This is a genomic window from Kribbella sp. NPDC026596, from assembly GCF_040638415.1.
Classification (GTDB): Bacteria; Actinomycetota; Actinomycetes; order Propionibacteriales; family Kribbellaceae; genus Kribbella.
Genome location: NZ_JBEZYF010000031.1, coordinates 1 through 98,071, shown reverse-complemented (window position 1 = coordinate 98,071; position 98,071 = coordinate 1). Strand labels below are relative to the sequence as shown.

At 68.0% G+C, this 98,071-nt stretch carries 102 protein-coding genes and 3 tRNA genes; 37 read left to right on the top strand and 68 right to left on the bottom strand.

Translation table 11 applies throughout. The features are described from left to right. Positions 1 to 192: 192 nt before the first annotated feature. From rodA to AB0E63_RS25125, 8 genes are all read right to left on the bottom strand, one after another. Positions 193 to 1,359 carry a rod shape-determining protein RodA gene (gene rodA, locus AB0E63_RS25160; protein WP_360370873.1) on the bottom strand — a complete coding sequence of 389 codons (1,167 nt, stop codon included), beginning with the start codon at positions 1,357 to 1,359 and terminating at the stop codon, positions 193 to 195. Between the two features lie 10 nt (positions 1,360 to 1,369). Further along, positions 1,370 to 3,424: a penicillin-binding protein 2 gene (gene mrdA, locus AB0E63_RS25155; protein WP_360370870.1), complete on the bottom strand. Its 2,055-nt coding sequence runs from the start codon at positions 3,422 to 3,424 to the stop codon at positions 1,370 to 1,372. Positions 3,425 to 3,500: 76 nt separating this feature from the next. After that, complete coding sequence (gene mreD / locus AB0E63_RS25150) at positions 3,501 to 4,034, bottom strand: rod shape-determining protein MreD (protein ID WP_360370867.1); 534 nt, start codon at positions 4,032 to 4,034, stop codon at positions 3,501 to 3,503. A 1-nt stretch (position 4,035) separates the two neighbouring features. Further along, positions 4,036 to 4,911, bottom strand: a complete 876-nt coding sequence (mreC, locus tag AB0E63_RS25145; protein WP_360370864.1) for a rod shape-determining protein MreC — start codon at positions 4,909 to 4,911, stop codon at positions 4,036 to 4,038. An 82-nt stretch (positions 4,912 to 4,993) separates the two neighbouring features. Then, positions 4,994 to 6,010, bottom strand: coding sequence for a rod shape-determining protein (locus tag AB0E63_RS25140; protein WP_131352455.1), 1,017 nt, complete (start codon positions 6,008 to 6,010; stop codon positions 4,994 to 4,996). A 159-nt stretch (positions 6,011 to 6,169) separates the two neighbouring features. After that, a complete protein-coding gene (gene ndk, locus AB0E63_RS25135; protein WP_360370861.1) occupies positions 6,170 to 6,580 on the bottom strand; it encodes a nucleoside-diphosphate kinase in 411 nt (136 codons plus the stop codon). 37 nt (positions 6,581 to 6,617) lie between these two features. Continuing rightward, on the bottom strand, positions 6,618 to 6,944 hold the full coding sequence (locus AB0E63_RS25130; RefSeq protein WP_360370858.1) for a DUF4233 domain-containing protein: 327 nt from the start codon (positions 6,942 to 6,944) through the stop codon (positions 6,618 to 6,620). Then, on the bottom strand, positions 6,941 to 8,302 hold the full coding sequence (locus tag AB0E63_RS25125; RefSeq protein WP_360370855.1) for a folylpolyglutamate synthase/dihydrofolate synthase family protein: 1,362 nt from the start codon (positions 8,300 to 8,302) through the stop codon (positions 6,941 to 6,943). The genes AB0E63_RS25130 and AB0E63_RS25125 overlap by 4 nt, the downstream gene beginning before the upstream one ends. Before the next feature lie 74 nt (positions 8,303 to 8,376). Between AB0E63_RS25125 and valS the strand changes: the two genes are divergently transcribed. Continuing rightward, positions 8,377 to 10,917, top strand: coding sequence for a valine--tRNA ligase (valS, locus tag AB0E63_RS25120; protein WP_360370852.1), 2,541 nt, complete (start codon positions 8,377 to 8,379; stop codon positions 10,915 to 10,917). Between the two features lie 106 nt (positions 10,918 to 11,023). Then, positions 11,024 to 11,800 (top strand): hypothetical protein, encoded by a 777-nt coding sequence (locus AB0E63_RS25115; RefSeq protein ID WP_360370849.1) that lies wholly within the window; start codon positions 11,024 to 11,026, stop codon positions 11,798 to 11,800. Between the two features lie 2 nt (positions 11,801 to 11,802). Here the strand turns inward: AB0E63_RS25115 and AB0E63_RS25110 are convergent, their stop codons facing one another. Continuing rightward, entirely contained in the window at positions 11,803 to 12,726 is a 924-nt protein-coding gene (locus tag AB0E63_RS25110; RefSeq protein WP_360370846.1) for an AEC family transporter, read from the bottom strand. An 84-nt stretch (positions 12,727 to 12,810) separates the two neighbouring features. Continuing rightward, positions 12,811 to 13,278 (bottom strand): MarR family transcriptional regulator, encoded by a 468-nt coding sequence (locus AB0E63_RS25105; protein ID WP_360370843.1) that lies wholly within the window; start codon positions 13,276 to 13,278, stop codon positions 12,811 to 12,813. 57 nt (positions 13,279 to 13,335) lie between these two features. Here AB0E63_RS25105 and AB0E63_RS25100 point away from each other — a divergent pair, with 57 nt between their 5' ends. From AB0E63_RS25100 to AB0E63_RS25085, 4 genes are all read left to right on the top strand, one after another. Further along, positions 13,336 to 13,764 carry a PPOX class F420-dependent oxidoreductase gene (locus AB0E63_RS25100; RefSeq protein WP_360370840.1) on the top strand — a complete coding sequence of 143 codons (429 nt, stop codon included), beginning with the start codon at positions 13,336 to 13,338 and terminating at the stop codon, positions 13,762 to 13,764. Then, positions 13,761 to 14,222 (top strand): nitroreductase/quinone reductase family protein, encoded by a 462-nt coding sequence (locus tag AB0E63_RS25095; protein WP_360370837.1) that lies wholly within the window; start codon positions 13,761 to 13,763, stop codon positions 14,220 to 14,222. The genes AB0E63_RS25100 and AB0E63_RS25095 overlap by 4 nt, the downstream gene beginning before the upstream one ends. A 76-nt stretch (positions 14,223 to 14,298) precedes the next feature. Next, on the top strand, positions 14,299 to 15,609 hold the full coding sequence (locus AB0E63_RS25090; RefSeq protein ID WP_360370834.1) for a phosphodiester glycosidase family protein: 1,311 nt from the start codon (positions 14,299 to 14,301) through the stop codon (positions 15,607 to 15,609). A gap of 17 nt (positions 15,610 to 15,626) precedes the next feature. Continuing rightward, a complete protein-coding gene (locus AB0E63_RS25085; protein ID WP_360370831.1) occupies positions 15,627 to 16,157 on the top strand; it encodes a YbhB/YbcL family Raf kinase inhibitor-like protein in 531 nt (176 codons plus the stop codon). Here the strand turns inward: AB0E63_RS25085 and AB0E63_RS25080 are convergent. Continuing rightward, on the bottom strand, positions 16,151 to 16,672 hold the full coding sequence (locus AB0E63_RS25080) for a hypothetical protein (protein ID WP_360370828.1): 522 nt from the start codon (positions 16,670 to 16,672) through the stop codon (positions 16,151 to 16,153). The genes AB0E63_RS25085 and AB0E63_RS25080 overlap by 7 nt on opposite strands. Positions 16,673 to 16,762: 90 nt before the next feature. Between AB0E63_RS25080 and AB0E63_RS25075 the strand changes: the two genes are divergently transcribed. Together AB0E63_RS25075 and AB0E63_RS25070 are read left to right on the top strand one after the other, a co-directional pair. Beyond that, positions 16,763 to 17,266 carry a sigma-70 family RNA polymerase sigma factor gene (locus tag AB0E63_RS25075; protein WP_360370825.1) on the top strand — a complete coding sequence of 168 codons (504 nt, stop codon included), beginning with the start codon at positions 16,763 to 16,765 and terminating at the stop codon, positions 17,264 to 17,266. Further along, positions 17,263 to 17,919, top strand: coding sequence for a zf-HC2 domain-containing protein (locus AB0E63_RS25070; RefSeq protein WP_360370822.1), 657 nt, complete (start codon positions 17,263 to 17,265; stop codon positions 17,917 to 17,919). The genes AB0E63_RS25075 and AB0E63_RS25070 overlap by 4 nt, the downstream gene beginning before the upstream one ends. Before the next feature lies 1 nt (position 17,920). Here AB0E63_RS25070 and AB0E63_RS25065 read toward each other — a convergent pair whose 3' ends face one another. From AB0E63_RS25065 to AB0E63_RS25050, 4 genes are all read right to left on the bottom strand, one after another. Beyond that, complete coding sequence (locus AB0E63_RS25065; protein WP_360370819.1) at positions 17,921 to 19,186, bottom strand: hypothetical protein; 1,266 nt, start codon at positions 19,184 to 19,186, stop codon at positions 17,921 to 17,923. 7 nt (positions 19,187 to 19,193) lie between these two features. After that, positions 19,194 to 20,732 carry an alkaline phosphatase D family protein gene (locus AB0E63_RS25060; protein WP_360370816.1) on the bottom strand — a complete coding sequence of 513 codons (1,539 nt, stop codon included), beginning with the start codon at positions 20,730 to 20,732 and terminating at the stop codon, positions 19,194 to 19,196. Between the two features lie 134 nt (positions 20,733 to 20,866). Further along, positions 20,867 to 21,241 (bottom strand): DUF1304 family protein, encoded by a 375-nt coding sequence (locus tag AB0E63_RS25055; RefSeq protein WP_360370813.1) that lies wholly within the window; start codon positions 21,239 to 21,241, stop codon positions 20,867 to 20,869. Continuing rightward, positions 21,238 to 21,669, bottom strand: coding sequence for a cupin domain-containing protein (locus AB0E63_RS25050; RefSeq protein WP_360370810.1), 432 nt, complete (start codon positions 21,667 to 21,669; stop codon positions 21,238 to 21,240). Before AB0E63_RS25050 ends, AB0E63_RS25055 begins: the two co-directional genes overlap by 4 nt. A gap of 134 nt (positions 21,670 to 21,803) precedes the next feature. On the opposite strand from AB0E63_RS25050, the gene AB0E63_RS25045 reads away from it, so the two are divergent. Further along, a complete protein-coding gene (locus tag AB0E63_RS25045) occupies positions 21,804 to 22,838 on the top strand; it encodes a LuxR C-terminal-related transcriptional regulator (protein WP_360370807.1) in 1,035 nt (344 codons plus the stop codon). Positions 22,839 to 22,841: 3 nt separating this feature from the next. Here the strand turns inward: AB0E63_RS25045 and AB0E63_RS25040 are convergent, their stop codons facing one another. Then, positions 22,842 to 23,747: an AraC family transcriptional regulator gene (locus AB0E63_RS25040; RefSeq protein ID WP_360370804.1), complete on the bottom strand. Its 906-nt coding sequence runs from the start codon at positions 23,745 to 23,747 to the stop codon at positions 22,842 to 22,844. Between the two features lie 122 nt (positions 23,748 to 23,869). Between AB0E63_RS25040 and AB0E63_RS25035 the strand changes: the two genes are divergently transcribed. Further along, positions 23,870 to 24,721 (top strand): SDR family oxidoreductase, encoded by an 852-nt coding sequence (locus AB0E63_RS25035; RefSeq protein ID WP_360370801.1) that lies wholly within the window; start codon positions 23,870 to 23,872, stop codon positions 24,719 to 24,721. Between the two features lie 63 nt (positions 24,722 to 24,784). On the opposite strand, the gene AB0E63_RS25030 is transcribed toward AB0E63_RS25035, so the two are convergent. The 10 genes from AB0E63_RS25030 to AB0E63_RS24985 all read right to left on the bottom strand — a co-directional run bounded on the left by AB0E63_RS25030 (position 24,785) and on the right by AB0E63_RS24985 (position 33,261). Beyond that, entirely contained in the window at positions 24,785 to 25,906 is a 1,122-nt protein-coding gene (locus AB0E63_RS25030) for an amidohydrolase family protein (RefSeq protein ID WP_360370798.1), read from the bottom strand. Next, positions 25,897 to 26,640, bottom strand: coding sequence for a sugar isomerase domain-containing protein (locus AB0E63_RS25025; RefSeq protein ID WP_360370795.1), 744 nt, complete (start codon positions 26,638 to 26,640; stop codon positions 25,897 to 25,899). The genes AB0E63_RS25030 and AB0E63_RS25025 overlap by 10 nt, the downstream gene beginning before the upstream one ends. Continuing rightward, the gene (locus tag AB0E63_RS25020) at positions 26,633 to 27,373 is read right to left on the bottom strand and encodes a 6-phosphogluconolactonase (protein ID WP_360370792.1); all 741 of its coding nucleotides are present in this window, start codon (positions 27,371 to 27,373) and stop codon (positions 26,633 to 26,635) included. The genes AB0E63_RS25025 and AB0E63_RS25020 overlap by 8 nt, the downstream gene beginning before the upstream one ends. Then, on the bottom strand, positions 27,373 to 28,194 hold the full coding sequence (locus tag AB0E63_RS25015; RefSeq protein ID WP_360370789.1) for a fumarylacetoacetate hydrolase family protein: 822 nt from the start codon (positions 28,192 to 28,194) through the stop codon (positions 27,373 to 27,375). The genes AB0E63_RS25020 and AB0E63_RS25015 overlap by 1 nt, the downstream gene beginning before the upstream one ends. Next, on the bottom strand, positions 28,191 to 28,457 hold the full coding sequence (locus tag AB0E63_RS25010; protein ID WP_360370786.1) for a hypothetical protein: 267 nt from the start codon (positions 28,455 to 28,457) through the stop codon (positions 28,191 to 28,193). The genes AB0E63_RS25015 and AB0E63_RS25010 overlap by 4 nt, the downstream gene beginning before the upstream one ends. 176 nt (positions 28,458 to 28,633) lie before the next feature. Beyond that, complete coding sequence (gene clpX, locus AB0E63_RS25005) at positions 28,634 to 29,929, bottom strand: ATP-dependent Clp protease ATP-binding subunit ClpX (RefSeq protein WP_360370783.1); 1,296 nt, start codon at positions 29,927 to 29,929, stop codon at positions 28,634 to 28,636. A 274-nt stretch (positions 29,930 to 30,203) separates the two neighbouring features. Continuing rightward, positions 30,204 to 30,815 carry an ATP-dependent Clp protease proteolytic subunit gene (locus AB0E63_RS25000; protein ID WP_360370780.1) on the bottom strand — a complete coding sequence of 204 codons (612 nt, stop codon included), beginning with the start codon at positions 30,813 to 30,815 and terminating at the stop codon, positions 30,204 to 30,206. 29 nt (positions 30,816 to 30,844) lie between these two features. After that, positions 30,845 to 31,468: an ATP-dependent Clp protease proteolytic subunit gene (locus tag AB0E63_RS24995; RefSeq protein WP_360370777.1), complete on the bottom strand. Its 624-nt coding sequence runs from the start codon at positions 31,466 to 31,468 to the stop codon at positions 30,845 to 30,847. Between the two features lie 242 nt (positions 31,469 to 31,710). After that, complete coding sequence (gene tig / locus AB0E63_RS24990; protein ID WP_360370774.1) at positions 31,711 to 33,111, bottom strand: trigger factor; 1,401 nt, start codon at positions 33,109 to 33,111, stop codon at positions 31,711 to 31,713. Positions 33,112 to 33,188: 77 nt separating this feature from the next. Further along, positions 33,189 to 33,261, bottom strand: a tRNA-Pro gene (locus tag AB0E63_RS24985). A gap of 123 nt (positions 33,262 to 33,384) precedes the next feature. Here AB0E63_RS24985 and AB0E63_RS24980 point away from each other — a divergent pair. Further along, positions 33,385 to 33,458 (top strand) — tRNA-Gly (locus AB0E63_RS24980). Between the two features lie 85 nt (positions 33,459 to 33,543). Here AB0E63_RS24980 and AB0E63_RS24975 read toward each other — a convergent pair. The 3 genes from AB0E63_RS24975 to AB0E63_RS24965 form a co-directional block, all read right to left on the bottom strand. Then, positions 33,544 to 33,915 (bottom strand): YciI family protein, encoded by a 372-nt coding sequence (locus AB0E63_RS24975; RefSeq protein ID WP_360370771.1) that lies wholly within the window; start codon positions 33,913 to 33,915, stop codon positions 33,544 to 33,546. Positions 33,916 to 34,239: 324 nt separating this feature from the next. Continuing rightward, positions 34,240 to 35,001: an aminoglycoside 3'-phosphotransferase gene (locus tag AB0E63_RS24970; RefSeq protein WP_360370768.1), complete on the bottom strand. Its 762-nt coding sequence runs from the start codon at positions 34,999 to 35,001 to the stop codon at positions 34,240 to 34,242. Positions 35,002 to 35,030: 29 nt separating this feature from the next. Beyond that, positions 35,031 to 36,908 (bottom strand): hypothetical protein, encoded by a 1,878-nt coding sequence (locus AB0E63_RS24965; protein WP_360370765.1) that lies wholly within the window; start codon positions 36,906 to 36,908, stop codon positions 35,031 to 35,033. 142 nt (positions 36,909 to 37,050) lie between these two features. Here AB0E63_RS24965 and AB0E63_RS24960 point away from each other — a divergent pair, with 142 nt between their 5' ends. The 6 genes from AB0E63_RS24960 (at position 37,051) to AB0E63_RS24935 (ending at position 46,878) form a co-directional block, all read left to right on the top strand. Continuing rightward, positions 37,051 to 38,112, top strand: coding sequence for a MoxR family ATPase (locus AB0E63_RS24960; RefSeq protein ID WP_360370762.1), 1,062 nt, complete (start codon positions 37,051 to 37,053; stop codon positions 38,110 to 38,112). Then, positions 38,105 to 39,889: a hypothetical protein gene (locus tag AB0E63_RS24955; protein ID WP_360370759.1), complete on the top strand. Its 1,785-nt coding sequence runs from the start codon at positions 38,105 to 38,107 to the stop codon at positions 39,887 to 39,889. Before AB0E63_RS24960 ends, AB0E63_RS24955 begins: the two co-directional genes overlap by 8 nt. 64 nt (positions 39,890 to 39,953) lie before the next feature. Continuing rightward, positions 39,954 to 41,168, top strand: coding sequence for an MFS transporter (locus tag AB0E63_RS24950; protein ID WP_360370756.1), 1,215 nt, complete (start codon positions 39,954 to 39,956; stop codon positions 41,166 to 41,168). 344 nt (positions 41,169 to 41,512) lie between these two features. Beyond that, positions 41,513 to 43,177: an ABC transporter ATP-binding protein gene (locus AB0E63_RS24945; protein WP_360370753.1), complete on the top strand. Its 1,665-nt coding sequence runs from the start codon at positions 41,513 to 41,515 to the stop codon at positions 43,175 to 43,177. Continuing rightward, on the top strand, positions 43,174 to 45,051 hold the full coding sequence (locus AB0E63_RS24940) for an ABC transporter ATP-binding protein (protein WP_360370750.1): 1,878 nt from the start codon (positions 43,174 to 43,176) through the stop codon (positions 45,049 to 45,051). The genes AB0E63_RS24945 and AB0E63_RS24940 overlap by 4 nt, the downstream gene beginning before the upstream one ends. A gap of 144 nt (positions 45,052 to 45,195) precedes the next feature. Beyond that, complete coding sequence (locus AB0E63_RS24935; RefSeq protein ID WP_360370747.1) at positions 45,196 to 46,878, top strand: exo-alpha-sialidase; 1,683 nt, start codon at positions 45,196 to 45,198, stop codon at positions 46,876 to 46,878. A gap of 411 nt (positions 46,879 to 47,289) precedes the next feature. Here AB0E63_RS24935 and AB0E63_RS24930 read toward each other — a convergent pair whose 3' ends face one another. From AB0E63_RS24930 to AB0E63_RS24890, 9 genes are all read right to left on the bottom strand, one after another. Then, on the bottom strand, positions 47,290 to 48,459 hold the full coding sequence (locus AB0E63_RS24930) for an AAA family ATPase (RefSeq protein WP_360370744.1): 1,170 nt from the start codon (positions 48,457 to 48,459) through the stop codon (positions 47,290 to 47,292). Positions 48,460 to 48,539: 80 nt separating this feature from the next. Next, positions 48,540 to 49,376 (bottom strand): hypothetical protein, encoded by an 837-nt coding sequence (locus AB0E63_RS24925; RefSeq protein ID WP_360370741.1) that lies wholly within the window; start codon positions 49,374 to 49,376, stop codon positions 48,540 to 48,542. Next, the gene (locus AB0E63_RS24920) at positions 49,377 to 50,105 is read right to left on the bottom strand and encodes a CDP-alcohol phosphatidyltransferase family protein (protein WP_360370738.1); all 729 of its coding nucleotides are present in this window, start codon (positions 50,103 to 50,105) and stop codon (positions 49,377 to 49,379) included. Between the two features lie 180 nt (positions 50,106 to 50,285). Next, on the bottom strand, positions 50,286 to 50,726 hold the full coding sequence (locus AB0E63_RS24915) for a nitroreductase family deazaflavin-dependent oxidoreductase (RefSeq protein WP_360370735.1): 441 nt from the start codon (positions 50,724 to 50,726) through the stop codon (positions 50,286 to 50,288). Between the two features lie 37 nt (positions 50,727 to 50,763). Next, complete coding sequence (locus tag AB0E63_RS24910; RefSeq protein ID WP_360370732.1) at positions 50,764 to 51,138, bottom strand: metalloregulator ArsR/SmtB family transcription factor; 375 nt, start codon at positions 51,136 to 51,138, stop codon at positions 50,764 to 50,766. After that, on the bottom strand, positions 51,135 to 51,569 hold the full coding sequence (locus AB0E63_RS24905; protein ID WP_360370729.1) for an SRPBCC domain-containing protein: 435 nt from the start codon (positions 51,567 to 51,569) through the stop codon (positions 51,135 to 51,137). Before AB0E63_RS24905 ends, AB0E63_RS24910 begins: the two co-directional genes overlap by 4 nt. 51 nt (positions 51,570 to 51,620) lie before the next feature. Beyond that, complete coding sequence (locus tag AB0E63_RS24900; RefSeq protein WP_360370726.1) at positions 51,621 to 52,082, bottom strand: hypothetical protein; 462 nt, start codon at positions 52,080 to 52,082, stop codon at positions 51,621 to 51,623. A gap of 36 nt (positions 52,083 to 52,118) precedes the next feature. Then, positions 52,119 to 53,213 (bottom strand): PP2C family protein-serine/threonine phosphatase, encoded by a 1,095-nt coding sequence (locus AB0E63_RS24895; RefSeq protein WP_360370723.1) that lies wholly within the window; start codon positions 53,211 to 53,213, stop codon positions 52,119 to 52,121. 63 nt (positions 53,214 to 53,276) lie between these two features. After that, complete coding sequence (locus AB0E63_RS24890) at positions 53,277 to 54,104, bottom strand: DNA-formamidopyrimidine glycosylase family protein (protein ID WP_360370720.1); 828 nt, start codon at positions 54,102 to 54,104, stop codon at positions 53,277 to 53,279. Between the two features lie 10 nt (positions 54,105 to 54,114). Here AB0E63_RS24890 and AB0E63_RS24885 point away from each other — a divergent pair, with 10 nt between their 5' ends. Further along, the gene (locus AB0E63_RS24885) at positions 54,115 to 54,309 is read left to right on the top strand and encodes a hypothetical protein (protein WP_360370717.1); all 195 of its coding nucleotides are present in this window, start codon (positions 54,115 to 54,117) and stop codon (positions 54,307 to 54,309) included. On the opposite strand, the gene AB0E63_RS24880 is transcribed toward AB0E63_RS24885, so the two are convergent. The 3 genes from AB0E63_RS24880 to AB0E63_RS24870 all read right to left on the bottom strand — a co-directional run bounded on the left by AB0E63_RS24880 (position 54,273) and on the right by AB0E63_RS24870 (position 56,220). Continuing rightward, positions 54,273 to 54,740, bottom strand: coding sequence for a ribose-5-phosphate isomerase (locus AB0E63_RS24880; RefSeq protein WP_360370714.1), 468 nt, complete (start codon positions 54,738 to 54,740; stop codon positions 54,273 to 54,275). The genes AB0E63_RS24885 and AB0E63_RS24880 overlap by 37 nt on opposite strands. Before the next feature lie 20 nt (positions 54,741 to 54,760). After that, positions 54,761 to 55,531 (bottom strand): hypothetical protein, encoded by a 771-nt coding sequence (locus AB0E63_RS24875; protein ID WP_360370711.1) that lies wholly within the window; start codon positions 55,529 to 55,531, stop codon positions 54,761 to 54,763. Between the two features lie 74 nt (positions 55,532 to 55,605). Then, positions 55,606 to 56,220, bottom strand: a complete 615-nt coding sequence (locus tag AB0E63_RS24870) for a DsbA family protein (RefSeq protein WP_360370708.1) — start codon at positions 56,218 to 56,220, stop codon at positions 55,606 to 55,608. Between the two features lie 111 nt (positions 56,221 to 56,331). Here AB0E63_RS24870 and pepN point away from each other — a divergent pair, with 111 nt between their 5' ends. The 3 genes from pepN (at position 56,332) to AB0E63_RS24855 (ending at position 60,468) form a co-directional block, all read left to right on the top strand. Then, positions 56,332 to 58,905 carry an aminopeptidase N gene (gene pepN / locus AB0E63_RS24865; RefSeq protein WP_360370706.1) on the top strand — a complete coding sequence of 858 codons (2,574 nt, stop codon included), beginning with the start codon at positions 56,332 to 56,334 and terminating at the stop codon, positions 58,903 to 58,905. Between the two features lie 83 nt (positions 58,906 to 58,988). Beyond that, complete coding sequence (locus AB0E63_RS24860) at positions 58,989 to 59,519, top strand: hypothetical protein (RefSeq protein WP_360370703.1); 531 nt, start codon at positions 58,989 to 58,991, stop codon at positions 59,517 to 59,519. Between the two features lie 196 nt (positions 59,520 to 59,715). Beyond that, positions 59,716 to 60,468: a hypothetical protein gene (locus AB0E63_RS24855; RefSeq protein WP_360370700.1), complete on the top strand. Its 753-nt coding sequence runs from the start codon at positions 59,716 to 59,718 to the stop codon at positions 60,466 to 60,468. Here the strand turns inward: AB0E63_RS24855 and AB0E63_RS24850 are convergent. The 6 genes from AB0E63_RS24850 to AB0E63_RS24825 all read right to left on the bottom strand — a co-directional run bounded on the left by AB0E63_RS24850 (position 60,438) and on the right by AB0E63_RS24825 (position 65,839). Continuing rightward, positions 60,438 to 61,034, bottom strand: a complete 597-nt coding sequence (locus AB0E63_RS24850; protein WP_360370697.1) for a GNAT family protein — start codon at positions 61,032 to 61,034, stop codon at positions 60,438 to 60,440. The genes AB0E63_RS24855 and AB0E63_RS24850 overlap by 31 nt on opposite strands. Next, positions 61,031 to 61,429, bottom strand: a complete 399-nt coding sequence (locus AB0E63_RS24845) for a DUF5130 family protein (protein ID WP_360370694.1) — start codon at positions 61,427 to 61,429, stop codon at positions 61,031 to 61,033. Before AB0E63_RS24845 ends, AB0E63_RS24850 begins: the two co-directional genes overlap by 4 nt. Continuing rightward, the gene (locus AB0E63_RS24840; RefSeq protein WP_360370692.1) at positions 61,416 to 61,697 is read right to left on the bottom strand and encodes a hypothetical protein; all 282 of its coding nucleotides are present in this window, start codon (positions 61,695 to 61,697) and stop codon (positions 61,416 to 61,418) included. The genes AB0E63_RS24845 and AB0E63_RS24840 overlap by 14 nt, the downstream gene beginning before the upstream one ends. Positions 61,698 to 61,776: 79 nt before the next feature. Then, the gene (locus AB0E63_RS24835; RefSeq protein WP_360370689.1) at positions 61,777 to 62,280 is read right to left on the bottom strand and encodes a hypothetical protein; all 504 of its coding nucleotides are present in this window, start codon (positions 62,278 to 62,280) and stop codon (positions 61,777 to 61,779) included. A gap of 389 nt (positions 62,281 to 62,669) precedes the next feature. Then, on the bottom strand, positions 62,670 to 64,787 hold the full coding sequence (malQ, locus tag AB0E63_RS24830; RefSeq protein WP_360370687.1) for a 4-alpha-glucanotransferase: 2,118 nt from the start codon (positions 64,785 to 64,787) through the stop codon (positions 62,670 to 62,672). Between the two features lie 50 nt (positions 64,788 to 64,837). Beyond that, a complete protein-coding gene (locus AB0E63_RS24825) occupies positions 64,838 to 65,839 on the bottom strand; it encodes a hypothetical protein (protein WP_360370684.1) in 1,002 nt (333 codons plus the stop codon). A 44-nt stretch (positions 65,840 to 65,883) separates the two neighbouring features. Between AB0E63_RS24825 and AB0E63_RS24820 the strand changes: the two genes are divergently transcribed. Beyond that, positions 65,884 to 66,660 carry a mechanosensitive ion channel family protein gene (locus AB0E63_RS24820; protein ID WP_360370681.1) on the top strand — a complete coding sequence of 259 codons (777 nt, stop codon included), beginning with the start codon at positions 65,884 to 65,886 and terminating at the stop codon, positions 66,658 to 66,660. Here the strand turns inward: AB0E63_RS24820 and AB0E63_RS24815 are convergent. The 5 genes from AB0E63_RS24815 to AB0E63_RS24795 form a co-directional block, all read right to left on the bottom strand. Next, the gene (locus AB0E63_RS24815; RefSeq protein ID WP_360370678.1) at positions 66,608 to 67,309 is read right to left on the bottom strand and encodes a GNAT family N-acetyltransferase; all 702 of its coding nucleotides are present in this window, start codon (positions 67,307 to 67,309) and stop codon (positions 66,608 to 66,610) included. The two genes, AB0E63_RS24820 and AB0E63_RS24815, sit on opposite strands and share 53 nt — an antisense overlap. 83 nt (positions 67,310 to 67,392) lie before the next feature. Further along, positions 67,393 to 67,821, bottom strand: coding sequence for an OsmC family protein (locus tag AB0E63_RS24810; protein ID WP_360370675.1), 429 nt, complete (start codon positions 67,819 to 67,821; stop codon positions 67,393 to 67,395). Between the two features lie 27 nt (positions 67,822 to 67,848). Continuing rightward, a complete protein-coding gene (locus AB0E63_RS24805) occupies positions 67,849 to 68,268 on the bottom strand; it encodes a globin (protein WP_360370672.1) in 420 nt (139 codons plus the stop codon). Between the two features lie 15 nt (positions 68,269 to 68,283). Next, positions 68,284 to 68,703 carry an acyl-CoA thioesterase gene (locus AB0E63_RS24800; protein WP_360370669.1) on the bottom strand — a complete coding sequence of 140 codons (420 nt, stop codon included), beginning with the start codon at positions 68,701 to 68,703 and terminating at the stop codon, positions 68,284 to 68,286. After that, the gene (locus AB0E63_RS24795; protein WP_360370666.1) at positions 68,700 to 69,119 is read right to left on the bottom strand and encodes a thioesterase family protein; all 420 of its coding nucleotides are present in this window, start codon (positions 69,117 to 69,119) and stop codon (positions 68,700 to 68,702) included. Before AB0E63_RS24795 ends, AB0E63_RS24800 begins: the two co-directional genes overlap by 4 nt. Positions 69,120 to 69,246: 127 nt before the next feature. Between AB0E63_RS24795 and fabG the strand changes: the two genes are divergently transcribed. After that, entirely contained in the window at positions 69,247 to 69,999 is a 753-nt protein-coding gene (gene fabG, locus AB0E63_RS24790) for a 3-oxoacyl-ACP reductase FabG (RefSeq protein WP_360370663.1), read from the top strand. Between the two features lie 10 nt (positions 70,000 to 70,009). Next, positions 70,010 to 70,465: a MaoC family dehydratase gene (locus AB0E63_RS24785; protein ID WP_360370660.1), complete on the top strand. Its 456-nt coding sequence runs from the start codon at positions 70,010 to 70,012 to the stop codon at positions 70,463 to 70,465. Here AB0E63_RS24785 and AB0E63_RS24780 read toward each other — a convergent pair. From AB0E63_RS24780 to AB0E63_RS24770, 3 genes are all read right to left on the bottom strand, one after another. After that, positions 70,462 to 71,346 (bottom strand): GNAT family N-acetyltransferase, encoded by an 885-nt coding sequence (locus tag AB0E63_RS24780; RefSeq protein WP_360370657.1) that lies wholly within the window; start codon positions 71,344 to 71,346, stop codon positions 70,462 to 70,464. The genes AB0E63_RS24785 and AB0E63_RS24780 overlap by 4 nt on opposite strands. Positions 71,347 to 71,438: 92 nt before the next feature. Next, positions 71,439 to 72,245 carry a retropepsin-like aspartic protease gene (locus AB0E63_RS24775; protein WP_360370654.1) on the bottom strand — a complete coding sequence of 269 codons (807 nt, stop codon included), beginning with the start codon at positions 72,243 to 72,245 and terminating at the stop codon, positions 71,439 to 71,441. Beyond that, positions 72,242 to 73,144 (bottom strand): GNAT family N-acetyltransferase, encoded by a 903-nt coding sequence (locus AB0E63_RS24770; protein WP_360370651.1) that lies wholly within the window; start codon positions 73,142 to 73,144, stop codon positions 72,242 to 72,244. The genes AB0E63_RS24775 and AB0E63_RS24770 overlap by 4 nt, the downstream gene beginning before the upstream one ends. 244 nt (positions 73,145 to 73,388) lie before the next feature. On the opposite strand from AB0E63_RS24770, the gene AB0E63_RS24765 reads away from it, so the two are divergent. Further along, a complete protein-coding gene (locus AB0E63_RS24765) occupies positions 73,389 to 73,919 on the top strand; it encodes a hypothetical protein (RefSeq protein WP_360370648.1) in 531 nt (176 codons plus the stop codon). Here AB0E63_RS24765 and AB0E63_RS24760 read toward each other — a convergent pair. Then, positions 73,910 to 74,881, bottom strand: a complete 972-nt coding sequence (locus AB0E63_RS24760; RefSeq protein WP_360370645.1) for a WYL domain-containing protein — start codon at positions 74,879 to 74,881, stop codon at positions 73,910 to 73,912. The two genes, AB0E63_RS24765 and AB0E63_RS24760, sit on opposite strands and share 10 nt — an antisense overlap. A 54-nt stretch (positions 74,882 to 74,935) precedes the next feature. Between AB0E63_RS24760 and AB0E63_RS24755 the strand changes: the two genes are divergently transcribed. Continuing rightward, a complete protein-coding gene (locus AB0E63_RS24755; RefSeq protein WP_360370642.1) occupies positions 74,936 to 75,508 on the top strand; it encodes a TIGR03086 family metal-binding protein in 573 nt (190 codons plus the stop codon). On the opposite strand, the gene AB0E63_RS24750 is transcribed toward AB0E63_RS24755, so the two are convergent. From AB0E63_RS24750 to AB0E63_RS24740, 3 genes are read right to left on the bottom strand one after another with little or no spacing between them, the layout of a single operon-like run. Beyond that, a complete protein-coding gene (locus tag AB0E63_RS24750; RefSeq protein WP_360370640.1) occupies positions 75,505 to 76,257 on the bottom strand; it encodes an SDR family oxidoreductase in 753 nt (250 codons plus the stop codon). The genes AB0E63_RS24755 and AB0E63_RS24750 overlap by 4 nt on opposite strands. After that, positions 76,257 to 77,477: an acetyl-CoA C-acetyltransferase gene (locus AB0E63_RS24745; RefSeq protein ID WP_360370637.1), complete on the bottom strand. Its 1,221-nt coding sequence runs from the start codon at positions 77,475 to 77,477 to the stop codon at positions 76,257 to 76,259. The genes AB0E63_RS24750 and AB0E63_RS24745 overlap by 1 nt, the downstream gene beginning before the upstream one ends. Before the next feature lie 12 nt (positions 77,478 to 77,489). Further along, the gene (locus AB0E63_RS24740) at positions 77,490 to 78,635 is read right to left on the bottom strand and encodes an acyl-CoA dehydrogenase family protein (protein WP_360370634.1); all 1,146 of its coding nucleotides are present in this window, start codon (positions 78,633 to 78,635) and stop codon (positions 77,490 to 77,492) included. 75 nt (positions 78,636 to 78,710) lie between these two features. Here AB0E63_RS24740 and AB0E63_RS24735 point away from each other — a divergent pair, with 75 nt between their 5' ends. Beyond that, positions 78,711 to 79,310: a TetR/AcrR family transcriptional regulator gene (locus AB0E63_RS24735; RefSeq protein ID WP_360370631.1), complete on the top strand. Its 600-nt coding sequence runs from the start codon at positions 78,711 to 78,713 to the stop codon at positions 79,308 to 79,310. 43 nt (positions 79,311 to 79,353) lie between these two features. Here AB0E63_RS24735 and AB0E63_RS24730 read toward each other — a convergent pair whose 3' ends face one another. After that, complete coding sequence (locus AB0E63_RS24730; RefSeq protein WP_360370628.1) at positions 79,354 to 79,929, bottom strand: YceI family protein; 576 nt, start codon at positions 79,927 to 79,929, stop codon at positions 79,354 to 79,356. 138 nt (positions 79,930 to 80,067) lie between these two features. On the opposite strand from AB0E63_RS24730, the gene AB0E63_RS24725 reads away from it, so the two are divergent. Further along, positions 80,068 to 80,532 carry a MarR family transcriptional regulator gene (locus tag AB0E63_RS24725; RefSeq protein ID WP_360370625.1) on the top strand — a complete coding sequence of 155 codons (465 nt, stop codon included), beginning with the start codon at positions 80,068 to 80,070 and terminating at the stop codon, positions 80,530 to 80,532. A gap of 1 nt (position 80,533) precedes the next feature. Here AB0E63_RS24725 and AB0E63_RS24720 read toward each other — a convergent pair whose 3' ends face one another. Further along, the gene (locus AB0E63_RS24720; RefSeq protein WP_360370622.1) at positions 80,534 to 81,901 is read right to left on the bottom strand and encodes an NAD(P)/FAD-dependent oxidoreductase; all 1,368 of its coding nucleotides are present in this window, start codon (positions 81,899 to 81,901) and stop codon (positions 80,534 to 80,536) included. Positions 81,902 to 81,993: 92 nt separating this feature from the next. Here AB0E63_RS24720 and AB0E63_RS24715 point away from each other — a divergent pair, with 92 nt between their 5' ends. The 5 genes from AB0E63_RS24715 (at position 81,994) to AB0E63_RS24695 (ending at position 84,856) form a co-directional block, all read left to right on the top strand. Then, positions 81,994 to 82,440 (top strand): MarR family transcriptional regulator, encoded by a 447-nt coding sequence (locus AB0E63_RS24715; protein ID WP_360370619.1) that lies wholly within the window; start codon positions 81,994 to 81,996, stop codon positions 82,438 to 82,440. A gap of 41 nt (positions 82,441 to 82,481) precedes the next feature. Continuing rightward, positions 82,482 to 83,351, top strand: coding sequence for an aminoglycoside phosphotransferase family protein (locus AB0E63_RS24710; protein ID WP_360370616.1), 870 nt, complete (start codon positions 82,482 to 82,484; stop codon positions 83,349 to 83,351). An 83-nt stretch (positions 83,352 to 83,434) separates the two neighbouring features. Then, a complete protein-coding gene (locus AB0E63_RS24705; protein WP_360370613.1) occupies positions 83,435 to 83,863 on the top strand; it encodes a DUF6325 family protein in 429 nt (142 codons plus the stop codon). A 36-nt stretch (positions 83,864 to 83,899) separates the two neighbouring features. Then, on the top strand, positions 83,900 to 84,250 hold the full coding sequence (locus AB0E63_RS24700; RefSeq protein ID WP_360370610.1) for an SHOCT domain-containing protein: 351 nt from the start codon (positions 83,900 to 83,902) through the stop codon (positions 84,248 to 84,250). Positions 84,251 to 84,406: 156 nt separating this feature from the next. Beyond that, complete coding sequence (locus AB0E63_RS24695; RefSeq protein ID WP_360370607.1) at positions 84,407 to 84,856, top strand: hypothetical protein; 450 nt, start codon at positions 84,407 to 84,409, stop codon at positions 84,854 to 84,856. 68 nt (positions 84,857 to 84,924) lie between these two features. Here the strand turns inward: AB0E63_RS24695 and AB0E63_RS24690 are convergent, their stop codons facing one another. Further along, positions 84,925 to 85,419, bottom strand: coding sequence for a DUF1269 domain-containing protein (locus AB0E63_RS24690; protein WP_360370604.1), 495 nt, complete (start codon positions 85,417 to 85,419; stop codon positions 84,925 to 84,927). A gap of 146 nt (positions 85,420 to 85,565) precedes the next feature. Then, positions 85,566 to 87,248 (bottom strand): energy-dependent translational throttle protein EttA, encoded by a 1,683-nt coding sequence (ettA, locus tag AB0E63_RS24685; protein ID WP_360370601.1) that lies wholly within the window; start codon positions 87,246 to 87,248, stop codon positions 85,566 to 85,568. 145 nt (positions 87,249 to 87,393) lie between these two features. Here ettA and AB0E63_RS24680 point away from each other — a divergent pair, with 145 nt between their 5' ends. Both AB0E63_RS24680 and AB0E63_RS24675 read left to right on the top strand, forming a co-directional pair. Next, entirely contained in the window at positions 87,394 to 87,915 is a 522-nt protein-coding gene (locus AB0E63_RS24680) for a single-stranded DNA-binding protein (RefSeq protein ID WP_360370598.1), read from the top strand. A gap of 78 nt (positions 87,916 to 87,993) precedes the next feature. Next, on the top strand, positions 87,994 to 88,608 hold the full coding sequence (locus tag AB0E63_RS24675) for an SRPBCC family protein (RefSeq protein WP_360370595.1): 615 nt from the start codon (positions 87,994 to 87,996) through the stop codon (positions 88,606 to 88,608). A 47-nt stretch (positions 88,609 to 88,655) separates the two neighbouring features. On the opposite strand, the gene AB0E63_RS24670 is transcribed toward AB0E63_RS24675, so the two are convergent. The 3 genes from AB0E63_RS24670 to AB0E63_RS24660 form a co-directional block, all read right to left on the bottom strand. Further along, positions 88,656 to 90,335 (bottom strand): ABC transporter, encoded by a 1,680-nt coding sequence (locus AB0E63_RS24670; protein WP_360370592.1) that lies wholly within the window; start codon positions 90,333 to 90,335, stop codon positions 88,656 to 88,658. Then, positions 90,332 to 93,940 (bottom strand): AAA family ATPase, encoded by a 3,609-nt coding sequence (locus tag AB0E63_RS24665; protein WP_360370589.1) that lies wholly within the window; start codon positions 93,938 to 93,940, stop codon positions 90,332 to 90,334. The genes AB0E63_RS24670 and AB0E63_RS24665 overlap by 4 nt, the downstream gene beginning before the upstream one ends. 89 nt (positions 93,941 to 94,029) lie before the next feature. Further along, on the bottom strand, positions 94,030 to 95,559 hold the full coding sequence (locus AB0E63_RS24660; protein WP_360370586.1) for a PrsW family intramembrane metalloprotease: 1,530 nt from the start codon (positions 95,557 to 95,559) through the stop codon (positions 94,030 to 94,032). Between the two features lie 172 nt (positions 95,560 to 95,731). On the opposite strand from AB0E63_RS24660, the gene AB0E63_RS24655 reads away from it, so the two are divergent. After that, positions 95,732 to 95,805 (top strand) — tRNA-Arg (locus AB0E63_RS24655). 269 nt (positions 95,806 to 96,074) lie between these two features. Beyond that, positions 96,075 to 96,596 (top strand): hypothetical protein, encoded by a 522-nt coding sequence (locus tag AB0E63_RS24650; RefSeq protein ID WP_360370583.1) that lies wholly within the window; start codon positions 96,075 to 96,077, stop codon positions 96,594 to 96,596. Positions 96,597 to 97,025: 429 nt separating this feature from the next. On the opposite strand, the gene AB0E63_RS24645 is transcribed toward AB0E63_RS24650, so the two are convergent. Together AB0E63_RS24645 and AB0E63_RS24640 are read right to left on the bottom strand one after the other, a co-directional pair. Next, positions 97,026 to 97,892, bottom strand: a complete 867-nt coding sequence (locus AB0E63_RS24645) for an SDR family oxidoreductase (RefSeq protein ID WP_360370580.1) — start codon at positions 97,890 to 97,892, stop codon at positions 97,026 to 97,028. Continuing rightward, positions 97,889 to 98,071, bottom strand: a 183-nt coding sequence (locus tag AB0E63_RS24640; RefSeq protein WP_360370578.1) for a hypothetical protein, incomplete at its 5' end; no start/stop codon positions are given. The genes AB0E63_RS24640 and AB0E63_RS24645, both read right to left, overlap by 4 nt.

Sequence of the window (98,071 nt, the reverse complement as noted above, 5' to 3'; positions counted from 1 at the left end):
CCCGGCCTGGACTGAGGAGCGCAAGGAGCGGAGCGACTGGAGCGACGAGGGAAGGCCGGGAGCCAAGGCCCCATGACCACGCCGGCGCCGGAGGCCCGGCCATCAGCAGAGTCGAGCAGGCAGCAGCGTACCTGACGTGTCAGTTCCTTTCGGGGAGGCCCGGCCCTGTGCGGCGTGCTTGGCGGTGGCGGGTCAGAAGCGGTGGGAGCGGAGGTGGATGTTCTGCAGGAGGCCGACGGCGAGCAGGCCGGCGAACATCGACGAGCCGCCGTAGGAGACGAACGGCAGCGGCAGGCCGGTGACCGGCATGATCCCGAGCGTCATCCCGATGTTCTCGAATGCCTGGAACGCGAACCAGCAGACGATCCCGGTCGCTACCAGCCGGCCGAACGCGTCCCGCGCGTTCACCGCGATCCGCAGCCCCCGGAACAGGATCACCGCGAACAGCACGATGATCGCGCCCGCGCCGATCAGGCCGAGCTCCTCCCCCGCCACGGTGAAGACGAAGTCGGTGTGCTGCTCGGGGACGAACGCGTTCTGCGTCTGACTGCCGTGGAACAGCCCCTGGCCGAAGACTCCGCCGTTGCCGATCGCGATCCGGGCCTGGTTCACGTTGTACCCGATGCCCTGCGGGTCCGAGGACGGATTCGCGAACGCGATGAACCGGGCCAGCTGGTACTCCTTCAGCACCTGCAGCTTGATCGCGACCGCGGCCACCACCACGCCCGCCGTGAGCAGGCCGAGCATCCACCGCTTCGGCACGCCGGAGACCGCGATGATCCCGAACATGATCGAGCCGAGCACCATCACTGTGCCCAGGTCGGGCTGCAGCATCACCAGGACGACCGGTACGGCGGCGACCGCGATGGCCTGCGCGACGTCGATCGTCCGGGCGTTCTCGTTGCGGTCGGTCTCACTCTTCTCGGCGATCAGCAACGCCATCCCGACGATCACCGCCAGCTTGGCGAACTCGCTCGGCTGGATCGACATCCAGGGCAGCTGGATCCACGACCGCGAGCCGTTGATCACCGCGCCGACCCCGGGCACCAGGACCAGGATCAGTCCGACGATCGAGGCGGCGTACAGGACCGGGGCGAGGATGCGGACGCGGCGATGGTCGGTGATCGCGGCACCGATCGCGAGCACCAGGCCGATGGCGAAGTTCAGCGCGTGCCGCATCAGGAAGGCGTACTGGTTGCCGTCGGTCAGCGACGTCCGCGAGTGGGTGGCGGACCAGATCAGCATCGCGCCGATGAAGGACAGTGCGACCACGCCGAGCACGAGGACCCAGTCCACGTGCCACACGGTCGACCGGCGGTCCATTCGCGAGCGGACCCGGATCGGGTTCAGCAGTGCCATGACCGGGCCTTCACTGCTTCGGCTTGTTCTGCTCAGCCGGCGGCACGGGCTTGATGTTGTACAGCGTCTCGTAGATCTTGCGGACCGCGTCACCACCGGCGCCCGAACCGGTACCGGCCTGGCTGATCATCATCACCACGGCATAGCGATCGGTGTACGACGCCAGCCACGAGGTGGTCTGCTTGCCGTAGACCTCCGCCGTACCGGTCTTGGCCCGGACCGGCACCTGGTCGACCGGGAACCCGTTGAACTTCCAGGCCGCCGTACCGGTCTTGACCGTCTCCTGCAGGGCCTTGTCGATGTACCGCAGCGTGTTCTTGGAGACCGGGAGCTTGGCGTTGACCGTGGGCTTGATCTCGTGCGACTTGCCGTTCGCCCCGATCCACGACTGCACCACGCGTGGCGCGAACAGCGTGCCGCCGTTCGACAGGGCCGAGTAGACCGTTGCCAACTGCAACGGTGTGACCGTGGTGTCGCCCTGGCCGATGGCGAAGTTCACCGCGTCACCGGCGCGGTACTTGTACCCGTCGACGCAGAACTCGCGGGAGAACTGCTTCAGGAACGCCGACGTCCCGGCCGGCGGGTTGCTCGCCAGCTTGCAGTAATAGTCCTTCTGCGCGTCGTAGTAGGTCTTCTTCCACTTGCGATCCGCGATCCGGCCGCTCACCTCACCGGGCAGGTCGATCCCGGTCGGCTTGCCGAGACCGAACTTCTGCGCCATCTCGACCAGCGGGTCGCGGGTCGTCACATCGCTGGAGTTGCCGCCCTCCTTGAGCCAGAGCGCGTAGGCGATCCGGTAGAAGAAGGTGTCGCAGGACAGCGCGAGCGCCTGGTCGAACCCGATCATCCCGTACGACGCGGACTCGTAGTTCTTGAAGCGGCGGTTGCCGACCTCGAAGTATGACGAGCAGTCGAGCCGCGTCTTCGGGCTGTACCCGGCGCCGAGCGCGGCCGAGGTGGTGATCGGCTTGAACGTCGATCCCGGGGCGAGCTGAGCCTGCAGTGCGCGGGAAACCAGCGGCGTGCCCGACTTGGAGGAGTACAGCGCGTCCAGCTCGCGCTGGGTGATGCCGCCGACCCAGACGCCTGGGTCGTAGCTCGGGTAGCTGGCCATCGCGACGATCCGGCCGGTCTTGGTGTCCATCACGACCGCGGCGCCGGAGTCGGCGACGTACTTCTTCTTGGTGATCTTGTCGTACTGCTTCCGCGCGGTCATGATCGCGTTCTTCAGCTGGGTCTCGACCGAGGCTTGGATCCGCGCGTCGATCGTGGTCACCAAGGTGGCACCCGGGACCGGGGCGGTCTGCTTCTGGATGCCGGTGGTGTACCCGACCGCGTCGACGATCACGTTCTTCACACCGGGCGTGCCGCGCAACAGCTTGTCGTACGTACGCTCGACGCCGGCCCGGCCGACCAGGTCCGAACGGTGCGGGACCGAATCCTGCCCGGCCTTGTCCAGGTCCTCGAGCTCTTCGGTCGTGATCGGCGAAAGGTAGCCGAGGATGTGGGCCGCGTTCACGTGGTACGGCGCCGGGTACGCGCGCAGCGCCTGCGACTCGGCGGCGACACCGGGGAAGTCCTCGCGGCGTTCCATCACCTCGATCGCGATCTGCTCGCTGACATCCTTCGCCACCGGGATCGGCTGGTACGGCGTGCCGTTCCAGCAGGCGGGTGGTTTCGACGCGCCGGGCTCACCGCAGAGCATGGTGCGCGCCTTCAGGTCCTTCGGCTTCTGCCCGAGCACCTTCGCGAGGCGCGTCAGTACGACGCTCTGCTGGCTGTCCGGCAGTTTCGCGAGGACCGACCGGTCGACCGTGATGACGAGCGACACCCGGTTGCCGACCAACGTCCGGCCCTGGGAGTCCACGATCGTGCCGCGCGGCGCCGGCACCAGCACCTCTCGCGTGTGGTTCTGCGTCGCGGCCTGGGTGTAGTCGGCGTTGGACATCACCTGCATGTACCAGAGCCGCCCGAACAACGTGCACAGCAAGGAGAAAACCAGCACCCCGATCACAAACAACCGCAGCCGCGCCTTCAACGGCGCCTCAAACCCGTCGAAGCTCATCCACGTCCTCGCTTCGCTCCGGGCGCGGATGAGGCACGAGACGCGCTGCGCTTGATGATGAACTCGCTTCGCTCGTTCATGGCAGCACTCGCCGGCGTTCGCGAGCGGGGGTGACGCGGCCCATGATCCACATGACGAGGGGGATCACCACGATCGCGCCGACCACGTCGTACCCGGCGGCAATGCCGAGGCGGACGCCGAACTCACCCCAGTCGACGGACGGGTCGTGCAGCAGCGAACCGGTGGCGCTGTAGATGAACAGTGAGATCGCCGTGCCGAGCACCACGGTCACGGCAACCAAGAGCGGGCCGACTGGACCGGTGGACGTCTCCCGACGGATCAGACCGGCCACATAGCCTGCGATCGCGAGGGCGAGGGCCCAGCGACCCGCCGTGTGGTCGGCGGGCGGCACGACGTCGAGCAGCAGACCGCCGGCGAATCCGGTGATCGCGCCCCACTCCGCTCCCCGCGACAACCCCAGCGCGATCACCACGATCAGCACCAGATCGCAGGTCACTCCGGCGACCGCGATGTTGGTCAGCACCGAGGTCTGGATGGTCACGGCCAGCAGCAGGAAGAGGGCTGCCAACCCGATGCGTATGGCGATCACGTCAGTTCCCCTTCCTTTCCTCAGGTATGAGCTGGGTGCGCGGTGCCCGGGCGGGTGGTCCGGTCACCACGCCAACGGTGTCGATCCGGGTGGGATCGACGTACGGCTTGATCGTCGCGGTGGAGCCGAGCGAGCCTTCGTTCGGCGTCACGGAGGTGACGACACCGATCGGGACACCCGGCACGTACGGCGCGTTGCCGCTGGAGCCCCAGGTGACGATCTTGTCGCCGACCTTGGGCCGCGCCTTCAGGTCGACCAGCTTGTAGTCGAGAGTGCCCGCCACCTCGCCGCGGCCGGACACGAAGCCGAGCGCCATCGTGGCGTTCAGCCGGCCGCCGACGGTCGAGTTGCGGTCGCCGATGAGCAGCACGGTCGCGGTCCCCTGGGTGGTCCGCACCACCCGGCCGACCAGACCGGTCCCGTTCAGCACGGTCATGTCGACGCGCACGCCGTCCGCCGTCCCGGCGTCGATCGTGACCGTGTGGTTGAAGCTCTGCGCACTGCCGATCCCGATCACCCGGGCCGGCGTCATCGTGAACGCCGGTGCGAGCTTCAGCAGGTTGTCCAGCTCCATGGCCCGGTTGCGGGCGTAGTCGGAGGTGTTCAGGTCGCGGGTGAGCTGGTCGTTGTCACTCTTCAGTTTTTCGTTCTCTGCTTTCAACCTATCCATTTCCGCGAACCGGTCGCGGAGGTTGTCCACAGGCTGCCGGGCCGAGCTCGCGGTCGACTCGAGCGGACCGAAAACGCCCGCCGCGGCCTCGCGCAGCGGCTCCACCGGCGAACCGACCGAGCGCCGGGCGTCCAGCACGATCAAGGTGAGAGAAGCCAGGATCACCAGGACCAGCACGGTCCGGCGACGGCGGATCTCCCGAGGCATTCCGGCTGAGCGGAGCGGCGCACCGGCCGAACGGATTGCGCTTCTGGCAGGGGTACCGAGGTCTTTGAGCATCGGTGGAACCTCAGCGGCGGTTGTCGGTGACCAGGATGCGGTTCAGGGTCTCGATGTTGTCGACGCACTTGCCGGCGCCGAGGACGACGGCGTCCAGCGGGTTCTCCGCGACATGGATCGGGATACCGGTCTCGTGCCGCAGCCGCTCGTCCATGCCCTTCAGCAGCGCACCGCCGCCGGTCAGCACGATGCCGCGGTCGACGATGTCGCCGGCCAGCTCCGGCGGGGTCTTGTCCAGGGTGGCCTTGACCGCGTCGACGATCGCGGTGATCGGCTCCTCGATCGCCTGCCGAATGTTCGACGAGGACACCTTCACCGTCCGCGGCAGGCCGGAGACCATGTCCCGGCCACGGATCTCGGAGTCCGGCCCGTCGGTGGTCGGGAACGCCGAGCCGATCGTCATCTTGATCTGCTCGGAGGTGGCCTCGCCGAGCAGCAGCGAGTACTCCTTCTTGCAGTAGTTCACGACCGCCTTGTCGATGGCGTCGCCGGCCACCCGGATCGACTGGCTGGTGACGATGCCGCCGAACGAGATGACCGCGACCTCCGTCGTACCACCGCCGATGTCGACCACCATGTTGCCGGTGGCGTCGCGGACCTCGAGGTTCGAGCCGAGGGCGGCGGCCATCGGCTCCTCGATGATGTAGACCTTGCGGGCGCCGGCCATGTAGCCGGCGTCGCGGACCGCGCGCTGCTCGACCGCGGTGATCCCGGACGGCACACAGACCACGATCCGCGGCTTGGCGAAGTACCGGCGCCGGTGCACCCGCTGGATGAAGTAGCGCAGCATCTGCTCGGCGGCGTCGAAGTCGGCGATCACGCCGTCCTTCAGCGGGCGGATCGCGGTGATGTTGCCCGGCGTCCGGCCGATCATCTTCTTCGCCTCGTGCCCGAACGCCACCGCTTCGCGCGGCTCGTCGGTCCGGGTGGCCACCACCGACGGCTCGTTCAGCACCACCCCGCGACCACGGACGTAGACCAGAGTGTTCGCTGTCCCGAGATCGACCGCCATGTCGCGGCCGAGCATGCTGTTCGCCACCGCGGCACCTCCCACTCGACCCAAACCAGGCTAAGCGCCGCCCGCGCACAGCCCATGGACCGACACGACCGCGTCCGCCCGGCACGTATCGTATCCGTTCCTGCACAACCAGTCCTCAGCGGCCTCCGCCGCTGTCCGGGCTGTGGATCAGGGCAGGTCGGGGAACCAGATCTTGATTTCGCGGTCGGCGGACTCCGGGGAGTCTGAGCCGTGGACGAGGTTCTCGCGGTTGGAGAGGGAGAGGTCACCGCGGATGGTGCCGGGGGCGGCCTTGCGGCCGTCGGTGGCGCCGTTCAGGGCGCGGACGACCTCGATCGCCTCGTCGCCCTCGAGAACCAGGGCGACCAGCGGGCCGCTGGTGACGAAGTCCCGCAGCGGCGGGTAGAAGTCGCGCTCGACGTGCTCGGCGTAGTGCTGGTCGGCCAGCTCGGCGTCGATCGTGCGCTGGTCCAGCGCGACGATCCGGAGCCCCTTGGCCTCGAACCGGCCCAGCACCTCGCCGACCAGGCCGCGGCGGACCGTGTCGGGCTTCAGCAGGACCAGGGTGCGCTGCGACATCTGAAACTCTCTCTCGACGTAGTTCTGGGCCGTGAGCCTAACCGGTATGGGCGCGCTTGGCTTCTTCGATGCGGCGGCCGAGGACGATCGCGGCCACCCAGAAGCCCGCGAACGCCAGGCCGAGCACGAACATCACGGGTACGACGAAGCCGAGCCCGACCGCACCGAACTGGACCACTGATCCCAGGATGTAACCGACCTGGTTGCCCAGCAGGCCGGTGGCGACAACGGCCAGCAACGCCAGGCCGACGCAGACGGGCACCGCGATCGCGGGCCGGATGTCGGCGACGGAGATCATCACCGGGGTGACCAGCGCGAGCACGAGCGCCTCGAACCCCAGGACGATCGACGCCAGCGATCTCATTCGTCGGCCTGCTTCGGTTTGCGGACCAGCAGGGTGCGGGCCTCGCCTGCGGTGATGACCGAGCCGGTGATCAGTACGCCGCCGGTGCCCAGGGCGATCGCGTTCTCCTCGGCCAGCCGGATCGCGTCGTCGATCGCGTCGATCAGGTGCGGGCGGACCAGCACCCGGTCCTCGCCGAACACCTCGATCGCGAGCTCACCGAGCTCCTCGGCCGGCATCGAGCGTTCGACGAAGCTGTTCCGGGTGCACACGACCGTTTCCATGATCGGTTCGTACGCCTCCAGGACGCCGTACACGTCCTTGTCCTTCATGCAGCCGAGGACGCCGATCAGCGGCTGGAACGCGAACGCCTCCGAGACCGCGGCCGCGGCCGCCTCGGCGCCGTGCGGGTTGTGGGCGGCGTCGACGATGATCGTCGGGCTGTTCCGGACGACCTCCATCCGGCCGGGGCTGGTGACCTGCTCGAAGCCGGTCTGGAGCAGTTCGGTGGTGACGCGGCCCTCGGACTGCGGTCCGGCGCCGAGGAGCGCCTCGACGGCCGCGATCGCGGTGGCCGCGTTGTGCGCCTGGTACTCGCCGTGCAGGGGGACGAAGATGTCGTCGTACTCGCCGCCGAGGCCCTTGACCGAGATCAGCTGACCGCCAACCGCGAGCGAGCGGGCGGTGAGGCCGAACTCGATCCCTTCGCGGGCGACCGGGGAGCCGACCTCGGCGGCCTTGGCCAGCAGCACCTCGAAGACCTCCAGGCTCTGCTGCGACATCACCGTCGTACCGCCGGGCTTGATGATTCCGGACTTGTCCCGGGCGATGGTGACCGGATCCGCGCCGAGGATGTGGGCGTGGTCGACCGCGACCGGGGTGATCACCGAGACGGTCCCGTCGGCGACGTTGGTGGAGTCCCAGGTACCGCCGAGACCGACCTCGATCACGGCGACGTCGACCGGGGCGTCGGCGAACACGGCGAACGCCATCGCGGTCATCACCTCGAAGAACGACAGCGGGTGTTCCTGCTCGGCGTCGACCACGTCCAGGTACGGCGCGATCTCGGCGTACGCGTCGACGAAGCGCTGCTCGCTGATCGGCTCGCCGTTCAGCGTGATCCGCTCCCGAACCGACTCCAGGTGCGGGCTGGTGAACCGGCCGGTGCGCAGCCCCGCCTCGCGCAGCAGGGTGTCGATGATCCGCGCGGTCGAGGTCTTTCCGTTGGTCCCTGTCAGGTGCACCACGGGGTAGGCCTTCTGCGGGTCGCCGAGCAGCTCGACGAGCCGCTGGACCCGGGCCAGCGTGGGCTCGATCTTGTACTCCGGCCAGCGCTGCTGAAGCCGAGCCGACACGTCGGCGTAAGAAAGGTCGCTCATGAGAAGGCCCAGTCTAGGAGGGGCTGTGGATAAACAGGTCGGAGCACCCCTTGACAGCCACTACGATTGTGCGCATGAGCCTGACGTCCCGTGTTCCAGACAAGCCCAGCCTCGAAGGTCTCGAGGAGAAGTGGGCTGCCGTATGGAAGGAGCAGCAGACCTACGCCTTCGACCGCACCGCGGAGCGCGCCGATGTGTATTCCATCGACACGCCTCCCCCGACGGTCTCCGGGTCGCTGCACGTCGGGCACATCTTCAGCTACACCCACACCGATCTGGTCGCCCGGTTCCAGCGGATGCGCGGGAAGAAGGTCTTCTACCCGATCGGCTGGGACGACAACGGCCTGCCCACCGAGCGCCGGGTCCAGAACTACTACGGCGTCCGGTGCGATCCCTCGCTGCCGTACGACCCCGACTTCACCCCGCCGGCGAAGCCGGACCCGAAGCGGCAGCTCCCGATCTCCCGGCAGAACTTCGTCGACCTGTGCGGTGAGCTGACCCACATCGACGAGCAGGCGTTCGAGGCGATGTGGCGGCGGGTCGGCCTGAGCGTCGACTGGTCGTACCTCTACACCACGATCTCCGAGGACTCCCGCCGGACGTCGCAGCGCGCGTTCCTGCGCAACTTCGCCCGCGGCGAGGCGTATCTGTCCGAGGCGCCGACGATGTGGGACGTCACGTTCCAGACCGCGGTCGCCCAGGCCGAGCTGGAGGCCCGCAACTACCCGGGCTTCTTCCACCGCATCGCGTTCCACGCGCCGCACGGGCCGGTCTACATCGAGACCACCCGGCCGGAGCTGATCCCGGCCTGCGTCGCACTCATCGCCCACCCTGACGACGAGCGGTACCAGGGCCTGTTCGGCAAGACGGTCAAGTCTCCGCTCTTCGGCGTCGAGTTGCCGGTTCTCGCGCACGAGGCGGCCGAGCCGGACAAGGGTGCCGGTATCGCGATGTGCTGCACCTTCGGTGACCTCACCGACGTCCAGTGGTGGCGCGAGCTGCAACTGCCGGTCCGGACCGTCATCGGCCGCGACGGACGGCTGCTGCGCGAGACCCCGGAGTGGCTGGAAGGTTCGCAGCTGTACGGCGAGCTCGCCGGCAAGACCGTGTTCAGCGCACGCGAGCTGATCGTCGAGAAGCTGCGCGAGAGCGGTGACCTGGACGGCGAGCCGACGCCGACGCAGCGGATGGCGAACTTCTACGAGAACGGAGACAAGCCGCTCGAGATCGTCTCGACCCGCCAGTGGTACATCACGAACGGCGGTCGCGACGCCCACCTCAAGCAGGAGTTCATCGACCGCGGCAACGAGCTGGCCTGGGTCCCGGAGCACATGCGGCACCGCTACCTGAACTGGGTCGAGGGGCTGAACGGCGACTGGCTGGTCTCCCGCCAGCGCTTCTTCGGCGTCCCGTTCCCGGTCTGGTATCCGCTGGACCACGAGGGCGAGCCGGACTACGACCACCCGCTGCTGCCGAGCGAGGCCGAGCTGCCGATCGACCCGACCTCGCAGGCCCCGCGGGGGTACGACGAGTCCCAGCGCGGCAAGCCCGGTGGCTTCGAGGCCGACCCCGATGTGATGGACACCTGGGCGACCTCGTCGCTCACCCCCCACATCGTCTGCGGCTGGGAGCGCGACAACGACCTGTTCGGCCGGACCTTCCCGATGGATCTGAACACGCACGCGCACGAGATCATCCGGACCTGGTTGTTCTCCCGCGTCGTCCGGGCCCACTTCGAGAACGGGACGCTGCCGTGGGCGCGCTCGATGATCTCGGGCTTCGTCGTCGACCCGGACCGCAAGAAGATGTCCAAGTCCAAGGGCAACGCGATCATTCCGTCCGAGATCCTGGACAAGTTCGGCTCGGACGCGGTCCGGTGGCGGGCCGCGATGACTCGGCCGGGGCTGGACTCGCCGTTCGACGAGTCGCAGATGAAGGTCGGGCGCCGGCTCGCGATCAAGGTTCTGAACGCGTCGAAGTTCGTCCTCGGCTTCGGGGCGACGACGGTGGACACCGCCGCGGTCACCGAGCCGATCGACCTGGCGATGCTGCAGCGGCTGCGGTCGGTCGTCACCGACGCGACGGCCGCGTTCGAGCGGTACGACTACACCGGTGCGCTCGAGGTCAGCGAGCGGTTCTTCTGGACCTTCTGCGACGACTACGTCGAGCTGGTGAAGGAGCGGGCGTACGGCGGTCAGGGTGAGGCGGCCGCTGCTTCGGCGAAGGCCGCGCTGGCGGTTGCGTTGTCGGTCCAGTTGCGGCTGCTCGCGCCGTACCTGCCGTTCGCGACCGAAGAGGTGTGGTCGTGGTGGCAGGAGGGTTCGATCCACGTGTCGTCGTGGCCGACGCCGGACGCCGACCTCGCGGTCGCCGACCAGGAGCCCGAGGTCCTCGACGCGGTGTCCGAGGTGCTCGCGGGCATCCGTGGCGCCAAGTCGGAGGCGCAGGTCTCGATGAAGACCGAGGTCAGCAAGGTCGAGGTCACCGGTCCCGCCGCCCGGCTCACGCTGGCCGAGCGGGCCGAGCCCGACCTGCGCGCCGCCGGCCGCATCACCGGCGAGATCGTCTGGCACGCGGACGACAGCGACACCATCAAGGTCGTCGCCACACTCTGACCACACGCCTGGGTGCGACCGAAGCGACTACGCTGCGGAACCGATTTGTCTCGATGTGGAACCATCGGGTCCGAACCCCGCGACCCCACGTCCGAGGAGCCAACCCATGAGTGACCCCACCACACCGGAGCCGAAGCCGGCGCACGAGACCAGCACGGCCGGGGACGCTGCGTCGGCGACGGAGACCACGACCGAGATCGCGGCTGTGGGTGCCTCCGACAAGCCAGCGGACGAGAACGCACCCGCAGAGAAGTCTGCCGCAGAGAGGTCTGCAGCCGGGAAGCCTGCTGTCGGGAATAAGAAGTTCTGGCAGCGCGGGAAGGCTGCGAAGCCGGCTGATGGGCCGAAGAAGCCGTGGTATCGGCGGATCCGGGGACCGTGGATGACGGTCACCGCGGCGCTCGTGATCCTGATCGCGCTGGCAGTGCTGGGTTATGTGTGGGGCCTCGGCCCGCTCAACCGCCTGAACACGGCCCGCGGAATCACCCCGCCCGCGAAGCTCGCGGGACTCGACCGGATCACCGATCAGGAGATCCGCGGCCAGTTGCAGCTGGATCAGACGCGGGACGCGTTGAGCCGGATCAACGACGGCAAGCAGGCGACCGTCGAGGCGTACGGGACGATCGACGGCAACCGGATGTACGTGGTGATCGCGCTGCGCGGGAAGGTCGACATCGACAAGACCGTCGCGGACTCCGGCGCGACCCCGGACAAGGTCAAGAAGATCGGCAGCTCTACCTGCGTCGAGTCCACCGGCAACCTCCCGACCCAGTGCTACCGCGGCTCCAACACCCTGACCGTGATCGCCCAGTCCGCCAACGAGGGCGTCGCCGTGGACCAGGTCGCCCCGGTCGCCGAAGAGGCCTTCAGCGCGATGAAGTGACGTCAGGCCAGCAGGCCGGCGATCGCGATCATGATCGGGATCGACAGCAGCGTGCTGAGCAGGACCACGCTCCGCGCGAGGGTGCGGCTGCTGCGGTAGTGAACGGCGTACACGTAGACGTTCTGCGCGGTCGGCAACGCGGCCAGCAGGGTCGGCGCCAACAGAGCCGCGCCATGAAGGTCGAGTAGCCAGCGCCCCACGGCGTACGCGGCAATCGGCTGCAGCACGGTCTTCAGAAGCACGGCCAGTACGACGTCCCGCCGCAAAGTGATCGAGTCCTTCGTGCCCGCGCTCAGGCTGAGCCCATAGGCGACCAACGCGACGGGCACCGCCGCGGCCGCGACGAGCTCGATCGGCCGCATCACCAGCTCCGGCACCTGCACGCCGAGCAGGGAAACCACCAGTCCGAGCAGCGACGCAACGGTCAGCGGATTGCGGAACGGCCGCGCCAGCACGGTCCGCAGCGAAACCCGCCGACCGGATCCCTGCTGATCACCATCCAGTACGGCGAACGCGATCGGCGCCATCACGAGCAACTGGAACAGCAGGATCGGCGCAACCAGCGCCCCATCCCCCAGTACGTACGCCGCCACCGGTACGCCGAGATTCCCAGCGTTCACGTACGACGACGCGAGTACGCCGATCGTCGCCTCGGCCCTCGTCCGCCGCCAGATCGCGGCCACCACCAGGAAGACCAGCTGGACCACGAACAGACTGGCCACATTGGTGACCAGGACCACCGAGAAGATCGAGTGCAGGTCCGCCCGCGCGACGGTCGTGAACAGCAACGCCGGCGTCGCCACGAAGAACGCCAGCCGGGACAGCACCAGCTCGTCCTGGGACCGCAGTACGCGGAGCAGACCGACGACGTACCCGAGGACGGCTACCGCGACCAGCGCGACGAAGGCCCCGACGACGGCGGACACTTCAGGCGCTCAGCGGATTGGACACGCCTGGATCGTAGAGGAAATGTCAGTTGGCAGACCGTGTCGGTTTCATCCGTCGGACGCTCAGCACGGACCGTGTCCACTCCGGCAACTGCTGAGGATGCCGGCCATGGCCGCGCGGAAATGCTCGCGGTCCGCGGGACTCAGACCATCGATGAGCTTGTTCAGAGCCTCGCCGACGTCGGTGTGGAAGGCGGTCGCGGCGCGGCGTCCGGCGTCGGTCAGAGTCACCTGCAAGGCCCGCCGATCGCCGGGGACGGCCGAACGCTCGGCCAGCCCACGCTTCTCGGCCCGGTCCATCAGACCGGTGAGCGCGGCCTTCTCGACACCGAAGCACTGCGCCAGCTCAGCCATGCCCTTCGGGCCACCCAGCAGAACGCAGAGCAGCCTGGCCTGGACCGGCGTCAGCTCGTGCCGTTCGGAGATCCGGGCGTAGAGGCCCTGCACGACAGTCGTGAGCTGCAGCAGCCCCGACGCGGCATCCAGTTGATCCGCGTCCACCCCCATCTCCATCACAGCTCTACGGTACATGGCATGTATAGTTAATGTCGCGTACAGTACGCGGCATTAACCACCGGAGGAGGACCGATGTCTTTCAGCGAAGCGGAGCTCGAGTACCTGCGATCACAGCCGCTCGGCCGGCTCGCGACGGTCGCGAGCGACGGCCAGCCGGACGCCGTACCGGTCGGCTTCGAGTACGACGGGACCTACCTGTACGTCGGCGGCATCGACCCGGTCCGGACCCGGAAGTACCGCAACGTCCAGGACGGGAACACCAAGGTCGCGTTCGTCATCGACGACCTGGCATCCGTCCGCCCCTGGATCCCGCGCTACCTGCGCATCTACGGCGAGGCGGACCTGGTCGAACGCGAGGGCCAGTTCGGCCCGGCGCACTACCTGCGCATCACGCCGACCGTGTCGTGGAGCTTCAACCTGGACGGGCATCCCTTCACGCACGACGAGAAGGTCACCACCACCCGCACGGTGCACACATCCGAGGCGGTGAGCAGCCGATGAGCTTCGACACCCGCCCTGGTACGCACGGCGCCCGGCAACCGCGCGGCCGCGTGATGGCGTGGATGAATCACCTGATGGCCCGGCGGATCCGCCGCCAGCCGCAGAGCAAGTTCATGGGGTTCAATGCGCTCGTCCTGACGACCGTCGGCCGCAAGAGCGGTCGCGAGCGGACGACCCCGGTCGGCTGGTTCCCCGGGATCGGCGAAAGCCGGCTGATCGTCGCGTCCGCGGCCGGCGCACCGGGGAACCCGGACTGGTACTACAACCTCGCCGCGCACCCGGACCAGGTTCGCATCGCCGTCGACGGCCGGACGATCGACGTACGCGCGGAGCAGTTGCACGGACCGGAGCGCGCCGAGGCGTGGGAGCAGATCACCACGGCCGCCCCGCGGTTCGCGCAGTACCAGGTGAAGACCGACCGCGAGCTGCCGATCATCCGGCTCACTCCGCGGCACTGAACCGTAACCTGTCAGATACTGGCAGGCCAGGAGCTGGAACGGAAAGATTCCACCATCGACGATGAGGATGGTGGGCATGACTACTTCCGCTCGAGTGTTCCGGACCGCGTTGAGCGCGGCCGCGGTATTGGGTGTCGTGACGGCCGGCGTCGTACCGGCCGCCGGTGCGACGCCAACAGGTGAGGCCGGTCCGGCTCCGACGGTCGTTCCGGCCGGACAGGGATTGCCGATCGGCGACGCGGATCTGGTGGAGACCCGGAGCAGCCAGGTGCTGGCTCGCGGGGTCACGTTGACGCGGATCGTGCGCGGGACCGACCCGGCGCCGGCCGACCAGATCAACACGACGCCGCGCGGTCCGTGGGTGATCAGCGTGCTAACGATCGACCCGAAGAAGGCGAACGGCCACCTGAAGACGACGTATGGTCCCGACCTCGCGCAGGTGGAGAAGACCTCGGACCTGGTCCGGTCGGCCGGCGCGCTCGCCGGGGTGAACGCGTCGTTCTTCACGTTCACAGCCAACCCGCAGTACCCGGGCGACCCGGTCGGCCTCGGGATCTCCGACGGCAAACTGCTCAGCGAGCCCCTCACCGATCCGGCCGAGGCCAACCTGCTGATCGATGCCAAGAGCAACAAGGTCGTGATGGGCCACCTGAGCTGGTCCGGCACGGTTCGGAACCGCCAGACCGGCGCGGAACTCCCGCTCGAGTTCGTCAACCACCCGCCGGTGATCCCGACCACGTGTGCCACCCTGCCCGACCAGACCACGTGCACAGCGCCGGGCGACGTCGTACTGTTCACGCCGGAGTTCGCCGCCACGACCCCGGTCGGCGCCGGTGTCGAGGTCGTGCTGGATCGCCGCGGCTGCGTCGTACGGACGTCGACCACGCGCGGTACGACGTTGACCGCGAGCCAGACCTCGCTGCAGGCGACCGGCCAGGACACCGCCGCGCTCCTCGCCGTCGCGGCCAAGGGCTGCGTCCGCAACGACCTGAAGGTATCGAACGAGGACGGCGAGAACGTCCCGCTGCACAGCGGCCTGTACGGCGTGACCGGTCGCTACCGGTTGACGGCCAACGGCGAGATCGTCGTACCGAGCGGCACCGGCAGCTTCTTCGACCGCAACCCGCGCAGCATCGCCGGCACGACCCGTGACGGCAAGATCGTGCTCGCCGCCCTCGACGGCCGGCAGACCACGAGCGTCGGTACGACGATGGACGAGACGGCCGCGGTCGCGAAGGCACTCGGGATGCGCAACGCGATCAACTTGGACGGCGGCGGCTCCACCGCGATGGCCCTTCAGGACGGAACCCTGGTCAACCACCCCAGCGGCGCCGGTGGCGCCGAACGATCCGTCGGCGACGCCATCATCTTCGTCCCCGGCCGCTAGACACGTACGTTGGAAGAGTGCGACGGCTGGTGCTGTGGACGACCCTCCTGATCGGAGCGGCCGGGTGCGGTGGTGGACAGGCGAAAGAGCCGGCCACCACCGCCCCGGCCGACATCACAGTGACGAGTACGGCGTTCCGCGACGGCGGACCGATCCCCCGCAAGTACACCTGTGACGGAGACGACGTCTCACCGCCGCTCGCCTGGAAGGGCGCGCCGCCGAACACCGGTGCCCTGGCCCTGGTCGTCGACGACCCCGACGCACCGAAGGGCACCTTCACCCATTGGGTCCTGCTCGACCTCGAGCCGACCACGACCTCGATCGCGGAAGGCCACGCCGGCACCACGCAGGCGAAGAACTCGGCAGGCAGGGCCACGTACTTCGGTCCCTGCCCACCCAGCGGCACGCACCACTACCGCTTCACTGTCTATGCGTTGTCCGAGGCGACCGCTCTCCCCAACGGCGCTGACCTCGACGAGGCCCTGAGGGCGATCGACGCCAAGACCATCGCCCGCGGCCGCCTGACCGGATTGTTCACCCGTCAGTAGCCGTAGCCACCGCCGTTCGAGGTCGACGGCGCCTGGGTCGGCGCTGCGGCGGTCGTGGCCGCGGCGTGCCAGGTGAAGGCGATACCGCCGAACGAGTCCTGCGCGTTGTTGCCCTTGTCCTGGCCCGGCGCGGTGTCGAGCTTGAAGGTGTACAGGGGCTTGCCCTGGAAGGCGAGCTGGTCGGCTCCGTTGTCGGAGCGCTTGATCACGCTGAGTCCGGGCACCGCCTTCGCCGCGTCGGCAGTTCCTGCCGCCGGCATCCAGAAGGTCAAGCAGTTCGCGGTGCACTTGATCATGCCGCCGGCTTCCTGGTCGGCGAAATAGAGCGTCTTGCCGGCCGGGTCGACCAGGGCCTGACCGACGCCGTCGACGTTCTGCACGGAGACGGCTCCGCTCGCGGCCGCCGGCTGATTGCCGGTCGCCGCACCTGTATCGCTGCTGCTGGCACCGCAGGCGGTCAAGGTGGCCAACGCTGCCGTTGCTCCAAGCAACAAAGTGAAAGCTCTGTGGTTCATCTGATGTATCTCCTTTCATGGACAAGTACGCGAAACTGCCCCAGGAGGTTCAGTTGAACCTTTTATCGCTTCCGTACGTAGTTCTCTGGTGTGGATGACGACACAGTGATCCGCGCGCTGTACGACAGGTACCGGCGCCCGCTGTTCGGTTATGTCCTGCGTTCGGTGGGTGGAGACCACCAGTACGCGGAGGACATCGTGCAGGAGACGATGACGCGGGCGTGGGCACACTCCAGCGATCTGGACCCGGACCGGGTCGGGCGCTGGCTGTTCACGGTGGCGCGCAACCTGGTCATCTCGGGACGGCGCAAGCGCGCTGCCCGGGTGACCGAAGTACCGATCGACGACCGCGAGTTCGCCGCCCTCGGTGACGATATCGACCGCGTGCTGCAGGCCTGGCAGGTTGCCGAGGTCCTGCACAGTCTCAGCCACGACCACCTGCAGGTGATCATCGAACTATTTTACCTGCGGCGCACCGTCGCCGAGGCGGCCACCGTCCTGGGGATCCCACCCGGGACGGTGAAGTCGAGGAGCTACTACGCGCTACACGCGTTGCGCGCCGCCCTGGAGGAGCGAGGAGTGACCGGCTCATGACGTGCCCGGAGACCACCACGATCGGCGCCTACGTCCTCGGTGCGCTCGATGCGTCGGAACGGCGTGCCATCGAGCGGCACCTCGAGACCTGCCCTGTCTGCCGCGAGACCCTCCTCCAGTTCGCCCCTCTCCCCGGCCTCCTGCACTCCGTACCGCTCGAAGACCTCGAGGCGACGCCCGTCGAGTCGTGGATCCTGGCTGTCGAACCGCCGATTCCTCCCATCGCAATCCACGACTCGGCGCCACGTCCGCGGAGGTGGCGGCGAGTGCTCGCGGGAGCGGTGGCTTTGATCGTGCTGGGCGTGGTGGGAGTCGTCGGATGGCAGGGCCTGCAGGGACCGAGTTCACAGTCAGCTACCTGGACGGCGACGAATGGTGTCGGCGGGATCGACACCACGGCCAAGCTGACCAGCCATGGCTGGGGTACTGACATCAAGCTCAGCCTGAGCGACTTGAAGCCCGGTGAGCAGTGCACGCTGGTCGTGCACGGCCGGGACGGAACAGTCGAGACGGCCGGCTGGTGGGCGACTCCGACCACTTACCACGCCGATGTGCCTGCCAGTACGTCGATTCCGCTGCACGACATCGATCGGCTCGAGGTGGTCACGGCCGGGAACACCGTGCTGAGCACGGTGTCCCCGGCGACGCGGTGACTCACCAACTGTTGTTGGAGATTCCGGTGCCTAGATAGATCTGGTCGTACGTGTTCCCGTCGTTGTCGTCGGTGTAAGCCACGGCCACCTCGGCGAACGGCGACACGGCCACGGTCATCTGCTCCTGACGCCCGTCCGGCAGCGAGCTCAACTGCTGAGCCGACAGCCGGCCCGTGTCGGTGCCATCTGTGCCGAAGCCGCGGACCCAGACGTCGAGGGTGGTGGCCTGGACCGTCCAGCCGACCACCGTCTGCGCTTGATCATCGATGCCGATCGACGGCGCGTTCGCACCGGTCGCCACCTGTACGTCGGCGTACCGGGCGGTCCCCGTCGACGTGAAGTTGCGCGTCCAGGCGCCCGCCGTACCGGTGTGGTCGGACTCCCAGGCAACAGCGAAGTCACCGTTGAAGTTGGCCGCGACCGATGGGTGAGTCTGCTGGCCGCTGGTGTTGGCGTTCGCGACCCGGCGGGACAGCGTGGCCGCACCGTTGGTCCGGCCCAGCCGGATCAACCCGACGTCGTACGACGAATTCGCATCGCCGTCGTCCTCCCAGACGACGATCGCATCTCCCGAGGCAGACACGGCTACGTCCGGGTTGTCGTGCTGCCCGGTCGTCGTCGAGGCGGTGACCTCCCAGGCCCTGGTCGTCGGACCCGTGTACCCGGCCGCCCTGACCGTCGGCTGGGTGCCGGTCTGGATGTCCTCCCACACCACAGTGAACGCGACGGCAGCACCGCTCGGCGCACCATCCGGGTCGACGGCGACCCGCGGGTTGATCTGCTGCCCGTCGGCACTGGTGTTGGCGTTGCCGGAGGCGGTCACCGTACCTGCGGTGTTCACCACGCGGTACGGCACGTTGTAGTAGCCGTTGCCGTCCGGGTCGTCCTGCCACACCACGACGGCGTTGCCCTTGTCATCGAGTCCGACATCCGGGTGCAGGTGACGCCAGTTCGTCACCCCACTGCTGCCGCCGGCGGAGAGCTTCTTCTCGTAGACCGACGTTCCGTTGTGGAACAGCCGGATGAAGATCTCGCTGTGCACGTTGTCGGTCGCGTTGTCGGTGTCGCGGTCGTCCTCCCACACCACGGCCACATAGCCGTTGCGGTTGGTCGCAATCGAAGGGGCGTCCTGGTCGCCGGTGGAAACACTGTTGGCGGTCATCCAGGTCGGTGCGGCGAGGTGAGCGTCCGCGGTGGTGGCGTTGATCGTCAGAGTGGTCGCTGCCAGCGCGGTGATGGCGATTGTCTTCTTCAGTGTCTTCCTCATAGTTGCCTCACACCGCCTGCAGGCCGGGCTGGCCCTCTTGGACGACGAACGACTTCGCCGTGGTCGCTGCGGCGCCGTGCTCGGACACCTTCGCCACCGCCCTGAAGTCGGCCCGCAGTTGCGCCGGGCTGATCGTCGTACGGACGTAGCCGCGGCGGTTGTTGTAGAACTTCAGCCACGGGTTGGTCCCGACATCGGGGATCGTGGTCGCGCCGTCCCCGTCTCCGCTCGACGTCACCGAACTCGTCACGAGCTCCGTGCCGATGGTCGCCGAACTCGCGTTGTTGTAGTCGGCCTTCAGGTCACTGGCCCAGGCCCGGTGCACGTCTCCCGTGAGTACGACGGGATTGCGGACAGCGCGGTCGACCCAGCCCTGCTGGATCCGGGCGCGGGACGCGCGGTAGCCGTCCCACGAGTCCATGCTGGCGCCGGTCGAGTTGAACCGCCGCGCGAAGAACACCTGCTGGCCGATGATGTCCCAGGTGCCGAGGTGCTGGTTCAGACCGTCGAGCAGCCAGGTCTCCTGCGAGTTGCCGGGCAGACTGCGCGACGCCAGGTCCGCGTCCGAGCAGAGCTGCCAGCCATCACCACAGGCCTGGTCGTTGCGGTACTGCCGGGTGTCGAGCATGTGGAACGTTGCCAGACTCCCCCACCGCAGCCGTCGGTACAGCTGGATGCTGTTGCCACTGTTCACCTGCGCGGGCCGCAGCGGCATGTTCTCGTAGTACGCCTGGTACGCCGCCGACCGCCGAGCGGTCCACTGCGCGGCAGTCAGCGCCGGGGTGTTGTTCTCGCGCACTGTCCCCGCGTAGTTGTTCTCCACCTCATGGTCGTCCGGTACGACGATCCACGGCGCGGCAGCGTGGGCGGCCTGGAGATCCGGGTCCGTCTTGTACTGCGCGTACCGCTGACGGTAGTTCGCGAGGGACACGATCTCGGCGGTGCCTGCGTGCAAGCGCGGCCGACCGGTCGTCGGACCGTACTCGTAGATGTAGTCGCCCAGGTGCAGGACGACGCCCGGCTTCTCCTCGGCCATCCGGCGGTAGACGGTAAAGTAGCCCTCTTCGTAGTGCGAGCACGAGGTGAATGCCATCACCAGGTCACGGCCTGCCGCACCGACCGCGGGAGTGGTGCGGGTGCGGCCGACTGGTGAGAGGTGGCCCTGTGCGCGGAAGCGGTAGTAGTAGTCGGAGTCCGGGCTCAGACCGCCCGCGACGACGTGCACCGAGTGGGCGGCGGCGTACTTCGCGGCGACCGAGCCGGAGGCCACGAGGGTGCTGAAGGTATCGGTGGTCGACACCTGCCAATCGACGGTGACATCGGCGTTCGCCATCCCGCCTTGGCCGTCGGCGTTCACCGGCGACGGGGCCAGCCGGGTCCAGAGCACGACACTGTTCGCATCGGGTTCGCCGGAGGCGACACCCAATTGGAACGGGTACGGGACTGCCGCGGTGGCCGCGATCACGGCCGACCGGGCCGGGAGCGCGCTGACGCCGGCCGCGGCAATACCGCCGAAAACAAGGGTCCTGCGACTGATTGGGCTCATGGGCCTCACCTTCACGGGTACTCAGGGCGGCTGGCCCCCGGACCGGTCGAACTGTCGGTGACATTCTGGGGACCATGAGTGGTGTGCGGTGTTTCATGCCCATGATTGCGCAATGTTCGTAACTTTCCTACAGGTCAGCCCAGCATCAGAATGAGCAATCCCAGGGCAGGAATCCCCTCGAGCAGCGCGTTCAGCCAGAGCTTCCGCTCCGACACGACCAGCACCATCGCCATGAATGTGTGCTGGGCCGCGGTGAATGTCACCAGCGCCTCGCCCGCCGGGACCTGACCGGACCGCGCGAGTACGACGCCCGCCACCAGAGCGATCGCCGTGGTCAGGTTGTAGAAGCCCATGTTCACGGTCCACAGCCGGACCGCGTCGAAGTCCCGGGGCTTGGTCAGAAACATCGAGTACAGCCTCGGTTGGCGGTAGAGGAACGACTCCATCACCCACACCCCGGCGAGCATCACCGCGATCACCACAGCGAGCACCTGCGCCGCCGTACTCATCGGAGTACTTCCACGCCGTGCCGGCCCGAGATCTCTCCCAGGGCGGCATAGTCGGTCGGGTCGGCGGTGGCGAGGTCGGCGAAGAACGCGCCCATCCGGCCGGTCTGGCTGACCGCGAGGAACTTCGCGGCGGGCGTGAGTACCGAGAAGGTGTTCACCGTGCCGGCCGGGATGCTGATCGACGAACCCGGGCCGAGGTCGTACCCCTGGTCGCCGGCCTGGACCAGGATCCGGCCCTGCAGGACGTAGAACGCCTTGCTCCACGACTCGGTGTGCGGCGGTCCGGCCTGGCCGCGCGGCGCGTCGATCTCGAAGATCTCGTACTGCTCGCCCGTGTGTTCGGCTCCGACCTTGACCGTCACGGTCGCGTCCGGAGCGACGTACTCCGCGCCGGTGCCTGCTGTGCTGAGATGTACTGATTCGGTCATGATGTCCTCCCTTTGCCACGACCGTAGGAAACAGGCGCGCGGGCGGATATCCCGTCGCGGTGGGCTCGTGCGGGCGGTGGAATCCCCACATTTCCGGGATAGGCGGCATCGGTACGGCGGCGCATACTGAGCCCATGTGGGAGGGCCGGGCGCGAGCCGCGCGCCGGGACATCGCGGCACTGGCGACGTCAGGACTGGGCGTCGTGGACCTGCATGCCGCCGCGATCGAGGTGGTCGAGCAGGTCATCGGCAGTGAGCTGACCTGCTGGGCCGGGATGGACCCGGGCACGCTGGTGATCAGCTCGATGACGAGCGGCCGCGACCGCATCCCACCCGAGTACGAGCCGCGGCTGGCCGAGACGGAGTACGCCGGAACCGACCCGAACTCGTTCGCCGAACTGGCCCGGTGTTCGCGCCCGGTGGCACGACTGTCCGACCTGCCCTACCGCGAGGTCGTCGGGCATCGGCGGCTGAACGAGGTCTGGCGGCCGCTCGGGATCGAGCACGAGGTGCGGGCGACCTTCACGGTCGACGGGGACTGCTGGGGCGCGGCCGGTTTCGTCCGCAGCGGGCCGGACTACAGCGATCGCGAGGTGGAGTTCCTGGGCTCGGTGGCGCCCGTGATCGGCGCGGCCACGCGAGTCGCCGTACGCACGGATGCGCATGGGTACCGCGGAGGGGTCGGCCCGTCGATCGTTGTCACCGACCCTCGTGGGGAGCCGCGGGCGATCACCGCAGCCGCGCAGATCTGGCAGGATGAGCTGAACGAGATCGCTCCTGGGCGGTTCGGCGTACTACTTCGCGCGGTCGTCACCGGGACCCGAGCGGCCGGGACCTTCCAGGCCCGGGTGCAGACTGCGTCCGGTGGTTGGGTGGTCCTGCAGGGCAGCCGGCTGATCGGTGACCAGGAGGAGGTCGTGGTCACGATCGAGCCGGCCTCGGGTCACCACCTGGTCGGCATGCTGCTGGCGGCGTACGGACTGACCACTCGGGAGCGGGAGATCTGCCTCGAGGTGATCTCCGGTCACACCACCACGGAGATCGCCGACCGGCTGTCGATCTCACCGCACACGATCCAGGACCATCTGAAGGCCGCATTCGCCAAAGTCGGCGTGCGGAGTCGCGGCGAGTTGGTCGCCACGCTCCGGCCGGAGGACCTCACGAACTGACGGTCAGTTGCCTACGACGGTCAACTGCTTGCGATAGGTGCCTGGTGGGATGCCGAAGTCGCGCTTGAACGCCTTCGCGAACGCGAACTCGGACGTGTACCCGATCTCCTTCGCCACTGTCGCGAGCGGCCGGTCATGGTCACGCAGCAGCCGGGCTGCAGTGGTCATCCGCCAGCGGGACAGGTAGGTCAGCGGCGGCTCGCCGACCGCCTCGGTGAACCTCCGGGCGAACGCCGCCCGCGACAGACCGACGTCGGTCGCGAGGTCCGCGACCGTCCACGACGCGCCCGGCCGGTCGTGGATCAACTCCAGCGACCGCGCGACGGCGGGATCGGTGAGGGCCCGGGACCAGCCGCTCTCGGTCGGGCAGTTGCGATCCTCCAGCCAGGCCCGCAGGATCAGCACCAGCAGCGCGTCGACCAGTGGCGGTACGACGGCCGCCGCGCCCGGCCGATTGGCGTCGAGCTCCTCACCGAGGATGCCGATCGCGGAGTGCAGCGTGCGATGCCGGCCCGGATCCGCGGGCACGTAGACGACATCGGGCAGCCTGCTCAGCACGGGATGTGGGCGCTCACGATCGAGCCGGTATGTGCCGCACAGCAGTAGCGAGCGCGCACCGCCACCCTGTACCGGCTCTTCGATCGCCGGATCGAAGTCGACCAGCGGCGAATCGGGATGGTCCGCCAGCGCGTGCTCGAGGCCGCGCGGCATCAGCACCACGTCCCCCGGCCCCATCGCGATCGGCGCCCCATCCGGCGGCAGCAGCCACGCCGTCCCTTGCAGGACCAGGTGGAACGTCGCGCCGAACGAGTGGGCGAACCGCAGCCCCCACGGCCCCCGGACATCGGTCCGGCCGGACGTGGCCGGGCCGGTTCGGAGCGCGGAGACGACATCGGCGAGAACATCCATGATTGGCATCATACGCCAGCCCTTCAAGACGATCGGACATGAATCAGCGCTTCATGGACATAGAACCGCTCGTCCTGGCCGCCTACTGTCGGTGATGTCACCCTCAACGACAAGGAGTACGGATGAGCATCGTCGTCACCGCCGCCACCGGTCACCTGGGCCAACTCGTCATCGATGAACTGCTGCAGCGGGTACCCGCCGACCAGGTCGTCGCGGTCGCCCGGAACGCCGAGAAGGCGGCCGGCCTCGCCGAGCGTGGCGTCGAGGTCCGGATCGCCGACTACAACGACCCCGCTGCGCTGGCCACGGTGTTCGGCGCCGGCGACACGGTCCTGCTGATCTCCGGCCTCGAGCCGATCCGGCGGGCCCAGCACCAGTCTGTGATCGACGCGGCCAAGGCGGCCGACGTCGCCCGGATCGCGTACACCAGCGTGCTCGGCGGACCGGAGGCCGACTTCGATCTGGCCGCCGACCACATCGCCACCGAGCAGGCGATCCTCGATTCGGGTTTGCCTTATACGTTCCTGCGCAATGGGTGGTACCACGAGGTCTACACCGACCAGATCGCCGTACAGCTGGAGCACGGGGTTGTCGGCAGTGCGGGCGACGGCCGGATCGGGTCGGCCTCCCGGCGCGACTACGCCGCCGCGGCTGCCGTCGTACTGACCGGTGCGGGTCACGAGAAGACGGCGTACGAGCTGAACGGCGACAACGCCTGGACGCTGGCCGAGTACGCCGCCGAGCTCTCCCGGCAGTCGGGGCAGGACGTTGCCTACAACAACGTTCCGGGCGAGACCCTCCTCGGGATCCTGACCGGAGCCGGCGTACCGGAGCAGTTCGCGCCGATCCTCGTCGACGTCGACGCCGCGATCGAGCGGGGCCTGCTGGCCGGCCGAGGCTCCAACCTGAGCCGCCTCATCGGCCGCCCCACTACTCCCCTCGCCGACGCCATCGCGGCCGCCCTGCAGCAGTAATTCCTAGGTACTGCTGTCTCCGCACGACCACGCCGAACGTGGGTCTCTCGCCTTGGCGCATTCTCAGCGGAAGGACAGCTCGCGGTCGCCGGGCTGCCAGTCGAAGGTGATCACGTCCGCGATGCGGGTGCCCGGACGCAGCTCGCCGCCGGCCTCGTCGATGATCCGGCCGGGGTTGGTCGTCGCCATCGTGAGGGCATCGGGCAACGAGAAGGATCGGGCCGCCCAGGCGACCCCGTCCGCGAGTGGTGCGGCCGCTCCGGCGAGGTACGGCGTACCGCGCACGAGGAGTCGTCCGTCGTCGGTGAGCTCCACGTCCCCGCCGACGGTCGACGAGTAGTCGCCCGGCGCCAGGCCGCCGATCGCGACCGAGTCGGAAACCAGGAACGAGTGGTCGATGCCCTTCGCCCGGACCATCGCGACGAACGTGTCCGCGGGCAGATGGTGGCCGTCGGCAATGAAACCCGCCTGCAGGCGGTCGTCGGCCAGTTGCGTCCAAAGGTAGTTCGGGTGGCGCGGGAGCTGGGCATGCGCGCCGTTACCGAGATGCGTGCTCAGGCTCGCGCCGGCGTCCACTGCGGCGCGGATCTGGGCCGTATCGGCGTGGGTGTGGCCGATCGCCACCCGGGCGCCGGACGCGACCACCGCGGCGATGAACTCTGCGCTACCCGGCCAATGCGGTGAGATCGTGACCAACCCGACCAGACCGTCCGATTGCTGCTGCCACAGTTCGAACTCCGCCAGATCAGGCGGCCGCACCTCGGCCGCAGCGTGGCAACCACGCGGCCCGTCCTGATCCGAGATATACGGCCCTTCGAGATGTACGAACGGCACCGCCGCCGTAACCTCCGCATCCCGCCGCCGCGCCTCTGCGACCACGCGCACCGCCCGCCGCATCCGCTCGGCTTCCGCGGTGATCACCGTCGGCACGAACCGCGTAACCCCCACCTTCCGCAACGCCTCCCGCAACCCCACAACACTCTCAACCGACACCTCCTCCGCATTCACATCGAACCCCGCAAACCCATTGACCTGCAGATCCACCAGCCCACTACAGATCCAAGGCAGTTCACTCCCGCCGCCTGCTTGGGTACGGGTGATCGTGGTGATGCGGCCGGCGGTGTGGTCGAGGTGGAGGATGTCGCCTGACCACGGGTCGCGACCCGTCAGCCTGTTTACAGCCACCGGACTCGCTCCCGGAAGCGGCCGATGAATACCGCGTTGGCCTCGTCTCCACCCGGCGCATTGCCGCTCCGCCACACCGGCGGCACGACGCCCTGCGCGATAAGCAGCTCGATCGTCCGCACCACCATCGTGTTGAGCGCGAACGCACTCGCAAACGTGGACACCGCCCCAACCCGCTCAGTCATCCCGTCAAGCTCGATCACCGCATCCCCGATCGGCACCTTCGTGTCCACCGCAACGTCGACCACCGCGTGCAGGTTGGCAGCGGACGGATGCCGAGCCGGATGATCCCGCGCCGTCCGCTCAGCATGCTCGCGCGAACTCACGCCGATCGTCCGCACACCCCGCTCCCGCGCCATCAGCGCCGCGTCGATGAGCACAGTGTTGATCCCATACGCATTTACCAGGATCAGCACATCATCCGCGCCAAGTCCGGCGTTCTCGATCACCATCCGCCCGTACCCGGCCGTCCGCTCCACCGCCATCGACCGCAAGGCGCCGTTCGACAGCAACGTCCCTTCGTCCAGGATGGCCGACACATGCATCAGTCCACCGGCCCGGAAGAAGATCTCCTGCGAGGCAAGGTTGGAATGCCCACCCGGCCCGTACACGTGAATCAGCCGATCCCCCGCAACCTGCTCAGCCATCACCCGAGCGGCCGCCTCGATCGACTCCCCTTCCTCCGCCTCGATCCGCCCCAGCAGCTCCGTGATCTTCGCCAAGTAATCACTCATCTCCAGCCGCCTCCCGATCCACGAACAACCGAGCCCGCGGATGCGTACGCAGCGCGCTCGCCGGCACCACCGGATCCACAGGCCCCTGCAAAGTCCGTCGTACGGCCTCCGCCTTCGCCACGCCGGACACCATGCAGAAAATCTCCCGCGCCGACAGCAAAAAAGGAACAGTCAACGTCCACGCCTGCGCGGGTACGTCGTCAAGTCGCGCGAACAACCCTTCATCCACCTGCTGCCGCCGACTGGTCTCGTCCAGCTCTACCACTTGCACGACGTCGGGCGTACTGAAGTCCGCCGGCGGATCGTTGAACGCGAGATGCCCATTGACCCCGATCCCGGCCAGCACAACATCGATCGGCCGCTCCGAAACCAGCCTCGCATAGCGAGCAGCCTCAGCGGCAGGATCGGAGCCACCCGCCGGGTCGAACACCGTCAGAGGTGCCGATGCTCTGAAATGCCGTCCCAGCCACCGGCCGAACCGCTGCTCCGCATCCGCCGGGAGACCGACGTACTCATCCATGTGGAACGCCTGGACCTTCGACCAATCGATGCCCTCAGCAACGGACAGGGCAGCCAGCGTGTGCGTCTGGCTCGGCGCGGCAGCCAGCACCAATCGGGCTGAGCCCTGTGCCTCGATGGTCCGGCGCAGGGACTCGGCCGCCGCCGCTCCAGCCGCGGTGCCCAAGGTGACTGGGTCCGGGAAGACCTCGACCGTGAGCTTGTCGATGATCATCAGACCAGCCGCGAGTGCTGCTCGCCCAGGCCGTCGGCCCAGACGCGAAGGACGTCGCCCGCGCGGAGGTACCGCGGCGGCTTCTGTCCGGCGCCGACGCCGGCCGGTGTGCCGGTGCTGATGACATCACCCGGGTACAGCGTCATGAACTGGGAGATGTAGTGCACCAGATGCGCGACCGAGAAGATCATCTGCGCGGTCGAGCTGTCCTGCAACGCATCGCCGTTCACGTCGAGGCCGAGCTTGATCGCCTGTGGATCGGCAACCTCGTCGGCGGTCAGCACCCACGGACCCAGCGGGCAGAACGTCGGCGAGTTCTTTCCCTTGTCCCACTGCCCGCCGCGCTCCAGCTGGAAATGCCGCTCCGACACGTCGTTGACCAGTACGTAGCCCGCGACATGATCCAGAGCATCCGCCTCGCTCTCGAGGTAGGCCGCCGTCCGTGCGATCACCACGCCGAGCTCGACCTCCCAGTCGGTCTTCTCGCTGCGACGCGGGATGACGACATCGTCGTGGGCACCGACCACAGTGTCCGGCGCCTTCATGAACAGAATCGGCTCGGCCGGCGCCTCCTGGCCACCCTCGGCCGCGTGGTCGGCGTAGTTCAGGCCGACACACACGATCTTCCCGGGACTGAGCGGCGCGGCCAGTCGCACCTCCTCGAACGCCACGGCCGTCTCCACCTCCGCGCCGGCGGCACGCTCCCGCCACCGGGCCGGATCGAACGCCTCGGCCTCGCCCGCGAGCGTCGCCACCCGACCGTCTTCGGTCAGTACGGCGTCACGCAGCCCGGCGTCGGTGTGGACACGTAGCAATCTCACTGCTTCCTCCAAGGAGCTTGTCTGGCCCAGTTCAAGTAAGCGATACCCAATGCATGTGACCCTTGCACCGGCACGAGCTGCACCGCGTCGTAGACACGCAGCGACTGCTGGTAGACGAGCGGGTCCTGCTCGGCGTACACACCCCACCGCGCACATTGCACCGCATTGGCCGGTACTGCGTCCGCCGTACCGTCGACGCGCAACCACACCTCGGTCGCCGACCGAACCACCTTCTGCGTGAACGTCGCGGTGAACCGCTGCACGTCGACCGAGGCGCACTGGAACGGCTTCAGCTTGGCGTCGGCGCCGCAGCTCCGCCAGGCGATCTGGGCTTCACGTCACCGACCGTAGGGGGCTGCGCACTCAGGACGCGGCCACCACGAGAAGGAGGCCGGGAGTCCGCTATTCAGCGGATCCCGGCCTCCTTTTGCAGATTGCGTCAGGCGGTCTTCTCGCGGCGCTCGCGCTTGCGCTCGATCTGGTCGCGCGGGATGAGCGTGGGGTTCACGTTCTCCAGCACGACCTCGCCGGTGACGACGACCTTGGCGACGTCCTCGCGGCTCGGCACCTCGTACATCACGTTGAGGAGAACCTCTTCCATGATGGCCCGCAGACCACGGGCGCCGGTGCCGCGCAGCAGCGCCTGGTCCGCGATCGCCTCGACCGCGTCGTCGCTGAACTCGAGCTCGACGTTGTCGATCTCGAAGAGCCGCCGGTACTGCTTGACCAGCGCGTTCTTCGGCTCGGACAGGATCTTGATCAGCGCGTCGCGGTCCAGCGGGGACACCGTGGTGATCACCGGGAGCCGGCCGATGAACTCGGGGATCAGGCCGAACTTGAGCAGGTCCTCCGGCATGACGTCGGCGTACCCGCCGAGCTCCTTCGGCTTCTCCGGCTCACGCGAGGTGTTGAAGCCGAGGGTCTTCTTGCCGACCCGCTGCTCCACCATGTGGTCCAGCCCGGCGAACGCGCCGCCGACGATGAACAGCACGTTGGTGGTGTCGATCTGGATGAACTCCTGGTGCGGGTGCTTGCGGCCACCCTGCGGCGGCACGGAGGCCGTCGTACCCTCCAGGATCTTCAGTAGGGCCTGCTGCACACCCTCGCCGGAGACATCGCGGGTGATCGACGGGTTCTCGCTCTTGCGGGCGATCTTGTCGACCTCGTCGATGTAGATGATCCCCGTCTCGGCCTTCTTGACGTCGTAGTCGGCCGCCTGGATCAGCTTGAGCAGGATGTTCTCGACGTCCTCACCGACATACCCCGCCTCGGTCAGCGCGGTGGCGTCGGCGATCGCGAACGGAACGTTCAGCATCCGGGCCAGCGTCTGGGCGAGGTAGGTCTTGCCGCAGCCGGTCGGGCCGATCAGCAGGATGTTGGACTTGGCCAGCTCGACGGCCTCGTCCTTGGCGTGCCGGCCGGCACTGGAGCTGCCCTGACCGTCACGGACCCGCTTGTAGTGGTTGTACACCGCCACCGCGAGAGCCTTCTTGGCCACGTCCTGTCCGACAACGTACGCATTGAGGAAGTCGTAGATCTCCCGCGGCTTGGGCAGCTCGGTGAGTCCGACCTCGGAGCCCTCGTTCAGCTCCTCCTCGATGATCTCGTTACAGAGATCGATGCATTCGTCGCAGATGTAGACGCCGGGACCGGCGATGAGCTTCTTGACCTGCTTCTGGCTCTTACCGCAGAACGAGCACTTCAGCAGGTCGCCGCCGTCACCTATGCGTGCCACCGGGACAGATCCCTTCTATGCGCAAGTCGAAACGTGGGCCAAGGGGGGCGTGGGCCGCTCGGGCCGGGGCGCCAGGTCACTGACACGGCTACCCCGATCCAGAATTCGACGGTACCCCGTCCGGGGCCGAAACGCCGCGCTCACCGCCGGGTTGTGACTACGCCGGTGGCGAACGCGCCAGGCCCTTGACAGCCCCCTGTGACCCATATCGTCACCCCGCCTGAGCGGGGCGGCAGGCTCGGGCACCGGCCGGAACCGGTTCCCGAGCAGCTGCTCAGACGCCGGCCGGGACCGGGGACTTGAGGGTTTGCAGGACGTCGTCGATCAGGCCGTACTCGATGGCCTGGTCGGCGGTCAGGAACTTGTCCCGCTCGATGTCACGCGAGACCTCCTCCAGCGACTTGCCGCTGGCCTCGGAGATCATCTTCTCCAGCAGAGCGCGCAGGCGGAGGATCTCGTTCGCCTGGATCTCGATGTCGCTGGACTGCCCGTAGGTGCCCTCGGTAGCCGGCTGGTGGATGATGATCCGGCTGTTCGGCAGCGCGAGGCGCTTACCCGGCGTACCGGCCGCGAGCAGGACCGCGGCGGCCGAGGCGGCCTGGCCCAGGCAGACCGTTTGGACGTCTGGCTTGATGTAGCGAACGGTGTCGTAGATCGCGGTCAGCGCGGTGAACGAGCCGCCCGGGGAGTTGATGTAGATGCTGATGTCGCGGTCGGAGTCCATCGACTGCAGGCACAGCAGCTGCGCCATCACCGCGTTCGCGATCTCGTCGGTGATCGGCGTCCCGAGGAAGATGATGCGGTCCTCGAACAGCTTCGTGTAGGGGTCGATCCGGCGCATGCCGTACGACGTGCGCTCCTCCCACTGCGGGATGAAGTAGTTCATTGTTCGTCCTTAACTGACGGAGTGGGAGATCAGGAGTTCGGGCTGCCGGAGGTGAGCTGAGCGGCGCTCGCGACCACGTGGTCGATGAAGCCGTACTCCTTGGCCGCGTCGGCTGTGAACCATCGGTCGCGGTCGGCGTCGTTCTCGACCTGCTCGAGCGGCTGGCCGGTGTGCTCGGCGATCAGCTTGAACAGCTGCGCCTTGATGTGCAGCGACTGCTCGGCCTGGATCTTGATGTCGGACGCCGTCCCTCCCATGCCGCCGGAGGGCTGGTGCATCATGATCCGCGCGTGCGGCAGGGCGAAGCGCTTGTCCTTCGCACCGGCGCAGAGCAGGAACTGGCCCATCGAGGCGGCCAGGCCCATCCCGACGGTGGCGACGTCGTTGGAGATCCACTGCATGGTGTCGTAGATCGCCATGCCGGAGTCCACCGAACCACCCGGCGAGTTGATGTACAGCCAGATGTCCTTGTTGGGGTCCTCGGCGTTGAGGAGCAGCATCTGCGCGCAGATCGCGTTCGCGTTGTCGTCGCGAACCTCGGACCCCAGGAAGATGATCCGGTTGCTCAGCAGGCGCTGGTAGATGTGGTCGTCGAGTCCGCCGGATCCGTTGCCGCCCGCGGCGGTGGGGCTGGCTGCAAATGTCTCGTTCACGAAGCCGACATTACTGGGCCGGGGCGACAGACCTAAGGCTGGGCCTCAGGTGTTCGCTCACGGCGCACCCCACGGCGCTTTCCGTCTGCTCTGAGCGAATTCTGCTGGTGTGATTCAGGCCGCCCGGCACTCCTCGAAGGCTTACTGGTCAGGTACTTCGGGGTTCGGTTGCGGCTCGCGATCGGCCGGAGACGCGCGAACGGCCCGGAACCACAGTGGTTCCGGGCCGTTCGTCGGACAACTCAGGCCTTCGCGGGCTCCTCGGCCGGCGTCTCCTCGGCCGACTCCGCCGCCGCTGCCTCTGCCTCCGGGTCGGCGTAGGTGCCGTCCGGCTGCAGGGTCTTCAGCTCGACCACGTTGCCGGAGGCGTCGGTGACCTTGGCGTTCTCGACCAGGTGGGCGAGCGCCTTGCCGCGGACGACCTCGGAGACCAGGCTCGGCACGAGGTTGTTCTCGACCGCGTGCTGGGCGAACTGGTCCGGGCTGACGCCGGAGCGCTGCGCATGCCGGACGATGTGCTCGGTGAGCTCCTGGTCGTTGACGCTCAGCTCCTGCTGCTCGGCCACCAGGTCGAGCACGAACTGCGCCTTGATCGCGTCCTCGGAGCGCTTCTTCAGGTCCTCGTCGAACTCTTCCTGGGTCTGCTCCTCGCCCTCCAGGAACTGCTCGAACGACATCCCGGAGTACCCGAGCTGCTGCTCCAGGTTCTCCTTGCGGGCGGCCAGCTCGTCGGTCAGCAGACCCTCCGGCACCGGCACCTCGACGAGAGTGAGGATCTTCTCCAGTACGGCGTCACGCGCCTCGCCGGCCTGCTCGAGCCGCTTGCCGCGCTCCAGCCGGGCCTGCACGTCGGCCTTGAGCTCGTCAGCGGTGTCGAACTCGGACGCGGTCTGCGCGAACTCGTCGTCGAACTCCGGCAGCTCCTGCTCCTTGACCGCGGTCACCGTCACCTCGACGTCGACGTCCTCGCCCTTCAGCGCGCCGCCGACCAGCTGGGTGACGAAGGTCTTGCTCTCACCGGCGTTCAATCCGGTGACGGCCTCGTCCAGGCCGTCCAGCAGCTGGCCGCTGCCGACCTGGTACGACAGGCCGGTGGCCTGCGCCTCCTCGACCTTCTCGCCGTCCTTGCTCGCGGACAGGTCGAGAGTGATGTAGTCCTTGTCCTGGACCGCGCGCTCGACCGGGTTCAGCGAGCCGAAGCGCTGCTGCAGCGCCTCGATCTGCTCGGTCACCTCGTCGTCGCTGACCGCGATGTCCTCGACCTCGGCCTCCAGACCCTCCAGGTCCGGCAGCGTGATCTCCGGGCGCACCTCGACCTCGGCGGAGAACTGCAGGCTCTCCTTGTCGTTGAACTCGGTCACGTCGACCTCGGGCCGGCCGATCGCCTTGACCTGGTTGTCACTGACCGCCTGCGAGTACAGCTTCGGGAGGGCGTCGTTGATCGCCTCTTCGAGCACCGGGCCGCGACCGACCCGCTGGTCGATCACCTGCGGCGGGACCTTGCCCTTGCGGAACCCCGGGACGGTGATCTGCGAGGCGATGCTCTGGTACGCCGCGTCGAGGCTCGGCTTGAGTTCCTCGAACGGCACCTCGACGATGAGCTTGACCTTGGTCGAGCTCAAGGACTCGACGGTGCTCTTCACGGTGGCGGTTCTCCTTGATTCGATGACATTCACAGCACGGTGACAGCCCGCACTGCACCGGTGCTGCAGGGGGTTTGTCGGGGCGACAGGACTCGAACCTGCGGTCTCCTGCTCCCAAAGCAGGCGCGCTAGCCACTACGCTACGCCCCGCAGTGACCGCACGAGTCTAGTCGACCCGAACCAGTGCTCGCGCCACCACCCCACCCCCGAACCGGTTTGAGACCGGGCCCGGGGATGTGGAATCATGTCCGAGTGCCCGCCGAACGGGCGCACGCGGGTGTAGCTCAATGGTAGAGCCCCAGTCTTCCAAACTGACTACGCGAGTTCGATTCTCGTCACCCGCTCCAACACAGAAGGCCCCTGGCCAGAGGCTCGATCCTCTGTCCGGGGCCTTTTGTCTGTCTGGGGCCTTCGTCGGTACTGGCCGGGCGTTCAGGCAGTCTCGGCGGCCACGTCGGTGGTCGCGTACCGGAAACGTCGTACCTCCTGCGGCCAACCGCAGGCCACCGCGATCTTCCCCGCCCATAGCCGGGCAGCCTCCTCGTCCGCCACGTCCACGACGGCGAAGCCGCCGAGATACTCCTTGGACTCGACGTACGGACCGTCGGTGAACAGCGGCGTGCCGCTCGACGCATCGACACTGAACACGGGCGCAGCGTCGTCCAGGCCACCGGTGAAGATGAGCACCCCTGCAGCCGTCATCTCTGCCCGCACCGCGCCGGCAGCCTTGGCGGCCTGGCGCAGATCCTCATCCGTGAGCTCAGGCACCCACTCGTCATTGAACGCGATGAGGTACTCAGCCATGACTCCTCCTCTGCGGTATGACCTCTGCGGCCACCCTCCACCTTCTCCACGAACGACAGCACCCCATTCCGACACCACACCCAGAATCGGCCGCCCGCACTGCGGCCGACGCCCCGCTAACCCCAGAAGCCAGCGCCGCTGCCTCCGAGCGTGATGGTGTCCTTCTGCTTCCGACACCGTTCGCATTCCAGGTAATGCGCTCCGCCCTCAGGGTTGCGCTTGTTGACCCACCGGTGAATCCCAATCCTGCAGAGAAGCCTGCCCATGCTCAGATCGTCATCCACCGACGAACCCAACACAACGGTGAGCGATCACGAGGGCTGTTCAGGACGGAGGTGGTGTGGTGTCGAGGGTCCAGAGGAGGCGGTAGTACTCGGTTCGGGCTTGGTCGGGTTGCACTCCGTAGGCGGAGAGGAGGGTTTCTTCCCAGCCGGGCCCGTAGTTCCACTCGGTACTCCACGTCGCCACGGCGAGATCGGCCCAGCAGTCAGCGGTGCCGAGGTTGGCCAGGTCGACTTGGCCCGAGTACTGACCATCTGGTGTGACAAGCGTGTTCGGTACGCATGCATCACCGTGGCACACCACCAGCTTGCCTATCGGCGGCGCGGCTGGAAGATCGCTGATAGCCCCACCGCGCACAGCCATGGATTGGCCGATCCGGTCATCCACCGACCAAGTGAAGGGGCATCCTTCAACAGGCAGCGCGTCGTGCAGTCTGCGCAGCCCCACACCAGCCGCCTGGACGGCCGTCGCGGGATCCGCCTTCCAACGATCGCTGACTGCGCTATCCCCGGGCAGACCAGCCGTAACCATCCAGGCTCCCTCCGAGTCCGTTCCGTGGTCGAGGAGGACGGGGACCGAGGCGAACTCGGTCGCCCATTGCAGCCGCAGTACTTCCGCCGTCAGATCGAGCCCAGATCCTGCCGGCGCCCACTTCGCGAACCTGCGCGACGGCCCACTGCCGATCTGAAAAGTCAGGCCCCCAAGCCCATTCCGCCACACCGGCACCACGGACTGGTCGCGTCCAAGCCGACGAATCTGCCCAGGCACGGCAACATCATCAGGCGGACGTCCACTGATCAGCACGCCCCCATCCTCCCGCGCCCGCGGACCTCTCAGTTGACGCGGAGGAAGGCGATGGCGTCGATGGTGGCGGGGGCTGTGGAGGTGGAGACGATCTTTACTGGGCCGGTGCGGAAGGGGGTGATGGGGAGGTAGGTGACGACTCGGGAGGTCGTGGTGGCGGCGAGGTTGACGGTGCCGATCTTGATGTTGGCGTGGTAGATGTCGACGCGGCCTTGGCCAGGACCGTGGATGGCTACGAGGGCGATGCGGGCGGCTGCCTCGGTGGATTTGGTGAGGTAGGCGCCGTTCGCCTTCAGGATCGTGGTGGTGCCTTGGAAGGCCAGAGTGCTCGTCGAGCGGGTAACGGTGCCAGCCGAGGTGAGGGCGCGGTCGTCCTGGGGCGCCACGGAGCACAGCTGCGGGGACCATGCGGACAAGTTCCCGAGGTAGTCGCGGGACCGGACCATGAAGCACTCGTCCCAGCCGAGGCGCGGTGCGTAGGAGATGCTCGTGATCCTCGTGTTCTGCCACGTCGCCGGGTACATCCACTTGCCCAGCGCGACACCTGGCGCGGCGACCTTGTAGACGACGTCGTACGACGCCACGTCGGTGTCGTCCTTGTACGTCCACCGCACCAACGTCGGCGAACCGAGCTCCACCCGGTCCCCGATCCGCCAGGTCACCAGCGACGGCGCAGTCCCATCGACTTCACTGCAGTACGACGCACTCCACGCGCTCACATTGCCGGCGTAGTCACGCGCCCGTACCTGCCAGCACGTGTCGGTCCCGATCGGTGCGCTGTAGCTCGCACCCGTCGTCTTGAGCCCCTGCCACGACGGCACCTGGTTCCACGCGCCGTACGGCGACGTCCGGTTGGGGCGCTGCTGGATGCGCAGGTCGGACGAGTCGACGCCGGACGCCGGTGAGTTCGGGTCCTGTGGGTCGGTGAAGGCCCACTCGAACGACAGACTCGTGTTGTCCCGGATGCGCGCACCCGCCGACGCACTGGTCAGCACCGGCGCCACAGTGTCAGGCCGCTGCTGCGGATCCGCCGTGAGCCAGCTCAGGCTGATCACGCGCGGTTTGCTGTCGGGATCGGCGTACGCGATCTTGGCGGCGCCAGACCCGTCAGTACGGAAGCCGGCGGGCGCCGTGCGGATCGGGCCATAGCGGCGCTGACCGAGCGCCCGGTCGTTCAGGTCGGTCACCAGCAAGTCAGAGCCGGACGCCTGCACAGTGAAGCCGTTGCCCAGCTGAGCATCTGCCGCCACGGTCAGGTCCCGCGGAGCCTCCGGACCCTTCACGTCGACCACCTGGTTGCAGCCGCTCAGCAGCGCCCAGCGACCGTTGACGCGATCCGGACCGACGGTGCACGCACTCGCGACCAGGACGGTCTTCACGACACCAGTGGTCAGGTCCTTGCCATCCAGATGACCAGGCTCGGTCACCTTCCAGACCGCGCCGTCGGCCATCGCGAACGGCGGTGCGTAGTCCGCCAGCTTGGTCTTACTCGCGACGTCGTACACCTCGGCCGTGGCAGCGTTCGGGGCACGGTGGGACACCAGCTTGCCGCCCTTGCCCAGCACGACCTCGTCAGTCGCGGGGAACGTCAGCCCGCCGACCTTCGCCGTAGTGCCCGCGAAGGTGAGCAGCGATGGCCCCTCCACCTGCAGCCGTTTGGTGTCGTTGGTTCCACCGGATGCGGTCCAGGTAGTGCCGTTGTTGCTGGTCTCGTACACGGTGTGGTCCTGCGGGTCCGACACGACCACGCGTGCCCCGGACATCCCCACGTCGGCCGCGGTGTGCCCCGGGACGAGCGCCCCCTCCCCCAGATGCGCGGGCGGATCGGCTGCCATCACCTGAGTCGCCGCCAACGGAACTAGTACGACGGCGCACGCGACCGCAGCCACCTTCACCCGAAACCCCACCACAAGAACCCCCCAGTTCGCCTAGTACACCGGGCCGCACCCTAGCCAGTAACCACCAGTAACGGAAGCCAGGCCCGAAAACCATGTGACACGCCCTGGGCCGAAGAGGATCCTGAAGGGCTGACCAAACGGAAAGGAACGGATGCAGGCGGGGATCACGGTATCGGCGGCGGAACTGCCCGAAGTGCTGCTGCACGTCGCAGTGGTGCGCCCGGTCTTCCTGTGGGGAGCGCCGGGGATCGGGAAGAGCAGTCTGGTACGGGCGTTCGCGGATTCACTCGGTCTGGAGTGTGTGACCCTCCTGGGGACCCAGCTCGCGCCGGAGGACCTGATCGGCGTCCCGCAGATCGTGGACGGGCGCAGCCGGTTCGCACCACCCGTAGCGATCGCGCGGGACGAGCCGTACTGCCTCTTCCTGGACGAGCTGAACGCATCGTCCGCCGAAGTGCAGAAAGCGTTCTACTCACTCATCCTGGACCGCCGGATCGGTGAGTACGAGCTGCCTGAGGGGTCCGTCGTCATCGGGGCCGGCAACCGTGCGACCGACAACGCACTGGCCCGGCCGATGGCGAGCGCACTGATCAACCGTCTCGTACACGTCCACCTCCGCGCGTCCCCGACCGACTGGCTGCGATGGGCCGGTACGGCGGGGATCCACCCGTGGGTACTCGACTACCTGCGCAACCGCCCGGACCACCTCTGGACCGCACCGCCGAAGACCGAGGAACCGTTCTCGACGCCGCGAAGCTGGCACATGCTCTCGGACGCACTGCACTCGTACGGCGACAACGTATCCGACGAGACCCTGCGAGTACTTGCCTTCGGCACCTTGTCTGCTGCACACGCCTCCGCGTTCCGCGCGTACGTGAAGACGGTCCGGAACGCCTTCGGGCTGGACGCCGTACTGAAGGGCGAGACCGGCTGGCCGGCCGCTCCGGAGGACCGCGACCTGCTCTACTTCCTGGCCGAGACCTTCCGGGCCCGGCTGGTGAAGGAACTGGCCGCGGACAAGGCGTCGGCGAGTCCGGCGGCGCGGCAGCTCGCACACCGCGGCAAAGCGCTGCTGGTCGAGCTGGCCGAGATCTCGCTCGAGGTGGCGCAGCTGGTGATCGCGGCGGACGACGACGGCCGCCCGGTGCTGCCGACCTGGTTCCTGGTCGAGGTCAGCCGCGACCTCCCCCGCCTGGTCGCGGCCCGTGCCTAAGCGCCGGAAGGCCCGCAAGGACCCGGCGTTGGAGGCGATCCAGCTCGGCTGGCAGACAGTCTCCAAGCACCCACTGTTCGCACCGATGACCGCCTGGCACGCGGCCGTCCGCCGCAGTGACGACTGCCCGCCGGACGCCTGGGCCACGATCGACTCCAACGGCGAGATCGTCACCCACCCGACCCGGAAGGCGTCAGCCGAGGAGTGGACGTGGGTCTTCGCGCACTTGCTCATCCACCTCGGCCTCGGCCACGCCGACGGCGACCGCCCGGCACCGGATCCGGCCGCGAGCGCCGCGTGTGACGTGGCCGTCAACCGCTACCTGCACTCGCTCAAGCTCGGCACACCGATCGTTCAGCTACCGCCGGGCTTCCCCGCCACTGACGAGGAGGCGCTCGCCCGGCTGTGGCGGCGCGAAGGCATCCCGCCCGAGTACGCCGGTCTCGGAGTCGCCGGCGGACAGTCCGACGTACTGCAGCAGCGCTGGAACGGATACGGCGATCCACCGAAGTGGGGCGAACTGTTCGCGGCCGGACTGTCCGCGGCGGCGGCTGCCGCGGTGGACGTCGCGGGCGGAGCGCGGACGAGGCTGACGGACCCGCACCGCAGCCAGGACAAGTGGGACCTGGCCCTCGCCTGGTTCGTCTCGTCCTACCCGCTGCTCGGCGCCATCGCCTCCAGCATGACGATCGTTGCCGAGGCGGAGCTGGCCCGTGGCTGGGATATCCAGGTCGCCGCCGTCAACGCGACGGTCGGCGAGATCTACGTCAACCCACTGGTCGGGATGACGCAGAACGAGTGGCGATTCGTGATGGCCCACGAGATGCTGCACGCCGCTCTGCGCCACGGCGAGCGCGTCGGCGGCCGCGACCCGTACCTGTGGAACGTCGCAGCCGACCTGGTCATCAACGGCTGGCTGCTCGAGATGGGCGTCGGCGCCATGCCCGACGGCGCGCTGCACGATCCGGCACTGAAGGGCATGTCCGTCGAGACGGTGTACGACCGCATCACCACAGACCTCCGCCGCTACCGCAAGCTGGCGACACTGCGGGGCGTCGGTCTGGGCGACGTGCTCGGGCATCCGCTGCCGCATGCGGGGGAAGCAGCGCGTGCTGCCGGGCTGGACGACATCTACCGGCGCGCGCTGAGCACCGGGCTGGCGTACCACGACTCTGCTCGCGGCACTCTGCCTGCGGGTCTGGTCGAGGAGATCCGCGCGCTGGACCACCCGCCGCTTGCTTGGGACGCACAACTGGCCCGCTGGTTCGAAGAGCACGTTCCGGCCGTTTCCAAGATCCGCACGTACGCGCGCGCGTCCCGACGCCAGTCCGGTACTCCGGACATCCCGCGGCCAGGGTGGATCCGGCCGGTCGAGGTGGACCGGCTCCCGACGTACGGCGTGGTCCTGGACACCTCCGGATCGATGGACCGAGAACTGCTGGGCAAGGCGCTCGGCGCCATAGCGTCGTACTCGCGGGCTCGCGACGTACCGGCCGCGCGGGTCGTGTACTGCGACGCGGTGGCATACGACGCCGGCTACGTGCCGGTGGACGACATCGCGGGACGCGTGCAGGTACGCGGTCGCGGTGGGACCGTGCTGCAGCCCGCTGTGGACCTGCTTGAGCGTGCAGACGACTTCCCGGTGGACGGACCGATCCTGCTCATCACCGACGGGCACTGCGACGTTGTCCGGGTACGGCGGGAGCACGCTTGGCTGATCCCGGCCGGGGCGTCGCTGCCCTTCACTGCAAGGGGTCCCGTGTTTCGCGTGCAGTGAATACGCTCCGCTGCGGGCGAACAGCCGTAGTCGCATGACTCTGGTGAGTGACAGGTTGCAGGTCATGGCATGGGTCGTGAGAGGCGAGTTCCGCAAGCTATGGATCGGGCAACTGGTGTCAGCGTCCGGCAGCGCCATCACTACGGTCGCCCTGCCACTCGTTGCCGTCGTCACGCTGCAGGCCTCCGCTGTGCAGATGGGTGCACTGTCCGCGCTGACCATCGCGCCACATCTGGTCTTCGGACTGCTGGCAGGCGTCTGGGTGGACAGGTGGTCGCTCAGGCGGGTACTGATCTGGACGGACCTCGGGCGGCTCGTTCTACTCGGTTCTGTCCCAGCGGTCGCGGCGCTGGGCTCCCTGCGGATCGAGCAGCTCTATGTGGTTGCCGTACTGACCGGAGTACTGACGCTGCTGTCGGACACCGCGTCCCAGACGATGATCCCGTCGCTCGTGCCACGCGAGGACCTCATGCGGGCGAACAGTGCGGCCCTGCTGAACTTCAACCTGGCCTCGACGGCCGGTCCGTCCGTGGCCGGGTTCCTGGTGCAGCTGCTGAGCGCACCGTTCGCGATCATCGTCGATGCGGCGTCTTACGTCGTGTCCGCGGTGGCGTCGTACCTGATCCGTGAGCCGGCCCGGGCGCCCGCGCCGGACCGGTCCGAGGTGCGGCTGTCAGCTGGACTGCGGGTGCTCTTCGGCAACCGGATCCTGGCACCGCTCATCAGCTCGGCGACCGTGGCATCGATGGCCGGTGCGATCCAGGGGCCGCTGATCGTGCTCTATCTGATCCGCGAGCTGCACCGGTCGCCGTCGTTCGTCGGTGTCCAGCTGACGACCTTCGGCGTCGCCGCGGTGCTCGGGACCTTCGCAGCCACGCCATGGTGCCGCCGGGTGGGCATCGGCCGCGCCTATCTGTCCGGTGCCTTCCTCGCCTCGCTCACCGGCGTGGCGCTGTTCACCGGCCTCACTCCGATGATTCTGCTCGGCCAGGTCTTCGCCGGCCTCGGCATGTCCCTGTTCGGCGTCCCCCAGCGCACCCTGCGCCAGGCGGCCGCGCCGACTCACCTCCTCGGCCAGGTCACCGCCAGCTGGCGCACCCTGGTCATCGGCGGTCAAGCCGTCGGCGCCGGCGGTTCCGGCTTCCTCGCCACCGCCATCGGCATCCGCCCCACCCTGCTCCTGGCCACCGCCGGCATGCTCGCCGGCGTCCTGATCGCCTTCTTCTCACCCCTCCGCACCTTCCGATCGCTCCCGGCCGAGACCCCAGTGGCCAGCTGACCGACGATCGATGGCCCGGCACTGATTACGAAACGCGATAGCTGTGACCGGGGTCACCGCGTGGCACCGGGCCCGCTTATTGCAACCAGTGGTTATTCATCGACGGGGAATGGAAATCGGGGGACAAGCGCTTACCTACTGAGCGATACTGGAAAGTGCGCCTGTTTCAGGTCGCGATACCCCTTGAACCGAGCATGATGGGAAGTGCGCCCGTCCAGATGCCCTCAGAGCTCCCTGCCCAAGCGCCGTCGATTGCATCCCCTACCACCCGAGCCCCCGAACGCAGCCGCAACCTCTGGCGGCTCCGTCCCTATCTCCGGCCACACCGTTGGCGCCTGGCGGTCATGTTCGTCACCGCCATGCTGGGCGTCGCCGTCAGCCTTACCGTTCCCCTGGTCACCCGGGCCATCATCGACGGGCCGGTCACCCGTCGTGAGCTCAGCATGCTGGTCCCGCTGGCCCTACTGGCCCTCGGGCTGAGCATCGCCGAGGTTCTGCTGGTGTGGGCCCGCCGGTGGGCCCAGTCCCGTGCCGTCAGCGACCTCGAGGCGTCGCTCCGGCACGATCTGTACGTTCGGCTGCAGTCGCTGCCGATGGAGTTCCACACCCGCTGGCAGAGTGGTCAGCTGCTGTCCCGGGTCACCACCGACCTGTCCACGATCCGCCGGTTCATGGGCTTCGGTCTGCTGTTCCTGGTGATGAACATCCTGCAACTGGTCGTCGTCACCATCCTGCTGCTCCAGCTGTACTGGCCGCTCGGCGTGGTCGTGCTGGTGGCCGCAGTGCCGATCATCGTGGTGTCTTTGAAGTTCGAGCGCAAGTACCTGCTGATCTCCCGCAAGGTCCAGGACCAGCAGGGCGACCTGGCCACCCGGATCGAGGAGTCGGCGCTCGGCTTCCGGGTGATCAAGGCGTTCGGCCGGCGTGGACACGTCCAGGGACAGTTCGACGACGAGGCGATCACGCTCTACCACACCGAAGTCCAGAAGGTCCGGCTCGCTTCGCGGTTCTGGAGCTTCCTCGGCGTGATCCCGAACCTGACCCTGGTGATCGTGCTGCTGCTCGGCGCGCTCGCGGTGGGCCGGGAGGCGATCACGCTCGGCACCCTGGTCGCGTTCATCACGCTGATGCTGTCGCTGATCTGGCCGGTCACGTCGCTCGGCGGCATCCTCGCGATGGCCCAGGAGGCGATGACGGCGGCGGACCGGATCAGCGAGATCCTGGACACCCACTCGGTGATCCAGTCCGGCCCGGAGAAGCTGGTGAACTCCCGCGGTCACCTGCGCTTCGAGCACGTCGGGTTCCGCTTCTCGCCCGACTCCCCCGAGATCCTGCACGACATCAACCTCGATCTCACCCCCGGTACAACGCTCGCCCTGGTCGGCGCGACCGGATCCGGCAAGACCACCCTCACCGCTCTGATCCCCCGCCTGTACGACGTGACCGCCGGGCGGATCACGGTCGATGGGCACGACATCCGGGATCTGAGCCTGACGTCGTTGCGGACCGCGGTCGCGTCCGCGTTCGACGACCCGACGCTGTTCTCGATGAGCGTTCGGGAGAACCTCACCCTCGGCCGCCCCGACGCCACGGACGCGGAGGTCCAGCAGGCCCTCCAGGTGGCGCAGGCCGAGTTCGCCAACGAGCTGCCCTGGGGGCTGGAGACCCGGGTCGGTGAGCAGGGCATGTCGCTGTCGGGTGGCCAACGGCAACGGCTCGCACTCGCTCGAGCCGTGCTCGCCCAGCCGGCCATCCTCGTGCTCGACGACACGCTCTCCGCGCTCGACGTGCACACCGAGGCCCTGGTCGAGGAGGCACTGCGCAACGTGCTCTCCGAGACCACCGGCATCGTGGTCGCGCACCGCGCGTCGACCGTGATGCTGGCCGACCAGGTGGCGCTGCTCCAGGACGGCACGATCACCCACGTCGGTACCCATCACGAGTTGCTCGCGGAAGTTCCGGCGTACCGCCAACTGCTCGCGGCCGAGGAAGAGGAGGTGCACGCATGACGACGACCCAGCAGACACCTCCTGAGGAGGAAACGCCGGACCACGAGCAGGAGACCCCGGAGAAGTCGTGGCGGGGAGTCTTCGAGGACGATCCGGACCGGGAGTTGTCGAGGGCAACGACCGTCCGGCTGAAGGAGGACTCGCGCAAGCTCCTCGGCGAACTGCTCCGGCCGTACTCCAAGCTGATCTGGATCCTGGTCGTGATCGTCATCGTCGAGAACGGTGCCCGGCTGGCGGTGCCGTACCTGGTCCACCTCGGCATCGACAACGGCATCCCGCCGATCCTGGCCGGTGAGGGTCCGCGGGCCTTGATCACCGTCGTGATCGCGGTCTTCGTCAGTGCACTCCTGCAGGCGTGGGCCCGGCAGTTGTTCCTGATGCGGTCCGGCAAGCTCGGCCAGACCATCCTGCTCGGCCTGCGCCGGCGGGTGTTCGACCACTTCCAGCGGCTCAGCCCGTCGTTCCACGACAAGTTCACCTCCGGGCGGGTGATCTCGCGGCTGACGTCCGACGTGGGCGTGATCGACGAGATGCTGGCGAACGGATTCGACGGTCTGGTCACGGCACTGCTGACCCTGATCGGTACGGCGATCCTGCTGCTGACGCTCGACCTGAAACTGGGTCTGCTCGCGTTGCTGTCGTTCCCGGCGCTGCTCCTGCTGACGGCGTGGTTCCGGAAGCGGTCGGCGGTCGTGTACCGGCAGACCCGTGAGGCCGTCGTACTCGTCATCGTGCACTTCGTCGAGTCGATGACCGGGATCCGCGCGGTCCAGGCGTTCCGCCGGGAGCCGCGGAACGAGGAGATCTTCCACGGGGTCAACGACCGGTACCGGCAGGCGAACCTGAAGTCGTTCCAGCTGAACGCGATCTTCATGCCGTCGATCAAGGGCGTCGGCAACGTGACGATCGTCGCGATCCTCGCGTACGGCGGTTACCAGGCGTACCACGGTCACGTGACGGTCGGCGTACTGACCGCGTTCCTGCTGTACCTGCGGCAGTTCTTCGAGCCGCTGCAGGACATCACGCAGTTCTACAACACCTTCCTGTCCGCGAGTGCGGCGCTGGAGAAGCTGTCCGGCGTTCTGAACGAGAAGCCGGATGTGCCGGAGCCGATCGAGCCGGCCAAGCCGGGCCGGGCCCGCGGTCACCTGGAACTGCGGAGGGTCGAGTTCCAGTACGTCGATGGCGTCAAGGTGCTGCCTGGCCTGCAACTGGACGTGCCGGCCGGTCAGACCCTGGCCCTGGTCGGTACGACGGGCGCCGGTAAGACCACGATCGCCAAACTGGTGGCGCGGTTCTACGACCCGACCGGTGGTCACGTGCTGCTGGACGGTGTCGACCTGCGGGACCTCACCGAGGACGACCTGCGCGAGCGGGTGGTCATGGTGACGCAGGAGAACTTCCTGTTCACCGGGTCGGTGGCCGACAACATCCGGTTCGGCAAGCCGGACGCGACCATGGACGAGGTGGTCGAGGCCGCCAAGGTCATCGGCGCGCACGACTTCATCATGGCGCTGCCGAACGGGTACGAGACGGCCGTGGAGAAGCGCGGAAGCCGGTTGTCCGCCGGTCAGCGGCAGTTGGTCGCGTTCGCCCGTGCGTTCCTCGCGGATCCCGCCGTACTGATCCTGGACGAGGCGACGTCGAGCCTGGACATCCCCAGTGAGCGGCTGATCCAGCGCGCACTGCGGACCATCCTGGCCGACCGTACGGCGATCGTCATCGCCCACCGCCTGTCCACGGTCGAAACGGCCGACCGGGTCATCGTCCTCGAATACGGCCGCATCATCGAAGACGGCGCCCCCGACTCCCTCGTCACCACCAACGGCCACTACGCCGGCCTACACCAAGCCTGGGAAGACTCCCTGGCCTGACCCGCATCCCGAAAAACTGCTCTCGGTCGCACCTGACCGAGAGCAGTTTTCTTTTCTTCCAGAAGTAATACCTATTAGCGTCTAGCGTGACGGTTGGGCGGGCGAGTACGGTCCTGGCACCTTTCGCCCGGTGAGGAGAAGTGGATGAGCCTGCCGATCAGTCGTCGTACGTTGAATCTTGGGCTTGCGGCGGGTGCTGCCGCGGCCGCTGTCCCGGTGAGTGCCGGTGCTGCACCGCCGCGTGGTCGTGGGGGTAAGCATCGTCAGGCTGCGGCTCCGTTCTTCAGTGAGACGGGGCATCCTGCACTACCGCTCCAGCACCGACAGCGGCGTCACCTGGAGCGAACGGCACAGTCTGGACGGTCGGGCCCTGGCCCCGGCCACGGCATCCAACTCCACTCCGGCCGGCTCCTGCTCACCGTGTCGCACCGCACGATCATCACCGGCGTACCTGCGGCCGACCGCAACTATGGCGCCTCCACTGTCTACAGCGACGACCACGGCCACACCTGGAAGGTCGGCGGTGAGGTGCCGATGGGGACCGGTCTGCCGACGGTTGGCGAGGCGCGACTGCTGCAGCGGGAGGACGGCTCGGTGCTGATGAACAGCCGCCCGGGCTCCGGCAACGACTGGCCGCGTGACTTCGCCATCAGCAACGACGACGGGCTCTCCTGGTCCCGTGCGGTGATGGAGTTCAGCGCGGGGCTGTTCAACGGCTGTGACATGGGTTTCCACCGGTACACGGGCGGTCCGGGCAGCCATGACGTCAACCGGGTGCTGTTCAGTCGGCCGGACGCCCCGATGCGGTGGAACATGACCGTCTCGCTGAGCTATGACGAGGGCAAGTCGTTCCGCTACAGCCGCTCGATCAGCCAGCTCCGCGGGTACTACTCCGACCTCGCCCGCCTGTCCGACGGAACCATCGTGTTGCTCTACGGCTGCGACGGGGACGTTGACGGCAGTCCGCGTCGCGTGGCGGTCGCTCACTTCAATCTGGAGTGGCTGACTCAGGGCCGCGACAGTCTGGCCACCGGGCCGGCGCTCACGACAGCGACGTACGGCATGAACTACCCGAGACTGCCTGTGGCCGCTGCGGGTGCGTACATCGACCAGGCGCTCCATGTAGAGCGCGACGACACCTATGAGCTGTGGCTGCGCTACTACCGCTCGTCCAACGGCGGACTGGTCACGGTGACGGTCGATGGCCAGGCTCCGCGCACCAGTGCGATCGATCTGACCGCCTTCCGCGGCGACGGATACGACGTCGTACCGCTAGACCGGGGCCGTCTCCAGCCGGGCCGGCACACGGTCCGCTTCACTCTCGCCGGCACTGGCAGAGGCGGCGGTACGGCGGTCGCACTCGAGCAACTGACTCTCGTGACGGCGGCGGCGACCGCTGACGTCCGGGAGGAGGTCACCGTCGACAACGGCGGGCTCGGCTTCGAAACGGTCGGCACGTGGGCGAGTGGCCGGAGCATCCTCGGGTACTACGGCTTCAACTACCTCACCCACGCCAAGGGCACAGGTGCGAACCTGGCCCGCTTCCGTCCGGCCATCCCGGGTATTGGCAGCTACGAGGTGCTCGCCTCGTACACCGCCGACCCCAACCGCGCTTCTAACGCGAAGTACGTCGTACACCACGCAGCCGGTACGACGACTGTCACGGTCAACCAACGTGTTCGCGGCGTACCCGATCCCCGCACCGGCGAATGGGTCTCGCTGGGCATCTTCACATTCAACGCCGGCATCGACTCCTACGTGGAGCTCAGCGACAACGCGGACGGGTACGTGATCGCCGACGCGGTCCGCTTCCGGCGCTTGCCCTAGCCTCAGCTGTGGAACGCCTCGACCGCCTGCTGCACCCGGTAGGCGGTCGAGAAGTCGGCCAGGTCGAGTGAGTGCTCGCCTCCGATCGCCCGAGCGAACAACGACAGGCGGGTGACCTCCGACCTGTCCGACCACCTGAACGCATTCGACCCCTCGAGCCGCGAGCGTCCGCGTAAGCAAAACCGCTGCGCGCAGTCCTAGCCGCCGACGAGGTCGCGGTCTGACAACCCTCCAACTCAGTGGGCAGCCCCTCAGTTGGAGGGTTGCCCACTGAGAATCTGAGGGGGCAACCCTCCAGGTGAGTGGGCAAGCCCGTCCGAAACCGGCCGACACCGTACGCCGGGGTCCGCGAAACCTAGGGTGTCACTCGACCTGACCCCACGCTCGAGTCGAGTCGAGTCGACGTGGGAACTAGCGCGAGGCCCATTTCCACGGCGGCTCGTCGAGGGGGCGTTGGTCGGCGATGGTGGTGGCGCCGCGGTCCTTCACCAGTTCGATGGTGTGCAGGTCATCGACGAGCGCACCGAGTGCGGCGACGAAGGGCCGGGAGTGGGTGACCACGATGACCTGGGCGTCCTTGGCGGCGGTGACGACCAGATTCGCCAACGCAGGCAGGAGATCCGGGTGCAGGCTGGTCTCGGGCTCGTTGAGGACGAGCAACTCCGGCGGTCGCGGTGTGAGCAACGCAGCAACCCACAACAGATATCTGAGCGTGCCGTCCGACAACTCGGCGCCTGACAACGGCCGCAGCAGCCCGTGCTGCCGGAACGCGATCTCGAACCTTCCGTCGGCGTTGAGGATCTCGACCCGGCTCCCCGGAAACGCCAGCTCGATCGCGTCGTCGGGCTCGCCCTTCGCACCGATCTCCCGAATCGTCTGCAAGGCGGCCGCGAGGTCAGCGCCCTCCGGATCCAGGATGGGGGTCCGCGTGCCGATCTGCATCCGCCGAGCGGGGGCATCCGCGTCGGTCCGCAGATGGTCGTAGAACCGCCAGGCCCGCATCCGCTCGCGCAATGCGAGCAGTTCGGGCGCTCGCTGAGGGTCGGCGAACTCGCTGAGCATGCTGTCGAACGGCTGCAGCACATGTCCGCCGTCCTGCCACGAACCGTCGTTGTCCCGGATGCGCGCGCCGCCGCCACCTCGCTCCATCAGCAGAGCGGCAGGTCGCAGGAAAGGCCCGGCCCAGAGCGACTCCCGCTTGATCTCGGGGTCGAGGTTGAACGCCGATGCCTCGTTGCGTACGCCGAGAGTCGGGATCGGCATACCGAAATCCACCGCGTAGCCGTAGTCCTCAGACGCGAAGCCCATCCGCAGTGCCACCGGCGCCGTCCGCACCGTTCCTTGGACGGGTCTGTCTTTTCGCACGTGTTCCGGACCGGCCCAGAGGGTCGACTGCAGGCCACCTTCGCGTGCGAGGGCCGCGATCGCGCCGTTCCGAGAGGCGTCCGCAAGTAATCTGAGCGCGCGGTACAGGCTGGACTTCCCGGTCCCGTTCGCTCCGGTCACGACGTTCAGCCCGCGCAACGGCATCACCACGCGCCGCAAGGACCGGTAGTTCTCCACAGCCAACGTGGTCAACATGCCGTCAACCTACAGTCGCCCGCAGACAGTTCCCCAGCCGTTGCACACGACGAGCGGGCGCGTGGGGTGGGCCAGGTGAGCTAGGACTTGACTGATTCGAAGCGGACGAGGATGAGGGCGCCGGCGGCGGTGAGGAGGAAGCCGGAGATGGCGCCGGGCCACCAGCCGTCGCGGACGGCGTCGTCGAGGACGAAGACGCCTACGGCGGCGGGGGTGATGGTTTGGAGGGCGATCATCGGGGTGGTTGCCAGCGTGACCGATCCGCGTTGCAGGGCCAGGGAGTAGAGGAGGAAGGCGAGCGCTCCGCTGATCGGGAGGGTGTACGTCGTCGGGCTGCGGAGGAGCTCGCCGATCGAGCCGTCCTGGAGTAGGCGGGCCGAGATCGCGACGCCGGCGTACCCGAGGCCGGCCAGGAGGCCGAGCAGGGCGGTGGAAACGCCGTGTTGCGAGCGGCTCGCGAGGGCGCCGAGGACGGCGATCGTGACGAGGCCGACGATGATGCCGATCGTGAGGCCGTGATGCTCAGCGCTGTCCCCCGCGTTGCCGGCCGACACCGCCAGCAGGCCGAGGCCGACACAGACCGCGATCACCGCCGACCATTCGAGCGCGCTGAGCTGGTCCGACATCAGCCGGGTGGCGAGCAGCGCGGTCACGACCAGGCTGGCCGCGATGCCGGCCTGGGCGAGGTACAGCGGAAGGAGGCGCAAGGCAACGAAGTGCAGCGCGAAGCCGGCCAGGTTCAGCACCAGGGCACCCAGGAACGCGGGCTGCTTGAGCAGCGCGACCACGAACCCGCCGAGCCGCCGCGGGTCCAGTTCGGACTCGGTCGGGACCTTGCGCGAACCGACCGCCTGCAGGATCGAGGCGACACCGAAGAGCACCGCGGCGCCGAGCGCCGCGCCGAGACCGAGAACCACTCAGCTGACCTTGCGCCTAGGTGCCCAGAAGGTGAGGTACAGGCTGAGGACTCCGTAGTACAGGAGGTAGGACAGCGAGACGGCGACCACGATCGTGTTGGGGTCGGGCATCTGTGCCAGCAGTACGGCGTACGCCGCGAGCCAGATCGCGGTGGTGATCAGGTTCAGCGAGCGGAACACCTTGGTCCGCGACGGGTAGATGTACTTCACCGGGATGAAGACGAGCACCGAGCAGACCACCAGGATCACGCCGGTGGTGACCGGGCTGAGGCCGAGGACGACCACGTAGAACGCGACCACGTTCCAGTAGCTCGGGAAGCCGAGGAAGAAGTGGTCGTCGGTCTTCGCGTCGACCCGGCAGAACTGGTAGCTGGAGGCAAGCAACGGCAGCGCCGCCAGCACCGCGCCCCAGGCGCCGTTGGGCAGGTAGTTCCCGCTCCAGAGCAGCACGATCGGGGCGAACGCGTAGGTCAGGTAGTCGACGATGTTGTCCAGCATCGCGCCGTCGAACCACGGGATGGTCTCCTTCACCCGCAGCCGGCGCGCGAGCATGCCGTCGGTCCCGTCGATCACCAGGGCCGCGAGGCCGAGCCAGAGCGCCCGGACCGCGTCCCCGTCGATGGCGGCGATGACGATCAGTAACGCGAGCACCGTTCCGCTCGCGGTATAGGCATGCAGTGCCAGTCCGGCCAGACGCAACCGCGTCGACCCGACGAACGGTTCCTGCACCGCGTCGTGTGTGGTCAGGACGACTCCCAGAACTCCGTCGACGCAGCGCGCCGGGCCGGATCCATTCGACCCCGCCGTCGCCAGCGTCTCACAGGCCTGGGCCCGACCCGGTGACCGGCCGTCGTCCCACGCCGGATCTGTGCGCGGACTTAACAGGCCCGCGCACGCCCGGTGGATCAGCTACTTGATCGGGTCGAGCACGAACAGCGGGATCTTCCGGCTGGTCTTGGTCTGATACTCGGCGTACGGCGGGTAGGCCGCGACGGCCCGCGTCCACCACTCGTCGTACTCGGCACTCTCGATCTCGCGGGCGACGTACTCCTTGGTGACGTCGGCGTCCTGGAGGGTGAGCTTCGGGTCGGCCTTCAGGTTGTAATACCAGACCGGGTTCTTCGGTGCACCACCGAGCGACGCGACAGCGGCGTACACACCGTTGTGCTCGACGCGCATCAACGGGACCTTCCGGATCTTGCCGGACTTGGCGCCGCGCATGGTCAGCAGCACCACCTTCATCCCCATGATGTCGACCGCTTCGGTGGTCCCGGCCTCGGTGACCTTGTCCACCTGGTTCCGGACCCACTCGGCCGTGCTCGGCGCGTACTCGTCGCTGTGCGATGTCATAGCATCCATAGTAATGGTGACGCGTCATCAACAACAGTCACGGCATGTCGCGGGTCTCGACCTCCGGCGCCGAGGATTGCCTGAGCGCTGCCTCGATCTCCGAAGTTTCGGCCAGTTCGGTGATGACGGCCAGGCGGTGGTCCCATTGGGCGGCCACGTCGGCCATCCAGGCCGCGGTGGCAGTCAGGGCCGCGGGGCGTAGCTCGAAGCGTACTTCGCGACCTTCGCGCCGGCTCTCGACCAGGCCGGCATCGCGCAGGACGGCGAGGTGCTGCACCACCGCCTGCCTGGTCACCGGAAGCTCGCTCGCCAGTGAGGTTGCCGTCCGTCCACCGCCGGTCGCCAGCAACTCCACCACCACTCGCCGGGTCGGATCCCCCAGCGCCTCGAGCACCACGTCAACAGTCGTCACAACGTAGGCGCCAGCTCCGTCAGGGCCGCGAGACCGCCGTCCCAACCCTGTGCGGACTCGTCGGCCCGCTTGAGCCGCTCCTCCGGCGACATGTCCAGCCGCTCGAACCCGGACTCCACCACCCGCAACCGGGTGCCCTCACCTTCCGGTGTCAGCGTGAACTCCACCAGGTTCGAATTCCCCGGTGCGGGCACGACGCCCGGGTCGACGGCGTACCGATACGCGAACCGCCGCCCCGGCTCGACCTTCTCCACGAAGCCGAGATACTCACCGTGCTCATCCCAGCGCATCACCAGCCGCCCGCCCGGCCGCAGATCGATCTCCACCCCACCGAACGCATACCAGCGGGCAAACGCCTCGGGCTGCGTCACCGCGGCCCAGACCACCTCCGGCCGAGCCTCGACAAACACCTCACGCTCCACGCTCTCCATACCCACAACCCTGTCACGCCGGAACGCGATGTGCAAGTCGCTACTTGCACTTCACAGCGTGCAGGACTGGAGCTGAGTGGCAGTCGCGATCGTCGCTTCGATCCAGCGGCGGCGGAGGAAGTGCGCCTTGAGCAAGCGATGTGCGCCGTCGAGGACGACCAGGCGGCCCCGGTAGGCCACGAGGTTGATCGGATGGTCGAGGTCGGCATCCATCACCCGCTGGTAGTGGGCGCGGAAGTTCATCGGGGTCTCGGCAACCTGGTTCGGGGTGACCTTGAAGCGTTCGCCGTCCAGCTGCCAGAGCGGCAGGTCGAACAACCAGACCAGGTCCGCGATCTCGACCGGTTCGACCTTCAGGTCGAGCGCCCACAGCTTCTCCAGCTGCCACCGGTCCGGCGGGAACACCTCCCGGACCGTCTCCGGCATCATCGCGACCAGTTCCTCGAACGACACCTCCGGCGCCGCCCGATCAGCGTCCTGGCCGAAGGTGTCGCCCAGCCCATCGATCGTCACGACGGAGCAGGCTACGCCATCGCGGGAGCGACGTACCTACGCGTGGGCCATGCGGTGGATGATGACGATCGCGGAGTCGTCACCGGGCCCGCCGGCAGACGCGACGAGCTCTGCGGCTCCGCCCTCGAAGCCGTGTGCGACAAGGCGTTCCGCGTGCCCGACGAGCCGGTCGGTGCCGCGGCCGATGTCGCGGCGCGGAGTCTCGACCATGCCGTCGCTGTACAGGAAGAGTGCGTCGCCGGGCTTCAACTGCCCGTGGTTCACCAGGAACTCCGGTGCGTCCACCAACCCGAGCAGCGGGCCGTCCGCATCCCGCGTCTGCCACCGCCCTGACCACGCGTCGAACTGAATGGCCGGCGGATGTCCGGCCGTGCGTACGTCGAAGTCGCCGGTCCGCAGGTCGATCGCGACATGGACGACCGTGGCGAAGTCGTCGTCCCAGTCCTGCCGTCGCAGATAGCGGTTCGCCGACGGCAGGAACTCCTCGGCCGGTACGACGCCGAGCAGTCCACCGAAGGCGCCCGACAACAGCAGCGCCCGGACCCCGGCATCGATTCCCTTGCCCGAGACATCAACCAGCGCGACCTCGAGAAGGTGGTCCCGCGTCGTCGACACCACGAAGTCACCGGAGAACGTCGAACTTCCGGCCGAGCGGATCGCCACCTCGGCCAGCCAGCCGGCCGGGAGCGGCGGCAACTCGCCCTGAGCGGTGAGGGTGTCGCGCAACTCCATCAGCATCGACTCGCCACGTGTGCCCGGCACTCCGAGCCGGCTGCGCACCTTGGCACTGGTGAGCATGATCCAGGCGACGATCAGCAGGACCAGCACGAAGCCGATCCGCGGCAGTGTCGGTCCGCGGGACAGGACGACGTACGCGCCGAAGATCACCGTGATGACGGTGAGCGCCACCAGCTCCCGGAACCTCAGCAGCAGGCCGCCGACCACCAGCGGGATGATCAGAAAGGACGCCGGTACGAGGGTCTCCCAGGCCAGGCTGGAGACGGCGAAGACGATCGACGTCAGCGTCAACGCGACGAAGGCGAGCCGATGGGATCGGCGGGCGCGTCGGCCCAGCGTTTCGACCAGGCTGCCGATGCGTCGTACCTGCGCGAGCGCGCCGCTCCTCCTCATGGTGTGAAGAAGATAACGGCACGACCCGGTCCGTGCATCCGGTCGTGACACAACTGATGACTGTCAGCTCTTGCGAGTGAGTCCGGTGCGCTGGCATTTGGGGCACCAGAACAAGTTGCGGCCGGCCAGGATCTCGGTCCGGATCACCGAGTGGCAGACATGACAGCGTTGCCCTTGCCGCCGGTACACGTACACCTCGCCGCCATGATCGTCGCTGCGTGGATCCCGGCCCATCGCCTCGGGCGTGTGATCGTCGGCGACCGTGTCGATCCGGCCGGTCTCGACGCCGTACTTCATCAACTCGAGCAGGTCGTCCCACATGCCCTGCCACTCGCGCTTCTTGACCAGGTTGCCCTGCGTCATGGGACTCAGCTTGGCCCGGAACAACACCTCGGCCCGATAGACGTTGCCGACGCCGCTCAGGACCTCCTGGTCCATCAGCAGCCGGCCGATCGGCAGCTTGCTGCGATGGATCCGCTTCCACGCCAGCTCGGGGTCCGCGTCGTCGCGCAGCGGGTCCGGACCGAGTCGTGCGATCAGCGTCTCGCGTTCGCCGTCGGTCAGCACCTCACACACGGTCGCTCCGCGCAGATCGGCGTACGACGTCGCGTTCTGCAGGCGGAGGCGGACCTGGCCGACCGGTTCGGGGACCGGTGCGGCCATGATGTCCATCTTGCCGATCAGGCCGAGGTGGATGTGCAGCCAGCCGGCGCCCTCGAAGTCGGCGAGGAAGTGCTTACCGTGAGCCTCGGTCTGGCGCAGCACGTGCCCGTTCAGCAGCATGGCGCCCTCGACGAACCGGCCCTGCGGGCTGGACGCCTGGAGCGGGCGGCCGCCGAACGCATCCCAGACGTCGTTCGCCAACCGGTGCAGCGTGTGACCTTCAGGCATGATTCCTCATATGGGGACGACAAGTGGTTCCAAGGGCCGGAGTGGTCCGCCCACTCCGGCGGTGGTCGGCACCGGCCGGTCGATGCGGGCTCGCGACGTGTCCCGCCCGCGCCAGCCGGTCAACCGCCGTACGACGGCGCCGAACGACGAGACCGACCAGTCGAAGCGTCAGGAGACCGGCGGGAGCACACCGGTCGACTCGTAAGCCGACAGCATGTCGATCCGGCGGGTGTGCCGATCCTCGCCGGAGTAGTCGGTCGCCAGGAACGTGTCGACGAAGCCGGCCGCCTCCTCCTCGGAGTGCATCCGCGCGCCCACGCTGATCACATTGGCGTTGTTGTGCTCGCGGCCGAGCCGTGCGGTGTCGGTGCTCCAGGCCAGGATCGCCCGGACCCCCTTCACCTTGTTGGCGGCGATCTGCTCGCCGTTGCCGGAGCCGCCGATGACGATGCCGAGGCTGCCCGGCTCCTCGACCACTCCCACACCGGCCCGCAGGCAGTACGGCGGATAGTCGTCGACCGCGTCGTACACGGCCGGGCCGTGGTCGACGACGTCGTGCCCGGCAGCTGTCAGGTGCTGGACCAAGTGGTTCTTCAGTTCGAAGCCGGCATGGTCGGAGCCGATGTGCACTCGCATGGCCAGAAGTCTCGCATCTCCTACCGGCGATCCGGCACGCCGGGCACGGTCAGCGACCCGGTCAGCCGCGTGACCTCCGCGTAGGCCTTCTCGTACTCCGTTCCCGGAGGGTGCAGCGTGAACACGGCGACGATGGCTCGGTCGTCCGGCCCGACGGTCCCGGTGGTGTGGAGTGCGTCACTGACCAGGTCCACCAGGGACTCCGGCTTCGCCCTGTCCTTGGCGTAGCCGCTCGACCCGTGGAATCCGGACCAGCCCTGTTTGATGCTGAACTCCGGATCGAAGACCGATGCGATCCCGAAGTACTGGTCGAAGCCGTCGGTGCCGTAGCGGGTCGCCTGGTGCAGCAGATCCATCACGTACTTACGTACCGGCAGCGGTGCCCGGTCCAGGATGTATCGATAGACGCGGACCGTGTCAGCGGGCGTGATGGCGACGTACCCCCAGAAGCCCGGATGAGTGACGGGCGGCCCGGCCGTGTGGGTCAGGCCGAGCCGCGCCACCATCCGATCGACGATCGCCGCACCGCCGAGGTGATCCCAGTAGTAGCTCGCCGCGTCGTCGTCACTGCTCCGCAGCATCACCTCGAGCCGGCTCTGGTCCGCCGGCGGCACGTCGTACGCCGGGCCGCGGTCCGAGAGGTAATCGAGCACGATCAGCAGCTTCACCACGGACGCCGAACGGAACTGATGATCGGCGTTCACCTGCTGGACGAACTGCCCGGTGTGACGGTCGAACACGGCGATACCGACGGGCAGTTCGTCACGCAGGGTCATCTGGTACCTACTCACCACTCGACGAAGTTCTTGGTGAGCAACTTTCACCGACGGGAGGGGCGAATTCAACCCGTGAACCACAGACCGAATCAGTCGAAGATCGGCCCGCGATCCCGGGTCCGCTTGATCTCGAAGAAGCCCTCGGTCCCGGCCACCAGGCGGACGCCGTCCCACAGCTTGCCGGCCGCCTCACCCTTCGGCGCCGGGGTCACCACCGGCCCGAAGAACGCCGTGCCCTCGACCGCGATGACCGGCGTACCGACCTCCATGCCGACCAGGTCCATGCCGGCGTGGTGCGACTTCTTCAGCGCGTCGTCGTACTTGTCGGTGTCGGCGGCCTCGATCAGGGACGCCGGCAGGCCGACCTCCGCGAGAGCCTCCTTCACCACGTCACCCTTGCCGTCGCCGATGCCGCGGCCACCGACGTGGATGCGCTGGCCGAGCGCGGTGTAGAGCGGCAGCAGCACCTCGTTGCCGTGCGCCTGCTCGGCGGCGATCAGTACCCGGACCGGACCCCAGAGCTTGCTCAGGTTCGCCTTGTACTTCTCGTCGAGATCGTCACGTCCATCATTCAGGACGGCCAGGCTCATCACGTGCCAGGTCGTCTTCACATCTCTCACCTGCTCGACCTCGAGCATCCAGCGAGAGGTCATCCAGGCCCAGGGGCAGGCCGGGTCGAACCAGAAATCGGCAGAGGCAGTCATATTCCCCATCATACAAAGTTGAAGAATCGTAGATACCGGCTTGGTATCCAATACCCAATGTCGCGGGGAAACCCTCAGCCAAGCCGACAGCCAGGTGCATAGGATGCCGACATGCCTGGAACCAACCTCACGCGCGACGAGGCGCGGACCCGCGCCGGCGTGGTCAGCGACGTCACCTACACGGTCGAACTGGACCTGACCACCGCCCCGAGCGGCGCCCCGACGTTCCCGTCGGTGACCACCATCACCTTCGCGGCCGAAGCCGGCGCGAGCACCTTCGCCGACCTGATCGCGGAGAAGATCCGCGAGGTGCGGCTGAACGGCGTGGCACTGGATCCGGACACGGTGTACGACGGCGCCCGCATCCAGCTGGACGGTCTGGCCGAACGCAACGAGCTCACGGTGGTCGCCGACTGCCTGTACTCGCGCACCGGTGAAGGGCTGCACCGCTCGGTCGACCCGGCCGACAAGGAGACCTACCTCTACACGCAGTTCGAGGTGCCGGACGCGCGCCGGGTGTTCGCCACGTTCGAGCAGCCGAACCTCAAGGCCCCTTTCACCTTCACCGTCTCCGCACCGGCCCGCTGGGTCGTCATCTCGAACGCTCCGACTCCGGAGCCCACGCCGTACCAGGGTGAGAACGGCGAGGAGCTGGCCCGGTGGGAGTTCCCGCCGACCGAGCGGATCTCGACCTACATCACCGCTGTGGTGGCCGGGCCGTACCACGTCGTCACGGACGCCTACGAAGGGGCGCACGGGTCGTACCCGCTGTCGCTGCTGTGCCGTCCGTCGCTCAAGGAGGCGCTGGACGTCGACGACCTGTTCGAGGTGACCAAGCAGGGCTTCGAGCTGTTCGAGAAGGCCTTTGGTACGCCGTACCCGTTCCACAAGTACGACCAGGCGTTCGTGCCGGAGTACAACATGGGCGCGATGGAGAACGCAGGCTGCGTGACGCTGCGGGACGAGTACATCTTCCGCAGCCGGACCACGCACGCGGAGCTGGAAGCCCGCGCGAACACGGTGCTGCACGAGCTCGCGCACATGTGGTTCGGCGACCTGGTCACGATGACCTGGTGGGACGACCTGTGGCTCAACGAGTCGTTCGCCGAGTGGGCCAGCCACTGGGCGCAGGCGGTCGCGACGACCAAGTACGACGGCGCCTGGACGACGTTCTGCAACGCCCGGAAGAACTGGGCCTACCGGCAGGACCAGCTGCCCTCGACGCACCCGATCGCGGCCGACATGGTCGACTTCCACGCCGTCGAGGTGAACTTCGACGGCATCACCTACGCCAAGGGCGCGTCCGCGCTGCGGCAGCTGGTCGCGTTCGTCGGTGAGGACACGTTCATCAAGGCGCTGAAGGAGTACTTCGCCGACCACGCGTTCGGGAACACCGAGCTGGCCGACCTGCTCAAGCCGCTGGAGAAGGCGTCCGGCCGCGACCTGGACGACTGGACCGAACGCTGGCTGCGGACCGCCGGCGTCAACACGCTGCGGGCCGACTTCGCCGTCGACGCCTCCGGCTCGTTCACCTCGTTCGCGATCGAGCAGACCGCGGCCGAGAAGTTCCCGGTGCTGCGGCCGCACCGGCTGGCCGTCGGCCTGTATCGCCGGACCGACGAAGGCCTGGTCCGGACCGAACGGTTCGAGGTGGACATCGACGGGCCGCGCACCGACCTGCCCGAGCTCACCGGTGCCTCCCAGCCGGACCTGGTGCTGCTGAACGACGACGACCTCACCTACGCCAAGATCCGGCTGGACGAGCGCTCCCGGGCGACCCTGGTCGAGTCGATCGACCAACTGACCGAATCGTTGCCCAGGGCACTCGCCTGGGGCGCGGCCTGGGACATGACCCGGGACGCGGAGATGCCGGCCAGCCAGTACGTCGGCATCGTGCTGCGCGGGATCCGGGCCGAGACCGACCTGACCGGCGTACGGTCCCTGCTCGGCCAGGCGACCAGCGCGATCAACCTGTACTCCGCACCCGCGAACCGCCCGGCCCTGCGGGCTCAGTTCGAGGAGGCGGTGGCGGGCCTGCTCGCCGACGCCAAGCCGGGGAGTGACCACCAGCTCGCCTTCGCCCGCGCGTACAGCTCGGCGACCTTCTCCGACGCCGGTGCCGACCGGCTCGCCGGCTGGCTGGACGGCCGCGACCTGCCGTCGGGCCTGGTCGTCGACACCGACCTGCGCTGGACGCTGATCGTGGCGCTCGCACGGCTCGGCCGGATCGGCGCGGACGACATCGAGGACGAGCTGACCCGCGACACCACCATCACCGGGCAGGAACGGGCCGCCCAGGCCCGCGCCGCCCGGCCGACCGCCGAGGCCAAGGCGGAGGCCTGGCAGATCGCGGTGGAGTCCGAGGACACCCCGAACGAGACGCAGTTCCGGACCATCCTCGGCTTCCAGCAGCCGGGCCAGGAGGACCTGCTCCGGCCGTACGTCGAGAAGTACCTGAACGCGGCCAAGGACGTGTACACCCGCCTCGGCTCGTCGATGGGCGAGAACGTGCTCGTCTACCTGTCGCCGCGCCACCTCGCGGACCAGGCCGCACTGGACGCCCTGACCGAGTGGCTGGCGGCGGAGTCCTCGTCGGTCGACGCCCCGACGCTGCGCTACGTCACCGAGGCGCAGGCCGATCTGACCCGGGCGATCGCCGCTCAGGCGCAGGACATCGTCGCCTGAGCTCTGCCTCGATCACTGCCGGTCTCAGCCGCGGCTGAGACCGGCAGTGTCGCGTTGGACCTCGGTGCGGTAAGACTGGGGCGGTGCCTGCCTCTGATCCCGCCTTGGCTGGTGCGGCAGCTGTTGCGCTGACCGGACTGGCAGAGGCCTATCGACCCCGCCCGGTGACTCCGCTGATGCCATGGCGCTATCCACATCGCCTGGTGAAGCCGTACGTCGTCACCGCCCGCGGACGGCAGTGGGACGACCAGATGGTCGAGGCCGCGCGCGCCACCGCGACCCGGCAGCTCGAGTTCGACGACGCGATGGGGTCGCTCGGCCTGGCCGTCGTCGTACTGCACCTGGGCGAGGACGGCATCTACCTGGTCGTGCAGAGCTGGGCCAAAGACTTCCAGTCCCGCCTCAGCATCTTCAGCGGTATGGAGGTCGACGACCTCCGTCCTGCCCCGATCGGCGCGGCCCCGTGCGTGTGGGAACTGGAGGTTCTCAGTCACGAGCGCGCGTCGTACGTGCGGCACATCCTCAGTTCCGGAGTCGACGTCGACGCCTGGCTGGACGACGCCCTGGACACCCGGCCCAGCCCCAAGCGCGACGGGATCCCGTCCGGCACCTGACCGTGATGGTTCGACTGCTGCCGGTGTGGGTCAAACGATTGCTCGTCGGCGCATTGTGATGACTCGGCTGCGGGCGGCAATTCCCTTGCGGTAAAAGAGATTCTGCCCACCTGAGAGAGGCTCACTTATTCGGTCGTTCGGTCTAAGCTGCCTGCGGAATACCCATCCAAAGGGAGTCTGGGGAGGGGCCCGTGCCGTGACACCCGTCGATCACCGGAAGCCGCCCGCCCGGGCCGCGCGGAGACATCAGAAGACTCCCGCCGCCCAGGCCCCCGCCGGACAACCCGCCCCGCGACGCAGCGAGCCCCCGCCGGGACGTCAGCGCAAGGCCCAGCGTTCGCACAGTGCGGTCGGTGCGGCGATCGTGGCCGCGGCAGCACTGGTCGCGGTGTTCGCGTTCATCCTGACCAAGGGATCGTCCACGCCGGACGAATCCGGTGACGGCTTGCGGCTGGGCGTCGTACCCGATGGTGGAGCAGCGGGAGCGCCCGCCGCGCCGGTGGCGACCGCGGACGGGAACACCACCAAGGCGGACCGCAATCCGGCGCCCGCGAACACGGCACCCAAGACCGCGCCCAAGACGCAGACCAGTACGCCGCCGCCGGTGAACACCGGGGCCACGTCGCCCGTGTTCAAGCGCGGGCAATGGATCGCGATCCTGGACAAGTACCCGACCGACGTCGGCATGGACGCGGACCAGACCGCGAAGAAGGCCGCGGCCAAGCTGATCAAGGCCGGCGTACCGGCCAAGGCGATGCTCGTCGAAGGGCAGTATCCGGGCCTCGCGGACAGTTCGATGGAGCCGATTACCGACACCTGGGTGCTGTACCTCGGTCCCGGAAAGTCGTCGGAGCAGATGCTCGACCTGTGCTTGGATCCGAAGACGCAGCGCGCCTACCCCAACTCGGCCTGCCCGACCTACGAGCCGGCGGACGCTTCCGGCGGCTGATCGACGTTGTCGGTCGCCAGCCGCGCGTGCAGGTGGGAGTCGTGGCGCTGACCGGTCGGCTCGACGTAGTAGTCGCGCATGGTGCCCTCGAGCTGGAAACCCGCGCGCAATGCGACGCGGCATGAGCCCTTGTTGACCAGTGCGTGGTCCAGCGACAGGCGATGGAGCCTGAGGCCTTCCGGTGCGAAGGCCCAGCGGGCTGCCGCGTCGAGTGCGCGGGCTGCGAGCCTCCGGCCGCGGGCGGCCGGGCTGACCCAGTACGCGACAAGGGCCTGGTCCGGGACTCGGTTGACGTCGCGGACTGACACGCTGGCCAGCACATAGTCGGTCGCTGCGTCGGCGACCGCGAAGACGGCGCTGCCGCGCGCCCAGCCGTCGATGCGGGGCGCCAACCACGTCAGGGCGCGCTGGTCCGCCGGCGTGCGAATGACCGCCGTACCAGCGGTCCAGCGGAGGATGCCTGGGTCCCGCAACGCTTCGGCCACCGCAGTCTCGTCAGTCGCCACGAAGGGACGCAGTACGACGTCGTCCAGCTCGATGCGGTGTGGCTGTAGGGCCGGGGTCACTGGTTGTGCGGCTCGTTGGCGTGCAGCAGCGGGGCCTGGTGGCCGTGCTCGCCAAGCTGCTGTACGCCGGTCACCAGACCGCCGGTGAGGTCACCGGTGGCGAACGACGTCTGCATGGCCAGTGCGGCCAGACCGGCAGCGGTGTCCGAGAGCTGCCGCCTGGCCTGCGAGCCGGTGACGATCTCGAGGCGGCGGCCGGCCGGGTCGACGTACACCAGGACGCTGTGGTCCGGGTCGTCCAGCTCGTTCAGCAGCTCCAGGGCGAACGGACGGGTCTCGGAGTCCGCGCCGCCGACGTACACGGAGAAGTTCAGGCCGGAGACTTCCTCGGCGTGCCGGACCGCCCTCTCGATGTCGTAGAGCTGGTCCGGGGTGAATGCGTCACCAGCTGGCACTTGCGCCTCCGGTCGTACGGGCGACGCCGGTGCCGGCGGTCGCGGTGGTCCCCGGCGCGCCGGGCAGCTCGGGCAGGTTGGCCGGGTCGGGCTTGGTCGCGGTCGGACCGTTGATCCAGACCGGCGGAGCCCACCAGGACAGCCCCGGGCGGTAACGCGGGCCCTGTGCGATGGACGACGCGAACACGAGCAGCGCCAGCACCGCGACGACCAAAGCGGGAATGCCGACGAACACCAACAACGTGTGGCCGGAAACTTCAGTGATCACGCCCCGAAGCCTAGTCCTCCACCCCCGCGCCCACTCCAGTGGCTCACTCACCTGGAGTGGACGCAGGCGCCGCAACGACTCAGCAGCCGCCGCAGTTGTAGTAGGTGATGTCCCAGTGGTTGCCTTCGTCGGCGTAGATGTTGCCGGCGCCGGAGCGCCACTGGGCGGCGCCGTCACCGCGGTTGGCGATCCGGGTGAAGGTGTTGTGGATGTAGTTGCCGACACACGTGTACTTCGAGATGTCGACCTTGTAGCCGTTGCGGTGGCTGTAGGTTCCGCTGGCGTGACCCGTCTCGGTCCCACCGGTGATGTTCACCGCGCACCCGCTCGCCTGCTTCAGGGTGCGTACGCCGTACACGGTGGAGTCGTTGATGTTGGTGAACGACGTACAGGTCGGGTTGTTCCAGTCGGAGCAACCGCCGCTGGACGACCAGGTGATGCCTGCGGCGCTGAAGATCGCGGTCGCCTGCGAGTGCGTCATCTTCGTCAGCGCGGAGGCCTGCTCGACCACCACCACCGCGGGCAGCAGCCCGGCGATGACGGCGACCACGGGGATGAGGACACGTCGGAGTACGGATTTCATCGGGACACTCCTTGAAATACGGGGCGGCTATTTCAAGGAGTGCACTTCCCGCGAAAGATATTGGCGAAACCTCCGGTTGAATCAGAAATTGCCATCCGAACACTGATACAAGGCGTCGGCGGCCGGCCGCCGTTCATCGTCACGGTCAGGAACGGGTTGAGGTCGAGCGCCGCTCGCGTCAGCGGAGCACAGCCCGGCCGAGCAGAGCACACCGTCCGCCGCACCCGAGGCCGGGAAGCCCTTCGGCCCTTCGACACTCTGCGGTAATGGGACAACTCCTTCAACTGTTGGGGCGGAGAGACAGCGAAGGAAGGCGCCTTCTTGGTGACAATAGAAAACAACCGTTCAAATCTATTGTCAACGGTTCGTGAGCGACCGTGCACAGAAAGCTAGATGTTCAACGCACCGATCAGTCGGCGTAGCCGCTGGTTGTTCGGCAGGTCCTCAATGAGTACCGGTTGACCGTCCGGCCCACCGAGTGGGATCCGCCAGTTCGGGTATTCGTCCGTGGTCCCCGGCTGGTTCTGCGTACGACGCTCCCCCACGGCATCCGTGAGCGCGACACCGACCAGCTTCGCCGGCGTGTGAGCGACGTACCGATGGAGTGCCTCGACGATGCGCTCGACGTCGCCGTCGGTGTTGCTGAGCAGGTGCCGCTCGCGCAGTGCGTTCAGCCAGGAGTCCCGCTCGGCCTCATCCATCTCGAGCTCCTCGGCGGCCGGCCTGGTCAGCAGACCGAGCTGGTTACGGAGCTCGACGTGGTCGCCCGCGAGGTACCCGGCCGTCGGCGGCAGGTCGTGCGTGGTGACCGTGGCCAGGCAGAGCTCCCGCCAGCGCTCCGGCGCCAGCGGGTTGCCCTTCGCGTCCCGCTCGAACCACAGCACAGACGTACCCAGGATGCCGCGCTCGGTGAGGTAGTCCCGCACCCATGGCTCGACCGTGCCGAGGTCCTCCCCGACCACGGTCACGCCGGACCGCATGGCCTCCAGGACGAGGATGCCGACGAGTGCCTCGTGGTCATAGCGCACGTACGTGCCTTCGGTCGGCCGCTCCGGCGACGTCACCCACCAGAGCCTGAACATGCCGAGAATGTGGTCTATCCGCAGCCCGCCGCCATGGCGCATCACTGCCCGGACCAGGTCCCGCCAGGCGGCGTACCCGGTCTCGGCCAGCGCATTCGGCCGCCATGGTGGCTGCGACCAGTCCTGACCCTGCTGGTTGAACGCATCCGGCGGCGCACCGACGTGGATGCCAGGTGCCAGCACGTTCTGCAGCGCCCACGCGTCCGCACCGTCCGGATGAACGCCGACAGCCAGGTCGTGTACGACGCCCAGCGACATGCCGGCCGCCTTCGCACGGGCCTGGGTGCGCGCCAGCTGGTCGTCCAGCTGCCACTGCAACCAGCAGTGGAACTCGACCGCGTCCGGATTCTCGTTGCGGAAGGCAACAACGGCGGAGGACATCGGGTCCCGCAGGTCCTCGGGCCACTTGCTCCACTCCGGCCCATGCACGTCGGCGACCGCGGCCCAGGTGGCGAAGTCGATCAGGCCCTGGCTCTCCCGGTCGCAGTAGGCGCCGTACTCCGCGATCCGGCCGATCGACGGCCGGACGCCGAACAGCAACTGCAATGCCTCGCGCTTGGCGGCCCAAACGGTGTCCCGGTCCAGTGCGTTCGGATCCTCGCTCAGTGCCCGCGTCTGCAGGCTGAGTGCCCGCACGCGATCGCGCTCCGCCGGCGCGAGGTCGCCGTACTCGTCGATGTCCTCGACGCGCAGGTAGATGGGGTTGGCGAAGCGCCGCGAGGCCGGAAGGTACGGCGAGGGCTCCATCCGACCGGCCGTCTCCGCAGCATGCAGTGGGTTCACCAGGACGAACCCGGCACCCAGATCGTGAGCCGACCAGGCGGCCAGGTCGGCCAGGTCGTGCAGGTCACCAATCCCCCAGGACCGGCGCGAGCGGACCGAGTACAGCTGCAGCACCCAGCCCCAGGTGCGGTGCAGCTTCTCCGGCTTCAGCTTGGCCGGTGTCACGATCAGCGTGCTGACCGAGATCTCCGGACGGCGGCCGATCCGCGCACACAGCCGGTGGTACCCGAGCGGCAGATCACCCGGCAGCTGGAACGTCGCCTCACCGATCTGAACGCCGTCGACCCACTCCGGCTCGACCAGGTGGTCCTGCTGCGGGATGTCACGCCGCTGACCGCCGTCCTCCAGGTCCACCCACACATCGACAGCGGACCCGTGCGGCAGGTGTACGGCGAACCATGGCGTCCAGCCCTCGCGCATCACCACAGTGGCGGGCAACGTACGGCGCCAGCGGGCCTGCTGGTGCTCCGCCAGCGCCTCGGCCGCCTTGTCCGGTGTCGACGCGTCCACACCGAGCGCCGCGAGTACTGCGGACACGACCTCGCTGGGGACGATCACATGCTCGCCTTGCCAGTTCCAGTACTCCGTCGCCACGCCATGGGCTACCGCTAGCTCGACAAGGGCCGGAGTAGGAGCAGTCACCTCAGCGAGTCTGCCGTATCAAGGCCTCAGCCGTGTAACGCACCGCCGTGTCAGAGATTCGAGCGGCGGCGGCTCAGCATCAGTACGGCGAGCAGAAGGACTCCACTGGCGATCACCAGCCCGACGGCCACACCGGCCATGTTGTCGGTGAGCTGGTAGAGCGCTGTCGGCCAGATGACCAGCAGGATGGCGCATCCGACCACTGCGTACGCCGAATGGCGCCCGCGACCGTACGCGACCAGGAGGGCCGCCGGACCGGCCGTGCCCACGGCCAGCGCCATGATCTCCCCACGCTCCTGGATCAGCCAGCAGATGGACGAGCTGAACATCGCTGCCCCGGCCAGTGACCACGCGGTCACCTGATCCCGGACCAGACCGAGCATCACCAGGACGAACGCGACCAGGATGAACCCGGTCCCGGCGATCCCCGCGCTGTTCGCCGCCGATCCGGTGTCCGGAGTGAGGACATCTGCCGTGATGACCAACACACCCACGGCCAGGATCCCGAAAGTTGCCACTAGCAACGAAGAGCCTGCCAGCCACCACACCCCGACCGCGGCCAGCGCGAGCGCGACCGCCACTCCGGCGACCCGCCCGGTCTCCCCCTCGATCGCGACGTACGTGGCGAAGCCGGCCACGCAACACCCCAGTGAGGCCAGCGCCGAGCTCAGCTGCTCACGGCGCCGCAGCAAGGCGAGCACGACGGCCGCACCGAGCAGGACGATCGCGGCACTGGAACCGGTGCTGACGCGCGCGGCCCGGCCCATTTCGCCCCAGTTCGCGAGCGTCAGCAGCGCGACCGCGCCGAGCAGCAGCGCACCGCCGATGTACCCGAGCACCTCGATCAGCGCGTTCGAGTGCGTCGCCACCGGCGGTGTCCGCGGCTTGGCCGGCGGCTCGGCAGGTGGGGGCTGCGGTCCGGGTCGCCCGGGGTCGGCCAGCGCCGCGCCAAGCTCCGCGTCGGCGGCGTCCCGGATCGAGTCGGCCTGGTACTGGCGCAGCACGCCAGCGCTCACGAGCCTGGACAGCTCGTCATCCAGCCGGCTGGGCATGCGATCGTCTCCCTTGGCTTCCTTCACTATCATCGGGCGGCGAGATGCCTTATTTGACCAGCTACCTTACGTCCGCAGTCAGTCACCCCCTGTTTTCACTGCCCGAGGCCTTCCCGACCTTCTTCCGGATGGGCAACGACGGCAAGCTGGAGGTGACCGACCAGATCATCGTGGTCCCGGCCCGGATCGCCGGGCTGATCATCGGCTTCCTCGTGCTGCGCTGGGTCCTGCACAAGGTGATTCGCAAGTTCGCCCGCCGGACCGGGAACGGGGCCGTCGCCGGCGTGCTGTCGAAGTCCAAGATCGGCCAGGGTTTCGTCGAGAACACCCTGGCCAGCGAGCGCCGCACGCAGCGGGCCGAGACGATCGCGTCGCTGCTGTGCAGCACGGTGACGATCGTGCTCACCGCGCTCCTGGTGGTGATGGTGCTGGCCGAGCTCGGCTTCAACATCGTGCCGGTGATCGCGTCGGCGAGCATCATCGGCGTGGTGCTCGGCTTCGGCGCGCAGACGCTGGTGAAGGACTTCCTGGCCGGCGTGTTCATGATCTTCGAGGACCAGTACGGCGTCGGCGACCTGATCGACATGGAGAAGGCGACCGGTGTCGTGGTGGCGGTCGGCCTGCGGATCACCACGCTGCGCGGCGAGGACGGCACCACCTGGTACGTGCGCAACGGCGAGGTCCTCCGGGTCGGCAACCTGACCACCCGCGACCCGGACAGCAACGCGTCCTCGGGGGTCGGCAGCGCCACCGAGAAGGCCGAAGAGGTCAAGGACGACGAAAGTGCGGCGACCGGAACGCCACACGAAACCCAAGCTTGAGGTAGAGCCGCTCCGCGTCCGATCCCTCAATCACCTGCAGGGTGATACGCCCACCCGCTGCATCGCGCTGTGCCTGGGCGAGCAACCTGGTCGCCAGCCCCCGGCCGCGGTACGCCGGCTTCGTGGCGACCGCGTACACCCCGAAGACCGGACCGGTCCGCAACACCAGAGTCACCGACGCCGGGTCCCCGTCCACGCGGACCAGATACAGCGACTGATCCGGAGACCGGTAGTTCTTCACCGCCATCTCCACGAGCATCCGCCGCCACCACTCGTAGTCCGGCTCGTCCTCGTCCAGAAACGCCGCCGCTTGCACCTCGGCGAACGCGGCCGCATCGTCGTCCGTGCTGATCGCGGCCATCGACTCGCCTTCGACCGCCTCGACCGGCACCTCCATGTGCACCAGCACCTCGGCCGACTCGAACCCGGCCGCCGTCAGCCGCTGCTCCCACCCGGCCCCGCTCCACGGCACCAGCCGGACGGTCGTCGTACCGGGCGGGAGCTCGGCTGACGGATCGAGCGGGATCCATGCCGAGAACTCCGCCGACTCCCCGACCACCTCGATTCCGGCGGCAGAGCGCCGTACCTCGCCGCGATGGGCGGCCAGAAACGCGAGGTGGTTGTCCAGCAGGGCGGTGTCGTCGGGCATGCGAGCAGTCTCGCGGACGGCACCGACAGGAACGACAGCGTCCGGCGAACCCAGAGGGCTCGCCGGACGCTGGTGTCTGGTGATCAGGCGGTGAAGGTGACGTCCAGGGTGATCGGGACGGCGGACAGCGCCTGGGAGACCGGGCAGTTCTTCTTGGCGCCCTCGGCGAACTCGGCGAACTCGTCCGCGGTCAGGCCCGGGACCTTGCCGTTCACCGACAGCTTGATGCCGGTGATGCCCTCACCCGGCTGGAAGTCGACGTCGGCCTGGGTGTCGAGCGCCTCCGGCGGGTTGCCCGCGCCGGCCAGCGCGTGCGACAGCGCCATCGAGAAGCAGGTCGAGTGCGCGGCGGCGATCAGCTCTTCCGGGCTGGTCTTGCCGTTCGCGTCGTTCGCCCGGGAGGCCCAGGTGACGTCGTAGGTGCCGACGCCGGACGACTCCAGGGCGACCGTGCCGGCGCCCTCCAGCAGCGAACCTTCCCAGTGGGCCTTGGCGGTACGCGTGGTAGCCATGCTCGTGTTGTCTCCTTCGAAAGAGAATCAGCGGCCGGACACGTCGATCGCGCCCGGGTACTGCGGTTCGTCGGTGTTCACCATGCTGTGCGCCGCCATCACCATGTACGTCCAGAGCTGCTCGTCCTGCTCCGGGGTCAGGCCGAGCTCGTCGACGGCGGCGCGCATGTGGCCGAGCCAGCGGTCCCGGGCGCTCGGGGTGACGGCGAACGGGGCGTGCCGCATCCGCAGCCGGGGGTGCCCGCGCTGCTCGGAGTACGTGCGAGGGCCGCCCCAGTACTGCTCCAGGAACATCCGGAAGCGCACCTCGGCCGGACCGAGGTCCTCCTCCGGGTACAGCGCCCGCAGTTCAGGGTCGGCGGCGACACCGCGATAGAAGGCCGCTACCAACCGGTGGAAGGTGTCCGCCCCACCGACGGCGTCGTAGAAGCTCTGCTGCTCACTCATGTCGGTCCCAGTCTCTCAAGCCGACACAATGCGCTTGACCAGGGCTGCCCTTTCGGACTCCGACAGCTCTCTCTTGGCATGCGTCTCCGCGTCCACGGTGACGATCACCGACACCGCCTTGGCGTACACGTCCTCGGTCTCCCCGCCACGGTCGACGATCCAGGAGCCGAGCGTGTACGACGTCGTACCGATCGACTCGACCCACACGTCGACGTCGTACGGCGGATGCCTGAGCAGGATCGGCCGCAGGTAGTCGACCGTCTGGCTGACCAGGACACACGGGTGATCGGCGAACAGGTCGCCCGCGGTGCCGAGCACCTCGGACAGGAACGCGATCCGGGCCTCCTGGAGGTAGTCGAAGTACCGGACGTTGTTCACATGGTCGTACGAGTCGATGTCCGACCAGCGGACCAGGACCGGGTGCGTGAACCTCATGCGCCCACCAGCTTCGACAACGCCTCGCGTTCGACCGGGCTGATCCGGCGAAGGCGGTTCGCGCCGAAATCGAACGGGACCAGCCTGGTGCGGGCCTCGACATAGGTACGGCGTTCCGGCTCGGCGTCGAGGATCTCGTAGTCCACGGTGAACGAGGCGGCCCTGATCTCACTGATCCACAGCTCGATCCGGACCGGCTCGGGCCGGAAATGCAGCGGCGCGCGGTATTGCACCTCGTGCCGCGCGACCAGCAGGCCGGTTTCCAGGTCGTCCGCGCCGAGATCCTTGGCGGTCCGGAACAGGAAGTCGACCCGGGCGTCTTGGAGGTAGTCGACGTACCGGCCGTTGTTCACATGGCCGAGCGCGTCCAGGTCGCCCCACCGCAACGGGCAGTAGTAGACGTGGCGGTTGCTCATACTTTCCGCACCCGACCGCCCCGATCTGTGATGATCCACACGGCGATCATCGCATCCTGGGTACTTCCGGCGTGACGGAGCGTGGGTAATGTCATCCCCGGCAGCAGCACGCAGACAAGGAGCAGGCATGAGTGAGCGGGTGGCGATCGTGACCGGGGCGGCCCGGGGAATCGGCGCGGCCGTCGCGCAGCGGCTCGCGGCGGACGGGAACGCGGTGGCCGTCCTCGACCTCGACGAAGGCGCCTGTGCGGGCACCGTGAAGGCGATCACCGAGGCCGGTGGCAAGGCGATCGCGGTCGGCTGCGACGTCAGCAAGTCCGACCAGGTCGCCGCCGCGATCGAGCGCGTGGTCGCCGAGCTCGGTGCGCCCACGATCCTGGTGAACAACGCCGGCGTGCTGCGCGACAACCTGCTGTTCAAGATGTCCGACGACGACTGGGACACGGTCATGTCGGTGCACCTGCGCGGCAGCTTCCTGATGTCCCGGGCGTGCCAGGCGCACATGGTCGACGCGGGCTACGGCCGGATGGTGTTCCTGTCGTCGACCTCGGCGCTCGGCAACCGCGGCCAGGCGAACTACGCCTCCGCGAAGGCCGGCCTGCAGGGACTGGCCAAGACGCTGGCGATCGAGCTGGGCAAGTTCGGGATCACCGCGAACGCGATCGCCCCGGGGTTCATCGAGACCGACATGACCGCGGCCACCGCGGCGCGGGTCGGGGTCGACTTCGAGGAGTTCAAGAAGGCCACCGCGGCCACCATCCCGGTGAATCGCACCGGCAAGCCGGAGGACATCGCCGCTGCCGCGTCGTTCTTCTGCAGCGAGGAGGCCGGCTTCGTGTCCGGCCAGGTTCTGTACGTCGCCGGCGGACCGCGGAACTGAGGGCGGGGAGATGGCACAGACCTTCACCGGTGTCGACGAGGTCGTCCACGCGGTCGGCACCCACCTGGGTGAGACCGAGTGGCTCGAGATCACCCAGGAACAGGTGAACAAGTTCGCGGAAGCGACCGGGGACCACCAGTGGATCCACGTCGACGTCGAGCGCGCCCGCAAGGGCCCGTACGGCGGAACGATCGCGCACGGCTACCTCACGCTCAGCCTGATCGCCCGCTTCGGTGACGAGCTGTTCTCCATCACCGGCGTCACCGCCAAGCTCAACTACGGCGTCAACAAGGTCCGCTTCCCGGCGCCCGTCCCGGTCGGCACCCGGGTCCGCGCCGGCGCCTCCATCACCAACGCCATCGAGACCCCGGCCGGTATCCAGGTCTCGCTCAACTGGGTGATCGAGCTCGAGAACTCCACCAAGCCGGCCTGCGTCGCGGAAACCGTCGTACTGCTCGTCCCTTAGAGCGGACAGATCAGGACGGCGTGGGTGGCGACGCGGTCGTAGCCGAGCCACTCGTTCACCGCGAGCATCGGGGTGTTGCCGTCGTAATTGGCGGTGTAAGCGCCCTGGACGCCGGCGTCTGCAGCGCGGTGCAGAGCGGCGGACTTGATCAGCTTGGCCAGGCCGCGACCGCGGTACTGCGGCATCGTCGCGGTCATCTGGGACCAGATCCGAGTGCGATCACCGTGGCCGAGCGTGAACGCGGCGATCTGGTCTTCGTACAGCGCGGCGACGCTGAGGTCGAGGACCATGTCCCGCGAACGCCAGATCGCGGCCAGCCAGTCGTCGTACGGCCGGGAGGTGATCTTCGCGTCGCCCGGTTTGGTCCGCTGCGCCACTTGATCGGCCTCGTACAGCTGCCGCGGGTCGACGTCGGTCAGCGGGAGCAACTCCACCCCGGTCGGGACGCCAGGGACGTCCGGCGCCTTGCGCGGATCGATCCCCGCGTAGTGCACCTGCCGGGTCTGCCGGTAGCCCCACCGTGCCGCCCACTCGACCGTGGCAGGATCGGCGAACACCCGTGCGGTCGTCGCCCCGGCCGCCCGCAGGTCCTGGTGCGTTGCCTCCAGCAACTTCGCGCCGATGCCCTGACCCCGGTGGTCCGGCCGGACCAGCAGCCGCAACTGCCCGTCCAGCGGATCCGAGCCCGCGATCAGCCCGGTCGTCGCCCAGCCGACGACCTCGCCGGCGTCCACCGCGGCGAACGTTCCGACCCCCGGAACGGCCGGCGACGCCAGCCTGCGAGTCAACGCACCTCGCGTGACCACCAAGTACGGCGCGATGGCGTCGTGCAACGCGACCGCTCCCTCGACATCCCCGGTCTCGGCCGCCCTGATCTCCATGCGAACTCCTTGCGAACTCCCTCAGCGAAGCTCTCCGGAACATAGCGCGATTTCAGGTGCAGACCAGATGCGAAATCGATTACAGATCTGTCTCAGAGCCGCGGTCCGAGGATCATCCGGGCACCGGAAACGTCGAAGGACAGACGATAACGCTCAAGGTAATCAGCACCGACCAGTCCGTCATGGATGATGCTCTGAAACTGCACTCGCGGCGCCTTCTGCGCCGTCTCCGGCGCTGCCGCCAGATGGACGCTGCCGCCGATCGTCACCCAGTGCCGGGTCCACTCATATCCGGTCTCGTCAGTACCGGTTTTCGTCGTCACCTCCGGACTGCCGAGATCCACCGCGCAGTCGGCGAGGAACCTGGTGTCGAGGATGAGACTGCCCGACCCGGTGTCCACCTCGACGCAGATCTCGCGCCCACTCGGCAATACGAGTTGGACAAACGGATCCACCGACACCGACTCCCGCCGGACCTCGAGCGGGATCACGGGACCGTCCACCGCGACGTCCGTACGGCGTCGCACGGTCAGAGTCGACGCATCCGGATCGGTGGTGACCACCTGCTCCTCGAAGAAGCCCGGACCGAGGATCCCGGCGAATCCGTTCGGACCGTCGATATCCCCGAGGTCGGCGACTCCGGCAACGTGCGCATCGACGGCGTACTCACCGAGCTCGACCAACGGCAGCCGGACCAGCGGTGTCTCGACGGCCTGACCGGACATCCGCCGGCCGGTGAACGACGCACCGGTCGCCTGGACATCGGCACGAGCCGCCAGCGCCGACGACACCACCGTGATCCCGATCCCGGTGTCGACCAGGAACCTGTACTCCTCCCCGCCGACCGTCAACGGCACCCGGATCAGGTGCTGGATGCGGTCGAAGCCGACCGTGGTCACAGCGTGCGCAGCAGACCCAGCTCGGTCTGGACGCGCTGGTAGCCCAACCAGTTGTTGACGGCAAGCATCGGGCCGTTCTCGTCGTCGTTCGACGTGTACGCGGCGGTGATCCCTGCGGCGGCCGCCCGGCGAAGGGCGACGGACTTGACCAGCTTGGCCAGCCCGCGACCCCGGTACGCCGGGATCGTCCCGGTCATGCCCGACCAGGCACGGTCGCCGGCGGTCTCGACCGCGGTGAACGCCGCCACCTCGTCACCCGCCATCGCGGCCACACTCAGCGACTTGTCCAGCGCCGGGCCCTGCCAGACCTCCTCGAACCACTGGTCGTACTCGATCGAGTCCAGCGGCGAGTCACTCGGCTCGTCCAGCGTGGCGATCGCGTCGGCGGTGTGGACCCGCCGCGGATCGACCTGGTCCAGCGTCACGAGCTCGATGCCGTCCGGGGTCTCCGGCTGCTCGGGCAGCGATCGCGGGTCGACCCCGGAGAAATGCATCTGCCGGGTCCCGTCGTACCCGAGGTTCCGGGCGAACTCGAGGCCGTCGGGGTGGACGAAGGCCCGGACCCGGATCGCGCCGACCTCGGTCAGGTGCTGATGGAGCCGATCGGCCAGGGCGGTGGCGATGCCCTGCGTGCGATGGTCGGGGTGCACGTAGATGGACACCTCGCTCTGACCCGGCTCACTGGTCCAGACGTTCAGCCCGGCAGACCCCCAGGCGACCACTTCACCACCGGACTCCGCGACCAGCGGCAGGAACCGCTGCCCCGGTGTCTGCACGGTGATCATGTGCCGGGTGGCCGCCGCCGACATCACCTTGTACGAGTAGACCGCCCGTCGTAGCGCCGCTATCCCGTCGGCGTCATCAGCCACCGCCGACCGGATCACCACCCCTGTCGTCATGCCCGGACCCTAACCACGAGAGGTGCCACACGCCACGCATTAAGGTCGCAACGCGATCGCAACGGGGGTGCGCGACTTGTGATTCTGCTGTGCACCGGACTGGCACTACAGTTAGCCGGTGCTGTCGGACTGATCGCCCCGACTACCGGAAGTGCCATCGTGCTGGGACGCGACGGGGTCACCGGTGGCGGGGCGTCCGCTTTTCTCTTGACGAGCTCCACGATGTCAGGAGTAAATGGCTTTCATGCAGGTTACCGATGGCGCCTCCGCCGCACGGGTTCTCGCCGGCCTGATGGTCTCCGACGCGCCGCGTCCCGAGTACGCAGACGCCTTCCAGCCCTTCGCCCCGCTGATCGGCAGCTGGGATCTCGACGTCGCCTGGTACGACGATGACGGCAACGTCAGCCGGCAGACCAAGGGCGAGTGGCACTTCGCCTGGGCTCTCGACGGCCGGGCGGTCGCCGACATCTGGATCACCCCCAGCCGCGCCGCCCGCGCAACCGACGGCGACGGCGAGTGGGGTCTGTCGATCCGGATCCACGACCCCGAGCTGAACGCCTTCCGTTCCACCTGGCTGGGCCCGAAGGCCGCGTTCGTCATGCCGTTCATCGCCCATGCCGACGGCGACTCCATCACGCTCTCCGCGCAGGCCGCCAACACCCGCTGGGCCTTCACCAACATCACCGAGACCAGCTTCGACTGGCGCAACGAGGACGAGACCGACGACGGCCGCGTCCTCCTGCGTCAGACCTTCGTTGCCCGGCGTCAGGAGTAGGTGGCAACGGCGGCGGCCGCCAACTCGAGCAGCCGGCCGCGCAGCTCGACCGGCTGGACTACTTCGACGTCTCCGCCGAAGCCAAGCAGTACGCCGCAGGCTGCCTCGCGGACACGGAAGTGCAGGGACAGGTGCGGCCACTCGTCGTCCGACGGCACCTCCTGGGCAATGGTGCCCTTGGCAAGCATCGGGGTGGCGATCCGGCGGATCAGCCCGACGCGGTCCGGATGAACCCGCACCTCCACCTCCACGCCGACCGGCGCCTGCTGCTCGAGCCCGGACCGCAGCCGGTCCCACTCCGCGCGTACGTCCAAACCGTCAGGCCGGACCGCTGCCTCCTCGAGCACATCGACCTGCTCGACGCGTGACACCCGGTACATCCGAGCCGCGCCACGATGCGCGGCTACGAGATACCAACGTCCGGCCTGCTCGACCAGTCCCCACGGATCGACGGTCCGGCGTTGGAGCCCTTCACTCGCGGACGCGTACCGCAGTCGCACCCGTCGCCGGTTCACCACCGCTTGCCGCAGTACCGGCAGTGCACCGTGGTCTTCGGCCTCCGCGAACCACCGGCGACGGTCCACCACGATCGCACCTGACAAGGCGTCGGCGTCGTCCTGCAGCGCCAGTGGCAGCGTCGACGACAACTTGCCCATCGCGGACTGCAACGCGTCCCGCAGCCCCAGCTCCTCCGACAACGCCGCCCGCCCCGACCACGCGAACAAAGCCTGGGCCTCGCGTGGCGTCAGCCCACTCACATCAGCCCGATACCCCGGCAGCAGCACACAACCCCCGTTGCGCCCACGCTCGGTGTAGACGGGTACGCCGGCCGCCGACAACGCCTCCATGTCACGCATGACCGTGCGCGTCGACACCTCCAGCCGCTCGGCCAGCTCCCGCGCACTCAACCGCGGATGCCGCTGCAACAGCAGGATGATCTGCAACAACCGGTCGGCTCGCACAACCTCAACAATATGCGACAGAAGATGTCTTGTTTATCCCGCGAGGCTGTCTCCATGAACAACCTCGTCAATGACCCCCGCCCGATGCTCATCCGCGCCCTGGACCAGACGCAGCAACTGATGGACGCCGTCGGCTCCGAAGACCTCGAGCTGCCGACGCCGTGCCCGGAGTACGACGTCAGCACCCTGCGCGGCCACCTGCTGTCCGTGGTGGGCCGGATCGACCTCGCACTCAACGGCGGGAACGCACTCGACATCCCCTCGATCACCACTGCCACCGACGTCATGGGCACCTGGAAGGAACGCCGGTCGCGGCTCGACACGACCCTGGTCGACAACGCCGTCCTCGGCCGGACCTGCAGGCTGCCCTGGGGAAGTCTGCCCGGAGCCGCCGCCATCGGCGCCTACACCAGCGAGCTCACCACCCACTCGTGGGACCTCGCCAAGGCGACCGGCCACACCGACCTGCTGGACGACTCACTCGCGGTCTACTGCCTTCCGCTGGCGCAGCGCGCCATTCCGGCCGAGCCTCGTGGCGGACATGTCCCGTTCGGCCCCGTCGTACGGGTCGCCGACGACGCAGCGCCGTACGACAAGCTGGCCGCGTGGCAGGGACGTCAGCCCTAGACGATCCCGCCGTTCAGGGTGAGTCCGCCGTCGATGGTGATGGTCTGGCCGGTGATCCACGACGCCTCGTCGGACAGCAGGAACCACACCAGCGAGGCGACGTCCTCCGGCCGGCCCAACCGCCGCAGCGGGTACGTCGACGCGACCTTGTCCTCACGTCCTTCGTAGAGGGCTCCGGCGAACTTGGTCTTCACCACCGCCGGAGCCACCGCGTTGAGCCGGATCTCCGGAGCCAGCTCGACCGCCAGCTCCGCCGTCACCCGGGACAGCATCGCCTTGGTCGCGCCGTACCAGCCGATGCCGGGTGACGGCGCCAGACCGGCCAGCGACGACACATTGACCACGGCGCCACCGTGCTCGCGCATCCACGCATCCCGGCACGCCTTCACCCATGCGATCGCGGCGAGCACGTTGGTGTCGACCATCTTGATCGCGACGGTCTGGTCGACGTCGAGCAGCTTGCCGTAGATCGGGTTGATCCCGGCGTTGTTCACCAGCAGATCCACCGACCCGTACGTCGCCACCGCCGCGGCGACCACCGTCCCGCGATGGGTGGGATCGGCCACCTTGCCGGCCACCGCGAGCGCATGCTTGCGGCCACCCAGGATCTCGACCGCCTCGTTGAGCGTCTCCTGGGTGCGGCCGGTGATCACCACGCGAGCGCCATCGGCCACCAGGCGCTGCGCGATCGCCAGCCCGATCCCCCGGGATGCTCCGGTGACGATCGCCGTACGGTTCTCCAGGCTCATCAGCTCAGGCGCTCGAGGACGACCGCCATGCCCTGGCCACCGCCGACGCACATCGTCTCGAGGCCGAACTGCTTGTCCTCGAACTGCAGTCCGTTCACCAGCGTGGTCATGATCCGCGCACCGGTCGAACCGAACGGGTGCCCGAGCGCGATCGCGCCACCGTGCACGTTCAGCTTGTCCTCGTCGATGCCGAGCTCCCGCGCCGAGCCGATCACCTGCACGGCAAAGGCCTCGTTGATCTCGACCAGGTCGATGTCGTTGATGCTCATCCCGGCCCGGGCCAGCGCCTGCTTCGACGCCTCGACCGGACCGAGGCCCATGATCTCCGGCGACAGACCGCTCACTCCGGTCGACACGATCCGCGCCAGCGGCGTGAGGCCGAGCTCGCGGGCCTTGGTGTCGCTCATGATCACGACCGCCGCGGCGCCGTCGTTCAGCGGGCAGCAGTTGCCGGCCGTGACCGTGCCGTCCGGACGGAACACCGGCTTCAGCCCGCTGACCCCTTCGAGCGTGGTGCCCGCCCGCGGACCGTCGTCCTTGCTCACCACAGTCCCGTCCGGCAACGTCACCGGGACGATCTCACGCTCGAAGAAGCCGTTGCCGAGCGCCTTCTCGGCCAGGTTCTGCGAGCGGACGCCGAACACGTCCTGCTCGGCCCGCGTGATGCCCCGCAGCGTCGCCACGTTCTCCGCGGTCTGCCCCATCGAGATGTAGATGTCCGGGATCTGGCCGTCCGCGCGCGGGTCGTGCCAGGTGTCGTTGGTCTCGGCGTACTTCTCGGTCCGCTGCACCGCGTCGGTGAAGAGCGGGTTGAACGAGCTCGGGTCGCCGACGCCGGCGGAACCGAAGTTCTTGTACCGCGACACGCACTCGACGCCGGCGCTGACGAAGATATCGCCCTCGCCGGACTTGATCGCATGGAAAGCCATCCGCGCGGTCTGTGTCGACGACGCGCAGAACCGGTTGACCGTGGTCGCCGGCGTGTTGTCCCAACCGAGCTGCACCGCGACCCGGCGGGCCATGTTGCCACCGTGCTCGTCGTGCGGCTCCGCACACCCGAGCGCGAGGTCCTCGATCTGGTCGCCGGTCAGCCCGATCTTGCCGACCGCCGCCTGGATCATCTGGACGGCGAGGTCGTCCGGCCGGATCGTGGTCAGCGACCCCTTGTACGCGCGACCGATCGGCGAGCGGGCCGTGGACACGATGACTGCTTCAGGCACTGAGGTTCCCTTCTACAGGCCGAGGTCGCGGCCGATGAGTTCCTTCATGATCTCGTTCGAGCCGGCCCAGATCTTCGTCACCCGGGCGTCCCGCCAGGCCCGCGCGACCCGGTACTCGTTCATGTAGCCGTAGCCGCCGTGCAGCTGGACGCACGCGTCCAGGATCTCGTTCTGCACCTGGGCGCTCCACCACTTCACCTTCGCCGCGTCCACGGCCGACAGCCGGTCCTCGTCGTGCGCGACGATCGCGTTGTCGACGTACGCCTGGGTGACCTCGGCCTTGGTGACCAGCTCGGCGATCACGAACTTGTTGTACTGGAAGGAGCCGACCGGCTGGCCGAACGCCTTGCGCTGCTTCACGTACTCGATCGTCTCGTCCAGGATCTGGGTCGCCTGCGCGATGTTCGACACCGCCGCCCCGACCCGCTCCTGCGCCAGCCGCTCCATCATGTGGATGAAGCCACGGTCGACCTCGCCGAGCACATTGTCGTCACCGACGAACACGTCCTCGAAGAACAGCTCCGACGTCCCCGACTCGGTCTGGCCGACCTTGTCCAGCTTGCGGCCGCGGGCGAAGCCCTCCATGCCCTCCTCGACCACGAACAGCGTGATGCCCTTGGCGCCCTTGGACGGATCGGTGCGCGCCGCGACGATGACGAGGTCGGCCATGTCGCCGTTGGTGATGAAGGTCTTCGACCCGTTCAGCACCCACCCGCCGTCAGTCTTCTTCGCGGTCGTCTTCAGCGCGGCCAGGTCGGACCCGCCGGACGGCTCGGTCATCCCGATCGCGGCGACGTACTCACCGGAGCAGAACTTCGGCAGCCAGCGCTGCTTCTGCTCCTCGGTGCCCAGATCCACCAGGTACGGCGCGACGCAGTCGTAGTGGATGCCGAAGCAGCTCGACAGCGACGCGGAGACCTTGGAGACCTCCTCGGCGAACACCGCGTTGAACCGGTAGTCGCCCACGCTCGAACCGCCGTACTCCTCCGGCACGTCGAGGCCCAGGAAGCCCTGCTTGCCGGCCTCCAGCCAGGCGGCCCGGTCGATCGTCTTCTCTTCGAGGAACTGCTCCATCCGCGGCACCAGCGAGCGGTCGCAGTACTCCTTCGCGCTCGCCCGGAATGCGTGATGGTCCTCATGGAAGATGACGCGGTCCATCTGGGGCCTCCCCGAGATCTGAGATGAATCACTAAGCGCTTGCTTAGCTTCGCGAACTTGAGGCAGGGTGTCAACGTGTCCGCAGTCACCAGTCCCCTCGTCTGGGAGCACGTCCAGCCGGCCGCCGCCCGCCGGCTGCTCACCGGCGCCGTCGACGCGTTCGCCGAGCGCGGATTCCAGGCCACCACGACCCGCGACATCGCGTCCCGCGCGGGGATGAGTCCGGCCGCGCTGTACGTGCACTACCCGTCCAAGGAGCGCCTGCTCTTCGAGATCAGCTTGTACGGCCACAATGCGGCCCTCGACGTACTGCGCTCGGCCGACCAGGGATCGACTCCCGCGGACCGGCTGCGCTCCCTCGTCTCCGCGTTCACGGCCTGGCACGCGCAACACCACACGATCGCGCGGGTCGTGCAGTACGAGCTTGCCGCGCTCACCCCCGACCACCTCGCCGAAGTGGCGACGATCCGGCGAGCCATCTCCACGCAGATCGAGCAGGTGCTGGCCGACGGCGTACGCGACGGATCCTTCGCCGTCCCCGACCTGCCCGGCACGACCCTCGCCGTACTCTCGCTCTCCATCGACGTCGCCCGGTGGTACACACCACACCGCGGCGACCCGGAAACGCTGGGCAAGCTGTATGCCGACCTCGCGCACCGGATGGTCCAGGCATAGCAAAGCCCCGCACCTGTGCAGGTGCGGGGCTTTGACGTGTGCGTCAGGCCTGGAGGGCGGCCTGGACGTCGAGGTGGATGTCCACCTTGTCACCGATCAGCAGCTTGCCACCCTCGAGCGGCACGTTGAAGTCGATGCCCCAGTCCTTGCGGCTGATCGAGGTGGAGGCCTCGAAGCCGATGATGGTCTGGCCGTACGCGTTCTGGTCCACGCCGAGGAACTCGACCGCGAGCTCGACCGGCTTGGTGACGTTCTTGATGGTCAGCTCGCCGGCCAGGACGTAGTCGTCGCCCTCCGGCTTGAAGGCGGTGCTGGTGAAGGTCATCTTCGGGCTGTTCTCGGCGTCGAAGAAGTCGCCGGAGCGCAGGTGCCCGTCGCGCTGCTCGCTGCGGGTGTGCACGGAGGCCAGCTCGACGGTGACGTTGGCGGTCGACTCCTCCAGCGAGTCCTTGACGACGATCTCGCCGGCGTACTCCTGGAAGGTGCCGCGGACCTTGGTCATCAGGTGCCGTACGGTGAAGCCGATCTCGCTGTGCGCGGTGTCGAGCGCATAAGTACCGGCAACCAGGCCAGGAATGCTGGTAGTGGGGGTCGTGCCGGTCGTAACGGTCTCGCTCATTGTTTCCTCTCGGGAAGGTGTTCCTACTGGTCGGGGGCGACGCAGCCGGGGGACGCGGATGTTCAAATTTCAATCTCTGGCTACGACAGTAGGAAGTAACGGTTTAAAAGTCAACTACATTCCCGGTACACTGTTGCCGTGACGACGACGACTGAAACCCGGTGGCTGGACGCCGAGCAGCAGGTGGCGTGGCGGGCCTACCTGCTGGGGACCGCACGCCTGATGGCCAAGCTGGACGACGACCTGCGCCGCTTCGGCATCGGAATCAACGACTACGAGATCCTGGTCAGGCTCTCCGAGGCGCCCGACCGGCGGCTCCGGATGGCTGACCTGGCCGACCGGCTGCACCAGAGCCGCTCCCGGCTGACCCACACCGTCGGACGGCTCGAGGCCGCTGACCTGGTCCGGCGTACGTCGTGCACGAGCGACAAGCGCGGCGTGTGGGCCGAGCTGACCGAAGCCGGATTCGGGCTGCTCGAGACGGCAGCGCCGTACCACGTCGAGGGCGTTCGGGAGAACCTCGTCGACCTGGCCACCCCCGAGGACTTCTCCGCGGTGGGCCGCGTGTTCGACGCCGTGTCGGAGCACATCGGGCAGCGCTGACTCATCCCGCGGCCTGGGCCGGGGTGATCTCCAGAATGAGCTCGTCCCGGTCCGCTCCGCGGTAGGCCATCATCGAGTCGCGCATCCGCCGCTTGACCGGTGGCAGGTGGTTGACGGTGCGCATCGCGGTTCGCATCCCGGCCAGCGCCAGCCGCCCGATCACCGGCTTGTGCACCGGGTCGTCCGACGTCATCTGCGCCCGTGACTTGAGCACCGCGTCGAAGCCGTACTCGATCATCTTGGCCTCGTACTCACGCACGGCCGGGATCAGTTGCTGCCGGCCGTCACGCACCTCGATCAGCTTCCGGCACAGGTTCACCGCGTCCCGCAGGGCCGTGTTCGCGCCGACACCACGCCCCGGCGTCATGGTGTGAATCGCGTCACCGAGCAGCGTCACATTCGTCGTCTCCCACGGCTCGAGCGGGACCGAGGTCCAGATGTTCACCGGGAAGCAGGTGCCGGGATCGGCCAGCTCGAACAGGCGGCGCAGGTTCGGGTGCCAGCCCGGCGTGATCTCCAGGGCGACGTCGGTCAGCTCCTGCCCGCGCAGATCCATGATGTTGGCCGGCAGCTTGTCCTTGGTCCCGGACAGCCCCCAGTTGATGTAGTCGCGGGTGTTGTCGAACTGCAGTCCGGGCCAGCGGCGGATCAGCTCCTCGGTGTTGCCGCCGATGCCGTGTTTGACGTTGCCATCGCGGTCCCACTGGAACTCCATCACGTGCACGATGCAGGCGAGTCCACGCGGCGCACTGACAATCGAGATCCCCTCGAACACTTTCGGCGGCACAAGCTTCGCGCTCTCCCCGGTGATCGGCAGCTTCCCGGCGATCGCGACGATCCCGGTCTCCTCGGTCCTCGCCTGCGGCAGGTACTGACGCCGTACCCGTGAGCCCGAGCCGTCGGCGGCGACCAGGAGATCGCCGGTGGCGTGCGTACCGTCGGCGAAGTACGCCGTCACCTGGTCGCCGCGCTGCTCGAAGTGGGTGAACTCCTTGCCGAACTCGACCACGTCGTCGAGACCGGTCAGCAGCACCTGTCGGAGTGTCATCCGACTGATCGACTTCTCGCTCTCGACCGGGTCGGTCGACTCAGGGAGTTCCATCGACAGGACCTCCTTGAGGTCCTCGGTGAGCATGTTGAAGTACTTCGGGTCGCGGGCCTTGGTCGCCACGAACGTGTCGTAGAGCTCCGGCGGCAGCAGCGCATGCAGCGCCCGGCTGCCGTCGGGGTCGATGCCGACCCGGTAGCCATGCAGGCCGTCCGTCCGCAGCGCGTCCCGCTCGAACACGGTCACGCCGATCCCCGCCCGCCGCAGACCGTGCGCCAACGCCAGCCCGCCGGTCCCGCCACCGATCACCAGCACCTTCATCGCCTGCTCCTTTATCTCGGATCTTCAAGTATCTTGGTAGTCCGAGTATCTTGGCGATCCGAGAGAAATGCAAGCCCTATGCTGAGGTGGCCATGACCAGTTCCCGAGAAGAGCTCGCCGGCGAGATCCAACAGCGGATGATCCGGTTCATCGCCGAAATGGTGCTGTACAACCACGCGGTCTCCGCGAAGGTGGGCCTGGGCGCCAGCGACTCGCAGTTCATGACGCTGCTGCAGACGTACGGCCCGCTCACGCCACGGCAGCTCGCCGAGCACACAGGACTCACGTCCGGCACGGTCACCGGCGTCATCGACCGGCTGGAGTCGCATGGCTTCGTCACCCGTCGGGCCGACCCGGGCGATCGCCGCAAGGTCGTCGTCACGCCGTCGCCGGAGGCGATCCAGGACAAGCTGGTTCCGCTGTACGCCGAGCAGGGTTCGCGGATGCAGGAGGTCCTGGCGACTCGCACCGTCGACGAACTGCGGACGATCTCGGCGTTCCTCGCGGACGCGGTCGACAACGCTGAAGCCCGGAGCTAAAGCCTTTTGAGTCCGTCACCCGGTTTCGACAGTCTTACCGCGTGACGGATAACCAGCAAGACGGCCGGGCCGGCATCGACGCCGCACTGGTACGCCGATTGATCGCGCAGCAGTTCCCGCAGTGCGCCGACCTGCCGGTGACGCCGGTCAAGATCGACGGCTGGGACAACCGAACGTACCGGCTCGGCGATGAGCTGACCGCACGGCTGCCCACGCACGAGAGCTACGTCGCGGCCGTCCACAAGGAACACCAGTGGCTGCCGATCCTCGCGCCGGCCTTGCCTGTCGCTATCCCCGAGGCCGTGGCGAAGGGCTCACCGGGCGAGGGATACCCGTACCACTGGGCGATCCGCCGCTGGATCCCCGGCGAGACCGCGTCGCCTGAGACTGTCGCCGACCTGGACGAGCTCGCCCGGTCGATCGCCGGGTTCATCCTGGCGCTGCAGAGCGTCGACGCCACCGGCGGGCCGATCGCCGGCGCGCACAGCTTCTACCGCGGTGCGCCGCCCGAGTACTACCACGACGAGACTCTCGAGGCCCTCGCCGTACTGAAGGGCCGGATCGACATCGATCTGGCGCGTGAGGTCTGGGACGCCGCGCTCGCAACCTCGTGGGACCGGGCGCCGGTGTGGTTCCACGGCGACATCGCGAGCGGCAATCTCCTGGTACGGGACGGACGGCTGTCGGCCGTCATCGACTTCGGAACATGCGGGGTCGGCGACCCGGCGTGCGACCTGGTGATCGCCTACACATTCTTCTCCGGCACGTCCCGCGCAACCTTCCGGGAGGCCGTCCAGCAGGACCCCGCCACCTGGGCCCGAGCCCGCGCCTGGGCGCTGTGGAAAGCCCTGATCACCGCGGACATCCCCGTCGTCGAAGAGGTCCTCGCCGACCACGAACTCCACACCTGAGCCCTCACCCCCGTGGGATGATGTGGGGCCATCCCGCCCGGCCTACCGTGCTGCCACTGAGATCGTCCGGCGAGGGAGAGAACATGGACGGCGTGGGGCCTGTCGAGTATGTGGTGATCGAGTTCCCGGGGAATCGGTTCAAGGGCGAGATCGTGCCGGCTCTCGCGGAGCTGGTGGACAACAAGGTGATCCGCATCCTCGACGTCGTCTTCATCAAGAAGGACGCCGACGAGACCGTGAGCGTCCTGGAGTTCGACGCCCTGGACGATGTCCTCGAGTTCGGATTCGCCACCGTCGACGGCGAGGCCGGCGGTGTCCTGAACGAGGAGGACCTGCAGATGGCGGCCGAGGTCCTCGCACCGAACAGTTCGGCGGCGCTGCTCGTCTGGGAGGACCGGTGGGCCGCGCGGCTCGCGCAGACGATCCGGGACGCCGGTGGCCAGATCACGGCCGGCGAGCGGATTCCGCACGAGATCGTGACCAAGGCGCTGACCGGCATCGCGGCCGGTTGACGGCGCTCCAGAACGACGGGTGAGAGGGAACCTGCGATGTTGCGACGTGGAATGGGGAGAGTTGGCCGCCCAGGCCTGATCGGCACGATGGCCCGGACGGCGGTCGTTGCCGGTACGGCGACTGCGGTCGCCGGTGGTGTGTCACGGCATCAACAAGCGAAGGCCCAGCAGAAGGCCGACGCACAGTCCTACGACCAGCAGCAACAAATGGACCAGCAGCAGCCGCCCGCACCGCCACCGCAGCCTGCCGCACCGCCACCGCAGCCGGCCGCGCCGCCGCCCCAGGTCGACGTGATCAGCCAACTGAAGGATCTGGCGGCCCTGAAGGACCAGGGAATTCTCACCGACGAGGAGTTCGCCCAACAGAAGGCGCGCATCCTGGCCTGACCCTCAAACGCGGACGCAGGGCCGACGGGAGCTGATCACGCTGCGTCCCTCACCCCTGCCGGGTGATCCGTTCCGCTGCGTGACGAGGTCAGCATCCAAGTGTGGTCTGCCGCTGCCGCCCGGCAGCGGCTTACGCCCGCGAGAATGGAGTGCCAGATGGTTTCGAAGGGAAGCCCGGCCTGGGCGGGCTGGGCCCTGTTCGCCGGCACGATGCTCCTGGTGACCGGCCTGATCAACGTCCTCGAAGGCATCATCGCGCTGGTCGACGACAAGCGGCTGGCGCTGACGCCGAACAATCTGGTCGTCGTCGACGTGACCGGATGGGGCTGGGTGCTCCTGATCGCCGGTCTGCTGATGCTCGCCGCCGGCGCCGGGCTGCTGGCGGCGCAGACCTGGGCCCGGATCACCGCGATCGTGCTCGTCGCGGTGCACCTCGTCATCCAGATCGCGTGGCTCGGCGCGTACCCCGTCTGGTCGTTGCTGATGATCGCGCTGGACACCGTCATCCTGTTCGCGCTCACCGCGCGCTGGGGCGCCGTCCGGGCGGACCTCGGATCCACGGCCGACCCCCAGGCCGCCGCGCACCGAGCCAACTCGACATCCTGAGAGAGTGGGCAAACTGAGCGCCACCCTCGCGGGTGACGCTCAGTTGCCTTGCCCGGACCGTAGGAGTCTCAGCCGGCGATCATCTCGCGGAGCGCCGCTTCCTGCTCGTTCGACAGGTTGGACTGAATGAGTTCAGGCTTGAACTCACCGTTCTCCTCGAACGCCGCCTTCACCTTGTCGGTCACCGCATCGCTCGACATCAGGAACAGCGCCGACGTGCCTGGCGTGATCTTGTCGCGGGCGGACTTGATGAAGCTGTCGTCGATCCCGACGTCCGTCAGCGATCCGGCGATCGCACCGGTCGCGGCCCCGATGGCGGCACCGAGCAGCGGCACCAGGAAGATCAGCCCGAAGAGCATGCCCCAGAACATGCCACCCATCGCTCCTGCACCCGTCAGGTTGTTCAGCTGCCTGGTCTTGGGCTTCTTCGCATCCGGCTGCCACGACACCGTCGCGGCGTCGTGGATGTTGATCAGCTTCTGCTTGGCCAGCGTCTCCAAGGTGGAGATGGCCTGGTCTGCCCCCGTAGGGGTTTCGAACTTCCAAACGGTCAGTGTCGCCATCGCGCTGCTCCCATCGACTGCCGGGTGGTCAGTGGCAGCCTCCCCCGACGGCAGGGCGATTTCCTCACCCCGGGTGGGTGAGAGTCGGCTGGGTGAGTGGGTCTACGCCGACAGTTGCCGACGTAGACCCACCGCGCGGATCCGGGTCAGTCGCGGGTGAGCTTGCGGTAGGTGACCCGGTGCGGGCGAGCCGCCTCCGGCCCCAGCCGCTCGACCTTGTTCGCCTCGTACGACGCGAAGTTGCCCTCGAACCAGAACCACTGGGCCGGGTCCTGCTCGCTGCCCTCCCAGGCCAGGATGTGCGTCGCCACGCGGTCCAGGAACCACCGGTCGTGGGACACGACCACCGCACAGCCGGGGAACTCCAGCAGCGCGTCCTCCAGCGACTGCAGGGTCTCCACGTCCAGGTCGTTGGTCGGCTCGTCGAGGAGCAGCAGGTTGCCGCCCATCTTCAGCGTCAGCGCCAGGTTCAGCCGGTTCCGCTCACCGCCGGACAGGACGCCGGTCGGCTTCTGCTGGTCCGGGCCCTTGAAGCCGAACGAGGCGACGTACGCCCGGCTCGGCATCTCGAAGTTCGCCACCTTGATGTAGTCGAGCTCGTCGGACACCTGCTGCCAGACCGTCTTCTTCGGGTCCAGGCCGCCACGCGACTGGTCGACGTACGAGACCTTGACGGTGTCGCCGAGCCGGAGCGAACCGGCGTCCGGCTGCTCCTCGCCGATGATCATCCGGAACAGCGTCGACTTGCCGACACCGTTCGGGCCGACGACGCCGACGATGCCGGCCCGCGGCAGCGAGAAGCTCAGGCCGTCGATCAGCTTGCGGTCGCCGAAGCCCTTCTCCAGCTTGGAGACCTCGAGCACCGTGCTGCCCAGGCGCGGACCCGGCGGGATGTTGATCTCGTCGATGTCCAGCTTCTTGGAGCGCTCCGCCTCGGCCGCCAGCTCCTCGTACCGCTGCAGGCGCGCCTTGCTCTTGGACTGCCGGCCCTTCGCGTTGGACCGGACCCACTCGAGCTCGCGCTCCAGGATCTTCTGCCGCTTGGCGTCCTTGCGGCCCTCGACGACGAGCCGCTCCTGCTTGGTCTCCAGGTACTTCGAGTAGTTCCCCTCGTACCCGTACGTGCGACCGCGGTCGAGCTCCAGGATCCACTCGGCCACGTTGTCCAGGAAGTACCGGTCGTGGGTGATCGCCAGGACGGCGCCCGCGTACTTCTGCAGGTGCTGCTCGAGCCACAGCACGGACTCCGCGTCCAGGTGGTTGGTGGGCTCGTCGAGCAGCAGCAGGTCGGGCTGCTGCAGCAGCAGCTTGCACAGCGCGACCCGGCGGCGCTCACCACCGGACAGGTTGTCGACGAGCGCGTCGGCCGGCGGACACCGCAACGCGTCCATCGCCTGCTCGAGCTGGGCGTCGACGTCCCAGGCGTTGCGGTGGTCCAGCTCGGTCTGCAGGTCACCCATCTCGGCCAGCAGCGTGTCGTAGTCGGCGTCCGGGTCGGCCAGCTCGGCGGAGATCTCGTTGAAGCGGTCCAGCTTCTGCTTGGTGTCGCCGACACCTTCCTCGACGTTCTCCAGGACCGTCTTGCCCTCGGTCAGCGGCGGTTCCTGCAGCAGGATCCCGACCGTCGCGTCCTCGGCCAGCCGGGCCTCGCCGTTGGAGGGCTGGTCGAGTCCGGCCATGATCTTGAACAGCGAGGACTTACCGGTGCCGTTCGGCCCGACCACGCCGATCTTCGCGCCGGTGAGGAAGTTCAGCGTGACGTTGTCGAGAACGACCTTGTCGCCGTGTGCCTTCCGGACGTTGCGAAGGGTGTAGATGAATTCCGCCATACCCCAGAGCCTATGTGCTCGGACCCACCGGTTCCCAACCAGCCCTCGGTTGTCCACAGATCCGAAGTCGGCCGGGCGGACGGGGTGCGACGCCTGCATCTTCTCGGGTGACAGCGGAATCGCGATCAGACGGAAGGTGGCCATCATGAGCCTCGGCGAGACCTATGTGACGGTGCTGGGCTGGGTCGGCAGTGACCCGGATTTCAAGGAGATCGGGCAGGTCCCGCACGCGACGTTTCGGATGGGGTCGACCCCACGGCAGTTCGACCGCGTCCTCAATACGTACGTCGACAAGCCGACGACCTGGTTCAGCGTCGAGTGCTGGCGCGGCCTGGCCCAGAACGCGTTCGAATCGGTGCGCATCGGCCAGCCGGTGATCGTCACCGGCCGGCTGCGGACCCACGTGTGGACCGACGACGCCGGCGAGTCCCGCAGCCGGGTCGTGCTCGAAGCGTTCTCCGTGGGCCACGACCTGACCCGAGGCACCACCACCTTCACCAAGGCCGCGCCTCGCTCCGCCGCGGCAAGCTCTCCCAGCGAGGCCACATCCGTCCTTTCGCCCGCTCCGGCCGAGACATCCGCCTCGCCGTACCCAACCGACGAGTACGCCGTCACCACGCTCCCCCTGACCGCCGACAGCCAGGCACCGGAATCGGCCGCGGCCTGACTATCTCAGTATTGACTTATATAAGCCTTGACCGGCATTGTGGGCTGCACTCCAGCCGAGCGAGAGAGGGAACCACCCGTGATCGACATCCTCGAGCACATCAACGCGGTCCAGCGCGAGGTCAGCCGCACCGGGGAGACGGTGACCGTGCGGATGCGCCGCACGTACCAGGCCGCCCCGGAGGAGCTGTGGGACGCGCTGACGGACCCCGAGCGGATGAAGCGCTGGTTCATGCCGGTGACCGGCGATCTCAGAGTCGGCGGCAGCTTCCAACTGGAGGGCAACGCCGGCGGCGAGATCCTGGAATGCGAGCCACCCAAGGCTCTCCGGGTCACGTTCGGTGGACCCACGAGTCTCCTCGAGCTCCGTCTCACCGCGTCCGGATCCTCGACCGACCTCGAGCTCGAGCACTCGATGAGCGAACCGCCCGCTCCCGGCGGTTCCGGGGCACTCTGGGTCGGGCCAGGGTGGGACGGCGGCTTGCTCGGCCTCGCGCTCTACGTCACCGGCGAGCTTCCGGCGGACGCGGACCCCGTCGAGATGGCCAACTCGCCCGAGGTCGTCAAGTACAACGAGCAGTCGGTCCGGGTCTGGATCGAGGCCGTCCGCTCCTCGGGCACGACGGACGAGTCGGATCTGGCCGAGGCCGCCAAGATCTCCATGGCGCAGTACGCCCCCGACGCCGAGCTCTGAGCCGCCAGCCAGGCGCGCGCGACCGGCCCCGTCCGACGGACGCGGGGTCAGTCGCGAGCGATGGCGAGGTTGTCGCGGCAGGTGGTGTAGGCCTCGAGCTCTGCGCGGGCCGGCGCGACAACGTGGCTGTCGGCAACCTTTTCGAGCTCCTCACGGAGAGCCTTGGCCACCAGCCGGGAGCGACGAGCGGCTCCACTGGTCGCGAAGAGCCGGCAGACGAACGAGACCGCGAGTCCGAGGACGGCACCACCGACCAGCATGATCCACGCGTACGGGATCCCGTTCCATTCCGGCAGCGGCGGGTCGTCCAGGCCGGCGATCCGGGCCACCAGCAACGCGGCCAGCCAGACCCCGCCGCCCAGCGTGATCAGGAACAGCACCCACTGGACGAACCGGGCAGCACCCCACCAACCAGGGTTGTCGGAGGCGCCGAGGTCGGTCCGCGCGACCGCCTGGTCGAGTTCGTCGCCCAGCGACTCCTCCCGGCGGCGGATCGCCGAGCGCACCGAGTCGGCCCACGGACGAGACAAACCCTCAGCGGCCTTGGTGGTGATGTTGCGTACGGCGGTGTCCATCCGGGCCCGCTGCACCGGTGTTGCCGCAGGCAATGAAGAGCGCGCGATCGCGACCTCGTTGGACGCGGACTTGCGCAACGCCTTGCCCTGCTGACGCGACACCTGGTCGACGTGCAACCGTCGCAACGGATCCGGACGGAATCGTCCGAGCCACTTGGTCAGCGGCCACCCGGTCGCTGCCCGCGCGCGCTGCAGGTACGAGCGTCGTACGGCGTCGACCACCACAGACAGACCGCTTGCGTCGGACAACGAGTCGACGAGCTCGGTGATGTCGCTCTGGTCGATCTCCGGGGTCTTCGCGGTGCCGCACTGGCTGGCCATGCGGTCTGCGACCCGGTCGACGTCTGCGGACAGGCGTTCGCGGGCGGAGCGCTTGTTGCTGACCCGCTTGACCAGCAGGGAACGCACCTCGTCCAGACCGTCACCACTGACCGCGGACGTCCCGACGACCGTCGGCGACTTCAGACCGTCCGACTTGAGCAACCGCTCGAGGTCGTCGAGGCAGCTCTTCCGCTGGTCCGGCGTCAGCTTGTCGATGTGGTTCAGCGCGAACACCATCACCCCGGAATGCGAGGTGAACGGCTTGATGTACCGGTTGTGCAGGGCGGCATCGGCGTACTTCTGCGGATCCACCACCCACACGAGCATGTCGACCAGCTCCACGAGCCGGTCGACGATCAGGCGGTGCTCGACCTCGGTCGAGTCATGGTCGGGAAGGTCCAGCAGGACCAGGCCGTCCAGATCCTCGGACTGTGCCTCCTCCAGGGAGCTGCGGTGCTGCACCTGGTGCCGGCGTGGGATGCCCAGCCAGTTCAGGACTTCACCGGCCGGCTCTTCGCCCCACACGCAGGCGAGCGGCATCGAGCTGGTCGGCCGGCGCGTGCCGATCGCGGCCAGGTCGAGCCCGGTCAACGTGTTGAACAGCGACGACTTGCCCGAGCCGGTGGCACCGGCCAGCGCGACCACCGTCAGCTCGCCTGACATCCGCAGGCGCTGCCCGGACCGATCCACGATCTGCGTGGCCTCGGTGAGCACCACCGGATCCAGCCGCCCCTGGCCGGCCTTCGCGGCCGCCTCGACGGCGTCGATCTTCTTCAGGACGTCGGTCTCACCCCGGACCGGGGCCTCAACCGTATCCACGGTTTCCGTCACGTGCAGTCCTCCACCGCGCGCGCGGCCTCAGTCAGTTGCCTGGCCGTCTCGGGATCGACCGGATGCTGGTCAAGGACAGCCAGATAGCGGGCGAATTCGGCATCCATCAGGGCATGAACCTTACCGTCAAGGTCTTCACGCGCCTTCTCGACCAGGCTCTGTACGGCCGTGTCGCCGAAGACCGCCTCCAGCAACTTCTGCCCGACGACCGCACTGCCGGCTCCGACGCTGGTCTCGGCCGCCTTCGGGATCCCGGCTCCGCTGGCGAACGTCGCCACCATCAGCGAGAGACCCAGCCCATTCACGCCGTACTCGAGAATGCGGGCGGTCGAGCGCTTGTCGGCCCCTTCCTTGCGCACCAGGTCGAGGACGTAGGCCCGCCACTCGCGGACGGTCCGTCCGGCAGCGGCCGGGAACTCCTCGGACATCGCGCCGAGCTCGGGGCCTCCGGCGGCGAGCAGCTGGCGTCCGGGCGCACTCCCCTGCCAGGCCTTCTCGGCCCGCTCGGCCGCCTCCGCGGCGTGCTCCCGCAGCAGCGACTCCAGACCGGACTCGATCGCGTCGTTGACGTCGCGGGTCTCCGCGGGCTTGTTGCCGAGCGAGCTCTTGACCTTGTCGCGCAGGCGGCCGGCGTTGGTCTGCAGGCCCTTGAGGAGTTCACCAGTGCCGACGAACTCCTGCCAGCGGGCGAGCACCTCGCCGCGCATCATCGTCCCGTCCTGGGCGGCCTTGGCCAGGTCTTGCACCGCCTGGTCGTACGCCGACTCGGCGATCGACCGCAGCTCGATCGCGGTGTCGGACTGCGCGCGTACCGCGGTCGCGAACGGCGGCGTCGTCTTCACCATCGCACTGACCGCGCCCTGCAGAGTACGGCGGACGACGGCCGCCCGCGCCTCTGCGTCGGCGGCCAGGTCGATCAGCCAGTCCTTGATCGAGGCAACGGTCTGGGCCGGCAGCATTCCGTTGCTGTCAACAACGGTCTCCTGGATCGAGAACAGCGGCGAGTCACCCAGCCCACGCTCGAGCAGCATCTGCGCGAGGTGACCGGTGATGTCGTCGATGGTCTCCCCGGGAGCACGGTCCAGGACGACGGCAACAGCCGTGCTGCGGTCCGAGGCGTTCTGCAGGAAGTCCCACGGCACGGCATCGGAGTACCGGGCGGCGGTGGTGACGAACAGCCAGAGGTCGGCCGCGGCCAGCAGTTGGGTGGCGAGATCGCGGTTCGCCTGGACGACCGAGTCGATGTCGGGCGCGTCCAGGATCGCGAGGCCGCGCGGAACAGTGTCAGCGGCAACCAACCGCAACTGGCCCGCATCCTCCGTACCGCCCGGGCTGTCGGCGCTGGTCCGCGCCATACCCGGCAGAACTCGATCACCGACGAACCAGTCCGCGTCGGCCGGGTGATGGATCAACACCGGCGACCGCGTCGTCGGCCGCAGCACACCCGGCTCGCTGACCACCTTCCCGATGACGGTGTTCACCAGCGTCGACTTCCCCGCACCGGTCGACCCGCCGACCACCGCGAGCACCGGCGCCTCCAACTGCACCAGCCGCGGCAGCAGGTAGTCGTCCAGCTGATCCAGCATCGCCTTCTGCTGCTGCCGAGCCTCGTCAGCGCCCACAACATCCAACGGCAACTGACTGTTGGCCAACGCCCCCCGCAACTTCATCAACGCCGTAATCAGAGCCATAGCAGCCTGCTCAGCCGCCAACCGCTCAGCCAACTCCTCAGCAGTCAGCTCCTCAATAGCTTCCTCAGCCGCCCGACCCACCTCCGAGCCAGCCTCGTCAGCGTCAGCCTGCTCGGCGCCCGACTCACCCGAGCCCCCGGAGCGGACTCCCGCGGAGCCGTCCTCCGAAGCACCCTCCTCAGCCTCAGCAGCCGACCCGCTCTCGCCGTCACCCCGAGAGTCGGCCTCGCCAGCCTTAGCGGCCGCCCCACCCTTCTTACCCTTCTTCTTCGAGGCAGCCGGAGCCGCTACACCCTGTTCAGCAACAGCCTCAGCATCTCCAGCGGCCTCACCAGCCGGCGCAGCCTCCCCGCCATCCTCGCCCGACGCCTGCTCCGCAGCAGCCTCAGCACCTGCAGACGGTTCATCCGCCACGTCGCCGTCAGCGCCACCCTGCTCGCTCGACGCGTCTACAGCAGCATCCCCGGAGGCCCCAGCGGAGCCGTCACCCTCACCCTGCCCGGCGGCAGCCTCAGCGCTTCCAGCGGCAGCTTCAGCCTCTCCCGCGGCCGGCTCAGCGTCTCCGGCCGCGGGCACAGCGTCTCCAGCGGAGTCATCCGCCGCAGCCTCACCGGACTGGTCAGCTTCAGCCTGCTCGGCGGGCTCATCTGCGCCTTCGGAGCTGGCATCCACGGCGTCGGCCTCCGAAGCACCCTCGCCAGCGTCAGCAGCCGACGCGGCCCCGTCGTCCTCGGAGGTCGCCTCGTCAGCCTCACCGACCGGGGCGCTTTCCCCGGTCTCCTTCGAGTCGCCCTCGCCCTGCGCAGCAGGCACTTCAGCCGGATCGTCGGAAGCCTGATCGGACGGCCCGGCGGGGGCATCTTCAGCGTGCTCGTCGGCAGCCTCGGCAGACGGCTCGGCGGGCGCATCTCCGGCCTGCTCGGTAGCAGACGGGTCGGCCTCTCCAGCAGACTCGTCCGTCGCAGCCTCGGCAGGCGGCTCGGTGTGGGCATCCCCGGCCTGCTGGGTCGCAGACGGGTCAGTGTCTCCGGCAGGCTCGTCCGTCGCAGCCTCGGCGGAGTGCTCTTCGGCGCTCGCATCAGCCTCGGCCAGCGCGCCATCTGAGGACTCTGCGCCGGTCTCGGGAGCGGCCTGCTCTTCCGACTTCTCGGACTTGGGGAGCCCGACGATGATGTTGCCGTAGTCGAGGGGAAAGCCGTCCGGAGACTCATCCGGCTCGTAAACAACGCCGACAGCCGGACGTGCGGGCGCGACTGGTTGCTGGGTGCCCTCGACGGCAGCTGCGGCCGGTTTCGCCTCGGCCGCGTCGGACGTAGCCTCGTTGGCGCTGTCGGATGACTCGCCGCTGGCCTCATCGGAGGCTGGCTCGTCAGCGGGTGAAGTGGTCGGCTCGTCCTCGGATACGGGCTTGTCCGCATCCGGCTCCCCAGCCTCGGCGCTGGGCTCGATCTGAGAGTCAGCCGCCGCGGAGTCGGCGTCCGGGCTCCCCTTCTGGGCAGCGTCGTCCGTGGCTTCAGCGCCCGCCGCCGACTGGTCCCCTGATTCCTCGGTACCGGCGGGAACCGGCGTACCACCGGAGTCCGTCGTACCCGTGGAACGCGGCGTGGAGTCCGGCGCACCGTTGGACTCCGGCGTACTCGCGGAGTTCGGCGCACCGTTGGATTCCGGCGTACTCGCCGGCTCAGCCGTGCCAGCGGAGACCGGTGTGGTCGCCGTAGACGGCGTGCTCGGTTCGGGAGCGGAGGTGTTCTTGCGGCGGCGGCGGCGCCAGAAGCCTTTGCCTTTGGCATCGGACTGCGCGCTTGACTGGGCGCTTGACTGGGCGATCAGGTTCGCCAGCTCCTGGGCAGGCTGATCCTGGTCCGGAACCTGAGGCTCCGAACCTTCACCAGCTGCTGACCTGATGTCAGCCACGGCGTCCGTCCACGAGCACAGAGTGCCCGGTCGGACAGCGCAGAAGCAAAGTCATCGTGTTCCCGTTTGGCGGCGTGGACGGGTGGCAGTCACTGCGATGGTGGATACGGACCGTATCCCCCCGGCGGTCCTTGCTGACCAGGGGGTCCCGGTGGGTAACCAGGCTGGCCCGCTGGGTAACCGGGTTGACCCGAGGGATACCCCGGCTGAGGCGGAGGATAACCATCCTGCGGGCGCGGGTACGCCACCGGCCCCGGACCGGGATACGGCGCCGCCCCAGGCCCGCCCTGAACCGGCCCACCAGGCCCACCCGGCATCGGCCCTCCAGGCATCGGCCCGCCCTGCATCGGAGGCCCCTGGAACTGCGGCGCCGCCTGCGCGAACGCCGGCATCGGCGGGAACGGCACACTCGGCCGCCGCTCGCGCAGCTCGTCGAGCAGCTTCTTCTCGGTCTCCAGCGCCTCCGGCCCGATCACCTGGCGGACGATCTTGTCTCGCAGGTACGCCAGTTCGGTCGCGTTCTGCTGGAACGCCTTCGCGGCAGCTTCGGCCTGAGGCCCGTACCGCTTCGCGTTCTGCCGCAGCGCCTTGCGCCCGCGCAGCGTCGCGATCAGGGGTACGTCCTGTGGGACCAGCCAGCCGAACCGCACGTAGTCGTACAGCCGGGACGCGATCATCTGTCCCTCTCGGGACCGCATCACCAGGGCGAACACGACCATGCCGATGAAGATCGGCACCATCAGGAACAGGTAGACGGTGATGAAGCCGCCTCCCCCGGCCCAGCTGGCGCCACCGTTCCAGAGTCCGTGGGCGAGCACCGCAGCCAGGTACCCGACGATCGGCGCGAGGAAACGGACCGCCGTACTTCGACTGCGTATCGCGACGCCGATCCCGATCGCGGTGAACGACGTGAAGAGTGGATGCGCGAACGGCGAGATCAGTCCGCGGATGACGAACAGTACGAACGCGCCCCGCAGACCGGCGTCGCTCCCGGACTCCTCGGACAGCGTGTTGAAGATGCGTCCGTAGTAGAGGATGTTCTCGGTGAAGGCGAACCCGACGCCCACCATCCCGGCGTACACCAGGCCGTCGATGATGCCGTCGAACTCCTTCCGCCGTACGAGCGCCAGCAGCAGGATCACGGATCCCTTGGCGAACTCCTCCACCGGCGGTGCGACGAACACGGCCGACCGGTCGCCGCCGACGCCCGTCTCGGCCAGCCGGTGCGACACCTCGGTGTTGATGAAGATCGCGGCCAGGGTGGCGATGAAGGCCCCCCAGCAGAGCGCGAACAGAATGTACTTGGTCGGCTCCGGCTCGTAACGGTCCAGCCACAGATACAGCGCGATCACCGGGATGACGGGGACGAACGCGAACACCAGCCCCCAGGTGAAGCCGCCCGCGCCGGTCGACTTGGCCACGATGCCGAAGATCACCAGGCCGGCGATCGCGAACACCACCGCGATCACGATGCCGATCAGGATGCCCTGGTTGCGCCGCTGCCCGGGGATCGGGTGGGTCCCGCGCACGTTCGGCTGCGGGTACGGTCCGCCGGGCGAGTACGCCGACCCCGCCGCGGGTTGCGGCGATCCGGCCGGGCCTGGTGAGGGGTAACTCATGCCCGCAGCCTAGTTGGGGACCCGACCGCACGGCAGAACCACCCACTCAGCGTTACCGGGATGGAACGACAACCCTGTATTTTTCTTCCCGTACGGCGCTCGTCGCCGCGACATACCCGGGAACCCAGAGGCGCGATCACCCGCCCATCTGAGAGACTCTTCCGTGCCGTGTGCCCCCGTAGCTCAGCTGGATAGAGCGTCGGACTTCTAATCCGTTGGTCGCAGGTTCGAGTCCTGCCGGGGGCGCCCTTCGCCACCAGGGTATATGCCTCGCTGAGCATGTTCCTGGAGCCAGCTGTGGAACAGTTTGTGGAACACATCCGCCTACGCTCTGCTGATGGGGAAACGCCGTCGAGGCCATAGAGAGCAGTACCGCGGTAGGTTCCGCGCTGTCGTGCCACCCCAAGAGCAAGATCCTCGTCAGCCAGCTCATCGAGAAGTGCTTCGAGGTCGCCGGACCGGAGGACACAACCCGCGAACGCTACGAGGGCCTCAACAGGAAGTTCATCGAGCCAGTGATTGGTTCGACGCAGTTCGCGAAGCTCGACCCCGAGCTCCTGGAGAAGTTCTACGCTCGCCTCCGCAAGTGCAAGCACCTGTGCGACGGCCGCCGAGGTCGCAACCACTTCTGCGCACCACTCGGCGCCAGCTCGGTTCGGCAGATCCACTTCGTCTTGACCGGCGCCGGCCAACAGGGCGTGTGGTGGAAATACCTGACCGTGAATCCCGCTGACCTTGCGCAACCACCCGCCGCCAGGAAGACAACTCCCGATCCCCCAAACCAGGCCGAAGCAGCCGCGATCCTCAACGAGGCGTGGAAGATTCCTGCCTGGGGCACCCTCCTCTGGGTCATCATGGTCACCGGATGTCGCGGTGGCGAGCTGTGGGCCCTGCGCTGGTCCGACATCGACCTCGAACGAGGAAAGGTCGCCATCGACACCGCGCTCACTCGTAAACTCCGAGAGAAGGCAACAAAGAGCGAACAGGACCGCCGCTCCGCCGAAACCACTCGGCTCGGCTTCGCCCGCCGGGAGTGACATAGCCCCGCAAGTACGAGCTAAGCCGCGGGATCGAACCGACGACCTTCTCATTACGAGGAGGAACGACAACGCCTCACCTAGTCTCCACCAGCAACTTTCCCCTCGCCGTGTTCGCACCACGGCCACATATCCTGCTTGGGTTGACGCCACTTCGCACCACGAACAGCACCACGGACGAAACCAGGCCGGCTGAGGCGGCTCGACCTGCCGACACGAGTCAGCGCGCCAGCCGGAGGGCCCCGCAAGGTTCGAACCCGGAGCCAGCGGATTAGGGTCTGAGGGACGCCGCAACGCCGCAAAGAGTCTGCCGTCAGGCGGCGTTGTGTCGGTTCAAACAGCATGGACACTATTTACTGCTTGATGGTCCTGTTCGTGGCCGTGATGATCCTTGGCTTGGCTGGGATCGTCACGACTTGCACGATCGTCTCAGGCAGCAGCATCCAAGCCGACCAGATCGGCGCTGACCCGCCAAAGCCGGGCTGCGGCGGCCTCGTCGTAGCTCTGCGCAGATGACCTCGTGGGCTTGCTCTCGATGAAGAAGCGGCCGCTCACCGGCTCGAGGTCCGGAGCCGACGCCACGTGGATCGGCGTGACGGCGCCCTGGCCAGACCGCTTCATGAAGGGCCGCACGAACGGCACGACCAGGCGCTGGATCAAACTCGGGTCTTCGGCACCGAACGACGTGCTGACCATGCCGGGGTGCAGCGCGTTGGCCGTAACGGACGTGGCCGGCAACCGTCTGGCCAGCTCGTAGGTGAACATGACGTTCGCGAGCTTGGACTGGTTGTAGGCCCGCGAGCCTGAGTAGGACCGCTCGTGCTGGAGGTCGTCGAAGTCGATGCGCCCCATCGCCTGGGCGTTGGACGCGACCGTGACCACACGTGCCGGACTGCTGTACTTCAGCCGGTCCAGCAACAGGTTGGTGAGCAGGAACGGCGCGAGGTGGTTGACGGCGAACGTCCGTTCCAGCCCGTCCGCGGTGACGTGCCGGGTGTCCCAGTAGCCCCCGACGTTGTTGACCAGCACGTCAATCCGCGGCAGGTCGCGGAGCAGTTCGTCGGCCAGCCGCCGCACCTCCGCCTGTGAGGACAGGTCGGCCATGAACACGTCCGCCTGTCCCCCGGCTGCCCGGATCTCGCCGGCGGCGGTCTCGGCACGCTCGGGGTCTCGCCCGGTGATCGCGACGCGCGCACCCAGCGCGGCCAGACCGAGTGCGGTCGCCCTGCCGATGCCCCCAGTGGCCCCGGTGACCACGACCGTCCGGCCGGCCATCGGACCCTCCAACCGAATCACGAACCGTCCTTGACGGTTGTCGGTGCCCGAAAGCCCTTGGTGATCAACCAGATCGGCATGATCAAGAACTCGAACAGGCCCCCTGGAGCCAGGAGAACCTGCCCTGCTCCCTCATTCATGTCTACAACGCCGGCGAGGTCGAGCGGCACTCCTAGAGAGAGCGCGGCGTAACCGACGAG

Excerpts from the sequence above, each read along its gene's own strand:
- mrdA (WP_360370870.1), bottom strand. The coding sequence starts at position 3,424 with ATGAGCTTCGACGGGTTTGAGGCGCCGTTGAAGGCGCGGCTGCGGTTG.
- AB0E63_RS24905 (WP_360370729.1), bottom strand. The coding sequence starts at position 51,569 with ATGGAGAGCGTGGAGCGTGAGGTGTTTGTCGAGGCTCGGCCGGAGGTG.
- AB0E63_RS24720 (WP_360370622.1), bottom strand. The coding sequence starts at position 81,901 with ATGAAGGTGCTGGTGATCGGTGGCGGGACCGGCGGGCTGGCGTTGGCG.
- AB0E63_RS24930 (WP_360370744.1), bottom strand. The coding sequence starts at position 48,459 with ATGTTGACCACGTTGGCTGTGGAGAACTACCGGTCCTTGCGGCGCGTG.
- AB0E63_RS24705 (WP_360370613.1), top strand. The coding sequence starts at position 83,435 with ATGGACGGCGTGGGGCCTGTCGAGTATGTGGTGATCGAGTTCCCGGGG.
- AB0E63_RS24870 (WP_360370708.1), bottom strand. The coding sequence starts at position 56,220 with ATGACTGCCTCTGCCGATTTCTGGTTCGACCCGGCCTGCCCCTGGGCC.
- AB0E63_RS25130 (WP_360370858.1), bottom strand. The coding sequence starts at position 6,944 with ATGAGATCGCTGGCGTCGATCGTCCTGGGGTTCGAGGCGCTCGTGCTC.
- AB0E63_RS24795 (WP_360370666.1), bottom strand. The coding sequence starts at position 69,119 with ATGAGCAACCGCCACGTCTACTACTGCCCGTTGCGGTGGGGCGACCTG.
- AB0E63_RS24960 (WP_360370762.1), top strand. The coding sequence starts at position 37,051 with ATGCAGGCGGGGATCACGGTATCGGCGGCGGAACTGCCCGAAGTGCTG.
- AB0E63_RS25035 (WP_360370801.1), top strand. The coding sequence starts at position 23,870 with ATGAGCATCGTCGTCACCGCCGCCACCGGTCACCTGGGCCAACTCGTC.
- AB0E63_RS25060 (WP_360370816.1), bottom strand. The coding sequence starts at position 20,732 with ATGAGCCCAATCAGTCGCAGGACCCTTGTTTTCGGCGGTATTGCCGCG.
- AB0E63_RS24975 (WP_360370771.1), bottom strand. The coding sequence starts at position 33,915 with ATGGCTGAGTACCTCATCGCGTTCAATGACGAGTGGGTGCCTGAGCTC.
- AB0E63_RS24770 (WP_360370651.1), bottom strand. The coding sequence starts at position 73,144 with ATGACGACAGGGGTGGTGATCCGGTCGGCGGTGGCTGATGACGCCGAC.
- AB0E63_RS25140 (WP_131352455.1), bottom strand. The coding sequence starts at position 6,010 with ATGCTCGGCCGCGACATGGCGGTCGATCTCGGGACAGCGAACACTCTG.
- AB0E63_RS24765 (WP_360370648.1), top strand. The coding sequence starts at position 73,389 with ATGCAGGTTACCGATGGCGCCTCCGCCGCACGGGTTCTCGCCGGCCTG.
- AB0E63_RS24815 (WP_360370678.1), bottom strand. The coding sequence starts at position 67,309 with ATGCCCGACGACACCGCCCTGCTGGACAACCACCTCGCGTTTCTGGCC.
- AB0E63_RS24680 (WP_360370598.1), top strand. The coding sequence starts at position 87,394 with ATGAGCCTCGGCGAGACCTATGTGACGGTGCTGGGCTGGGTCGGCAGT.
- AB0E63_RS24805 (WP_360370672.1), bottom strand. The coding sequence starts at position 68,268 with ATGAGTGAGCAGCAGAGCTTCTACGACGCCGTCGGTGGGGCGGACACC.
- AB0E63_RS24940 (WP_360370750.1), top strand. The coding sequence starts at position 43,174 with ATGACGACGACCCAGCAGACACCTCCTGAGGAGGAAACGCCGGACCAC.
- AB0E63_RS25115 (WP_360370849.1), top strand. The coding sequence starts at position 11,024 with ATGAGTGACCCCACCACACCGGAGCCGAAGCCGGCGCACGAGACCAGC.
- AB0E63_RS25000 (WP_360370780.1), bottom strand. The coding sequence starts at position 30,815 with ATGAACTACTTCATCCCGCAGTGGGAGGAGCGCACGTCGTACGGCATG.
- AB0E63_RS24885 (WP_360370717.1), top strand. The coding sequence starts at position 54,115 with ATGGGGACGACAAGTGGTTCCAAGGGCCGGAGTGGTCCGCCCACTCCG.
- AB0E63_RS24950 (WP_360370756.1), top strand. The coding sequence starts at position 39,954 with ATGGCATGGGTCGTGAGAGGCGAGTTCCGCAAGCTATGGATCGGGCAA.
- AB0E63_RS24700 (WP_360370610.1), top strand. The coding sequence starts at position 83,900 with ATGTTGCGACGTGGAATGGGGAGAGTTGGCCGCCCAGGCCTGATCGGC.
- AB0E63_RS24825 (WP_360370684.1), bottom strand. The coding sequence starts at position 65,839 with ATGCCCAGCCGGCTGGATGACGAGCTGTCCAGGCTCGTGAGCGCTGGC.
- AB0E63_RS24660 (WP_360370586.1), bottom strand. The coding sequence starts at position 95,559 with ATGAGTTACCCCTCACCAGGCCCGGCCGGATCGCCGCAACCCGCGGCG.
- AB0E63_RS25080 (WP_360370828.1), bottom strand. The coding sequence starts at position 16,672 with ATGAACCACAGAGCTTTCACTTTGTTGCTTGGAGCAACGGCAGCGTTG.
- AB0E63_RS24730 (WP_360370628.1), bottom strand. The coding sequence starts at position 79,929 with ATGAGCGAGACCGTTACGACCGGCACGACCCCCACTACCAGCATTCCT.
- AB0E63_RS24890 (WP_360370720.1), bottom strand. The coding sequence starts at position 54,104 with ATGCCTGAAGGTCACACGCTGCACCGGTTGGCGAACGACGTCTGGGAT.
- mreC (WP_360370864.1), bottom strand. The coding sequence starts at position 4,911 with ATGCCTCGGGAGATCCGCCGTCGCCGGACCGTGCTGGTCCTGGTGATC.
- AB0E63_RS24880 (WP_360370714.1), bottom strand. The coding sequence starts at position 54,740 with ATGCGAGTGCACATCGGCTCCGACCATGCCGGCTTCGAACTGAAGAAC.
- AB0E63_RS25100 (WP_360370840.1), top strand. The coding sequence starts at position 13,336 with ATGTCTTTCAGCGAAGCGGAGCTCGAGTACCTGCGATCACAGCCGCTC.
- AB0E63_RS24695 (WP_360370607.1), top strand. The coding sequence starts at position 84,407 with ATGGTTTCGAAGGGAAGCCCGGCCTGGGCGGGCTGGGCCCTGTTCGCC.
- AB0E63_RS24755 (WP_360370642.1), top strand. The coding sequence starts at position 74,936 with ATGAACAACCTCGTCAATGACCCCCGCCCGATGCTCATCCGCGCCCTG.
- fabG (WP_360370663.1), top strand. The coding sequence starts at position 69,247 with ATGAGTGAGCGGGTGGCGATCGTGACCGGGGCGGCCCGGGGAATCGGC.
- AB0E63_RS24750 (WP_360370640.1), bottom strand. The coding sequence starts at position 76,257 with ATGAGCCTGGAGAACCGTACGGCGATCGTCACCGGAGCATCCCGGGGG.
- AB0E63_RS25020 (WP_360370792.1), bottom strand. The coding sequence starts at position 27,373 with ATGATCATCGACAAGCTCACGGTCGAGGTCTTCCCGGACCCAGTCACC.
- AB0E63_RS25095 (WP_360370837.1), top strand. The coding sequence starts at position 13,761 with ATGAGCTTCGACACCCGCCCTGGTACGCACGGCGCCCGGCAACCGCGC.
- AB0E63_RS25070 (WP_360370822.1), top strand. The coding sequence starts at position 17,263 with ATGACGTGCCCGGAGACCACCACGATCGGCGCCTACGTCCTCGGTGCG.
- AB0E63_RS24715 (WP_360370619.1), top strand. The coding sequence starts at position 81,994 with ATGACCAGTTCCCGAGAAGAGCTCGCCGGCGAGATCCAACAGCGGATG.
- pepN (WP_360370706.1), top strand. The coding sequence starts at position 56,332 with ATGCCTGGAACCAACCTCACGCGCGACGAGGCGCGGACCCGCGCCGGC.
- AB0E63_RS25025 (WP_360370795.1), bottom strand. The coding sequence starts at position 26,640 with ATGAGTGATTACTTGGCGAAGATCACGGAGCTGCTGGGGCGGATCGAG.
- AB0E63_RS24945 (WP_360370753.1), top strand. The coding sequence starts at position 41,513 with ATGTTCGTCACCGCCATGCTGGGCGTCGCCGTCAGCCTTACCGTTCCC.
- AB0E63_RS24780 (WP_360370657.1), bottom strand. The coding sequence starts at position 71,346 with ATGGAGATCAGGGCGGCCGAGACCGGGGATGTCGAGGGAGCGGTCGCG.
- AB0E63_RS25125 (WP_360370855.1), bottom strand. The coding sequence starts at position 8,302 with ATGAGCGACCTTTCTTACGCCGACGTGTCGGCTCGGCTTCAGCAGCGC.
- AB0E63_RS24915 (WP_360370735.1), bottom strand. The coding sequence starts at position 50,726 with ATGACATCGCACAGCGACGAGTACGCGCCGAGCACGGCCGAGTGGGTC.
- AB0E63_RS24820 (WP_360370681.1), top strand. The coding sequence starts at position 65,884 with ATGCCTTATTTGACCAGCTACCTTACGTCCGCAGTCAGTCACCCCCTG.
- AB0E63_RS24835 (WP_360370689.1), bottom strand. The coding sequence starts at position 62,280 with ATGAAATCCGTACTCCGACGTGTCCTCATCCCCGTGGTCGCCGTCATC.
- AB0E63_RS25090 (WP_360370834.1), top strand. The coding sequence starts at position 14,299 with ATGACTACTTCCGCTCGAGTGTTCCGGACCGCGTTGAGCGCGGCCGCG.
- valS (WP_360370852.1), top strand. The coding sequence starts at position 8,377 with ATGAGCCTGACGTCCCGTGTTCCAGACAAGCCCAGCCTCGAAGGTCTC.
- AB0E63_RS24810 (WP_360370675.1), bottom strand. The coding sequence starts at position 67,821 with ATGGCTACCACGCGTACCGCCAAGGCCCACTGGGAAGGTTCGCTGCTG.
- ndk (WP_360370861.1), bottom strand. The coding sequence starts at position 6,580 with ATGTCGCAGCGCACCCTGGTCCTGCTGAAGCCCGACACGGTCCGCCGC.
- AB0E63_RS24740 (WP_360370634.1), bottom strand. The coding sequence starts at position 78,635 with ATGGACCGCGTCATCTTCCATGAGGACCATCACGCATTCCGGGCGAGC.
- AB0E63_RS25065 (WP_360370819.1), bottom strand. The coding sequence starts at position 19,186 with ATGAGGAAGACACTGAAGAAGACAATCGCCATCACCGCGCTGGCAGCG.
- AB0E63_RS24690 (WP_360370604.1), bottom strand. The coding sequence starts at position 85,419 with ATGGCGACACTGACCGTTTGGAAGTTCGAAACCCCTACGGGGGCAGAC.
- rodA (WP_360370873.1), bottom strand. The coding sequence starts at position 1,359 with ATGGCACTGCTGAACCCGATCCGGGTCCGCTCGCGAATGGACCGCCGG.
- ettA (WP_360370601.1), bottom strand. The coding sequence starts at position 87,248 with ATGGCGGAATTCATCTACACCCTTCGCAACGTCCGGAAGGCACACGGC.
- AB0E63_RS25105 (WP_360370843.1), bottom strand. The coding sequence starts at position 13,278 with ATGTACCGTAGAGCTGTGATGGAGATGGGGGTGGACGCGGATCAACTG.
- AB0E63_RS25050 (WP_360370810.1), bottom strand. The coding sequence starts at position 21,669 with ATGACCGAATCAGTACATCTCAGCACAGCAGGCACCGGCGCGGAGTAC.
- AB0E63_RS25055 (WP_360370813.1), bottom strand. The coding sequence starts at position 21,241 with ATGAGTACGGCGGCGCAGGTGCTCGCTGTGGTGATCGCGGTGATGCTC.
- AB0E63_RS25040 (WP_360370804.1), bottom strand. The coding sequence starts at position 23,747 with ATGGATGTTCTCGCCGATGTCGTCTCCGCGCTCCGAACCGGCCCGGCC.
- AB0E63_RS25045 (WP_360370807.1), top strand. The coding sequence starts at position 21,804 with ATGTGGGAGGGCCGGGCGCGAGCCGCGCGCCGGGACATCGCGGCACTG.
- AB0E63_RS24800 (WP_360370669.1), bottom strand. The coding sequence starts at position 68,703 with ATGAGGTTCACGCACCCGGTCCTGGTCCGCTGGTCGGACATCGACTCG.
- AB0E63_RS24785 (WP_360370660.1), top strand. The coding sequence starts at position 70,010 with ATGGCACAGACCTTCACCGGTGTCGACGAGGTCGTCCACGCGGTCGGC.
- AB0E63_RS24895 (WP_360370723.1), bottom strand. The coding sequence starts at position 53,213 with ATGAGGAGGAGCGGCGCGCTCGCGCAGGTACGACGCATCGGCAGCCTG.
- AB0E63_RS24935 (WP_360370747.1), top strand. The coding sequence starts at position 45,196 with ATGAGCCTGCCGATCAGTCGTCGTACGTTGAATCTTGGGCTTGCGGCG.